The following is a 115,343-nucleotide window of genomic DNA, read 5'->3' as shown; positions in this document are numbered from 1 at the left end:
TCCGCTGGAGGAGCAGCGCCGCATCGCCGACTTCCTCGACGCCGAGACCGCCCGCATCGATGCCCTCGCTGCATATCGATACCAGCAGTCTGAACTCTTGGGCGAGCGATTTGAATCACTCGCTAAGTCACTTACAGGTCGGACGGCAATCCGGTCCCACACGCTTCCTGCTGGTTGGTCCACGCAGCAGTTGCGCCGAACGATCACATCGATCAAGACGGGAACGACACCGTCCAGCGACGATACCGAAATCTGGGTGGAGCATACCCAAACCGACACAGTGCCTTGGTACGGGCCATCCAGCATCGGGGCGCTTCTTGGATTGACTCCTTCCCTAAAGCGCCTGCCACGAAGTGCTATCGCGGAGAGAGTCGTTCCAAAATTTCCGAGTGGGAGCGTCTTGGTCATCGGTATCGGGGCAACAGCTGGCAAGGTGGCGTATCTGGATCACGAGGGTACGGGGAACCAGCAAATCACCGCATTGGTCCCAGACGTAGATATGGTGGGTCGCTTCCTGGCGTGGCAACTCTGGGCGGCCACAGACGAGCTTAGGGAACTGGCCCCATATACGACTCTCCCCATCATCAATAACGACTTCCTCAAGAGCTTCCCCATTGCTGTTCCACCTGCCGCCCATCAACAAATCGCTGTTAAACGGCTCGATATGGCTGCATCACGTCTTCGTGCGCTGGAGCGCACTGCACAGCAAGCCACGAGTCTCCTGGCCGAACGCCGCCAAGCCCTGATCACCGCCGCCGTAACCGGCCAGTTCGACGTCTCCACCGCCAGCGGACGCAACGTAACGGATGGAGTCACCGCGTAGCTATGAGCCCCATCCACACGGAGTCCGCCTTCGGCGACGCCATCGTCGCCGCCATGGTCGAGCGTGGCTGGCGCGAAGCCCGCCCGCAGGACTACCGGGCCGATCTCGGCCTGGACACCAACGAGTTGTTCACCTTCATCGGGGCTACCCAGCCCGACGAGTGGAGCGAGCTGCTCACCGTCTACGGCGGTGACCCGAACGAGGCGCAGCGCGGGTTTGGCGGTCGCCTTGACCAGGCCATCGCCAGCAACGGGCTCCTTGATGTCCTCCGCAACGGCGTCAAGGACCGCGGCGTTCTTCTCCGTGTCGCCTACTTCAAGCCGAACCTCGTCGCCCATGACTCCGTGCTCGACGGCTACCGGGCCAACCGCCTCACCGTCGTCCGCGAACTCGTGTACGCGACGAAGCAGGCCGACTGGGGCAACAAGCTCGACCTCACCCTCTTCCTCAACGGAATCCCGGTCGCCACAGCCGAGTTGAAGAACCCGCTGACCAAGCAAGGGGTGGAGCAGGCCAAGGAGCAGTACCGCACCGACCGCGACCCCACCGAGCTGATCTTCACGCGCCGCGTCGTCGCGAACTTCGCCATAGACCCGGACCTGGTCTTCGTCGCCACCCAACTCAAGGGCAAGAACACCCGCTTCTTGCCCTTCAACACCGGCTCCAACGGCCCCGGTCAGCCGGGTGGCGCCGGCAACCCGGCCCCGACCGCCTTCGGTACCTACGCGACCTCCTACCTCTGGGAGCAGGTCTGGCAGCCGGACAACTGGCTTGACCTGCTCCAGCGGTTCGTGCACCTGCACAAGAGCAAGACGCCTGGCGGAGGCACGACGAAGACGATGGTCTTCCCCCGGTTCCAGCAGTGGGACGCGGTCAAGAAACTCACCACGCACGCCGCAACGCACGGCGCGGGCCACGACTACCTGGTCATGGCCTCCGCCGGCTCGGGCAAGTCGAACACCATCGGCTGGCTCGCGCACCGCCTCAGCGACCTGCACACCCCGACCGACCCGCGCGAACTCGACCCCGAGGCCATCGCCAAGGGCCTCAAGCCCGGCGTGCCGGTCTTCGACAAGGTCATCGTCATCACCGACCGCCGCAACCTGGACGCCCAACTCCGCGAAACAGTCGGCAATTTCGAGCAGACCGCAGGCCTCGTCGTGAAGATCGACGAGAAGTACGGGGCGAAGGGCGAGCAACTCGCCAAGGCGCTCTCCCGTGACACCGGGAAGATCGTCACGGTCACCCTGCACTCGTTCCCGGCACTGATCTCGTACATCGAGCGCAACCCCACCGAGATCCGGGGCAGCCACTTCGCGATCATCGTGGACGAGGCGCACTCCTCGCAGTCCGGCGACGCCGCCAAGGACGTACGGGCCGCTCTGCGTGACCTCGGCCTGGACTCCGACTCGGACGACGCGGGCGCGACCACGGTCAAGGCCGAGGCCGCCACCCTCGACGAGCAGCTCAAGAAGAGGGCCGAGCAGCGTTCCCGCGCCGCGAACCTCTCCTATTTCGCGTTCACCGCCACGCCGAAGGCCAAGACCCTCGAACTCTTCGGCATGCTCCAGGACATCGACGGCAAGGCGACCTACCGGCCCTTCCACACGTACTCCATGCGGCAGGCGATCGAGGAGGGCTTCATCCTCGACCCGCTGCGCAACTACGTCACGTACAGCACGTACTGGAAGCTGGTGAACCAGAACCCCGACGAGCGGGAGGTTGACCAGTCGAAGGCGAACGGCCTGCTCGCCCGGTACGCGGTGACCCATGACACGACGGTCGCCCAGCACGCCCAGGTGATCGTCGAGCACTTCGTGGCGCACAGCCGGGGCCGTCTCGGCGGGCGGGCCAAGTCTATGGTGGTCACCGCCTCCCGGCAGTCCGCCGTACAGATGGCGCGCGCGATCAAGAGCTACATCAAGGACCGGGATTACGACACCAAGTACCCCGACCTGGGTGTCCTCGTCGCCTTCTCCGGCCCGCTCACCGTCGACGGCGAGGAGACCACCGAGCCGAAGGAGAACGGCGGGCTGTCGGAGAGCGCGCTGCCGAAGGCGTTCGCGTACACGCGTGCCGATGACAAGGCCGCTCGAGCCGGCGGTGCGGGCCAGCGTGAGTACAGGATCCTCGTCGTGGCGGAGAAGTACCAGACCGGGTTCGACCAGCCGCTGCTGACGACGATGTACGTCAACAAGACGCTGACCGGCATCTCCGCCGTCCAGACCCTGTCCCGGCTGAACCGGACCGCCGAGCGCAAGACCCAGGCGGACCTGGCGGTCCTGGACTTCGTCAACGACGCCGACGACATACAGGAGTCCTTCCGCCCGTACTTCGAGGAGGCGAACACCCTCCCCTCCGACCCCAACCTGCTCTACACCGCGCAGAGCCGGGTCATGCAGGCGCCGATCCTGTCCGGGCAGGAGATGGACGAGTTCGCCGCCGCGTACTTCGCCGCCAAGGAGAAGGCGGCGGGCTCACAGTCCAAGTGGGAGAAGCTGCACGCCGAGCTGTACCGGCTGCTTTCGCCCGCCGTCGCTCGTTTCACGCCCCTGCTCGAAAGCGAGGACGAGGACGACCAGGAGACGGCGGAGGGTTTCCGCGCCGACCTCAACGACTACGTCAGGAAGTACGGCTTCCTCGCGCAGATCGTCCCCTACAGGGACGCCGAGCTTGAGCGGCTGCACCTCTACGGCCGCTACCTCCTCAACCGGCTGCCGCGCCGCGCGGACGGCGGCGTGGACATAGGCGAGGTCGACCTCAGCCATATGCGGGTGGAGAAGACCGGCGAGTACGACGTCTCCCTCACCGCCGAGGGGCCGACGACGATGCAGGGCTTCGGCGACGGCTCGGGCGGCGCGAAGGAAGCGGAGAAGTCGCTGCTCTCGCAGCTGATCGACAAGTTCAACGAACGCTTCGGCACCGAGTTCACCGAGCAGGACGTCATCCGCCCGTTCGAGGAGGCCAAGGCCGACCCGAAGGTGCGGGCGGCGGCCGTCGTCAACGACGAGGACAACTTCGGCCTCGTCTTCGACAACGTCTTCGCGGACAAGATGGCCGACCACATCGACACCATCGCGGGCATGGGCCGCCAGTACTTCGGCCCCGATAAGGGCTTCAAGTCCAGCCTGGACCGCAGCGCCCGCAAGGCCGCCTGGCGGATGATCCGCCGCGAGGAGGGCTTGGACGACGACGTCTGATGCGTACGCCCCGGCTGGATATGCCGGCCGGGGCACCCTTCGGCCTTCGCTCTCGATTCGTCTCCGGCCTGACGGCCGTGGGTGATCTGGTGGATGCCCCTGGCGATCGTCAGTTCACCGGCTGACAGCGGCCGTAACCGAATACGCGAGCTTCGTACCATTCTTGTCGAACACCAGCCACAGGCTGTTGTTGGAAAACAAAGGGAGCCGATGGCTGACGACCGCAAGACGACCGTACCCGTGTGGACGCTGGCGACCGCTGATGTCCGAGTGCCAGGGTTGACTACGGGCGAGTCGATGACGGCTGAGCGACTGGCTGAACTACGCGGAGTGCTGGCCGTCCTGGCCGACGAGCCGATCGTCACACTTGAGGTGCATCCGCTGCCCGACAAGATCGACCGCGGCCGTGGCATCCCGCTCGACGCCGCGAGTCCCCTGGCGCAGCACCTGTCACAGTTCATCACGCAATCGACGCGAAGTTCCCTTACGGCGGCCAGAGCGACCGCTTCCGGCGAGAGTCTGTATCGCATGGTGGTCCCGGCGAAGGTCGCCGCCCAGCTCGGGCAGGGCATCGTTCGCCCGATGGCCTCGAAGGCGGCAGCCGGTGGCGTCCACAGTGCACTCATGAACTCAACGGGCATCGCCGCCCAAGCGACGTTCGTGCCGGTCGGAGGAGCGGCAGCGGCGGGCGCAGTCGGTGGAGCCGGTGCAACAGCGGGCGTCGCGGTCGCCGGTGGCGCGGCGCTCACCGTGGCCGCTCCGCTCGTGCTCATGGCCGTGGCGGTGGGGGTGAGCGCGCATGCGGACCACCAGCGCCAGCAGGCCATCGCGCACATCACGGAACTGCTGGAGCAACTTCAGGAGGACAAGCTCGACGACGAGCACAGCGGACTCAACGGCTGCCGTGCCGCCATCGACAAGGCCACGGCCATCCTGCTCGATCAGGGCAAGCTCGGTGCCTCGCTGGGACTCGACTCGGCTGTGCACACCATCGACACGGCGCTGAGCAAGGCCGACATCCGCCTGGCCCGATGGCAGAGCGCGCTCGACAGACTCCCCGAGGGCGAGGCCGTCGAACTCGGCACGCTGACCAAGGCGTTCCCCGGCATCGACGACGGCGGCGGCATGTTCCGCACCCACCTCGAACTCGCTTCCCTGGCCATCGCGCTGATGCGGCGGGTCGTCGTCCTCCAAGCCGTCGAGCACGCCCAGAGCGACCCCGGCAATCCGTTCGAGAACTTCACCCGCGCACTCAAGCGCGACCACCAGCGCCTCGATGAACTGGAGTCGAGCATCGCCGGTGTCCTGGTACGCCTGTCGGCGCTGGAGCTCGCACGCCCGAACGGTTTGCGACCCGTCTTCACGACCGGTGAAGTCGATCGCCTCATGAGCGCGGCACACCGGATTCACAAGCTGGGCGACGGCATCACGGTCAACAGCCGCACGACAGACGTGGCGATTGAGATCGCCCGCAGCAAGGACGGCTCGGTCGTCGTGTTCCCTGCGCTGCCCGTGTAGGTGTGGGCGCGCTCGCACTCACTTTGTGGCGTGGGGTGGCCCGAAACCTCAGTGCGGACGTCATCACCTTCGGTGTCCGCACCTGCCCACCGGTTGCTGCCGAACCGGCAGCCGCACCCTCCCGCCCGTCGTCCACCGCTGAGCCCGAGCCCCTGTCGCACCGTGACCGCTGGACGCCAGATCAACACAGCGGTCACACTTGACCCCTGACCGTGACTGTTCATCACGCACACCGGGGGCAACGTGCCACAGGAGGCAATCTCCGACCGTTACGAACTCCTGGAGGAGCTCAGCCACGGCGGCATGGGCGACGTATGGCGCGGCTACGACGCCGTGCTCGACCGGCCCGTCGCTGTGAAGCTCATCCGGCAGGCATCGGTCACCTCCCCGCAGCTGGCCGAGGAGTTCGCCAAGCGATTCCGCCGCGAGGCCCGCATCACCGCGCGCATCCAGCACCCCGGCGTGCCACAGGTGTACGACGCGGTGCTCGACGCGTCGTACGAGCGTCTATTCCTGGTCATGGAGCTCGTCGACGGCGTACCGCTGTCCGCCTACCTCGACCCCGGTCGGCCGCTGCCGGTCAGCTGGGCGGCAGCCGTCGCCGCGCAGATCGCGACCGTGCTGTCGTACGCGCACGACGTGCCGGTCATCCACCGGGACCTCAAGCCGGGCAACATCCTCGTCGCACGCGACGGCACCGTGAAGGTCCTCGACTTCGGCATCGCGGCGATCCTGCGGACCGACGTCACCAAGTTGACCGCCACCGGCAGCCCCATCGGCACACACCAGTACATGTCGCCCGAGCAGGTCCGCGGCGGACGCATCACCCCGCAGACCGATCTGTATGCGCTGGGCTGTGTGCTGCACGAACTCCTCAGCGGGCGCCTCGTGTTCGAGGCGGAGAGCGAGTACCTGCTGATGTATCAGCACGTCAACGCCGCCCCCACCCCGCTGCGACAGCTGCGGTCCGACGTCCCCGAGGCACTGGAGGAGCTGGTCCTGCACCTGCTGCGCAAGGCGCCCGAGGCGCGGCCCGCCGACACGCAGGAGGTGTACGCGCGGCTGCTGCCGTTCCTGCCGCCGCCAGGCCAGGAGCCTGGCACGGCCGATGTCGGGCCGGCCGGCGCACCCGACCCGACGGGCGTGTTCCGTCGCCCGTACGCGCCCCGCGCCCGCGCCCAGGCGCCCGCACCCGGTGGTTCGACGCCGACAGCCGTCCTCCCGGGGGCCCAGCCGGTGCCCGTCCCCGCCCAGTTGCGCGAGGACATCAAGGAGGCGTACGCCCACTCCGACGCCCTGCTGGAGGAAGAGCGGTTCGCGCAGGCCGCCGAGGTGCTCGGCGAGGTCATCGAACCCGCGGCCCTCGCCCTCGGCTCCGAGAGCAAGCCGGTGCTGGCACTGCGCCGCCAGCGAGCGGCGATCCGCCTCCTCGGGGGCGACTACCGGGCCGCCCTGCCCGAGTTCGACGCCCTCGCCGACGCGTACGCCCGCATCGCCGGACCCACCAGCGAGCAGACCCGCGCCTGCCGCGCCCAGGCGGCACGGTGCCGCGCCGAACTCGGCCAGGTCACCGACGCGCTCACCGCACTCCAGGGCGTGCTGAACGTCGTACGGGCCGTCGACAGCGACGTGAGCGAGGAAGCGGTGGAGCTACGGCACAACATCGGGATGTTGCTGCTCGCCCAGGGCCGGACCGTCGAAGCCCGGCAGGTCCTCGAACCGCTCCATCAGGACATGTGCATGGTGTTCGGCCCCGACGACGAGATGACCGTCGAGATCGCCGAGGCACTGGCGCTGATCCGCCTCGACCTCGACGGCGACGCCGCCGGGTAACCCGCTCGTACACCTCGCAGGCACTCGTAGCCACTCCCAGCCACAGGACGCACGCAGCGCGCACGCAGAACGGGACACCATGCCACACCTCGCCTTCGACATCGGGTTCTGCGCCCAGCTCGGCAAACTCCAGGGCACTGACAAGCAGGGGGTCTTCGACGCCTGGGAGAAGTTCGAACTCCTCACCCTCGACCAGCTCTTCAAGGACCCCGGCCTGAAACTGGAGTCACTGAAGCAGGCCAAGGACCCGCACATCCGCACCATCCGCATAGCCCAGGGCACCCGCGGCGTCGTCCTCGCCCCCGACAGCGGCGACACCTTCGTACTGCTGCGCGTGATGCCGCACGACAAGGCCATCGCCTGGGCGATCAAACAGCGCGCCAGCATCAACACGGTCACCCGCGCCGTGGAGATCCGCGACATCGCCATGCTCGACGAACTGACGCCCGCGTATGAGCGGATCGCCGCCGCGCCCGACGAGCGGCTCTTCGCCAAGGTCTCCGACGGTGACCTGGCCGCCCTCGGCATCGACGGGACCACCCTGCGCCAGGCCCGTGTCCTCACCAGCAAAGAGCAACTGGAGGCCTTCGCCCCCTACTTCCCGCAGGACCAGAGGGAAGTCCTGGAGTACCTCGCCGAGGGCTTCACCGTGGAGGAGGTCTGGCGCGACCTGGTATCCGTCAACCTCCCCACCTCCGCGTCCGATCCGGTGGACACGACCGACTACGCGACCGCCATCCGTCACACCCGCACCCGCATCGCCCTCGTCACCGCCTCCGACGAACTGCGCGACATCCTCGACAGCCCGTTTGCCGCCTGGCGGGTCTACCTCCACCCCTCCCAGCACAAGGTCGCCTACCGGGCCAGCTACTCCGGACCGGCGCAGGTGACCGGCGGCCCCGGCACTGGCAAGACCGTCGTCGCCCTGCACCGCGTCAAGCACCTGCTGAAGTTCCTGCGCGACGGCGACCGCGTCCTGCTGACGACGTACACCAACGCTCTCGTCGCCGCACTGCGCACCGGACTCGCCACACTCATCGAGGACGAGGAACTGCGCGCCCGCGTGGACATCACCACCGTCGACGCCCTCGCCAGCCGCGTCGTCTCCACCTCGCGCCGCCCGCTGCGCGGCGGCGAGGAGGAGACCCGCTGGGAGCAGGCCGCCCGGGCCACTGGTTGCACCGGAACAGCCCAGTTCCTGGGCCAGGAGTACAAGCACGTCATCCTGGCCCAGGATCTGCGGAGTGAGGGGGAGTACGAGGCCGCTGACCGGCGTGGGCGGGGCAGCCGCCTCCCGGCCGCCGAACGCCCCCTGGTGTGGCGGACAGTCCAAGAGTTCACCGACCGTCTCGCGGCAGACGGCCGGCGCACCTACCTGGGGACGTGCACGGAGGCGGCCGACCTGCTCCGGGCGAACGGTCCGCTGTACCGGCACATCGTCGTCGACGAGGCGCAGGATCTGCACCCGGCCCAATGGCGGCTGCTGCGCGCGGCCGCCCCGGCGCGACCCGACGACCTGTTCATCGCCGGCGATCCTCATCAGCGCATCTACGACACGAAGGTCTCCCTGCGGGCCCTCGGCATCAAGGTCGCCGGACGATCCACCAAGATGCGGAAGAACTACCGCTCCACACACGAGATCCTCAGCTGGTCCACCGCCCTCCTCGTCGGCCGTCCCTTCGAGCAACTGGAAGACGACGCCCGCAACGAGACCCTCCTCGGCTATCGCTCGGCCCTGCACGGAAACGGCCCCGAGATGCATGCAGCCGCGTCGGAGGAAGCCGAACTCGACGCACTCGTCGACCGCGTAAGCGGGTGGACGGAGAACGGCGTGGCTCCGGGCGAGATCGGCGTCACCTCCCGTTTCAACAAAAGCGTCGAGAAGGCGCTCGCCAGGCTGGCGGCCGCCGGTATCCCGGCGGGGAAGTTGAGGGCCGACGCACCGGAAGGGGCGGACGCCGTCCGTGTCGGCACCATGCACTCGTTCAAGGGCCTGGAATTCCGCTGTGTCGCCGTGACCGGCGTGAACGCGGACGCCCTGCCCGCGCCGAAGGCGGTGACACCTGTCGAGGTGGACCGCCTCCAGCACGAAGCGGACCTCCTGTCCGAGCGCTGCCTGCTGTTCGTAGCTTGCACGCGGGCGCGGGACGGGCTCTATGTGTCGTGGACGGGGGAGCCGAGCCGGTTCTTGGCGGAGGCGAAAGTGACTGGCTGACTCAAGGGGGTGCAGGGTCGCGCTGCGAGGCAACTGCAGTGTGGTGCCAGTCGTGTACATCCTGGCCCGCTTCACCGCATACGCGGAGCGCGCCTGCGGTATGCCCTCGCGGTTTATCGACTACGTCTCGCACGCGACGGGCAAACCCTTCGAGATCGAGCACATCTGGCCCGACGACTACACCCGGTTCACTGACCAGTTCAATTCGCCGCAGGAGTTCGCCAGCTACCGCAACCGCCTCGGCGGACTAATCCTGCTGCCCCGCGGGTTCAACCAGTCCCTCGGCGCAGACGACTACTCGCACAAGGTCGTCGCCTACTTCGGCCAGAACCTGCTCGCCAAGACCCTCGCTGACCCCTGCTACCGCAACAACCCGACCTTCCTGGCGTTCCGGCAGAGCACCGGACTAGCTTTCAAGCCCTACGCCGTGTTCGATAAGCAGGCACTGGAAGAACGCCAGGACCTGTATAGGGAACTCGCCGAACGCGTCTGGAGCCCTGACCGGCTGCACGCCCAGTGACCCACCCGCTGCAAGGCAAGGGCGGGTCACCAGCCGGGGTAGCGGTCCCACCAGTGCGGGTCCCAGCCACCGCCGAACCCGCCGCCGCTGGGGGAGTCGGTGAGCTCGGTGATGAGGTCGCGGGCCAGGGTGTCGAGGACCCAGGCCAGTTCGTGGCGGCTGATCAGATTGACGGGCAGTGCCTCGACGCCGTGCGCCGCTCCGAGCAGCGCACCGGCCACGCAGGTGACCGAGTCGCCGTCCGGCGCCCCGGCTGCGAAGCTCAGCGCGGCGTTTACCTGGGCGCGGTCGGGGAAGGAGGCGGCGACATACAGGCCGCCGAGCAGTGCCGACGGCGCGGTGGCATCCGGTGCGAGTTTCGCGAGCCGTTCCGCGTCCGCGGGCTGGTCCTCGGCATGCTGAAGTGCCCCGTGAAGCCGATCGCGCTCCTCGGTGGTCAGGGCGGGGTCGGCATCAGGAAGGGCATAAAGGCCCTCCAGCAAGGCTTGCTGCACCTGCGACCGCCCGCCGAGCAGGTTTGCCTGCACCTGCGGACTGCTGGTCAGACAATGGCTGACCAGAACGGCAGCATGGGCTGCCGCGGACTGCGCGGCTGGGCCGCCGTGGGTGAGGGCAGCGAACTCCCGGGCCAACTCGACCGACTGCTCCGAGCCGTGTGCGACGACCACGGCGATGGGAAGGGTGCGGGTGAGCGCGTGGCAGCCGCGACTGGTCGTCGGACTCCCGTACGGTGCACTATCGATCTTGGACAGGGCCGCCACGGTCGCCGGTGCTGAGCCGCGTCGTTCGGCCAGCACGGGCACCTGGGCGAGCCAGCCGTCCGGCCACACCATGTCGGCGCTGCCCCAGGCCTGGGCCCAGCGCTTCCGCATCCGCTCGACCTCGATCCCCTGCAGGGCCGCCCACCGGCAGTAGGCGTGCCACACCACCGACGGCGGATGGCAGATGCCCTTGTGGGCGCCGCGCACCCACGCGCGGATGATGCCCTCGGCGGTGAAGCAGGCCAGCTGGGTGCTGACCCTGGCCCGCAGCGGGCCGTCGGCCGGCAACTTGCCGCGAGCAGCGCCCAGCGTGTCTCCCAGAGCCAGGCCGAGCAGCATCCCCCGCACCCGGGACACCGCCCCTTTCTCCTTAAGGAACTCCCTCTGCCGCGCTGGCTCAGCGTCAGGGCCCAGGTCCAGCTCCTCCTGTCGCTGCTCGGCATGGGCCTTGTCCTGTTCCTGCGGTGGGGTGCTGTGGGCCGGGGCCGGCCGGGGCGTGATCGGATCCGTCGCTGCGACGCCTGGACCGGTCGGCTGCCCGCCACCAGCCCCGGTGGTCAGCTCCTGCACCGCGTCGTGCATCTCGGGGTGCGCCGGGAGCTGCCAGCCGCCGGTCAACACCCGGCGCAGGTCATCCAGCGCGGTCTTTGAGTCGGTGCCAGTGGCCAGGTGGCTGTAGATCGCGGCGACGGCCGGGGTGCGGCTCTGCCCGGCAAGGCAGTGGAGCAAAACCCGCTTGCCTTCCTGACGCAGTCGCAGCACGTGACGGGCGGCCTGGTCCAGGACGTAGTGGAGGTTGGCGTTGTCTCCCTGACTGTCTACCAACCAGACGCGGACGTGCTCGACCTCGGCGCCGGGAAGGATCGGGTCCGTGCCGACACGGCACAGCGAAACCACGGCCTCGACGGGGACGGGCTCGGCGTCCTGGGTCAGGGCCAGGTTGCCTAGCACCACCCCGGGGTCGTGCGGGTGGGGAACGGCGAAACTGTGGTGGTTGCCGACAGACATGCGCGGCACCGAGGGCCAGCCCTGGGCGTCGTCGCTACCGCCGCGGGCGGTGAGCACCGCCAGCCGGACCAGGTCGGCCCCGGTGCGGCCGGGCCAGCCGTGGACGACTTGCTGCCACGGCAGGGGGATGCCGGAGCAGCCCCAGCGCGCGCCGAGCAGGGCGCCGGTGATCGCCGCGACGGTGTCCGTGTCCGTCCCGGCCCGCACCGCGGCCTCCAGGGCGAGGTGCAGATGCTGGGCGGGGAAGCTGTTCTTGGCGGGGAGGAACTCGGGGACGGCGGTGCGGGTGATCGCCGACCAAGCGGCTTGGAGTGCGTGGACGACCCAGCCGTTGTTGCCGAAGTGGTGCGGCGGGTTGGCCTCCGCCTCGTCCAGCCGCTGCGCCCACACGTCCCGGCGTTCCGTGGGTATCAGGTCCAGGCCGGCGCGTACGCCGTCGAGCGTGCCGTGGAGCACCGCAGTGCGGATGCCGGAGCACCACAGCACGCAGGCGTCGGCGCAGTCGGGGTCCGGGTGGGTCAGCGCGCTGACGGCGACGGCGGCCTCGGCCATCGCCGTGGGGTCGCCCAGGTAGGTCAGGGCGACGATCCCGGTGCGCATCAACGAGCCGTTGCCGGCGGCGCGGTCGTTGCCGCTGGTGAAGTGGCGGGCGGCGTCGAGCATCGCCGCACCCGGTGCTCCGGGGGTGCTGCGGGCGGTGCCCAGGACGGTACGGGTCTGGGCACCGACGTCGCTGGCGCCGCCGCTCAGCCAGCGCTGGAAGTTGGCGGCGATCGCGTCGAGGGCCTCAGGGCTACGCAGGTCCGCCCCGGTGGCCGCGACGTCGGCGATACACACCTGCATCTGGGTGTCGTCGGAGTACTCGCCGGGCTCGTACGGTCCCAGGCCGCCGCCGATCATCTGCGGCTGCTGGTCCTCGCTCAGCCTTGCCTTGAACTCGTAGGGCACGCCCAAGGCGTCCCCCACGGCCGCGCCGAGCAGCACGCCGGCGGCCCGGTCGGTGCCCCGCGCGTCCAGGTGGGGCTGCGGGGTGCGGGCGTGGGCCATGGAGCCTCCATTAGGTGCGGCGGCGCGCGGAGCGGGCCGAGCGGCTGGCGTGCGGGCAGCGATCGCAGGCGTAAGCAACGGGAACCGTGCAGGCACGGCGGAATGCCGAACAAGGAGTAGCTCTCGGCGGATAACGCTCCGCCACATTGGCACGACATCTCGCTTATCGTCAATAAGACATTATCGGCACGTTCGCCAGGGTGAGCGCCAGCAAGGGAAGCCGTGGTGGCATCCGTACGGCGAAGTCGCCCGCTCGGACGGTGAGGCGGGTCGGGCCGGGAACATCGCCTCCATCCAATCCGGTCTGTGTCACGGCGGTGCGCCCATGGCGCGTGCTGTAGGGGGTGCGAGGCTTGGCTGGGCGGCGTGGGGGGCATCGGAGTTGCATGGTGGATACAAGCTATTGGGAAACGATCTCTGTCTGATTGGGAAGGTCCTGTAGAACGTGCTCGTATCCCCAGCTCAGACCCACCCGTGAACGGCCCACCGCAGCTCAAAGCCCCAGTCGGAGTCATCCGGCTGGGGCTTTTTGGTGCCGTACAGCAGCGAAGTACAGCAATCACTTCCGATCTTGCTGTGCCGGAGGATCTGCATCGCGACCCGGGGGTGTACGTCGAGCGCGGCGAGGGCCATGCCACCGCGCCCGTTTCGAGCCTCTCTTCTGGAGCATCATCAGCCCATGTCCGATGGGGGAGCACGGCGTTGGCGTCGCTGGCGTCTGGGAAACGGCGTACTGGCATGTTGTGCGTTCGTGGCGACGATTCGGGCACTGCAGTCGGGGCTGAGTGGCGATTACCGAGGGATGGACTGGGCCGCTGTCATCGGCGTGCCCCTGACGTTGTACGGGCTGCTGTCGGCCCGGACGCAGAACCGGGCAGAGCTCTACGCGGACAAGGTGATCGAGGATCTGGTGTCCGCCTCCAAGAAGCGGTGGGGGCCGCAGCGCTACCAGTTGCTCGGCCAAGGCCACCATGCGATCAACCTCGGCTTCCAGGTCATGAACGAGCCACCCGGTGCGCCGGCCGATCCAGGCCAGGACTGTGTGGACAAGCGCCGAATCCTGCCAGTGCTGGACGGACTCGACGAGATGGACGCGGGCAGTGATCCTCATGATGCCGCGCCGCGCGCCGTCGCTGTGATGAAGGCTCTCAACGCCTCCCTTGCCGGTCACACCGGCGCCCCCGTCGTTCTCGCCTGTCGTTCCTGGCGCTACCGCGCGTTGGTCGACTCCGGCCACGCTCTGGCCCAAGCCACCCATATCCAGATCGCCCCGCTCACCGCGGGCCAGGCCTGCGGCTACCTCACCCGGCGCAGCACAACGTCCGCCGACCGCTTGGCGGTGCTCCTGGACGGGCTGCACGCAAGCGACCCAGCGGCACCCGTGCCCTGGTTGTCCACACCACGGCGGGTCACCCTGGTCGCCGCAGCACTGGCCGGCGGCACCCACCCCCGAGAACTACTCAGCCATGCCCAACGCGGCTTGGCCGCCGCCGACGAATCCTGTCCTGGTCCTCCGTCAGTGCGTCCATGCGTCCAACGGCTCGAAACGGGCGGTTACCGCAAGCTCTTCGCGAAGCAGCAGCTCAGGTCGTGGTGGCGGTAGTAGCCGAACTTGGCGCAGGGTGCATAGCCGCTGGACGTGTAGAGGGCTATGGCCTCCGGCTGTCTGGTGCCGGTCTCCAGGACCATGCGGGTGCGGCCGACGGTGCGGGCGTCCTCCTCCAGGGCGGCGAGTATGCGGCGGGCCAGGCCGAGTCCGCGTGCCTCCTGGACGACGAACATCCGCTTCAGTTCGGCGTCGCCGTTCAGATAGCCCTCGGCGTTCGCGTCGTCGTCGTGGCCGCGCCAGCCGCCGGTGGCGACGGGGCGGTCCTGGTCGTCGTACGCGATCAGGTAGAGGCCGGACGGCGGGTCGAACATCGCCGGGTCGAGGTGGGTCGCGTCGCCCTCGTCGTCGTAGCGTGCGGCGTACTCGGCCTGGACCTGGTCGTTGAGCTTGACGGCGTCGGGGTGGTCGAAGGAGACCCGGCGGATATTCATGCCGCATACGGTACATCTATGCATGTCGCTGTCGCCAGAGGCTTTCCCTCTACCGGTATCGTGCCCGCGTGCTGACTGTGACCAGTGTGAATGTGAACGGGCTCCGTGCCGCCGCGAAGAAGGGCTTCGTGGAGTGGCTCGCCGGAACCTCAGCCGACGTGCTGTGCCTCCAGGAGGTGCGCGCCGAACCGCAGCAACTGCCGGAGGAGGTCCGCGCGCCCGAGGGCTGGTACGTCACGCACGCGCCCGCCGCCGCCAAGGGCCGCGCCGGCGTCTCCCTCTACAGCCGGCGCGAGCCGGACCGTGTTCAGGTCGGCTTCGGTTCGGAGGAGTTCGACGGCAGCGGGCGGTACGTCGAGGCCGATCTGCCCGGCGTGACCGTCGCCAGCCTGTACCTGCCGTCCGGTGAGGTCGGCACGGAACGGCAGGACGAGAAGATCCGGTTCATGGACGAGTTTCTGGCGTACCTGAAGGGTCTGCGGGCGCGGGCCGCCGCCGACGGGCGTGAAGTCGTCGTCTGCGGTGACTGGAACATCGCCCACCAGCCCGCCGACCTCAAGAACTGGCGCGCCAACCAGAAGAGCTCCGGGTTCCTGCCGGAGGAGCGGGAGTGGCTCGGGCGGGTGCTCGACGCTGGGGACGGTGGCTATGTGGATGTGGTGCGGGCGCTGCATCCGGACGTCGACGGGCCCTACTCGTGGTGGTCGTACCGGGGGCGGGCCTTCGACAATGATTCAGGCTGGAGGATCGACTACGAGATCTCGACGCCGGGGCTCGCCGCCAAGGCGGTCAAGGGGTACGTCGAGCGCGCGGCGACGCATGAGGAGCGCTGGTCGGACCACGCGCCCGTCACGGTCGTCTACGACCTCTGAGCTGCCCCACACCCGGAGCTTCAGGTGTCCTGGCGCATACGTCGGTCCAGCGCCAGCGACAGTTCCGCCTCCACCACCCGTTGCGCCAGCGGGCGCAGGCGGGCCGGGTCCGCGTCGGCGGCGTGGGTGAGGATCACGTTCGTGAAGATCTCGGCCAGGGCGTCCGTGTGTTCGCGTACCAGTTTGCCCGCCGCCAGGACGGCTGACAGCGGGATGCCCTCCTGGACCAGTGCCGAAGAGGCGTCCAGGAGGCTGCGGCTGATGTGGACGATCTGTTCGCCGTCGGTACCCAGGTAGCCGAGGTCCATCGCGGCGGCGAGGTTCTCGGGAGTGGAGTCCGGGCCGAAGCGGTCGGCGAGATCCTCGGGGGTCAGGCGGACCGGGGTCTCCTCGGTGGGGTCGCCGAGGCCGAGCAGGTCGGCGACGTCGCGGCCGTGGTCGAAGGCCTCGGCCAGTTCCGCGATGCCGTTGAGGGTGTGTCCGCGTTCAAGCAGCGCGGAGATCGTGCGCAGTCGGGCCAGATGGTGGTCGTCGTACCAGGCGATGCGGCCCTCGCGGCGGGGTGGCGGGATCAGTCTGCGTTCGCGGTAGAAGCGCAGGGTGCGGACGGTGATGCCGGCCAGCCCGGCCAGCTCTTCCATCCGGTACTCACGCTGTTCGGCGTTCTCTGCGTCTGCCACGTCGGAACCTTAAGGCGTACCCCCGGTAACTTTCCCCCTTCCGGACCCTACCCATCGGTACGGACCTCCTCTACTCTCCCCATTGCGCCAGTGTTCACTGGCGCGGTCGCGCAGGGAAGGGCATCGGCATGGCCGAACAGGAAGCCGAACGCGAAGCCGAACACGAACATGTGCGGGTGGCGGTGATCGGGTCCGGGTTCGGGGGGCTCGGGGCCGCCGTACGGCTGCGTCGTGAGGGGGTCACCGACTTCGTCGTGCTGGAGCGGGCCGGCAGCGTCGGCGGGACCTGGCGCGACAACAGCTATCCGGGCTGCGCCTGTGACGTGCCGTCCCATCTCTACTCGTTCTCCTTCGCGCCCAATCCCGACTGGCCGCGCGCCTTCTCCGGGCAGGAGCACATCCGCGCCTATCTGGAGCACGTCACCGACGTCTTCGGGCTGCGGCCCCATCTCCGCCTCAACTCCGACGTCAAGAAGATGACTTGGGACGCGAGCCGGTTGGCGTGGGTCATCGAGACCAGTAGCGGGACCCTGCTCGCCGACCTCGTCGTCTCCGCCACCGGGCCCCTCTCCGACCCCAGGGTGCCGGACGTCCCGGGGCTCGACACCTTCCCCGGCAAGGTCTTCCACTCCGCGCGCTGGGACCACGACTACGACCTGCGCGGCAAGCGGGTCGCGGTGGTCGGGACCGGGGCCTCCGCCATCCAGATCGTGCCCGCCATCCAGCCGGACGTCTCCCGCCTCACCCTCTTCCAGCGCACCCCGCCCTGGGTCATGCCCCGCATCGACCGGGCGATCGGCGGCGCCGAGCGCGCCGTGCACCGCGCGTTGCCCTTCACCACCCGGCTGCGGCGCGGACTGTCCTGGGGCGTAAGGGAGTTGCAGGTCCAGGCGTTCACGAAACATCCGGGCGAGCTCGGGGCCGTCGAGGCGCTGGCCAAGCGCAACATGCACCGCGCCGTCAAGGATCCGGCCCTGCGCGCCAAGCTCACCCCCGACTACCGGATCGGCTGCAAGCGCATCCTGCTGTCGAGCGCGTACTATCCGGCGCTCACCAGGCCCAACGTGGACGTCGTGGCCAGCGGGTTGAGCGAGGTGCGGGGTTCCACCGTCGTCGCGGCCGACGGGAGTACGGCCGAGGTCGACGCCATCGTCTTCGGTACGGGGTTCCACGTCACCGACATGCCCATCGCGGACCGGGTCGTCGGGGCCGACGGGCGGACACTCGCCGAGGTCTGGGCGGAGAGCGGGATGCGGGCGCTGCGCGGTGCCTCCGCCACCGGATTCCCCAACTGGATGACGATCATCGGGCCCAACACTGGCCTCGGGAACTCCTCCATGATCCTGATGATCGAGTCCCAGCTGAGCTATATGGCCGACTACGTACGGCAGTTGGACGTTCTCGGGGGCCGGGTGGCCCTCGACGCCCGGCCCGCCGCCGTCGACGCCTGGAACGACCGGGTCCAGCGGCGGATGCTGCGCACGGTGTGGAGCACGGGCGGGTGCAGCAGCTGGTACCTCGACGCGAACGGGCGCAACACCACCATCTGGCCCGGTACGACCTCCGAGTTCCGGCGGGCGACCCGGCGGGTGGATCTCGCCGAGTACGAGGTCCTGCGGGCGAGCGGCCGTGCGGGCAACAGCACCGAGGGTGCCGACTCCGCTGTGGAGGTGGGCGCGTGAGCCGGCTGACGCGGTCGGGGCGAGCGGCATCCGTGGCGGACGGTCCGTACGCCCCGCCCGTCCCCTCCCGTGAGCTGACCGCCGTCTCGGCCGACGGTGCCCGGCTGCATGTCGAGGTGCACGGCGTGGCCGACGGGCCCGTGGTCGTTCTCGCCCACGGCTGGACCTGCTCCACCGCCTTCTGGGCCGCCCAGATCCGCGAACTCGCCCTCGATCACCGGGTCGTCGCCTACGACCAGCGCGGTCACGGACGCAGCCCGGCGAGCCCCGTCTGCAGTACCGACCTCCTCGCCGACGACCTGGAAGCCGTCCTCGCGGCGACCCTGGCGCCCGGCGAGAAAGCCGTGGTCGTGGGTCACTCCATGGGCGGGATGACGGTGCTGGCCGCGTCCACGCGCCCGCGGTTCCGGGAGCACACGGCGGCCGTACTGCTGTGCAGCACCGGCAGTTCGCGGCTCGTCGCCGAGGCGCTGGTCCTCCCGATGCGCGCCGGGCGACTGCGCGCCTGGCTCACCCGGCGGAGCCTCAGCTCGCGCGCCCCGATGGGACCGGTCACGCCGGTCTCCAAGCGGATCCTCAAGTACGCGACGATGGGCGCCGGTTCGACGCCCGCCATGGTCGAGGCATGCGCCCGGATCGTGCACGCGTGTCCGCGCAAGGTGCGGTACGCCTGGTCGCGGGTGCTGGACGGGGTTCAACTCGACGTCCAGGTAAGGGAGTTGACTGTGCCGACCGCTGTCGTCGTCGGTACCGCCGACCGGCTCACCCCGCCCGTTCACGCGCGGGCGCTGGCCGCCGCCCTGCCCCGGTGCCACAGCGCGACCGAGCTGCCCGGGCTCGGGCACATGACGCCGGTCGAGGCGCCGGGGGCGGTGACCGGGATGATCCGTGAACTCGGGCTGAAGTACGGGCGGTTGGGGGCACCGGGCAGGCAGGACACACAGGCCGGCAGCAGTGTACGTATGGAGGAGAGCGCATGAGCAAGGTCAGTCTGGACGGGCAGGTCGCTGTCGTCACGGGGGCCGCTCGGGGAGTCGGTGAGCTGCTCGCGCGCAAGCTCTCCGCTCGCGGGGCCAGGGTCGCGCTGGTCGGGCTGGAGGCCGAGGCGCTCAAGGAGGTGGCCGGCCGGCTGCATACCGACAGTGCGTACTGGCACGCCGACGTCACCGATCACGAGGCGATGTCCCGGGTGGCAGCGGAGGTCAAGGAGCGCTTCGGGAAGGTCGACATCGTCGTCGCCAACGCCGGGGTCGCGAGCGGCGGGCCCTTCGTCGACTCCGATCCGGAGTCGTGGCGGCGGGTCATCGAGGTCAATCTGATCGGGTCGGCGGTCACGGGCCGGGCGTTCCTGCCGGTGCTGACCGAGAGCCGCGGGTATCTCCTGCAGATCGCGTCCCTCGCCGCGATGACGCCGGCGCCGATGATGTCCGCGTACTGCGCGTCCAAGTCGGGCGTCGAGGCGTACGCGCACTGTCTGCGCGCCGAGGTCGGGTACAAGGGTGTCGGGGTGGGCGTCGCGTATCTGTCCTGGACCGACACCGACATGGTGCGGGGGGCCGACCAGGACGACGTCATGCGGGAGTTGAGGCAGCGGCTGCCGTGGCCGGCCAGTAAGACGTATCCGCTGGGGCCGGCCGTCGACCGGCTCGTGGCGGGCATCGAGCGACGGTCCAGCCATGTGTACGGGCAGTGGTGGCTGCGTGGGATGCAGGGGGTACGGGGGTATCTGCCGGGGCTGATCGGTGCGGTGGGGCAGCGGGAGGTCGGGCGGTTCTCGGGGCGGTTGCAGGGGATGGGTACCGGGCTGGTCGGCGCGGGTGGGGCGGCGGACGAGGAGGCCCGGGGGGTGGCTGTCGGGCGGGGGTCGGACACGGTCGGTGACTGAACGTTACTGATCGAAATGCGTGCGTTGTCCGGGCGTGCAAATGTGGTCGAGCCCCCATCCCCTCACCCACTTACGGGAGTGAACCCACATGGGCATGAAGGACGAGATGCAGGACAAGGCCCGCCAGGCCAAGGAGAAGATGGAGCAGCAGGCTCGGAAGGGTCAGCGGCAGCCGGGCCAGCCGGGGCAGGGGGAGACTCCGGAGCGGGGGCGTCCTCGTGATGAGGAGACGGAGCGGGCCATTCGGGACGAAGAGGACCGGATGAACCAGGACTACGAGGCGTAGTCCTGCTTGAGTGCGGTTGCGTGGGGTGCCCTCGGTTTTGGTGAGGGCACCCTGCGTTTCTGTCTTTCTGGGTGAGTTGTCGGGTGCGGGCCCGGTGGGGGCTTGTCGCGCAGTTCCCCGCGCCCCTGGGTGGGTGACCTCGGCGCCCGTCAGGAACTTGGCCGTCAGTTCCCCGCGCCCCTGGGTGGGTGGCCCCGGCGCCCGTCAGGAACTTGGCCGTGGGGGGAGTTCTGGTCTTGCTCGGTTGGGGACCCTGTCGTAGGTCGGGGGGGTTGCGGCTGGGTGGGTTTCCAGGAGGGCCAGGGCCAGTTTGATGGCGTCGTCCGTTTCGACGTGGCGGCCTTCCGCCCAGTCCAGCGGGGTGCGCAGGACCTCCAGATCCGGGGCGACGCCCTGGTTCTCGATCGTCCAGCCGTAGGCGTCGAACCAGGCCGCGTTCATCGGGACCGTGATCACCGTGCCGTCGCCCAGGCGGTGGCGGCCGGTCATGCCGACCACTCCGCCCCAGGTCCGCTGGCCCACCACCGGGCCGAGATCCAGCAGCTTGAAGGCCGCCGTGATCATGTCGCCGTCGGAGGACGTCGCCTCGTCGGCCAGGGCGACCACCGGGCCCCGGGGGGCGTTCGAGGCGTACGAGACCGGCTGGGCGTTGCGTGTCAGGTCCCAGCCCAGGATCGTGCGCGTCAGCTTCTCCACCACCAGTTCGCTGATGTGTCCGCCCGCGTTGCCGCGCACGTCGACGATGAGGGCGGGCCTCGACACCTCCATGCGCAGGTCGCGGTTGAACTGGGCCCAGCCCGAGCCGCCCATGTCGGGGATATGGAGGTAACCGCACCGTCCGCCGCTCAACTCCCTTACCACTTCACGGCGTTTGGCCACCCAGTCCTGGTAGCGCAACGGGCGTTCGTCGATCAGGGGGACCACCGCGACCCGTCTGGCCGGTCCCTCGCCCTCCGACGGCGTGAACGTCAGCTCCACCGTCGTACCGCCCGCGCCCGCGAGCAACGGGAACGGGCCGGTCACCGGGTCCACCGGGCGGCCGTCCACCTGGGTGAGCAGCGCGCCCTCCCGGATTCCCGAACCGGCCAGCGGGGAACGGGCCTTGGAGTCGGAGGAGTCGCCGGGGAGGATCCGGTCCAGCAGCCAACCGCCCTCCCTGCGAACGAAGTTGGCGCCCAGCAGGCCCTGCCGGCGCTGGTAGTGGGGTGGGCCCTCGTTGCGGCGGGCGGCTGTGACGTACGCGTGGGACGTGCCCAGCTCGCCCAGCACCTCGCGCAGGAGATCCGCGAACTCGTCGGGGGACGCGACCCGTTCGACGAGCGGGCGGTACTGCGCGAGCACCGCGTCCCAGTCGATGCCGCACATCCGGGGTTCCCAGAAGTAGGCGCGGATCAGGCGGCCCGCCTCCTCGTACGACTGCCGCCACTCCGCCGGGGGGTCGACCTCGTGCAGGACCCGGCGCAGGTCGATCCAGACGGTCGTGTCGGCGTCGCCCGGATCGCTGGACGGCACCGCGCGCAGCTCGTCCTCGTCGACGACGACCAGCCGCGAGGCGTCGCCGCTCACCGCGAACCAGTCGAGGTGGCCGACGAGTTCGGACTTCTTGCCCTTGCCGAGGTTGAAGTGTTCGAGCGTGGGCCGGCCGCTCGTGTCGTCCGGGTTCGCGAACGTCTCGCCCAGCGCTCCCGAGATCGGCCAGCGCAGCCACACCAGCCCGCCGCCCGCGACCGGACACAGCGCCGAGTACTTGGAGGCGGCGACCGGGAAGGGCGTGACCCTGCTCTCCAGGCCCTCGACCTCGACGGTCACCGTGCCGTCGGCGCCCTCGTCCTCAGCGGGGTCCAGGCCCCCGGCGGCCGGTCGTCCGTCGGGGGACAGGGCGAAGGGGGAGGGGGTGGCGGAGGAGAGGGGGACGAGATAGGGACGGCAGCCGAGGGGGAAGGAGAGGTCGCCCGTGTGGACGTCGTACACGGGGTCGAAGCCACGCCAGGAGAGGAAGGCGAGGTAGCGGCCGTCGCGCGTGAAGACCGGGTTCTCGTCCTCGAAGCGGCCGTTGGTCACGTCGACGATCAGCCGGTCCTGGCCCTTTGTGCGGGCCATCTTGATCTGGCGCAGGGAGCGGCCGATGCCCGGGTGCGACCAGGTCAGCCAGGCGCCGTCCGGGGAGAAGGCGAGGTCCGTGACCGGGCCGTTGAGGGAGCAGATCAGCTCGGTCACCTCGCCGTTCGACTCGCCGTTCGCCTCGTCCGTGGCGTCGATGAGGAGAAGGCGGCCGTCGTGGGCGGCGATGGCGAGGCGTTCGCCCGCCGGGTCGGACACCAGTTCCAGTACCCGGCCCAGCCCGCCGGACGCCAGCCGCCTCGGGGCGCGTTCCCCGCTGGCCCTCGGCAGGTAGGCGATCTCGACAGCGTCCTCGCCCTCCGCGTCCGTGACGTACGCGACCTGCCCGCCCGAGCCGAGCATCTCGGGCAGCCGGACCCGTACCCCTGGTGTGTCGGTGATCGTCCTGGCCGGGCCGTCGCGATGCGTCAGCCAGTACAGGCTGCCGCGTACGACGACGGCGCTCGCGCGGCCCGTCTCGTCGACCGAGATGCCGTCGACGTGCTGCGCGGCGGGCACCTGGTACGTACGACGACCGGCGCGCGGTCCGCCGAGCCGCACGTCGAGGCGGCGGGGGACGGAGTCGGCGGAGAGGGCGTCGACGATCCACAGGTCGCCGGCGCACTGGTAGACGACGCGGGTGCCGTCGCTCGACGCGTGCCGGGCGTAGAAGGCGTCGTGGTCGGTGTGGCGGCGCAGCCCGGAGCCGTCGTACGCGCACGAGTACAGGTTCCCGACGCCCTCGTGGTCGGAGAGGAAGGCGATGCGGTCGCCGACGAACATGGGGGAGTGGAGGTGGCCGTCGAGGTCGGGCAGCAGACGCTCGCCGTGCAGCCAGAGGCGGCCGGTCGCGCCGCCCCGGTAGCGTTTCCAGGCGGCCGGTTCGTGGGGCGGGGTGCCCGTGAGGAGGAGGGTTCTGCGCTCCCCGGCGATGTCCGCGACCTGGATGTCGGAGACCGGGCCCCAGGGGAGCCGACCGCCGGGGCCGCCGTCCGTGGGCACGCTGTAGGCCCAGGTGAAGTAGGAGAAGGGCTGGCCGTGGGAGGCGACGGCGAGGATGTCGCCGTCCGGGGACCAGCCGCAGACCTGGGTGTCGGCGCTGCCCCAGTAGGTGAGCCGCCGCGCCGGGCCGCCGTCCACCGGGACCCGGTGGATCTCGGGCACGAGGCTGCGCCAGCTCGTGTACGCGATGTGCCGGCCGTCGGGCGAGAAACGCGGGTGCCCGACCTTCGTACGGTCGACGGTGAGCCGCCGGGCCCGGCCGTCGGTGCCGGGGGACCCGGGGCGCTCGTCTCCGTCGAGGCGGGCGAGCCAGAGGTCGTCCTCGGCGACGAAGCACAACAGGTCTCCGCTGAGGTGGGGCAGGCGCAGATAGCTCACCTCCCCATGCTTTTCCGGGAACGGGGCCCCAGCAACTTCGGACGCGCCTCCAATTCCGTCAATGTGTGAAATGTCCGGTGTCTGTGTCCGGCGTCAATGTCCAGTGCCGATGTGCGGCGCCGTGCCCCGTGCCCCGTGCCCGGCCCGGTGTCCTGATGGTTCCCGATACCGTCCGTGAGTGACGACACGTACGAAACGGTTTCGTTTCTATGATTCTCGGGGTATGTTCATTGACGTACGGCTGAGCTGTACGCCACGGTGTCGTCCGATACCGGAGCCAGAAAGGGTGAGTGACATGACCGAGGTCGCAACGGCGCGCCGTAGTCGGATCACGCCCGAGCGTGAGGCCGAGTTGTACGGCGCCACGCTCGACCTGCTCCGGGAAGTCGGCTACGAGGCGCTCACCATGGACGCCGTCGCCGCCCGTACGAAGTCCAGCAAGGCCACGCTCTACCGCCAGTGGGGTGGCAAGGCCGAACTGGTCGTCAGGGCGATGCGGCACAGCAAGCCGGGCGGCCTCGCCCTCGTCGGCATCGACACCGGGTCCCTGCCCGGTGACATGTACGCGCTGCTGCTCCGTGAGGACGACTGCGCCATGGAACAGAACTCCGCGCTCATGCGGGCTCTGGGCATGGCGGTCCACGCCAATCCGGATCTCCTGAAGGCGTTCCGGGAACTGCTCATCGAGCCGGAGACGGCAGCGTTCCGCAAGGTGCTGCAGCGGGCGATCGACCGGGGTGAGGTCAGCGCGGACAACCCGGCGCTCAACTATGTGCTGCACATGATGATCGGCGGCTTCGTCGCGCGCACGCTCATCGACGACCAGCCCCCGACGCAGGACTTCCTGCGCACCTACATCGACGCCGTGGTCCTCCCCGCCCTCGGCGTCCGTACCAGCGGCTGAGTTCTTCGGTACCCGACCTCCTCAGTACGCCGGCCCTTTTTACCACCCGTCACCACCCGTCACCTGCCCACCTGACGCGACCGCTCACGTCGTCGGGCTGATCCCGCCTGCGCCCCGACAGGCCGGTCAAACACGTCCTGTTGCTGTTCAACGACCTGACCGGGAGTACGCCCTCGTGGCCACGTTCCTCTACAAACTCGGCCGGCTCGCCTTCAGGCGACGGCATTTCGTCGCCCTGATATGGGTGGCGCTGCTGACGCTCGCGGGAGTCGGCGCGGCCAGCGCGCCCGCCGCGGGCACCACCTCCTTCTCCATTCCGGGCACGGAGGCCCAGAAGGCCTTCGACCTGCTGGAACAGCGTTTCCCCGGCGCCAGCGCCGACGGAGCGACCGGCCGTATGGTCTTCAAGGCGCCCGAGGGCCAGAAGATGACGGACGCCGCCAACAAGGCGACCGTCGAGAAGACCGTCAAACAACTGGGCGACGGCTCCGAAGTCATCTCCGTCACCGACCCGTTCACGACGAACGCCGTGAGCAAGGACGGGTCGGTCGCCTACACGTCGGTGAAGTACAAACTTCCCGGCATGGAACTCGCGGACTCGACCAAGGACGCGTTGGAGAAGGCCGGGGACGAGGCACGGGCCACCGGGCTGACCGTCGACGTCGGCGGAGACGCGCTGCAGGCCGCGTCCGAGCCGGGGGCCGTCGGCGAGGCCGTCGGTATCGCCATCGCCGCGATCGTCCTCGTCATCACCCTGGGCTCGCTGGTCGCGGCCGGACTGCCGCTGCTGACCGCGATCATCGGCGTCGGTATCGCCGGTGCCACCATCACCTCCCTCGCCAACGCGCTCGACCTCGGTGACACCACGTCCACGCTCGCACTGATGATCGGTCTCGCGGTCGGTATCGACTACGCGCTGTTCATCGTCTCCCGCTACCGCGGCGAGCTGGCGGACGGCCGTGACCACGAGGAGGCGGCAGGACGCGCCACCGGCACCGCCGGCTCGGCGGTCGTCTTCGCCGGCCTCACCGTCGTGATCGCCCTGGCGGGCCTCGCCGTCGTCAACGTCCCGATGCTGACCAAGATGGGCCTCGCCGCGTCCGGCACGGTCGTGGTCGCCGTCCTCATCGCGCTGACCCTCATCCCGGCGCTCCTCGGCTACGCGGGCCGTAAGGTCCAGCCGGCGGGCCAGAAGAAGAGCAGGCGGAACAAGAAGGCCGAGCAGCTCGCCGACGCGCCGTCCGACACGAAGGGCGCCACGTCCGAGAAGCCGGCCGGCCCCAACATGGGCACCCGCTGGGCGCGCTTCGTCATCCGTCGGCCGGTCGCCGTGCTGATGTTCAGCGTCCTCGGGCTCGGAGCGATCGCGCTCCCGGTCACCCAGCTGGAGCTGGGCCTGCCCGACGACGGCTCACAGTCGACGTCCACGACCCAGCGCAGGGCGTACGACCTGCTCTCGGAAGGCTTCGGCCCCGGCTTCAACGGTCCCCTGATGGTCGTCTACGACGCACAGGGCGTCGCCGACCCCCAGGCAGGCGCCGACAAGCTGGCCGACAGGATCAAGGGCCTCAAGGACGTCGTCACGGTCACCCCGGCCCAGTTCAACAAGGCCGGCGACACCGCGACGATCACCGTGATCCCGAACTCCAAGCCGTCCTCGACCCAGACCGAGGGCCTGGTCCACGCGATCCGCGACGAGAGTGCCGGCGTCCGGGCCGACACCGGCGCGACGGTACTGGTCACGGGCACCACCGCGATGAACATCGACTTCTCGCAGAAGCTCAACGACGCCCTGATCCCGTACCTGGGCCTGGTGGTGGGCCTCGCCTTCCTGCTCCTCATCCTGGTCTTCCGCTCCATCCTGGTTCCGCTGAAGGCGGCCCTCGGCTTCCTGCTCAGCGTCCTCGCCGCGCTCGGCGCGGTGGTCGCGGTCTTCCAGTGGGGCTGGCTGAGCGGCCTGATCGGCGTCGACGAGACCGGCCCGATCATGTCGATGGTGCCGATCTTCATGGTCGGCGTGGTCTTCGGCCTCGCGATGGACTACGAGGTGTTCCTCGTGACCCGGATGCGGGAGGCGTACGTCCACGGCGAGTCGCCGTCCGACGCCGTGGTGACCGGCTTCAAGCACAGCGCCCGGGTCGTGGTCGCCGCCGCGATCATCATGATGGCCGTCTTCGGCGGCTTCATCAGCTCCAGCGAGTCGATGATCAAGCTGTTCGGCTTCGGCCTGGCGATCGCGGTCTTCTTCGACGCGTTCGTCGTCCGCATGGCGATCGTCCCGGCGGTACTGGCCCTGCTGGGCAAGCGGGCATGGTGGCTGCCGAAGTGGCTGGACCGCGTACTGCCCAACGTCGACGTCGAGGGCGAGGGCCTGCGCACCCTGGACGACGACAACCGTCCGAAGGACGAGGACCGGGAGCTCGTGCGGGTCTGAGCCGGTCGTACGACAGCTGAGGAGGGGCATCCCGGAGCGGGGTGCCCCTCCGGCGTTCCTCCGGTCAGGAACTCCCGACAGGGATCCTCGACGGGCGTCCTCGACGGGAATTCGTTCGTGACGCATCCGTCCGCCAGCTAACGTGCCGGGCATGACCACGTCCTCCTCCCGTTTCGCCGCGGCCCTCGACGAGCTGGGCCTCGGTGAACTCACCTCCCGTATCCGGCGGTTCCCCGACGAGACCCGTACCGCGGCCGAGGCCGCCGCCGCGATCGGGTGTGAGCTGAGCCAGATCTGCAAGTCGCTGATCTTCTCCGCCGACGGGGTCCCGGTCCTCGTCCTCATGGACGGCGCCTCCCGCGTCGACGTCGAGCTGGTCCGGCGCGAACTCATGGCCGCCAAGGTCACCCGGGCCAAGGTGGACGTCGTACGGGAGACCACCGGGTACGCCATCGGAGGCGTGCCGCCCTTCGGGCACCTGACCAGGACCCGTGTCCTCGCGGACCGTTCGCTGCTGGAGCACGACCTCGTCTGGGCCGCCGCGGGCACCCCGTACACCGTGTTCCCCATGGAGCCGAAGGCCCTGGTCGCGCACGCCGGCGCGACCCTCGTGGATGTGCGCGAGTCGGCTGCCCCGTGACCCCGGCCGTCACCGCCGCCGTACTGCTCGCCGCCGTCACGCACGCCTGCTGGAACGCGCTCGCGCACCGCATCACCGACAAGCTGGTGGGCTTCACGCTCATCGCCGGCGGCGGGATGGTGATCGGGCTGGTCGCCCTGCCCTTCCTGCCGGTCCCCGCCGCCGGGGCGTGGCCGTATCTCGTCGCGTCGGGCCTGATCCACGTCGCGTACTACGTGCTGCTCATGCGGTCGTTCCGGCTCGGCGACTTCGGGCAGGCCTATCCGATCGCACGCGGCACCGCGCCCCTCGTCGTCACCGTCCTCGCCGCTGTGTTCGCCCATGAGGTGCCGAACGGGTGGGCGGCGGCCGGAATCGCCGTGTCCTGTGCGGGACTTACCGGCGTCGCCCTGTGGGGGCTGCGCGGAAACCGGCCCAACTGGGCGGCGATCGGGGCCGCGTTGGCGACCGGGCTGACCATCGCCGCGTACACCGTCGTCGACGGTCTGGGCGTACGGGCCTCGGGCTCGGCGCTCGGCTACATCGCGTGGCTGATGGCCCTGGAGGGCATCGCCGTCCCCGCCTACGCGCTGTACCGGTGGCGGGGCCGATTCATCGCGACGGTACGGCCGTTCGCCGCCGTCGGACTGCTCGGCGGCGCGCTGTCCGTGGCCGCGTACGGGCTGGTGCTGTGGGCGCAGACCCGGGCGGAACTCGCCCCCGTGGCGGCGCTCAGGGAGTCGTCGATCATCGTCGGGGCGGCCATCGGGGCCGTCTTCTTCAAGGAGCGGTTCGGGGCGCCCAGGATCGCCGCCGCCGGACTGCTCGTCGTCGGGATCGGGCTGATGCTGCACGCGGGGTAGGGCCCCGGCAGCCTTCTAGTGGTCGTCCCGCACAGGGATGCCAGGGGCGAAGTGGGCGACGGCGGTGAGCAGTCGGTCCTTGTCGAGGCGCCAGCCGTTGACCGCCCGGGAGGACATCACCGTGTCGGCGGGTACCGGAGTGAGGAACTCGACGACGGCACGGGCCTTCGGGCCGTCACCAGGCAGGGCCGGGGCTCCTTCTCGGCGGGTGACCCCGACATGGGGCATGGAGGCAACGCCTATGAGCTGGCGCCACAGCACGAAGCCGGTGATGTCCTCCCAGGGCACGTGAGTGGTGGTGGCCCTGTACCGGGCGGGGCTCCCGCCGAGGAGCACACCCGTCCCGTCCACCCGGAACGCGACCTTGCGGCTCATCGTCACGTACGCCATGAACAGCCCGCCCCCGCCGAACAGCGGCAGGCCCAGTGCCCGCGCGGGCCACGGCATGCCGGGGAGCAGGAGGACCACGGTGAAGACGGCGGAGAACGCCACCAGCCGTACGGTCCTGCGGTCCCAGTCGTAGCGCGCCTCGTACACAGGGGAGATGTCGCCGGCCATGGCTGGATCATGGCAACGTTCGGCTCGATGGGGAAGCCCCTGTGGACAGTCCGGTCAGCGTTCGGGGACCGGCGCCGCGTAGCAGCGGACCTTGACCCGTTGTCCCGGGCCCCACTCCTGTTCCACCTCCGCCGCCAGCAGGGTCCAGCCCAGGCGTTCGTACAGGGCCACCGCCGCCGTGTCCGTCGACGCCACGTCGAGTACGGGGTGCAGGGCGCGGAACTCGGCCTCCGCCACCGCCCGTCGCATCAGCGCCGCGCCGACTCCCCGGCCACGGGCCGCCGGATCGACGTACAGGCGGTTGACCACGGCCGTCGGACTCCGGTGCCACAGGGCCGCCGCCGCGTCGCCCTCCTCGCTGCGGGACAGGACGATGTGGCCGACGATCCCCTCGTCGCCCTCCCCCTGTGCCACCCACACCGCGAGGAGTGACCGGGGGGTCAGCCAACCGGCCGGGTCGGTGGGCCAGTTGAGGGGGTATGCGTTCTGCTCGTGGACCGTGGCCAGCACCCGTACGCACGTGTCGAGGTCGGCTTCCGTGCGGGGGCGGATGCGGAACCGGGCTGTCTCCGCCGTGCTGTTGGCTGTCACACGGGTAGGTAAGCACGGACGCCGGACAGGTCGTGAAGGCGCATGCTGTTGCGGTCGGTCACCGAGCGGCCGAGGGCGTGGTGGGGCCACAGGCCGCCTGCCGTGAGGCGGCTGCGTTCGACCCAGGCACGGGCCGGGACGCTGCTGTTCTTGTAGTAGTTGAGGGCGTAGCCGCCGGTGTGGACGCGGAGCAGGCAGAAGCCGCCCGGGTAGTCCTTGACCGCGCTGACCTCCTGCTGGGTGACGTGCGGGGCGCTGGTCAGGACCGTGCGCTTGTTGCGGTGGGTGTGACCCGCGTGGTGGAGGAAGACACCGGGGGAGGCGGAGTAGGAGTCGACGATCGAGCGGGCCTGCCGGCGGTCCAGGCGCTGACCGCGTCCCATGGGGAACACCGAGTCCCGTGTCGTCAGCGGGTGATGGCCGAAGACGATCGTCGGTTGATCCTTCTCTGTGCGCAACTCACCCTGGAACCAAGCCAGTTGTTCAGCGCTCAGCCCGCCCGCGTCGCCGCCGTTGCCTTCCTTCTCGTAGGTGTCGAGGCCGATCAGGCGCAGGCCGCCCAGGTCGCGCGCGAAGTAGCCGGGGCCGTCGGCGCCGCCCAGGAAACCGTCGCGGAAGGCGTCGTCGGGGTGTCTGGGGCGGTCGTGGTTGCCTCGTACGACGAAGTAGTCCCGCCCGTGGGTGCCGAAGCCGTCCAGGATGCGGCGGGCCTCCGCCAGGTCCCGGGGCGCTCCGGCCGCCGAGATGTCCCCGGCGGCGAGGAGGACGTCCGCGCCACGCCGGTGGGCCTCCTCGACCATCGCCACGCTCATGATCTCCGGGTACGGGTCGAGGCCCGGCTGCTGCGAGACCCCGCGCAGCATCGGGACGCCGGCCACCCGGCCCGCCGTGGTCTCGCCGAGGTGCAGGTCGTTGCAGAGCGCGATGGAGAGGAGGTGGCGGCCGGGGGGCGGCTGGGGGGTCGTGAAGGCGTAGGGGCCACCGTGCGAGCCCAGTCCGTGCAGCGAGGTGCCGACGGCGTTGCCGCGCACCAGGTGCAGCGGGGTCGGTGTGGCCGCCCGGCCGCGCGAACGGGCCTGGTAGTAGTACGTCTGACCCGGTTCCAGGTCCGTCAGTTCGACGTGGTGGTGGGCGGTCGCGTGGCCCTCGGACGCCGTGCGGTCGAGGTGGGCGGGGTGGGTGCCGTACACGACCTCGCCCTCGGTGACCGCCGGGATCAGGTGGCCGAAACCGTCGTCCGTGCCGGGCACCGCCGTGTACCAGGTGATGACGGCGCGGTCCTCGGTGAGGGTGACCAGCTCCAGGTTGAGGGCCGTCACGACGTCGGCGCGCGTGACGCGTTCCCGGCGCGCGGCGAGCGCGGACCGCAGGACGGCGGGCGTGAGGAGCGCGCCGGACCGGGCGAGGTCGCGGGGGTCGGGGAACGCCGCGAGGGCGGCGAGGGGAGCGGAGAGACAGCAGCGCATGATCGGAACGTGCCCGGGGCCCGTTAACGGCAGCCGTGGAGGCGGGGGCGGCCGAAGGTATGGGGCACGACAACTCCTTGGCGTCGGTGCGGTCGGTGCGGGGGGTTCGGTGCGCGGGTTCGGTAGGGGGGTTCGGTGCGGGGGTTCTTGCAGCGTACGACCGAGGGGAGAGCACGCATCCCTCGCCCGGGGCGATCGCGACGAACGTCACACAACGGACGCGCTGGAGCTACGCCGGACTCGGTACTCGCGGCACATGTGCGTGCGGGAGCCGACAGGAGCACCCTGGAAGCAGCGGTACCGGAGGTGATCGTCATGACGCACACCGCAGTGGGATGGCATGTCGAGCTGGAGTTCGAGGAGGATGAGCACCGCACACGCGCCGCCGCCCTCGTACGGCTCGCGGACGGCAGCGAGGTACGGGCCAACGGCTACGCCAGCCGTCACCGGTCCGACGAGAACCAGCCACGCGTCGGCGAGGAGATCGCCGGGGCACGCGCTCTCAACGAACTGGCGATGAGGCTGCTGACGAAGGCCCACGACGAGATCGACGAGGTGTCGGGGCGTACATCGCGTTCACTCGGCCTCCGATAGCACGTCGGCGCGCGGCGCCCGGGCACCGACGCCGGCTCACCGGCCCCAGGTCAGAGGCAGGTCCGCACCGCGCGTACCAGTGCCTGGGCCCGTCCGTCCGCCGTCACGCTCTTGCGGAAGCCGTTCGTCACATAGCCGAACGAGATGCCCGACTCGGGGTCGGCGAAGCCGAGGGCGCCGCCCCTTCCCGGGTGCCCGAAGGAGCCGGGGGCGAGTAGGGGCGCGGCCGTGCCGTGGAGCATGTAACCGAGGCCGAAGCGGGTGCCGATGACCAGGACGCGGTCCGGGCCCGCCGACTGCTCGCGCCGGGCCAGTTCGACCGTCGCCGGGGTGAACAGGCGTGTCCCGCCGTCGACCCGGCCGATGAGGGAGGCGTAGAAGCGGGCGAGTCCGTCGGCGGTGGCGATGCCGTTGGAGGCGGGGAGGGCGGCGGCCCGGTACGCGGGGTCGTTCTCGTCGGGCAGCGGGGTGATCGCTGCGAAGGCACGGCTGGTGAGGGAGTCCGGGTCGGCGTAGGCGTCGGCGACGGACCGTTTGGGGCGTGTCCTCAGACCCGGGCCACCCGGCTGAGGGGTCTCGACCCGGCCCACCCGGCCCACCCGTGCGGCCTCCGCGTCCGGCAGCCCGAGCCACAGGTCGAGGCCGGCCGGTTCCGCGATCTCCGCCGCCACCCACTCTCCGACCGGGCGCCCGCCGACCCGTCGTACGAGCTCACCCGCCAGCCAGCTGTACGTCTGCGCGTGGTACCCGTGGTCCGTCCCCGGCTCCCAGGCCGGCGCCTGCGCGGCGACCGCGGCGGCGCCGAGGTCGGGGTCGGCCGCCTGGGCGGGGGTGAGCGGCCGGTCGAGGACGGGGACGCCCGCGCGGTGCGCGAGCAGGTGCCGTACGAGGGTCCGGTCCTTGCCCGCCGCCTTGAACTCCGGCCAGTACTCGCCCACGGGGGCGTCCAGGTCCAGTTCGCCGCGCTCGGCCAGCATCAGGAGTGCGGCGGCGGCGACGCCCTTCGTGGCCGAGCGTACGATCTGCGCGGTGCCGTGCTCCCAGGGAGCGTCGCCGTCGACATCACGGGTACCGGCCCACAGGTCGACGACCCGGCGCCCGTCCCGGTACACGGTGACAGCGGCGCCGTGCTCGCCGCCGGTCGCGAAGTTCGCCGCGAAGGCCGCTCGTACGGGCTCGAAGCCCTCCGCCACTGTGCCGTTCACGGCCACGTCCACGTTCAGGTCCACGTTCAGGTCCACAGGGGTGGAACGCGCGCCCACCCGCCCGCGATTCCTCAGCTCATGGGCCGATCAGCCCAGAATGATCGTCACGTCGATGTTGTCGCGGGTGGCGTTCGAGTACGGGCAGACCATGTGGGCCGCGTCGACCAGCTTGGCCGCGATGTCCTGGTCCAGGATCGGCAGCGAGACGCTCAGGGCGACCGCCAGGCCGTAGCCCTGCTGCTTGTTGGGGCCGATGCCCACCTTCGCGGCGACCGTCGAGCCCGACAGGTCGTAGCCCTCGCGGCGGCCGACCAGGACCAGGGCGTTGTGGAAGCAGGAGCTGTAGCCGGCCGCGAACAGCTGCTCCGGGTTGGTGCCGTTGCCGTCGCCGCCCAGCTGCGGAGGCATCGCCACCTTCAGGGCGATCTGGCCGTCCTGGCTGGTGACATCGCCGTTCCGGCCGCCGTGGGCGGTGGCCTCGGCGACGTACATGATCTTCGTCGGACGGGAGTCCGGACGCGTCTCGGTGGTACGGGCCTCGACGTCGATACCGGCGTCAGTCACGGCAGAACCTCCCCCAAAGCGGGCAACAGGGCCATGTGTAGAAACTGCGAATAGCACAACTACATCGTGCACAAGATACCGGCTAGTAGGGGTTTATTCGTCATCCGGGGTGCGGACCGTGAATAACCTCAGGTCAGACGGGCGCGGTCGGCGGCCACCTGGGCCCGTTCCGCCAGCGCCCACAGCTCGCCCCGCAGCCGTGCCACCTCGCCCCCGCTCAGCTCCGTCGCCGCGAGCAGCGCGCCCGGTACGCGGGCCGCGCGCTCCCGGAGTTCCTCGCCGCGCACGGTGACACGGACGGACACCGACCGCTCGTCCCGGGCCGACCGCTCCCGGCGGACCAGCCCCGCCGCCTCCAGCCGCTTGAGCAGCGGCGAGACCGTGCCGTAGTCGAGGCACAGGGCGGCGCCCAGTTCCTTCACGGTCACCTCGCCGCGCTCCCACAGGACCAGCAGTACGAGGTACTGCGGGTAGGTGAGGCCCAGCTCGTCGAGGAGCGGGCGGTAGGCGGCGGTCATCGCGCGCTGGGCCGCGTACAGCGCGAAGCACAACTGGTCGTCGAGGCGCGGCGACCCGGGGTTGTGCGCGTCCTCTTGTTCGATCACACGACCATTGTCCACGTGCCTGTCGTCAGGTGGCGCGGGTGGCGGAGACGGAACGCGGGTCGAACCCGAAAGGCAGTTCCAGACGGTGGGCGCGCATCAGGTCGTCGTCGGCCAGGAGGTCGCCGGTGGGACCGTCGGCGGCGATGACGCCCTCGCTGAGGACCAGCGCGCGCGGACACAGCTCCAGGGCGTACGGCAGATCGTGCGTGACCATGAGGACCGTGACGTCCAACGACCGCAGGATGTCGGCCAGTTCGCGGCGCGAGGCGGGGTCGAGGTTGGAGGACGGCTCGTCGAGGACGAGGATCTCGGGCTCCATGGCGAGCACCGTCGCCACGGCCACCCGGCGTCGCTGCCCGAAGGAGAGATGGTGCGGCGGCCGGCCGGCGAAGTCGGCCATTCCCACCAGGTCGAGGGCCGTACGGACGCGCTGCTCCAACTCCTCGCCCTTCATCCCGGCGGCGGCCGGTCCGAAGGCGACGTCCTCGCGCACGGTCGGCATGAAGAGCTGGTCGTCGGGGTCCTGGAAGACGATCCCGACCTTGCGTCGGATTTCGGCCATGTGCCGCTTGCCGACGGGCATCCCGGCGACGGTGACCGTCCCCGCCCCGCCGGTGAGGATGCCGTTGAGGTGCAGCACGAGGGTCGTCTTGCCGGCCCCGTTGGGCCCGAGCAGCGCCACCCGCTCACCGCGCCCGACCGTGAGGTCGACGCCGAAGAGGGCCTGGTGGCCGTCGGGGTAGGCGTAGGCGAGCCCGGAGACCTCCAGGGAGGCCGGAGAAACCACAGAAACTGTCACAGCGACCATCCCAGCAGACATACGGCGAGCGCGGCGACGGGCAGGGCGAAGGCGTACGACCACTGCGCCCGGGACGCGGTCACCTCGTCGATGACGGGCATGGAACCGGCGTACCCCCGGCTCACCATGGCCAGATGCACGCGCTCGCCCCGTTCGTAGGACCGGATGAACAGTGCCCCGGCGGACTTCGCCAGCACCCCCCAGTGGCGGACGCCCCGCGCCTCGAAGCCCCGTGACTCCCGGGCGATCCGCATCCGCCGCATCTCGTCGGCGATGACGTCGCCGTACCGGATCATGAACGAGGCGATCTGCACGAGCAGCGGCGGAAGCCTGAGGCGCTGGAGCCCGAGGAGCAGTTCGCGCAGTTCGGTGGTGGAGGCGAGGAGCACGGAGGTGGCGACGCCGAGAGTGCCCTTGGCGAGCACGTTCCAGGCGCCCCAGAGCCCGTTGACACTCAGCGACATGCCCAGCACGTCCACCCGCTCGCCCTGTGCCACGAACGGCATGAGCACGGCGAAGGCGACGAAGGGGACCTCGATCAGCAGACGCCTGAGCAGGAAGAGGGCGGGCACCTGGGCGGCGCGGGCCACGGCCGCCAGCAGTACGGCGTACACCGCGAAGGCCCACACCGCCTCGCGGGGGGTGGAGACGACCACGATCACGAAGGTGAACGCGGCGGCGAGCTTGGTGTGCGGCGGCAGCCCGTGCACGGGGGAGTGCGCGTGCCGGTAGAGCCGGTGGGCGTGTCCGGCGCCCATGTCAGACGCTCGTGGGTGAGGTGGCGGTGGCGGTCTCGCTCGTGCCGCCGCGCCTGCGGACCGCCCAGAAGATCCCCGTGCCGGCGACGACCGTGACGCCGACGCCGATCACTCCGGCGAGGCCGCCGGAGAGCCGGCCGTCGGTGATGCCCTCGACGCCGTAGTCGGCGAGCGGGGAGTCGGCGGCGGCGTGGTCCTCGACCTTGGCGTCGATGCCCTTGTCGGCGGCGACCTTCTCCAGGCCGTCGGGGCTGGCGGAGGCGTAGAAGCTGACGACACCGGCGAGGACGAGGGAGGCGGCGAGGCCGGTGAGCCAGACGTTGCGGGTGCGGTGCGAGGGGGCGAGTTCCGGCCGGGGCTCGGGTGCCGCGTCCACCAGTTCGCCGCCGACCCGCAGCTGGAGCTTCTGGCGCAGGCCTCGGGCGCCGTACACGAGATCAGGCCGTACGGCGATGACGGCGCCGACCGTGAACGCGGTGATCGCGGCCTCGCCGAGCCCGATCAGGACGTGTACGCCGACCATGGCGGTGAGGACCCGGCCGATCGGTACGTCCGTCGTGCCGCCGATCGCGTAGACGAGGGTGAAGACGAGGGCGGCGGCCGGTACGGAGAGCGCGGCGGCGACGAAGGCGGAGACGGTGACGGAACGGCGCTTCTTCGGCAGCACCTTCACCAGTCCGCGGAAGACGGCGTAGGCGACGACGGTCGTCGTCACGGCCATCACCGAGATGTTCACGCCGAGCGCGGTGAGGCCACCGTCCGCGAAGAGGATGCCCTGCATGAGCAGGACCACGGACACGCACAGGACCCCTGTGTAGGGGCCCACGAGTATCGCGGCGAGCGCACCGCCGAGCAGGTGTCCGCTGGTCCCGGCGGCGACCGGGAAGTTCAGCATCTGCACGGCGAAGATGAACGCGGCCACCAGACCGGCGAGCGGCGCGATCCGTTCGTCCAGCTCGCGCCGGGCGCCGCGCAGGCTCACGGCGACGGCACCGGCGGCGACGACACCGGCCGCTACGGAGACAGGGGCGTTGATGAATCCATCGGGCACATGCACCGTCTGATGATAGTGGCTTGTTGCGAACCTTTCGCAAGAGCGAGATGAAAGCGATCTGAAGCATAAATCAGGAAATGTGCGACATTGGAGGGGAAGTGGGAGCGGATCCACAGCTTCCACACAGGTTACGCAGCGTAAGGGGCAGTCTGATGTCCGTAGTCGAGCAGTACGCGCGAGCCCGTATCGTCACGGCCGCCCCAGATGACTCCGACGACGACCGCGACGCGGTCCCGGTGGTCCTGCGCTACGACCCCGACACCGATCCGCGCGCGGTCCGCGTCGGACTGCCCGGCCCCCACGAGTGGACGTTCTCCCGGTCCCTGCTGGAGGAGGGGCTGCGGGCGCCGGTGGGGTCCGGGGAGGTGCGGGTGTGGCCGTGCGGGCGGGTGCAGGCGGTGGTCGAGTTCCACTCGGCGGGGCGGGTGTCGGTGGTGCAGTTCGAGCGGAAGGCGCTGATGCGGTTTCTGCGGCGTACGTATACGGCGGGGGCGGGGGCTCGGGTCAGTAGCTGACGTGGGGTTTTCTCGCCCCCGCCGCCCCTACCCGTCCCATCCCGTCCTGGGGGCTGTGCCCCCAGACCCCCCATCGGCCCTGAAGGGGCCTCGTCCTCAAGCGCCGGACGGGCTAAAAATGGTTGGTCAGGAGCCTGCCCTTAGCAGCGCTGCCACGATCGGGCCCGCCGTGCTGCCGCCGTGGCCGCCCTCCACGACCACGCCCGCGCCCGCCAGGTCTCCCCGGTACGCCGTGAACCAGCCGTTCGGCTTGTCCTGGCCGTCGACCTCCGCGGAGCCCGTCTTCGCGCCGTAGTCCGGGCCGAGGCCGGCCATCGCCTCCGCCGCCGTCCCGTACGCCGCCGTGTACCGCATCAGCTCCCGCAGCTGAGACAGCGTCGACGACGACATCGTCCGCGCGGCCGTCGCCAACCTCCGGCCGTCCACGTCCGGTGAGACCAGGTACGGCTGGTGGAAGACGCCGGATCCGACCGTCGCCGCCACCGACGCCATGTTGAGGGGGTTCATCCGCACCCCGCCCTGCCCGATCAGCGAAGCCGCCATCTGGGCCTGCGACTGCACCGGCACCGAGCCGTCGAAGGTCGAGACGCCGATCGCCCAGTTGTCCATGCCGAGGCCGAACACCTGCTGCGCCTGCTTGGTCAGGCTGTCGTTGTCGAGTTTGGGCGCCTGGCTGATGAAGGCCGTGTTGCAGGACCGCGCGAAACTCGCTTTGAAGGTGCCGCCCTTGATCTCGAACTTGTCGTCGTTCTGGAACTTCCAGCCGCCGTACGTCGAGAACTTCGGGCACGGGTGCGGTTTGTCCGGTGACGCGAGGTCCTTCTCGATCAGCAGCGACGACGTGATGACCTTCATCGTCGAGCCCGGCGCCAACGAGCCCTGGAACGCGGTGTTGAAGCCGTGCGACTGGTTCGCCACCGCCAGGATCTCGCCCGTCGAGGGGCGCAGCAGCACCACCGACGACTTCGGCTTCTTCACGACCTGTGCCTCGGCCGCCGTCTGCAGGGCCGGGCTCAGCGTCGTCTTCACGGTGCCCGGAGTGCCCTTGCTCAGCTCCAGCAGCGTCTTGTCGGCGGACTTGGCCGCCTTGGACGCCGTACCGCGCACGACGCGCAGTTCGATGCCCGCCTTGCCGCCCGCCTTCTTGCCGTACTTCTCCCGGAGGCTGTCCAGAACCGTGCCCAGGGACGGGTACTTGGCGAGGGTCAGCTCACCGCCGTCCCGGTCGACGGCCTTGATCGGCGGGGTGCCGGACTCCCCGGTGAGGAGTTTGTCGCCGTCCGCCAGGTCGGGGTGGATCACCGACGCGTGCCAGTCGACCAGCGGCTTCCCGTCGGACGTACGACGGACCACGGTCAGGGCGCTCTCGTAGGTGAGTGGCTTGCTCGTGCCGCCGTACTTCACCGTGCCCTTGACCGTGAAGGGGACCTTGGCGCCCTTCGCCGTGCCCGGGGTGATCGTCACGCCGGTGATGTGGGCGTCCTTGGTGTAGCCGGTGAGGAGGGTGGCCGCCGACGTGGTGGTGTCGTTCGTCGACGCCGCCGCGGCAGCGACCTTGCCCGTCTGCCAGGACGTCAGGAACCGGGTGGCGACCGCCTTGACCTGGGTCGCGGGCACCGGGCCCGTCGGTACCGACGGCTTCTTGTCGGCCGTGGCGGCCGTGGAGGAGCCGTCCTCGGCCGCCGCACCGCCGCCGTACAGCGCGTACACGCCGAAACCGGCGCCGCCGACGACCACGGCGATCATCCCGCCGATCACGGCGGGCCTGGTCTTGCGTGCACTCCGTCGCTCGGCGACGCGCCTTCTGTTGCCCACAGCTCCCGATCCTCCGCGAAATCCCCAGGGTCCCCGTTGCCCTCATCCACCTCAACGACAACGACCACCCTAGAGTCCCGTTCCGCGAGGGTGAGTTCAGCCTCCGGTCCGTAGCACGGCTGCGACAATCGGGCCCGCCGCGTCGCCGCCGTGGCCGCCCTCCTGGGTCATGGCCGCCGCCGCGATGTCGCCCCGGAATCCGGTGAACCAGCTGTTGGACTTGGCCTGCCCGTCGACCTCGGCGGACCCCGTCTTCGCCCCGATGTCCCCGCTCAGCCCGGCCATGGCCTGCGTCGCGGTGCCCTGGGTCGCCGTCATCCGCATCATCTCCTTGAGCTGCGCGGACGTGCTCGCAGGCAGGCCCTTGGCCGTCGCCAGCTCACGCTTGTCCAGGTCGGGCGAGACGAGGTACGGCTGGCGGAACTCACCGGTGATCGCCGTCGCCGTCACCGACGCCATGTTCAGCGGGCTCATCTGGACCTGGCCCTGGCCGATCGCGTTGGCCGCCCGGTCCGGGCCGGGGGAGGCGGGGACGCTGCCGTCGAAGGAGGTGATCCCGGTCTTCCAGTTGTCCTGCCCGAGTCCGAACCGCTCCTGCGCCTCGGTCGTCAGCGACTCGTCGGTGAGCGGGTGGGCGTCGGTGCCGTCGATCAGCTTGATGAAACCCGTGTTGCAGGAGCGCAGGAAGTCGTTGGCGAGGGTGGCGTTCTCGTTCGGTGCCATGCCCTTGAGGTTGCTGAAGGTCTGGCTCTTCCAGATCGCGGTCGACGTGCAGGGCGCCGGGCCGTTCATCGAGGTCACGCCGTTGTCTATGAGCATCGCCGCCGTGACGATCTTCATCGTGGAGCCCGGCGCCAGCGTCCCCTCGAAGGCCGCGTTGAACTGGTCCTTGCGGTGGTTGGCGACCGCCAGCACCTCACCGGTGCTCGGCTGTACGGCGACCACGGACGACTCGGAGAACCTGAGCACCGCCTTCTCGGCGGCGGCCTGCGCACTCGCGCTCAGCGTCGTCTCCAGCTTGCCCGGCGTGCCTTCGGCGAGGGTCACCAGCGAGGTGTCGGCGATGTTCGTGTCGGCGTGCCTGACCATCAGCTCGACCCCCGGCGTACCGCCCGCCTTGTCGCCGTAGCGCGCCCGCAGGGTGTCCAGGATCGGCCCGAGGGAGGGGTACTTCTCCTTCGTCAGGACCTTGCCGTCGCGGTCCACGGCCTCGATCGGCGGGCTGCCGGCCTCCCCGGTGACCAGCGTGTCCCCGACGGCCTTGAGGCCGGGATGGACGACCGACGGCTTCCAGTCGACCAGCGCCCGCCCGGTCGTCGTACCCCGGACGATCGTCAGGCTGCTGGTGTAGGCGAGCGGCTTGCTCTTGCCCTGGAAGGACACCGTTGCCTTCACGGAGAAGGGCACGGTCGCTCCGGTGGCCGTCCCGGGGGTGATCTTCAGGCCGGTGATGTGCGCGGTCGCCCGGTAGTCGCCGATCAGCGTGGCCGCCGGTGCCGCGTTGTCGGTGAGCTGGGCGGCGGCCTGCGCCTGCCCCTTCTCCCAGGCCGCGAAGAACTTCTCGCTGGTCTCCGCGATCTCGTCCTTCGACGGCGGCCCGGTCTTCACGGACTCCGTACCGCCGCTGTCCTCGTTGAGCGCGGACACGATGTTGAACGCGCCGTACCCGGCCCCTGCGACCATCACCGTGAACACGGACCCGACGATCGCGGCCTTTGCTCCCTTGCGCATGTGAGTTCCCCTCCCCGTTGGCCACAGCACTGTATGTGGGCTGAGGGGCTGCTGTGGGAAGTGTTGCCATGATGTTGTCTACATCTCGTCATCTCGTCTGACGAGATGATGTACCGCCGGTCCGTCACCGGCTGCCCGACCGCGTGGGTTTACCCGTACGTACGTCACAGGTTTACCCACACCTCATACCAGGATGGGACGGCAGTAAGCGCACGGAATGCCACGATCTCCCCCTGAGGCAGCCACAACTCACGGGAGACACCTCATGAAAAAGAAGATCGCCGTCTCGCTCGGTGCTGCCGCACTGCTCCTCGCGGCAACCGCGTCCCCGGCCGGCGCGAGTTCCAACACGTACTCCGCCACGGTCAAGGCCGGCTCCGCGCTGGCCTGCTACGCATCGATAAAGAACGACGTCGAAAGCAATCACCACTCGGACGTACAAGGGTTCTTCGAGGCGTACTCGGGCTTTGGGTGCGAAGGCTGGCTGGAGCGCAAGACCGACGCCTACAACTGGAAGAGGGTCTCGGACCTCTACTTCGTCCCAAGCGACCAATGGCGGAAGACCGCATGGCACTGGAACGGCGGCAGTGCGCAGTCGCGGGTCTGCATAGTCCTCACCGCCAACAGCGTGAAGGAATGCTCGACGGGCCTCTGAGCATGGGCTCGAACCTGCCACGAATCCGCCGCCGGCCCGCACTTTTCGGTGCGGGCCGTCCGGGGATGGCGGCTAGACCCAGGTATCCAGCCACATCCGTGAACGCCAGGAGTCGATGGGAATCGCCGTCCCGGTGTACAGCGGCCAGAAATAGATGAAGTTCCACGCGATCAGCAGTACCAGCACACCCGCGCCCGCCGCGCCCGCGACCCGGCGCCGTTCGCTCGAACCCGGTGGGCCGATGATCGCGCCGATCATCATCGCCAGCGCCAGGCACAGGAACGGCAGGAAGACGATCGCGTAGAAGAAGAAGATCGTGCGCTCCTGGTACATGAACCAGGGGGCGTAGCCCGCCGCGATCCCGCAGGCGATGGCGCCCGCCCGCCAGTCGCGCCGCAGCAGCCAGCGGTACAGGACGTACAGGACGGCGAAGCAGGCCGCCCACCACAGCAGGGGCGTGCCGATGGCCAGGACCTCGCGGGCGCACTGCTCGCCGGAGTTGGCGGGGCAGCCGCCGCTGCCGGGTTCGGGGGACTCGTAGAAGAACGAGACCGGACGGCCCAGGACGAGCCAACTCCACGGGTTCGACTGGTAGTTGTGCGGCGTGTGCAGGCCCACGTGGAACTCGTACACCGCGTGCTCGTAGTGCCAGAGGCTGCGCCACCAGTCGGGCATCAGCCACGACCAGCTGCTGCCCTTGCCCTCGGTCGCGGCCCAGTTGCGGTAGTAGCCGCCGGTGCCGTCCGACGGGGAGAGGATCCAGGCCGTCCAGGAGACGAGGTACGTGACGACGGCCACCGGGACCGTCGACAGGAACGCCCAGCCCAGGTCGTGCTTGAGGACCGCCTCGTACGGGTGGCGGGCGCCGGCGACCCTGCGGGAGCCGACGTCCCACAGCACCGCCATCACACAGAACGCGACCAGGATGTACAGGCCGTTCCACTTGGTGCCGATGGCCAGACCCAGCATCAGGCCCGCGAGCAGGCGCCAGGGGCGGACGCCGAGGCGGGTCGTCTCGGCGATGTGCGCGTCCGGTCGTACGGAACCGTCCGCGTCCGGTGGCAGGGCCGCCGCCAGCCGTTCGCGGGCCTTGTCGCGGTCGATGACCAGGCAGCCGAAGGCGGCGAGGACGAAGAACTGGAGGACGCCGTCGAGCAGCGAGGTGCGGCTCATCACGAACGCCAGGCCGTCCACCGCCATCAACGTGCCCGCCAGGCAGCCGAGGAAGGTGGAGCGGAAGAGGCGGCGCCCGAGGCGGCACAGGATCAGGACGGACAGCGTGCCCAGCAGCGCCGTCATGAAGCGCCAGCCGAACGGGTTGAACCCGAACAGCCATTCGCCGAGCCCGATGACGTACTTCCCGACCGGCGGATGCACGACATAGGCCGGGTCGGTCGGGACGGCCACGTGCCCGTCCGTCTTCAGGATCAGGTCGTTGACGTCCTTGTCCCAGCTGACCTCGAAGCCGCGGTGGATGAGACCCCACGCGTCCTTCGCGTAGTACGTCTCGTCGAACATCACCCGCTTCGGACTGCCCAGGTCCCAGAAGCGCAGCAGACCCGCCAGCAGTGTCACGAGCAGCGGACCGCCCCAGCCGGACCAGCGTGTGATCCGGTCGGTGACGGCCGGCGGCAGCCCGAGGGTCGCCCACAGACGGGGGCTCGGCTCCGTGTACGGCGGCACCAGCCGGTCCCGGACATCGCTTCTCGGCTGCGCCGTGTATCCGTAACGGCGCAGCCGCTGCTGCCACGCCGGCCGCTGCTCTGGCGAGGGTGCGGTCTGCCGGGTGTCCGTGGAGGGCGCGGTACTGGTCACCGCGCCATCGTAGGGAACAGCGCTGTGTGCGTCCCGTGGAAGGGCCCTGCGAGGATGGAAACGTGACAGGAACACTGGTTTTGGCAGGCACTCCCATCGGCGACGTCACGGACGCGCCGCCCCGGCTCGCGGCGGAACTGGAGGGCGCCGACGTCATCGCGGCCGAGGACACCCGGCGGCTGCGCCGGCTCACCCAGGCGCTCGGTGTGCAGCCGAAGGGCCGGGTGGTGTCGTACTTCGAGGGCAACGAGGCGGCGCGCACCCCCGAACTGGTCGAGGCGTTGCTCGGCGGTTCGCGGGTGCTGCTGGTGACGGACGCGGGCATGCCGTCGGTGTCCGACCCCGGGTACCGGCTGGTCGCCGCAGCCGTGGAGAAGGACATCAGGGTGACGGCCGTCCCCGGCCCGTCCGCCGTGCTCACCGCGCTCGCGCTCTCCGGGCTGCCCGTCGACCGGTTCTGCTTCGAGGGCTTCCTGCCGCGAAAGGCGGGCGAACGTCTCTCCCGCCTTCGGGAAGTGGCCCAAGAGCGCCGCACCCTCGTCTACTTCGAGGCCCCGCACCGTCTCGACGACACCCTCGCGGCCATGGCGGAGGCGTTCGGCCCGGACCGACGGGCCGCCGTCTGCCGGGAGTTGACGAAGACGTACGAGGAGGTCAGGCGCGGTCCGCTGGCCGAGCTGGCCGAGTGGGCGGCCGAGGGCGTCCGGGGTGAGATCACCGTCGTCGTCGAGGGCGCCCCCGAGAAGGCCGCCGGGGAGGTCGGCGCCGAGGAACTGGTGCGGCGGGTGCGGGTGCGCGAGGAGGCGGGGGAGCGGCGCAAGGAGGCCATCGCGGCCGTCGCGGCCGAAGCGGGGCTGCCCAAGCGGGAGGTGTTCGACGCGGTCGTGGCGGCGAAGAACGCGCAGGGTGCGGGCGGTGCGGGTGGTACGGGGACCGCGACGCCGGTCACACCATAAGGGGGCAAAGGCGGGCGCCGAACGGCAAAGGCCGGCCCTCGGATCCGGGCCGTTCCCACAAGGAATGGCCAAGACGCCTTCAACAGTCGACAGGTCTGATGCCTTCACGGCGGCAGAGGCGTCCACTGGTTCACAGGGACGCACCCGTCCCGTGTCCAGCGGACTAGAGGAGCTGGCATGAGCGAGATCACCGGCCACCGCAGCACGGCCACCGCCGTCGTACACGAGTCGTATTCCTTCGCCTGCATGCGCTGCGGGCACGGCTGGGAACAGTCGTACGAGATCGAGCACCACACCGACGTCGAGGGCGGCCAGATGGTCATGTACGTGGCTGACGGCCATGTCGTACAGTCCCCGCTGACCCGTCCCACCTGCCAGAACTGCGACGGCCATGTCGTACGCATCATGCGTGCGGGCCAGGTGTCGTCGGTACAGAACTCGATGCACAGGCAGCGCTCGGCCCCGAAGGCCGTCCCGGCGGGCACCTCCGCCGAGACCGCTGAGCCCGGTGAGGCCGGGACGCCGAAGGAAGACCACCACTGGCACCTCTCGGATCTCCTGCACCCCTTCCACCGCAAGGCGAGCTAGCGGCTTCCCGCCGCGAGGCGAGTCCACCGGCCCCGGACAGGCCTCCCCGGCCCGAGGCGGGCGTGCCCCTTTCGTAGGATCGGGGCATGCCCGCCAAGTCCCGTGCCGCCGAAGCCCCGCCGCTGCCCGAACCCCTCCGGGTACCGGTCGCCGACTCCCACACCCACCTCGACATGCAGTCGGGCACCGTCGCGGAAGGCCTCGCGAAGGCCGCGTCGGTCGGGGTGACGACGGTCGTCCAGGTCGGCTGCGACCTCAAGGGTTCCCGCTGGGCCGCCGAGACGGCGGCCACCCACGAGAGCGTGCACGCGACCGTCGCCCTGCACCCCAACGAGGCCCCGCGCATCGTCCACGGCGACCCCGACGGCTGGTCCCGGCAGGGCGCGCGGATGCCCGGCGGAGACGCCGCCCTCGACGAGGCGCTCGCGGAGATCGACCGGCTGGCCGGACTCCCGCAGGTCAAGGGCGTCGGCGAGACGGGACTCGACTACTTCCGCACCGGACCCGAGGGCAAGGCGGCCCAGGAGCGGTCCTTCCGGGCGCACATCGAGATCGCCAAGCGGCACGGGAAAGCGCTGGTCATCCACGACCGGGACGCGCACGCCGACGTCCTCCGGGTCCTGAAGGAGGAGGGCGCCCCCGAGCGGACCGTCTTCCACTGCTACTCCGGCGACGCGGAGATGGCCGAACTCTGCGCGGCAGGCGGCTACTTCATGTCCTTCGCCGGCAACATGACCTTCAAGAACGCCCAGCCGCTGCGCGACGCGCTCGCGGTGGCACCCCTGGAGCTGGTCCTCGTCGAGACGGACGCGCCCTTCCTCACCCCGGCGCCGTACCGGGGCCGGCCCAACGCTCCCTACCTCATCCCGGTCACCCTGCGGGCGATGGCCGAGGTGCGGGGCATCGACGAGGACACGCTGGCGACGGCGATCGCGACCAACACCGCACGTGCCTTCGATTACTGACAGCACTGACGTGCGTTGACGCTCGGTAGCCGCGTCGCTTTGGAGAGTGACGGCCGCTCCGCTAGGTTCTGGTGCCCGTCGCCGGAACCTGGAGCGTGTCGTCGTGAGCAGTTCGCCGCCGTACGAGACGTACAGCCCCGTGGGCGGGCCACAGCCGCCGTCGCCGTACGGGGGGTACGACCCGCACACCGCCGAGACGGTGGCGTACGGGGTGCTGCCGTACGCGGACACGTACCGGCCCGCCTACGAGCCCCCGGCGCCCCCCGAGCCGCCGATGCCGCCCCCCGGGGTGCCCCGGCAGCAGGCGGCGAACGCGCGGGCCCGGGAAGGACGCTCCCGCGAGGGGCGGGCGGCCAGGCGCCGCAAGGGCTCCGAACGGCCCGACGCCATCCGCCGGTTGCTGCCGCAGGCACTCGTCGTGGCGTTCCTGGCGGGCGGTACGACGGCCTTCGTCGCCAAGGACAAGGCGATCGAACTGAACGTCGACGGCAAGCCGCGCACCCTGCACACCTTCGCCGACGACGTGACCGAACTGCTGGCCGACGAGGGGGTGGCGGTGGGCGCCCACGACGTCATCGCCCCCGCGCCGGGCACCGCACTGGCCAGCGGCGACGAGGTCCACGTCCACTACGGGCGACCCGTACGGATCACTCTGGACGGTGAACGGCGTGAGGTGTGGACGACGGCACACACGGTGGAGGAAGCACTCAGACAGCTCGGGGTGCGCGCGGAGGGCGCGTACCTGTCGCTCGCGCGCTCCCAGAAGATCGGCAGGCAGGGGCTCACCATCGACGTCCGCACCGAGCGCACGGTGACGATCATGGCCGACGGCAGGGCCCGCACGATCCGCACGAACGCGGCGACGGTCGCCGAGGCGGTGCGGCAGGCCGGGATCACCCTGCGCGGCGAGGACACCCTGTCGGTGGCCGCCGAGAGCTTCCCGCGCGACGGCCAGGCGGTGACGGTGCTGCGGGTGACGGGCTCCAAGGAGGTGCGCGAGGAGGAGATCCCCTACGACGTCCGGCGCACCCAGGACGCGTCCCTGTTCAAGGGCACCGAGATCGTCGACCAGGCGGGCAGTCCGGGCCTGCGCCGGGTCACCTTCGCCCTGCGCGCGGTCAACGGCGTGAAACAGAAACCACGCCGGGTGCGCACGGAGGTGGTCCGCGAGCCCCGGGCCCAGCTGGTGCGGGTCGGCACGAAACCCCTGCCGACCTCGGTGCAGGGGGCGGACCATCTGGACTGGGGTTCCCTCGCGGCCTGCGAGTCCGGGGGCCGCCCGGACGCGGTGGACCCGTCGGGGACGTACGGCGGCCTGTACCAGTTCGACACGCAGACCTGGCAGAGCCTGGGAGGCTCCGGACGCCCCCAGGACGCGACGGGGGAGGAACAGACGTTGCGCGCGAAGAGGCTGTATGTGAAGCGGGGGGCAGGGCCCTGGCCGCACTGCGGGGGGCGGTTGCACGGGTGAGGGGCTTTTCGAAGTCGGCGGACGCGCTGCCATGCGGGTCCAGCTCACCCACATTCTGGAACTCTCCGACGCCGAGCACATCAGCGTGCGTGCCATCCCCTTCGCGTTGGAGAGCTTCGCCGGTACCCGAAGCGAGCCCTGGTGTCACATCGTCGGTGTCCGGGGCGAGGCAGGAGTGCTTCCGGCCCATGGGTCTCCCACGTTCACCTGAAGAGAGTGGGGAGGTCGCTGCTCGGCCTCGGACGAGTCGTTGGTCAGCACCCAGATCGCGACCATGGCGAGGAAGCCGATGACGAGAAGCGCCGGCAGACCCAGAATGAGGGCGACCACCCACCACCTGGTCCGACCCGAGGCGGCCTGGATGTCCTCGTGCCCCACCGGCGGGCCCTGTGTCGTTGCCATGAGATCCATCCTTCATCTGCCTGTTGCCTGTTGCCTGTGCCTGTTGCCGACCCATCCAACCAGGAGCTTCACCGCGTCCCGTGCTCAGCCTCCAGCAACTCGACCTGTAATCAATCAAGTTGGCAACACGACGGCGGTTCGTCCGCGGACAGACCCCGCTGCTGCACCTTGATCACGGCCCGATCCGCGCTGGGTGGGCTGCGGGGGCGAGTGTTTCGGGAGTGGCCGCGACGGTGCGTGTCTCACGCATGATCAGCAGGCCGTTGACCACCATCAGTGTCGCGGTCAGGCCGTGGACGCGGAGCGCGGTGGCCACGGAGCCGTGGTGCGCCAGCACGTTGGTCATGTCGCCGTACGCGGCGGCCAGGACGGTGCTGATCTTCTTCGGCGGCGGTGTGTTGTCGGGTGCGGCCCGGTGGGGGCTGGTCGCGCAGTTCCCCGCGCCCCTGAAAGACACGGCCCCTTCGGGCCGAAAAGCACGGGGCGCAGCCCCTGCTCTTGTTCTTCTCCATGCGTCAGGCGAGCGCGGCGACCAGCAGGGTGAACGCGGCGAGGATGACGGCGACGCGGACGTAGTGGTAGCGGTTCCAGCGGTCCAGCTGCTCCTTCCAGTCGGCGGGCCGGTTCTCGGGCGTCCAGGTCTTGTTTCGGTTGTTGATCGGGACGAGCAGCGCGATCGACATGACCACGCTGAGGATCAGCAGTCCGGCGGCGGTGACGACGAGTCCGGTGCCGTGGTGGTGCCATCGGGCGACGGCCCAGATCGCGCTGAGGACGAGCGAACCTATGTACCAGTACGGCATCAGGGCGCCGAGCATCCGGCCGCCGTGGGCGTGGCCGAGCTGGCGGCTGTCCTCGGGAAGCGCGTTCAGGATCCGGTTCATGATGAAGATGACGGAGAACTCCACCCCCACCATCAGGCCGACGACGACGGTGGTGACGACCTCGAGTGCGTCGAGCATGACGATCCCTCCATGAACTAGCGTTGCTAGATGATGAGGCAACGCTAGTACTGCTAACGCTCGATTGTCTAGCGGTGCTAGGGTCGAGTCATGTCGGTAAAGGAACGCAAGGAGCGCGAACGGGCTGAGCGCGAGCGGCTCATCGTGGCGACAGCCCGTGAACTCGCCGAGCAGCAGGGCTGGGACGCGGTCACCACCCGTCGGCTCGCCGAGCGCATCGAGTACAGCCAGCCCGTCCTCTACAGCCACTTCCGCGGCAAGCGCGAGATCATCGGCGCCGTCGCCCTGGAGGGCGCCGCCGAGCTGGCCGCAGTGGTGCGTGCGGCGGCCTCCGGAGTGAACGGCCCGCGCGAGCGGGTCACCGCCCTCGCCCGTGCCTACCTCGACTTCGCCGAGCGCAACCCGGCGGTCTACGACGCCTTGTTCCAGCTCGACGGGGGCCTGGCGTACGCGCGGGAGGACACCCCCGAGCAGCTGAAGGACGCCTTCGCCGCCCTGCTCGAGTGTCTTGCCGAGGTCGCCGGCGACGGCGTCCACCCGGGACTGTTCACCGAGGTGTTCTGGGCGGCTCTGCACGGCCTGGTGACCCTGACCCGAGCGCGCCGCCTGCTGCCCGAGGACGCCGAGTCGAGGTTGGAGCTGTTGGTGGACCGGCTCGCCGTGGTCTGACACACCGTCCCGGGCGGACGCGGGCTCGCCATGGTCTGAATCAACGTCCCGGCTGGACGCGGGTGCGAATCCTGCCCCGTCTCCTGCCCTCGTCGCCTTCCGCGCACACCCCCCCGGCCCCGCACCGAGCGTCCCGCGCTCGCCCCCGGCCCAGCCGCGCACCCCCGCCCCCCGTACCCCCCGTACCCTGGTCCCGTGAGTACCAGCCCCGCCCCCGATGCCCTCCCCGCCTCCGATGCGCTGTTCGGCGCTGCCGACATCCGTGAGCTGGCCGGCGCCCTCGGCGTCAGGCCCACCAAGCAGCGCGGGCAGAACTTCGTGATCGACGCCAACACGGTCCGCCGTATCGTGCGCACCGCCGGTGTGCGGCCCGATGACGTGGTCGTCGAGGTCGGGCCGGGGCTCGGGTCCCTCACCCTCGCGCTGCTGGAGGCCGCCGACCGGGTCGTGGCCGTCGAGATCGACGACGTGCTGGCCGGGGCGCTGCCCGCCACCGTCGCCGCGCGGACGCCCACCCGTGCCGACCGGTTCTCCCTCGTGCACTCCGACGCCATGCGCGTCACCGAACTCCCCGGACCCCCGCCCACCGCACTGGTCGCGAACCTCCCGTACAACGTCGCCGTACCCGTGCTGCTGCACATGCTGGAGACGTTCCCGAGCATCGAGCGGACGCTGGTGATGGTGCAGGCCGAGGTCGCCGACCGGCTCGCCGCGCCGCCCGGGTCGAAGGTGTACGGCGTCCCCTCCGTCAAGGCCAACTGGTACGCCGAGGTCAAGCGGGCCGGTTCCATCGGGCGCAACGTGTTCTGGCCCGCGCCCAACGTCGACAGCGGGCTCGTCTCGCTCGTCCGGCGGGCCGAGCCGCTGAAGACGACCGCCGATCGGCGCGAGGTCTTCGCGGTCGTGGACGCCGCCTTCGCGCAACGCCGCAAGACCCTGCGTGCCGCCCTCGCCGGCTGGGCCGGGTCGGCCGCCGCCGCCGAGAGCGCCCTCGTCGCCGCCGGTGTCTCCCCGCAGGCCCGCGGTGAGTCGTTGAGCGTCGAGGAGTTCGTCCGCATCGCGGAGAACAAGGTCCAGGAGCAGAGCGGCGACGAGGGGTCCGGGCAGCTGTGAGCGTGACGGTACGGGTTCCCGCCAAGGTCAACGTCCAGCTCGCGGTGGGTGCCGCGCGCCCCGACGGCTTCCACGACCTCGCCAACGTCTTCCTCGCCGTCGGCCTCTTCGACGAGGTGACCGTCACCCCGGCGGCGGAACTCCGGATCACCTGTGAGGGGCCCGACGCCGCCCAAGTCCCCCTCGACGGTACGAATCTCGCCGCCCGCGCCGCCGTCGCGCTCGCCGAGCGGTACGGCCGTACGCCCGCCGTGCACATCCACATCGTCAAGGACATCCCCGTCGCCGGGGGCATGGCGGGCGGCAGCGCGGACGGCGCCGGTGCGCTGCTCGCCTGCGACGCGCTGTGGGGGACCGGCGCCTCGCACGTCGAACTCCTCGACATCTGCGCCGAGTTGGGCAGCGATGTGCCGTTCGCTCTGGTGGGCGGGGCCGCGCTCGGCATCGGGCGTGGGGAGAAGCTGACGGTCCTGGAGACCGGCGGAACCTTCAACTGGGTGTTCGCGATGGCCGAGCGCGGGCTGTCGACGCCGGCCGTGTTCCGGGAGTTCGACCGGCTGGTCGCTGACAGTGAGGTTCCGGTGCCCGTGGCCTCGCCCCAACTCCTCGACGCGCTCGCCGGGGGCGACCCCGAGGCGCTCGCCGCCACCGTCTCCAACGACCTTGAGCCCGCTGCCCTTTCGCTCTTCCCCGCCCTCGCCGACACCCTCGCGGCGGGCCGCACGGCGGGCGCGTTGGCCGCGCTGGTCTCGGGTTCCGGCCCGACGACGGCGTTTCTCGCCCGCGACGCGGGGGCCGCACAGGAGGTGGCACGGGCGCTCTCCGCGTCCGGCACCTGCCGGTCCGTACGGGTGGCCGCGGGACCGGTCCCGGGCGCGACCGTGCTGTGACGGTGAACACAAAGAGTTACTTCTGAGTTAACCCATTTCTCCGACCTCCACAGGGATTTCACCGTTCCTTGGCCTGACGGAGCACGGGTGGGGCGCGTGTGAGACGTAGGGTCTTTTCAACTTCAAGCACTCGCCGTCCGTCGCAGGGCGCACAGCCCCTCACGAGTCCTATGGGTGCCATGAGTCCCATGGGTGCGCGCGATGGCGTGGGGTCCCCCTTGAGTTGCCAACTGCCCCAGCACTTCCGGAAGGCATCTCCGTGTCACAACCACCCCCCTCCTCTCCCTCTTCGTCTCCGGCCCCCTCCCACCGTCGGAAGGTCCCCGTCACCCGGCGCGGCGTGATCGGCGCCGCGGGCGCCGTCGCCGTCGGCGGCGCGCTGACCCCGGTGGTCTTCGCGGCCACCAACGGCGAGGACTCCGCGTCCGGTACGACGGACAGCTCGTCCGGCGCCGCCGGCACCGAGCCGCAGAAGTTCCCGGCCACCCGTACCGAGGCCGCCACCGGCACCGCCGAGGCCAAGGCGGCCTTCGCCATCTCGTACGTAGGTGTGCGCTGGGGCGGCGCGGCGGACGGCGCCGGCATCAGGTTCGCGGACGGTGCCTCAGCGCCCGGCAAGTGGCAGGAGCTGGGCGGCGGTTGCGCGACCGTCGAGGGCGGCGGCACGGCGCTGGTGGCGGCGGGGGACGCCACCGCGTACGAGCTGAAGCTGCCCGACGGGGCGAGCGCGGGCGGGGCGCGGTCGCTGGCGATCGACACGACGGGCGGGGCCGGGAAGACCTTCCGGGTGCCGACCGAGCCGACCCGGGTTCGCGGGGTGCGGTATCTGTCGCGACCGGCGTGGGGCGCCGACGAGTCGAAGCGGTACAAGGACGGCAAGGTCAACTCGCCCGAGGTGTACTACCCGTTCCAGACCGTCACCGTCCACCACACGGACACCCCGAACGCGGACCCCGACCCGGCGTCGACCGTGCGTGGCATCTACGAGTACCACGCGATCACCCTCGACTGGGGCGACATCGGCTACCACTTCCTCATCGACGAGGCGGGTGCCGTCTACGAGGGCCGCTACTCCGGCGACGACCCGATCCCCGCCTTCGACAAGGACGGCAAGCTCGTCACCGCCTTCCACACCGGCGGCTTCAACTCCGGCAACCTCGGTATCGCCCTCATCGGCACGCTGGTCGACCAGCCGCCGACGGACGCGGCCAAGGCGTCGCTGATCCGCCTGACCAAGGTGATCGCCCGCTTCAAGGGCCTGGACCCGCAGGCCAGGTTGACCTATGTGAACCCGGTCAACGGGGTGACGAAGGACGTCAACGCGATCAGCGGCCACCGCGACTGGCTGTCGACCGACTGCCCCGGCCAGACGATGTACGACCTCCTCGGTGAGGTCCGTACGGAGGTCGCCGCCGGTCGCTGACGCGATCGAACGTCACTCACATCCGCTGGACGGTGCCGAGGGGTCGGCGAAGCACGGCCGGCCCCTCCTCCGCAGCGATCAGCCCTTCCCCGGTCTCCCCGTTACCGGTGGTACTTACCTGGGCGCGGCTTCCCCTGTCCGCGCCCGGGGCGAGAGGAATTCCCCCATGGGCCACATGGACCACTTCAGCGCCGGATGGGTCACTCCCGTTCTCTCCTACGCCATGGCCTGTCTGGGCTCGGCACTCGGACTGCGCTGCACGGTAAGGGCGTTGGAAGCCGACGGCTCCTCCAAGCGGAACTGGCTGGCGCTGGCCTCGTTCGCGATCGGGTCCGGCATCTGGACCATGCACTTCGTCGCGATGATGGGCTTCAGCGTGGAGGGCACCCCCATCCGCTACGACGTCCCGCTGACCGTCCTCAGCCTCGTCACCGCGATCGCCGTCGTCGCCGCCGGTGTCTTCACCGCCGGGTACGGCCGCTCCCGCGTCAGGTCGGTGATCCTCGGCGGCCTCGGCACCGGTCTCGGCGTCGCCGCCATGCACTACGCCGGCATGTACGCGCTCAACCTGCACGGCGACATCTCGTACGACCCCCTGCTCGTCGTCACCTCCGTCGCCATCGCCGTCGTAGCCGCCACCGCCGCGCTGACCCTCACGCTCATCGTGCGCGGGCCCGTGCTGGCGACGATCGCCGCGCTGGTCATGGGCCTCGCGGTGAGCAGCATGCACTACACCGCGATGTTCGCGGTCCAGGTCACGCTCGCGCCGAGCAGCGCGGAGCTGCCGGGGGCCACGTCCACGGAGTTCCTGTTCCCGCTGGCCGTACTGCTCGGGTCGTTCCTGTTCCTGGCGTCGGCGTACGTTGCCCTGTCGCCCACGGGGCAGCGGGCGGAGTCGGCGATCGCGGCGGAGCTGCTCCGCGAGGTCGAGCTGTCCACCGCCTGATTTTTCTCGCCCCAGCCGCCCCTACCCGTCCCATCCCTTCCGGGGGCTGCGCCCCCAATCGCGCTGAACGCGCTCGTCCTCAAACGCCGGACGGGCTGAAAAGGTGACCATGACTCGCACCTCCGAACGGCTGCGCCCCCGATCGGTCCGGGCGAAGATCGTCGCCCTGCTGATGCTGCCCGTCGTCTCCCTCATGGCCCTGTGGAGCTTCGCGGCGGTCACCACCGCGTCCACCATCGGTGACGCCGAACGGGCCAAGGAGGTCAACTCCGAACTGCTCGCCCCGGTCGCCGACTTCGTCACCGCGATACAGACCGAGCGCACCGCCGCCGCCCGCTACGCCGGCGCCCCCGGGTCCGGCGACTCGGACGTCCTGACGCGCACCCAGGTGGCCACCGACAAGGCGGTCGACGCCCTGCTCGACGGAGTCAACTCCACCAGCTCCGACGCCGCGCTCCTCAACTCGGCCCTGCCCGACCGCCTCGACAGGCTCACCGACGACGCCAAGGGACTCACGGCGCTGCGCGCGTCGGTCAGCGGCGACGGGAACGCGAAGCGGACCGCCTCCGCCGAGTCCCACGCCTCCGCCGCGTACACGGCGTACACCGGCTACGTCGAGGACGCCTTCGCCGTCACCGGCGCGCTCACCGGGGAGAAGGGCACGACCACCGCCTCCGAGGCCCGCGTCGTCCTCGAACTCTCCCGTGCCCGCGAGGCCGTGGCCCAGGAGCAGGCGCTCCTCGCGGCGGGCACTGCCGCCGGAAAGCTCACCGGCGAGCAGTACGCACTGTTCGTCGGCGCCGTCGCCGTCCAGCGCGGTCTGCTGAAGCCGGCGGTCGCCGATCTGCGGCCCGAACACCAGAAGGCGTACAACGAGCTTCTGCAGAGCGGTGGTTACCGTCAGCTGACGGAGACCGAGAACCGCGTACGCAGTGCCGGAGCCGGCGAATCGGCGGTCGGCGACGGTCTGTTGAGGGGCTGGGACAACGCCGCGAGCAGTGTGCTGCGCTCGCTCGACCAGGCCGAGACCGAAGCCGGTACGGCCGCCGCGGCCAAGGCGAACCCGTTCGGCTGGGCCACACTCGGCGCCTCCGGAATCGCCGTGGTCCTGGGCCTCGTAGGCGTGTTGCTGTCCCTCCTCGTCTCCGTGTCCGTCGGCCGGGGGCTGATCCTGGAGCTGCTGCACCTGCGCAACTCGGCCCTCGAAGTGGCCGGCCGCAGGCTTCCGCAGGCCATGCGGCGGCTGCACGCGGGTCAGGGCGTCGACATCGACGCCGAGGCCCCGCTGCGCCGCCTCGCCGGGGACGAACTCGCCCAGGTGGGCACCGCGTTGACGGCCGTACAGCGGGCGGCACTGAAGGCCGCCTCCGAACGCGCCGAACTCCTCAGCGGCATCTCCGGCGTGTACGTCAGCCTCGCCCGCCGCAGCCAGGTCCTGCTGCACCGCCAGCTCGACATCCTCGACCAGCTGGAGCAGCGCCCGCGCGACCCCGCCGAGCTGCACGCGCTGTACCGCGTCGACTACCTCGCCACCCGGATGCGCCGCCACTCCGAGAGCCTCCTCATCCTCTCCGGCATCGCGCCCGGCCGCGGCTGGCGGGACCCGATCCCACTGGCGGACACGCTGCGCGCCGCGGTGTCCGAGATCGAGGACGCGAGCCGCGTGCAGATCTGGTCGGTGCCCCGCGTGTCACTGAACGGCGGCTCGGTGGCCGACGTCATCCACCTGCTCGCCGAACTCGTCGAGAACGGGGCGTCGTTCTCCCCGCCCAGCACCAAGGTGCGGCTGCGCGCGGCCCGGTTGAGCGACGGGGTCATCATCGAGGTCGAGGACAGCGGCTTCGGCATGAACGACGACGCCATGGCCGACGCCAACCGCAAGCTCCGGTCGGAGAAGGTCGACCTCCTGGACGCCAAGCAGATCGGCCTGTTCGTGGTGAACCGCATCGCGGCACGCCAGGGCCTGCGCGTCGAACTCCGCGACTCCCCGAACGGCGGCGTCACCGCGGCCGTCCTCATCCCCGAGAACCTCCTCCGCGACGACATGCCGGCGCACGGCCAGGAACACGAGGACGAATACGAGTACGAGTACGGCTACGAGCACGGTCCGTCAGCGCCGGCCGACGGCCCGGACACCGGGGACGACCACCGGACCCTGACACCGGCGACGCCGTCGCCGCTGATGCGGCAGCAGTGGGGGCGGTAGCCCTCGTTTATTCCCCCTGATCCTTGCTTGCACGTTCCTGCACGAATTTCATCCCCGCACGTATTTACCCGCGCGCGCTGCGGCTGCGGCGGTCTCGGCGGCCTGGTCTGCCGCCGCTTCGTCGAGGCGGTCGCCGGTGGTCAACAGGCGGTAGTAGAGGGGAGCGGAGACGGCACGGATCACCTCGTGGTCGTCAGTGCCCTCAGGTACCTCGCCCCGGTCGACTGCTTGCTGGACGCAGGGGGCCCACTCCCTGACGGGGAGCTGATGCCGCTCGGGCTGGACCAGGGCCTCGGCGCCCTTGTCTGGAGTCCCCTCGGCTGGGGACGGCTCACCGGCAGGATCCGCCGTGACAAGCCCCTGCCGGCCGGTAGTCGACTGCACCACACTGCGGACTACGGCCCCCCGGTCGAGGGCGAACTCCTCTACCGCGTGGTCGACGCCCTCGACGAGATCGCGCAGGAGACCGGCAAGGCGGTTCCGCAGATCGCCATCAACTGGCTGCTGCAGCGACCGACCGTCTCCTCCGTCATCATCGGCGCCCGCAACGAGAAACAGCTCCGGCAGAACCTCGGCGCCGTCGGCTGGACGCTCACCCCCGACCAGTTGACGAGACTCGACGCGGCGAGCGGCAAGACCGCGGCATACCCGCACTTCCCCTACCAGCGCCAGGAAGGCTTCGCCCGCCTCAACCCACCGATGGGCGATATCGCGCCGCCGCCGACTGCATGACACCGAAGCTGCAACCGCTGGAACGGCCAACGGTGCGTCTTGGGCGCGGGCGGCGGAAGTCACCTCGTCCGGCGCCCGCACTAACCCGGGTTGTTCCGGTGCCGCCCGGACAGGGGACTCCCAGTAGATCGACGCGGGCGGGATACGGGGCGGGAGATTCTCGGGAGGAATCCCCGCAGCGCGCTGCGGGGTGAGCGGGCACCTCAAGGTGCAGATTGCTCTGGGCTACCGACAGGAAGGTCAAAAGGTCAAGAGCAATCCTGTGAATTGCCGTTCGTTATTCCATTCGCGAAAGTTGCGCTCGCGTCCCCCTCTTTGAGGATTTCTAGCCCTTCGAGCTTGTTCAGGCTGGATCCGTCTGTGAATGTCTTTTTCCAGGCCAGCCCTCTGTCGTCCAGGAATTGAATGGAAATGCTCCGGGCCAACCGGAGGTCATACGTGATGCCGTCGCTGGCTGTGACTTGCAATGGGCGTACCTGCATCCAGCTGCAAGGTGGAATCAGGTCAAAATGCAGGTAGTAATTAATACCTCCGAACGCCATATCGAGTTTGGTGACCGGCTTTTGGCTGCGATTCTCGATCACCAAGCTGTCCGTCGCGCCTGACGAGTCGGGGATGAACCGATAGTTCATGAGCTGAGCCTGCGCGCTCTCTTGTTCCCGCGAGTCTGCCTCTTCCGCCCGCTGTGCCCGCTCATCGGCATCCCGTTCGCGATCGTCCGCCTTCTTCGCTACCAAGGCCATGATTGCCGCCAAGCAGAGAGATGCGACCGCGACTGTCAGGCTGATCCAGGTCGTCCAATTCGAAACCCTGCTCCGCCCTGCCGGGGGCGGGTCGTTACCTTGAGCGCTCATGGCTCGAATTGACCATAGGTGAGAAATTTCTGCCTATTCCGGGAGGGCCATTGGAGTGACGAGCGGCGCGGGTGCACGGACCGTTCGAAGAGCGAGTCGGCTGCGTCGCTGCGAGCGGACCGCAAGCTGTCAGGGAACACCCAGGACTCGCGCCTCGCTGCCCCCTGCCCACGTGTGTGTGTGTTCCCAGGAGGGCATACCTGCCTCGAAGGTGAGACTCGCCTTACGCGGGACGGCTCGGGTGAGGGATGGCCGCACTTCTCGCAGTCCTGCCTCAACGGGTCTGCACGAACACGGTACCGCCGGGCGCCGGGGACGAAGCCACCGCCCACCCCACCCACCCCGCCCACTATCCTGGAAGGTCGATCCACCCCACCTCAGGAGCGAAATGGCCGTCAACCTCGTCAATGTCGAGAACGTCAGCAAGGTGTACGGGACCCGTGCCCTGCTCGACGGGATCTCGCTCGGGGTGTCCGAGGGGGACCGGATCGGTGTCGTGGGTCGTAATGGCGACGGCAAGACCACCCTCATCCGGATGCTCGCCAAGCTGGAGGAGGCCGACACCGGGCGGGTCACCCACTCCGGGGGCCTGCGTCTCGGCGTGCTCACCCAGCACGACTCCCTCGACCCGTCCGCCACCGTCCGCCACGAGGTCATCCGGGACATGGCGGACCACGAGTGGGCCGGGAACTCCAAGATCAGGGACGTACTCACCGGGCTCTTCGGCGGGCTCGACCTGCCGGGGTTCCCGCAGGGGCTCGACACCGTCATCGGGCCGCTCTCCGGTGGTGAGCGGCGTCGGATCGCGCTCGCCAAGCTGCTCATCGACGAGCCCGATCTGATCGTGCTCGACGAGCCCACCAACCACCTCGACGTCGAGGGCATCTCCTGGCTCGCCCGGCATCTGCGCGAGCGCCGCTCCGCTCTCGTCTGCGTCACCCACGACCGCTGGTTCCTGGACCAGGTCTGCACCAGCATGTGGGACGTGCAGAAGGGCGACGTGTACGAGTACGAGGGCGGCTACACCGACTACGTCTTCGCCCGCGCCGAGCGTGAGCGCATCGCCGCCACCGAGGAGGTCAAGCGGCAGAACCTGGTCCGCAAGGAGCTGGCCTGGCTGCGGCGCGGGGCACCCGCCCGTACGTCCAAGCCGCGCTTCCGCGTCGAGGCCGCCAACGAGCTGATCGCCGACGTACCGCCGCCCCGCGACAGCAGCGAGCTGATGAAGTTCGCCTCGACCCGGCTCGGCAAGACCGTGTTCGACCTTGAGGACGTGACCGTGCAGGCCGGGCCGAAGGTGCTGCTGAAGCACCTCACCTGGCAGCTCGGCCCCGGTGACCGCATCGGGCTCGTCGGGGTCAACGGCGCCGGCAAGACCTCCCTCCTGCGTGCCATGGCCGAGGCCGCCCGCAGCGACGGCGAGAAGCAGCCCGCCGCCGGACGCGTCGCCGTCGGCAAGACCGTCAAGCTCGCCTATCTCTCCCAGGAGGTCGGCGAGCTCGACCCGAACCTCCGGGTGCTGGAGGCCGTGCAGCAGATCCGCGACCGCGTCGACCTCGGCAAGGGGCGCGAGCTGACCGCCGGACAGCTCTGCGAGACCTTCGGGTTCGGGAAGGAGAAGCAGTGGACCCCGGTGGGGGACCTGAGCGGTGGTGAGCGGCGGCGGCTGCAGATCCTCCGCCTCCTCATGGACGAGCCCAACGTCCTCTTCCTCGACGAGCCCACCAACGACCTCGACATCGAGACCCTCACCCAGCTCGAAGACCTCCTCGACGGCTGGCCCGGCTCCATGGTCGTCATCTCCCACGACCGGTTCTTCATCGAGCGCACCACCGACCGCGTCTTCGCCCTCCTCGGCGACGCCACGCTCCGTATGCTGCCGCGCGGCATCGACGAGTACCTGGAGCGGCGCAAGCGGATGGAGGAGGTCGCCGCGGCCGCCGTACCGGTTCCCGCCGCCAAGCCCGTTACCGAGAAGAGTGCCGCCGACGTCCGTGCCGCCAAGAAGGAACTCCAGAAGATCGAGCGGCAGTTGGACAAGATGTCCGAGCGCGAGAGCAAGCTGCACACCCAGATCGCCGACAACGCCACCGACTTCGCGAAGGTCGCCAAACTCGACGCCGAGCTGCGCGAACTCTCCGGCGAGCGCGACGACTTGGAACTGCGGTGGCTGGAACTCGCGGACGAGGCATAGCCGACGGCGGCCGAGGCGTGGAGTTCGCAGACGTGGCGTGAAGAGCGCGTGAACACGCATAACGGCGGTATCACGAGCCTGTTCGCCCTTGGGAACAGAGGCGGACAGGGTCGGATGCGGTCAGGTGCGGGGTGGCCACGGAGTGGTAGAAAGAGCCCTCTGAGAACTCCCCTGAGGATCTTGCCGAGTGCGTCCGCGCACCCTTCGCGTACCTCGGGGCGTGGCTAAAAATCAGCTGAAGGGGGAACGCGCTGATGACCCAGCCGCCCAGCCAACCACCCCAGGGTCCGCCCCCGGGTGGCTTCGGACCGCCGCCGGAGGTACCGCAGGGCGGGCCACAGGGCGTGCCACCGGGCGCGTCGCCGGCCACGCCGTACGGGTCACCGCCACCCATGCCGCACAGCGCGCCGCCACCCCTGCCACCGGCCCCGCCCACACCCCAGCCGGGCTACGGCCACCCGCAGCAGCCCGGCCCCTACGCCCAACCGGGCCCGTACGGCGGCCAGCCCGGCCCCTACGCGCCCCAGCACCCGGCGTACGGCGCCGCGCCCGGGTACGGCTACCCCGGCCCGCAACCCCCGCAGTTCCCCGGCGCGCCCGTACCCCCGGCGCAGCTCCCGCCCGGCGGCGGTTCCCGCGGCCCCTTCAAGGGGCGGCCCGCGCTGATGCTCGGAGCGGCCGTCGCCGCGCTGCTCGTCATCGGGGGCACGGTGTACGCGGTGAGCAGTGGCGGTAGCGGCGACGACAAGCCCGGCGCGCGAGGCGGTCAGGCCGGCCCCGACCTCTCCGCGCCCGCCTCCGGCCCCGCCGACGCCGCCGCCGGTGACGACGGCAACGGTGGCGGCGGTACCGCCGGCGCGGACCCCGACAACCTCAACGCGGGGCGCAAGGCCGGCGACGCGAAGGTGCTGTGGTCCAAGGACGCGCCGGACGCGCCCGCCTCCGGCGCCAGTGCCGACGGTATGTGGATCACCGACAAGGTTGCCGTGAAGACGGCGTACAAGCAGGTGTTCGCGTTCCGGGTCGGGGACGGGGGCACCGCGTGGGGGCCGATCACCTTCCCGCAGAAGATCTGCGCCGTCACTCCGCAGAAGTCGGCCGACGACAGGATCGTGGTCGCCTATATGAGCGGTGCCAGCGAGCGGGCCAAGTGCAACAAGCTCCAGATGCTCGACCTGAACACGGGTGCGAAGGGCTGGAGCGGCGAGGTCGCCGACGGGGCGCTGTTCGACAGCTCGCTCAGTCTGGAGCTGTCCGTCACCGGGACGACGCTGATGGTCGGGCGTTCGCAGTCCGGCACGGCGTACGACCTGAACACCGGCGCCAAGCTGTTCGACAAGGTGAAGTACGGGGCCGCCTGCTTCCCCGCGGCCTTCGCGGGCGGCGCCAGGCTGATCGTCGTGTCGTCCTGCGGGGCGTCCACCTCCACGGAACACGACGAGGTGCAGGAACTGGACCCGAAGACCGGTGCGGCCCGCTGGACCCGGCCGATTCCGAAGGGCTGGACGGTCGGGCGCACCTACTCCGTCGACCCTGTCGTCCTCTACCTCACCAACGAGGACAAGAAGTCGTGGAACATCTCCACGCTCAAGGACGACGGCAGCTTCCGTTCCGAGGTCTCCGTCGACGAGTCCTTCGCCCCCGTGTGCGGCTGGGCGATCCTCGAACGCGACCTCCAGGGCTGCCAGGGCGTGGCCACCGACGCCGACACCCTCTATCTGCCGACCGAGGCCAACGAGGTCGTCGCGATCAACCTCGCCACCGGCAAGGAGAAGTGGCGCGTCAAGTCGCCGGCCGAGCAGCCCATGCTGCCGATGAAGGTCGAGGGCGGCGCACTCATCGCGTACGTCGAACCGCCGTACGACGCCGGCGGCCAGGTCGTGTCGATCCCCGTCACCGGCGCGAGCCACACCCCGACGAAGCTGCTCCAGAACCCGGCGGGCGCCGCCGAGGTGGAGAACGGCTTCTACTCCAAGGCGTACGACTGGGTGGACGGCCGCTTCTTCCTCTCCACCACCAGGTTGAGCGGCAAGGACGAACTGAAGGAGAAGCTGATGCTCGCCTACGGCAAGTAGGCCCGGCTCTTCCTCCTTTCCTCCCCCTCACCGCTCTCCCCCTCTTCTCTTCTTCTCTCCGCTCCCGAGGTACCCACGTCATGACCCAGCCGCCGCCCCCGCCTCCGCCCAACCAGCCTCCGCCGCCCCCCGGCTACGGCTATCCCCAGGGGCCGAACCCGTACACCCAGCCGCCGCAGGCCCAGCCCCAGCCGCCGTACGGACACGGTTACCCGCAGCACCCGCATCCCGTCTATCCGCCTCAACCCCCTTCGCCCGGAAGGAAGTTGAACGCGCAGGCGGTCATCATCGTCTCGGCCGTCGTCGCGATCGCACTGATCATCGGTGGCGGTGTCTGGTACTCCTCGTCCCAGGGCGGCCAGAGCGACGACAAGAACAACGCCTCCGGCACGACGGGCGGCACGGGCGGCACGGGCGGGACCGACAGTGGCGACGGCGGCGATGACGGCGGCGGCACGGACAAGGCGCCCGCGAACACCGCCTCCAAGGTCCTCTTCCAGGTCCCCGAGCCCGTCGTCAGCGCCGACGAGAGCAGCACCACCGTCGTCGGGTCCTGGCTCACCGACACGGTGTACGCCAAGACCGGTCGCGCCGAGATCGTCGGATACGACCCGGTGAAGGGCACCAAGCTCTGGACGGTCCCGCTGCCAGGCCCGGTGTGCCAGGCGAGCCGCCACACCAACGCCGACCGGCGGACGGCGATCGTGTACGAGCCCGCCATGCCGACCAAGGACAAGCCCTTCCACGGCTGCAGTCAGATCGCGGCGATCGACCTCGGCGCGGGCAGGAAGCTGTGGACGCGGACGGTCAAGAGCGGCGACCAGGTGATCAACTTCGACAACGTGACGGTCAGCGCGAACACGGTCGCCGTGGGCGGCACCAGCGGCGGCGCCGCCTTCGACATGACCGGCAAGGCCCTCTGGGCCCCGAAGCCGACCGACACCTGCTACGACGCGGGCTACGGTGGCGGCGAGAAGCTGGTCGCGGTACGCAAGTGCGGTTCCTACGGCGCCCGGCAGCTGAACATCCAGACCATCGACCCGGTCTCCGGCAAGGTGCTCTCCGAGTACGCCATGGCCAAGGGCATCGAGGACGCCAGCGTCGTGTCGACGAACCCGCTGGTCGTGGCCGCCGACGTCAACCGCTCCGCGGGCGACGGCAGCGGTATCTCGGACATCTTCTCCATCGACAACACGACCGGCCGGCTCCGTACGAAGATCTCGGCGCCCGGCGACCGGTACGCCGCCAGGTGCTCGGGCGTCACCAGGATCGAGTACTGCACCAAGCTGGCCGTCGGCAACGACAGGCTGTACCTCCCGACCGAGGACCACGACGGCACCGGCGAGTACAGCAGGACCAACGAGATCGTCGCCTTCGACCTCGCCACCGGCAAGCAGGACGGCCAACGGGCGGACGCGGGCGACGGCTACTCGATCTCCCCGCTGGCCATGGACGGCGACAACGTGATCGCGTACAAGCGCCCGCCCTACGACAAGGGCGGCCAGATCGTCAGTATCGACGGCGGTTCCTTCGCGCAGACGAAGCTGATGGAGAACCCGGCGACGAAGGCGATCCGCGAGATCGAGGCCGGAATGCAGCCCGAGTACGCCGAACTCATCTACGCCGACGGCCGCCTGTACATGTCTCAGGTGTACGCCCGTAAGCCCTCCGTCACGGGGGAGAAGAGGTACCTGGCGATCGCGTACGGCACGAACTGATCACGCACCAGGCGAACACGATCGCATCGAACACGATCGGCTGATCGCCGACCACCGCCGTTGACGGCCCCGTCCCTGTTCAGGGGCGGGGTCGTGCACGTACTACTCATCACCCTCGAATGAGAGGATTTTCGACGATCCGGGGCACTTCTCTCCAGTAGGGGAAGCGCAACGTCGAACAAGCGTGTAGCTTCCGGGGGCATGAGAAGCGGGGGGAGCCGGGGGGCTCCCGTCCGTGGGGACCAATGGGCATCCAGAAGGGACAACCGTTGGGGGGACTGGGGGGTGGCTCGATGGGAGTGCGGCTGATGGTGGTCGACGACCACCGACTGCTCGCCGAGGCTCTCGCCTCGGCGTTGAAGCTGCGCGGGCACCGGGTGCTCGCCGCGGCGGCGCCCGCCGCGGGCGCGGCGGAACTGGTGATCACACGCGCGCCGGAGGTGTGCCTGCTGGGCACGGCGACACCGGCCGAGCCGGGCATGTTCGACCCGGTGGTACGGATCAAGCGAGAGCGTCCGCAGGTGGCGGTCCTGGTGCTGGGCCCGGTGCCCAGCCCGCGCGGTATCGCCGCCGCCTTCGCCGCGGGCGCTTCCGGATACGTACGTCACGACGAGCGCATAGAAGGCGTCGAGCGCGCCATCATGAAGGCCAGAGCGGGCGAGGTGGCGGTCTCTCCGCAGCTGCTGCAGGGCGCGTTCAGCGAACTGCTCAACCCCGCCGCCCAGCCGGACGACGAGGGCCAGCGCCTCCTGCAGATGCTCACGCCGAGAGAGGTCGAGGTCCTGGTCCGGGTCGCCGACGGCGAGGACACCCGGCTGATCGCGGCCGGCATGGGGATCGCGCCCAGTACGGCCCGTACGCATGTGCAGCGGGTGCTGATGAAGCTGGGGGTCGGGTCGAGGCTGGAGGCGGCGGCGCTGGCGGCCCGGACGGGGCTGCTGGACCGGGCGGGCCCGCTCCCGTCGCACCAGACGCATCCGTCACACTCACCTCCGGAACCGGAGTTCTGACGAGGTAGCGCGTCCTCACGTCGTCCGTCATCTCGTCTGTCGCCTCAGCTGCCCTGACCGCGGAGCCGGAGTTCCCGTGAACTCCGGCTCCGCCGACGTTTCACGGCTCGCCTGGGTATACCGGTGGTTGTGGATTTATGATTTGATGTGTTCGGTTCTGTTTGAAGCTTGTCTTGGCTTGTACTGGCTGGTTGTGGCCGGCTTTGTACGGATGGAGAGTCCGGCGTGAAGAAGACCTCGACGAGGCTCGCCGACGGTCGTGAGCTCATCTACTACGACCTGCGCGACGACACGGTGCGAGACGCGGTGGACCGGCGCCCCCTGGAGCGCACGGTCACCACGTCGCAGGTGCGCCGGGACCCCCTGCTCGGCGATGACGTGGCGATCGCCTCGCACCGCCAGGGCCGCATCTACCACCCCCCGGCCGACGAGTGCCCCCTCTGCCCGACCGAGGGTGACCGGCTGAGCGAGATCCCGGACTCGTCGTACGACGTGGTCGTCTTCGAGAACCGCTTCCCCTCCCTGGCCGGCGACTCCGGGCGCTGCGAGGTGGTCTGCTTCACCTCCGACCACAACTCGTCCTTCGCCGACCTCACCGAGGAGCAGACCCGGCTGGTCCTGGAGGCGTGGACCGACCGCACGTCGGAGCTGTCGCACCTCCCCGCCGTCGAGCAGGTGTTCTGCTTCGAGAACCGCGGCGCCGAGATCGGCGTCACCCTCGGCCATCCGCACGGCCAGATCTACGCGTACCCCTTCACCACCCCCCGTACGGCCCTGATGCTCCGCTCGGTGGCCGCGCACAAGGAGGCGACGGGCGGCGAGAACCTCTTCGACTCGATCCTGGAGAAGGAACTCGCGGGCGAGCGACTGGTTCTGGCCACCGACCACTGGGTGGCCTTCGTGCCGTACGCCGCCCACTGGCCGTACGAGGTGCACCTGTACCCGCGCCACCGGGTGCCCGACCTGCTGGCGCTCGACGAGGCGGCCCGCACAGAGTTCCCCAAGGTCTATCTGGAACTGTTGAGGCGCTTCGACCGGATCTTCGGTGAAGGAGAACCGCCGACGCCGTACATCGCGGCCTGGCACCAGGCGCCGTTCGGCACGCTGGACGAGTTCGAGGGAGTCAACCGCGACGACTTCGGTCTCCACCTCGAGCTTTTCACCATTCGCCGTACTTCCGGCAAGCTGAAGTTCCTCGCGGGCTCCGAGTCGGGGATGAGCGTGTTCATCAACGACATCCAGCCGGAATCCGCGGCCCAGCGACTGCGAGAGGTAGCGAGTTCATGAGCGGTAAGTACCTGGTCACCGGTGGTGCGGGCTATGTCGGCGGGGTGGTCGCCCAGCACCTGCTGGAGGCCGGCCACGAGGTCGTCGTCCTCGACAACCTCTCGACGGGCTTCCGGGAGGGCGTCCCGGCAGGTGCCACGTTCGTGGAGGGCGACATTCGCGACGCCGCCAAGTGGCTGGACGCCTCCTTCGACGGGGTGCTCCACTTCGCGGCCTCCTCCCAGGTCGGCGAGTCGGTCGTCAAGCCGGAGAAGTACTGGGACAACAACGTCGGCGGCTCGATGGCCCTGCTCGCGGCGATGCGCGAGGCGGGCGTCCGCAAGCTGGTCTTCTCCTCCACGGCGGCGACGTACGGCGAGCCGGAGACGACCCCGATCGTCGAGACGGCCCCCACCTCCCCGACGAACCCCTACGGCGCCACCAAGCTGGCCGTCGACCACATGATCACCAGCGAGGCCACGGCCCACGGCCTCGCCGCGGTGTCCCTGCGCTACTTCAACGTCGCCGGCGCGTACGCCACCCAGGGCGAGCGCCACGACCCCGAGTCCCACCTGATCCCCCTCGTCCTCCAGGTCGCCCAGGGCAAGCGGGACGCGATCTCCGTCTACGGCGAGGACTACCCGACCCCCGACGGCACCTGCGTACGGGACTACATCCACGTCGCCGACCTGGCCGACGCCCATCTGCTGGCCCTCACGGCCGCCACAGCGGGCGAACACCTGATCTGCAACCTCGGCAACGGCGAGGGCTTCTCGGTCCGCGAGGTCGTCGAGACGGTTCGGCAGGTCACCGGGCACCCGATCCCCGAGGTCGTGGCCCCGCGCAGGGGAGGCGACCCGGCGGTCCTGGTCGCCTCCGCCGACCGCGCGCGGACCCGCCTCGGCTGGAACCCGACCCGGTCGGACCTGTCGGGGATCGTCGCGGACGCGTGGGAGTTCGCGCAGCGGCACAGCGGCAACAGCGGCAACAGCGCCAACCAGCGATAACCAGCGGTACTGGAACGTACGAGAGGTCAGAGGTAGCGGGCATGACGACTGCGGATGTCGCCGGTGTTTTCGAGGAGCTGTACGGATCGGCACCGGAGGGAGTGTGGGCGGCGCCGGGCCGTGTCAACCTGATCGGCGAGCACACCGACTACAACGACGGCTTCGTCATGCCCTTCGCCCTTCCGCACACGGCGCTGGCAGCGGTCTCCCGCCGCACGGACGGCGTCGTACGCCTGCACTCGTCGGACATCGAGGGCGGGGTCGTGGAACTGCGGGTCGACGCCCTGCTCCCCGAGTCCGACAAGAACTGGACGGCGTACCCGGCGGGCGTGATCTGGGCGCTGCTGGACGCGGGCCACGAGTCGGTCTCGTCCGGCGCGGACATCCACCTCACGTCGACGGTACCGACGGGCGCGGGCCTGTCGTCGTCGGCGGCACTGGAGGTCGTGATCGCCCTGGCCCTGAACGACCTGCACGAACTCGGCCTGGAACGCTGGCAGCTGGCCCGCCTGTGCCAGCGTGCGGAGAACGTGTACGTGGGTGCTCCGACCGGCATCATGGACCAGACGGCGTCGGCGTGCTGCACCGACGGGCACGCCCTCTTCCTGGACACCCGGGACCTCTCCCAGGACCAGATCCCCTTCGACCTCGCGGCCGAGGGCATGCGCCTCCTGGTCGTGGACACCCAGGTCAAGCACTCCCACAGCGAGGGCGAGTACGGCAAGCGCAGGGCGGGCTGCGAACGGGGCGCGGAACTCCTCGACGTGGACGCGCTGCGGGATGTGCCGTACGGGGACCTCGACGCGGCACTCGCCCGGCTGACCGACGCGGGCGCCGACGACGAGGTGCGCCGTCTGGTGCGCCACGTGGTCACGGAGGACCACCGGGTGGAGCGGGTGGTGGAGTTGCTGAAGTCGGGCGGCGACACCCGCGCCATCGGCCCGATCCTCACGGAGGGCCACGCCTCCCTCCGCGACGACTTCCAGGTCTCGTGCCCGGAACTCGACCTGGTGGTCGAGGCCGCGGTCGAGGCCGGCGCCCTGGGCGCCCGGATGACGGGCGGCGGCTTCGGCGGCTCGGCGATCGTGCTGGTCGAGGCGGAGGACACGGACCGCGTCAGCAAGGCAGTGGAACAGGCGTTCGGCGCAGCCGGCTACACGGCCCCCCGGGTGTTCCCGGCGGTGCCTTCGGCGGGGGCGCGACGGGTTCGCTGAGAGTTCGCTGAAGGCGGGGAGTCCAGATCCTTCAGTCCGTCGGCCGCACCCGCACCCGCGCCCGATCGCGATTCGCGGGCGGTCGGGGGCAGGTGCTCACCGGCTCACCAGGCGGGGCGGACGGGCCCCGGGGGTGCGATGTGGGTCAGGCCGGCGACGAGTTCGCCGAAGCGGGTCTCGCCCAGTGCGTCGCGCATCGGTGCGACGGCGTCCCGGGCCGCCTGGTCGGCGGCGCGGGTGGCGGCCCAGCCGGTCTCGGTCAGTGCCAGGAGCCGGGCGCGGGCGTCGTGGGGGTGCGGACGCCGCACCACGTATCCCTTGCGGACCAGGTCCTCGACCAACTGGGCGGCGGCCTGCTTGGTCACCCCGAGGTGTTCGGCCACGTCGGCCGTGGTGGCGTCGCCCGCGGAGATCCGGGCGAAGGCGAAGCCGTGTGCCGGCCGCAGGCCCTCGAATCCCTGCTGGGACACGCGGTCGTGGATCTCCTGCACCAACTGCCCGGACAGGGCCAGTACGAGTGCGGAGAAGGCCAGGGCGTCATCCATGGGTTGACTATAACTCGTCAACCTGCTTGTCTATATAGACAAGCAGGTTGTCTGTAGGGGGTTGGTATGCCTTTCATTCGCAGCGGCGAGGCCGCCGTACACGAGATCCACGGTGCCCGCTTCGTCTCCTACGTCCGCCCGGACATGGGCAGCCGCGACCTCGCCGCCTGGCGCGCCGAGATCCCGGCCGGAACGGTGGGTGTGGCCCACACGATCAGTCACGAGGAGACGTTCTACGTCCTGTCCGGCAGCCTCCGGCTCACCATCGACGGCGAGAGCGCCGAACTCGCCGCCGGTGACGCGGCGGTGGCCCCGGCGGGCTCCGGACTGACGGTCACCAACACCACCGACCGGCCCGCGCACATGTGGGTCACCACAAGCGTCGGCCTCAGTGCCGAACTGGCCGACGGCAGCATCGTCAGCCCGCCCTGGGCCCACTAGGCCCTGAGGCCGGGGCAAAGGCCCGTCGTGAGCGCGGAGGGGGTGGTTCCCGATCGCCACGTCACCCTTTGTGATGTCGGCTCCGGATTCCGCCCGACACCGTGAGAGCGCAGGCCGAGAATTCCGTCCATGGGAGGAATCATGACCGCCGAGCCCGGCTGCCGCTGGCCGGTGCCGCCCCAGGACGGATACACCGTGGACGACCTGTTCACGCTGCCCGACCTCCCGCCGCACACCGAGCTGATCGACGGGAGCCTGGTTTTTGTGAGTCCGCGGCGGCGTTTCCACGCCAAGATGATCGAGATCGACCCCGTGAACAAGACCTACGCCCTCACCGGCATCCACCACGACCACCTGAAGCTCACCGCGCCCTACGACATCGACGTCGACATCACGCTGGACGCGCTCAAGAAGGTCTGACGGTCAGCCGGATGCGACGGTACCCAGCCGCTTCGTCAGCGTGTACTCCGTGACCCCCGGTGGATAGTCCGGGATCACGCACACCACCTCGTACCCCTGCCCGCGGTAGAAATCCGGTGCCTGGAAGTCCCAGGTCTCCAGGCGCGCGTTCGTGCACGCACGCTCCTCCCGTGCCGTGTGCTCCGCTTTCGCGAGGAGGCGGGAGCCCAGGCCCCTGCCCCGGTGCCGGGTGTCGACCCAGAGGTACGTCACGTGCAGCCAGGTGGTCCAGGTGTGGCCGACCAGGCCGCCGGCCAGGCTTCCTTCCTCGTCCAACGCCCATACCTGGAGCGGGAGTTCACGCTCGCCGGGGGTGCCGCGCAGGGCGCGCAGGACAGGCGAGGCAGCCGTGTTCGCCTCGCGCAACCGCGCGCGGAGAACGGAGAGCCATTCCTTGTCGACTTCTGTCTCAAAACGAAACATGCGGCACACCATAAACGCGCTGGCCAATCAGTTCTGCGAATTACCTTCCGCTCCTGGCTCCCAGCCGTACCCTGATGAACAGCATCGGTGGGGGCCGGTGCTGATCAGGGGGCGAGACAGCCGGGTACGACGCCCGGAGTGGGGGTAGCAGTCATCGCACGGCGGCTGCCGCGCGCCGGTGACTGCGGCAGCCCCGTTCCAGGCCGGCAACAGCAGCCGGGGATTGCTCCGGGCGTCGTGTCCGCACGGGTTGTCCCCCCGACGATTGGGTGTCCCCAGCTCTTGAGGAGCTCGGGGAAGGGGGTTTCAGTGGTTCGCATCCGAGTCCTGGTCGTCGACGACCATCGCATCTTCGCCGAGTCGCTCGCCGCCGCACTGGCCGCGGAGCCCGACGTCGACGTCTCCGCCGCCGGCAGCGGTCCCGCCGCGCTGCGCAGTCTGGAGCGCGCGGTGGCCGAGGGCCGCCGGTTCGACGTCCTGCTCGTCGACTCCGAACTGGGCGGCAACATGCCCGGGGTACGTCCGGCGGTGCCCGTGCAGGAGGGCAACGCGGAAGGCCTGGTCGACGGCATCTCGCTGGTCGCGGGCGTCCGTTCGGGACATCCGCACGTACGGACCGTGGTCCTCGCCGAGAAGGACGACCCCCGCAGGGCCGCGCTCGCTCTGCAGGCGGGTGCCTCCGGGTGGGTCGCCAAGGACTGCTCGCTGTCCCGGCTGCTGACCGTCATACGGGGCGTACTGCGCGACGAGACGCATCTGCCGCCCGCCCTGCTCACCGGGGTGCTGCGAGAGCTGACCGCCGCCCGCAAGCACCGCACCGAGAGTGAACGGCTCGTCGAGTCGCTGACGCCCCGGGAGCGGGAAGTGCTGCGATGTATGGTCGCCGGCCTGGGCCGCAAGGCCGTCGCCGAACGGCTGTTCCTCTCCCCGCACACCGTGCGCACCCATATGCAGAACGTGCTGGGCAAGCTCGGCGTCCACTCCACCCTCGCCGCCGTCGCACTGGCCCGGCGGGCCGGCGTCGGACCCGTCGACCTGGGGCACGGCGGACGCATCACGGTGGAGGAGAGCAGCAGCGCCTGACCGGCCGGCCCAACCCGACGGTCAGCCGGGGATGTTGTCGAACGGCGCCGTCAACTGGCGTAGCAGACCGGCAAGTTCGCCCCGCTGTCCACGCGAGAGCTCCGCCAGGATCGCGCGCTCCTGGTACAGCAGACCCGCGAGCGCCTGATCCGCCCTGTCCTGCCCCTCCGTCGTGAGCCGGACCAGCACCCCTCGACGGTCGGTGGGGTCGGGGAGGCGCTCCACCAGCCCCTTCTTGGTCAGCCGGTCGATGCGGTTCGTCATCGTGCCGGAGGTGACCAGGGTCTGGGTGAGGAGCTGACCGGGGGAGAGCTGATACGGGTCTCCGGCGCGCCTGAGCGCGGTCAGGACGTCGAACTCCCAGGGCTCCAGGGCGTGCTCGGCGAACGCCAGCCTGCGCGCACGGTCCAGATGCCGGGCCAGTCTGCTGACCCGGCTGAGTACTTCGAGTGGTTCCACGTCGAGGTCCGGGCGCTCCCGGCGCCACGCAGCGACCAGCCGATCGACCTCGTCCTCCATGACGATCAGTGTAGTGGTTGTGTCGATGTGGAGTCTCTTGATGTCAAGCCTCTCGATATCGAGATTCTCGGTGTGGAATCTCTTGACGTCGAGACATATTTGGCGGGAGGGTAGCCGTATGACCGCCCCCACCTGGGACCCCGCCCAGTACCTCCGCCACGCCGGCCATCGCGCCCGCCCCTTCACCGACCTCCTCGCCCGCGTCCCCGACCTCCCCTCGGAGCCGGTCGCAGGGCCACCCCGTATCGCCGACCTCGGCTGCGGCGCAGGCAACGTCACCGCCGTCCTCGCCGACCGCTGGCCCACCGCGCACATCACCGGGTACGACAACTCCGCGCCGATGCTGGAGCAGGCGGCGCGATACGCGGGGCCCACGGCCGGCGGCGGCCACCTCGACTTCGCCCACGCGGACGCCGCACGCTGGACGCCCTCCGAGACGTACGACCTGATCGTCTCCAACGCCGCCCTCCACTGGGTCGAGGGGCACCTCGACGCGTTCCCGGCCTGGCTCGACGCCGTCGCGCCCGGCGGGACCTTCGCCTTCCAGGTGCCGAACAACCTCGACGCGCCCCTGCACACCCTGCTGCGCGAACTCGCCACCGGCGCCCGCTGGAAGAGCCGCCTCGGCGACCTGCCGCGCGGCGAGGACTCCGTCCACCCGCCCCTCGTCTACCTCGACCGGCTCGCCCGGCTCGGCTGCGAGACGGACGTGTGGGAGACGACGTATCTCCACGTCCTGCAAGGGGAGGACCCGGTGCTGGACTGGGTCAAGGGGACCGGCCTGCGCCCGGTGCTGACCGCCCTGGCGGACGATCCGGAGGCCCGGGACGCGTTCGTCACCGAGTACCGGGACCTGCTGCGTGCGGTGTATCCGACGGAGGCGTACGGCACGGTGCTGCCTTTCCAGCGGCTGTTCGCCGTGGCGCGAAAGGGCGGAAGGCGGGCTGAGCGGTGATCGCCGCCGTCGATCATGTGCAGCTGGCCGCGCCGCCCGGCACGGAGGACGCCCTGCGGGCGTACTACGTCGGCGTCCTCGGCATGACCGAGATCCCGAAGCCGCCGGCTCTGGCCGCGCGGGGCGGCTGCTGGTTCCAGGCGGGGCGGGTGCAACTGCACCTGGGGATCGAGACTGACTTCCGGCCGACGAGAAAGGCCCACCCGGGGCTGCGGGTCACCGGGATCGAGGCGTACGCGGAGAGGCTGGTCGCAGGTGGGGCATCGGCGGCCTGGGACGACGAACTCCCTGGCCGCCGACGGTTCTTCTCGTACGACCCGGTGGGCAACCGGCTGGAGTTCCTGGAGAGGGTCAGACCGTGCGGCCCAGGTGGGTGATGAGGATGTGGATCGCCTCTTGGTCGATGAAGTAGAGGACCCGGTAGTCGTTGATGCGCAGGCGCCGAATGTCGCGTGACCCGTAGGGGATCGACCCCGCCGGGCGAGGATCGGTGGCCAGCTTGTCGATGGTGTCCAGGACCAGGGACAGGCCGCTCGGATCCTCCTTGAGGAACCGAGCCGCGGCGTCGAGGGCGTGCGGCTCGAAGACGATCTCGTACGTCACCGGGTTTCGAGCCCCAGTCGCTTGCGTACCTCCGCCATGGGGATGCCGGGCTCAAGCGCTCCCTCAGCCTTGCGCCGCTGGAAGTCGGCCACCGCCAGCGCGTCCTCGAAATCCTCTATCACCTGAGGCGAGACAAGGAGCGCCGCCACGTGCCCGTGATCGGTAAGAGCGATGGTCTCGCGGCCGTGCGCCGCCCGGCGGACAAGGTCGCCGAGCTGGGAGCGGGCTGCGCTGATCGCAATCTGAGTCATAGCCGAATGATGTCACAAGGTGAATCAAGAGGAACGTTCATTCAGCTTTTTCGGCGCCCGATCAGGCGCGGCTTCGCCTCCAGCCCGTCCAGACCGTGCCACGCCAGGTTCACCAGATGCGCCGCCACCTCCGCCTTCTTCGGGCGCCGCACGTCCAGCCACCACTGGCCCGTCAGCGCGACCATGCCGACCAGGGCCTGGGCGTAGAGCGGGGCCAGATGGGGATCGAAGCCGCGGCGTTTGAACTCGCGGCCCAGGATGTCCTCCACCTGGGTGGCGATGTCCGAGATCAGCGACGCGAAGGAACCCGTCGACTGCGGGATGGGGGAGTCGCGCACCAGGATGCGGAAACCGTCCGTGTACTCCTCGATGTAGTCGAGGAGCGCGAAGGCGGCCTGCTCGCACAGCTCGCGCGGATGACCGGCCGTCAACGAGCTCGTCACCATGTCCAGCAGGCGCCGCATCTCGCGGTCCACCACCACCGCGTACAGGCCCTCCTTGCCGCCGAAGTGCTCGTACACCACCGGCTTGGAGACACCGGCCTTGGCCGCGATCTCCTCCACCGACGTGGCCTCGAAGCCCTTCGTGGCGAACAGCGTGCGGCCGATCTCCAGCAACTGGGCCCGGCGCTCGGCACCCGTCATCCGGGTGCGGCGGGGGCGCCGCGGTTTCTCATTGCTCGGAGTGCTGCTGGAGTCGGTCGCCACGCCGTCAATCATGCCGCCTTCGCCGGCTCCTTCCGGCGCCGAGAGCCGTCCAGGTCCGTGTTCCGGCGGGAATCGATACGCGAGCGTGACGGCCAGCGCACGTCATAGGCCCAGCCGAGCATCTCGAACCAACGGATCAGCCGCGCCGAGGAGTCGACCTGCCCACGCATAACGCCGTGCCGCGCCGACGTCGGGTCGGCATGGTGCAGGTTGTGCCAGGACTCGCCGCAGGAGAGCACGGCCAGCCACCACACGTTGCCCGAGCGGTCCCGCGACTTGAAGGGGCGCTTGCCCACCGCGTGGCAGATCGAGTTGATCGACCAGGTGACGTGATGGAGCAGGCAGACCCGCACCAGCGAGCCCCAGAAGAAGCCGGTGAACGCACCCCACCACGACATCGTCACCAGACCGCCGATCAGCGCGGGCAGCGCCAGCGACAGCATCGCCCACCAGATGAACTGACGGGAGATCGCCCGGATGTCCGGGTCCTTGATCAGGTCGGGCGCGTACTTGTCCTGCGGAGTCTGCTCCTCGTCGAACATCCACTCGATGTGCGCCCACCACAGGCCCCGCAGCAACGCCGGAACCGTCTCCCCGAACCGCCACGGGGAGTGCGGGTCACCCTCCGCGTCGGAGAACTTGTGGTGCTTGCGGTGGTCCGCCACCCAGCGCACCAGCGGACCCTCCACCGCCATCGAACCGGCGATGGCGAGCGCGATCCGCAACGGCCGCTTGGCCTTGAACGCGCCGTGCGTGAAATACCGGTGGAAGCCGATCGTGATGCCGTGGCAGCCCAGGTAGTAGAAGAAGACGAGCAGGCCGAGGTCCAGCCAGCTGACCCCCCAGCCCCACGCCAGCGGCACCGCCGCCAGCACCGCGAGGAACGGGACGATGATGAAGAGAAGAAGCGTGATCTGTTCGAGTGAACGCTTCTGTTCGCCACCCAGCGTGGCCGAGGGCAGTGAGGAATCGTCGGGTGTCTTCCCAGCGTCTTCGAGCGCGTCGGAAGGTGAGGTGGTCATGCGCATCCCCTGGGGGGTGGTGGGTCTCGGCAGATGTCGGGGTACGTCATCCGAGGTCGCCCACGGAATCAGGCTCCCTACGGTTGCGTAACCTACGGCGTCGTAAGTATGTCAGCGCGTCGCCCGGCGGCAAGAGCCCGAAATTATGCGCGTGCCCCCCGACACCTATCCTTGAGTCGGTCGGACAGCGCGGTCCGCTCTCTTTTCTTCCCGGATGCCCCGCCCCTATGCCGCCCGGCACCCCGGTTCCGGCGCGGCCTGCCCGCCCGGACACCCGCCGGGTACCCACCCGCCGAGCCTCCACACTGCAAGGAGCCGCACCTGTGAGCAGTGCCGACGACCGTGGCCAGACCGACATGGCCGCCACGACGACCAGCAGTGAGCTGCGCGCCGACATCCGCCGCCTGGGCGACCTGCTCGGCGAGACCCTCGTCCGCCAAGAGGGCCCCGAGCTGCTGGAACTCGTGGAGAAGGTCCGCCAACTGACCCGCGAGGACGGCGAGGCCGCCGCCGAACTGCTGCGGGGCACCGAACTGGAGACCGCCGCCAAGCTCGTCCGCGCCTTCTCCACCTACTTCCACCTCGCCAACGTCACCGAGCAGGTCCACCGAGGCCGCGAACTGCGCGCCAAGCGCGCCGCCGAAGGCGGTCTCCTCGCCCGCACGGCCGACCGCCTCAAGGACGCCGACCCCGACCACCTGCGCGCCACGGTCCGGAACCTCAACGTTCGCCCGGTCTTCACGGCCCACCCCACGGAAGCGGCCAGGCGCTCGGTCCTCAACAAGCTGCGCCGTATCGCCGCCCTGCTGGAGACCCCCGTCATCGAGGCGGACCGCCGCCGCTACGACACCCGTCTGGCCGAGAACATCGACCTCGTCTGGCAGACCGACGAACTGCGCGTCGTACGCCCCGAACCCGCCGACGAGGCCCGCAACGCCATCTACTACCTCGACGAACTCCACGCGGGTGCGGTCGGGGACGTGCTGGAGGACCTCACCGCCGAACTCGAACGCGTCGGAGTCAGGCTCCCCGACGACACCCGGCCCCTCACCTTCGGCACCTGGATCGGCGGCGACCGCGACGGCAACCCCAACGTGACCCCCCAGGTCACCTGGGACGTCCTGATCCTCCAGCACGAGCACGGCATCAACGACGCCCTCGAACTCATCGACGAGCTGCGCGGCTTCCTCTCCAACTCCATCCGCTACACCGGCGCCACCGAGGAACTCCTCGAATCCCTCCGGGCCGACATCGAACTCCTGCCCGAGATCAGCCCCCGCTACAAGCGCCTCAACGCCGAGGAGCCCTACCGGCTCAAGGCCACCTGCATCCGACAGAAGCTCGAGAACACCAAGCAGCGCCTGGCCAAGGACACCCCGCACGCCCCCGGCCGCGACTACCTCGGCACCGGCCAGCTCCTCGCGGACCTCACCCTCATCCAGACCTCCCTGCGCGAACACCGCGGCGGCCTCTTCGCCGACGGCCGCATGGACCGCACGATCCGCACCCTCGCCGCCTTCGGCCTCCAGCTCGCCACCATGGACGTACGCGAACACGCCGACGCCCACCACCACACCCTCGGCCAGCTCTTCGACCGCCTCGGCGAGGAATCCTGGCGCTACGAGGACATGCCCCGCGAGTACCGCAACAAGCTCCTCGCGAAGGAACTCCGGTCGCGGAGGCCCCTGGCGCCCACGCCCGCGCCCCTCGACGCGGCCGGCACCAAGACGCTCGGCGTGTTCGAGACCGTCAAGAAGGCCCTCGCCGTCTTCGGACCCGAGGTCATCGAGTCCTACATCATCTCCATGTGCCAGGGCTCCGACGACGTCTTCGCCGCCGCCGTACTCGCCCGCGAGGCCGGCCTCATCGACCTCCACGCAGGCTGGGCCAAGATCGGCATCGTCCCCCTCCTGGAGACCACCGACGAACTCAAGGCCGCCGACACCATCCTTGAGGACATGCTCTCCGACCCGTCCTACCGGCGCCTCGTCGCGCTCCGGGGCGACGTCCAGGAGGTCATGCTCGGCTACTCCGACTCCTCCAAGTTCGGCGGCATCACCACCAGCCAGTGGGAGATTCACCGCGCCCAGCGCCGCCTCCGCGACGTCGCCCACCGCTACGGCGTCCGGCTCCGCCTCTTCCACGGCCGCGGCGGCACCGTCGGCCGAGGCGGCGGCCCCTCCCACGACGCGATCCTCGCCCAGCCCTGGGGCACCCTGGAAGGCGAGATCAAGGTCACCGAACAGGGCGAGGTGATCTCCGACAAGTACCTGGTCCCCTCACTCGCCCGCGAGAACCTCGAACTCACCGTCGCCGCCACCCTCCAGGCCTCCGCCCTGCACACCTCACCCCGCCAGTCCGACGAGTCCCTCGCCCGCTGGGACGCCGCCATGGACCTCGTCTCCGACTCCGCCCACGCCGCCTACCGCAGGCTCGTCGAGGACCCGGACCTGCCGACGTACTTCCTCGCGTCGACACCGGTGGACCAGCTCGCCGACCTGCACCTCGGCTCACGGCCCTCCCGCCGCCCCGGCTCAGGCGTCTCCCTCGACGGACTGCGCGCCATCCCGTGGGTGTTCGGCTGGACCCAGTCCCGGCAGATCGTCCCCGGCTGGTTCGGCGTCGGCTCCGGCCTGAAGGCACTGCGCGAGGCCGGCCTGGACACCGTGCTCGACGAGATGCACGAACAGTGGCACTTCTTCCGCAACTTCATCTCCAACGTCGAGATGACACTCGCGAAGACCGACCTGCGCATCGCCCGCCACTACGTCGAGACCCTCGTCCCCGCCGAACTCCAGCACGTCTTCGCCGACATCGAGGCCGAGCACGAACTCACCGTCCGCGAGGTTCTGAAGATCACCGGCGAGAACGAACTCCTCGACGCCACCCCGGTGCTGAAGCAGACCTTCACCATCCGCGACGCCTACCTGGACCCCATCTCCTACCTCCAGGTGACCCTGCTCAAGCGCCAGCGCGACGCCGCCGCGGCCGGCACCGAGCCCGACCCGCTCCTCGCCCGCGCCCTGCTCCTCACCGTCAACGGAGTCGCGGCGGGCCTGCGCAACACCGGCTGAGCCGAGCCGCACGAAACGACCGAGGGTGCCCTCGTACGCGGACACACCATCACGCGTACGACGGCACCCTCACGTCGTCACAGGGCGGGACGCCGGACACAGACAGCACACGGCCACACCGACCACACCCCCACGCCGCTCACAACGCCACCCAGGCCGCCGTCACCAGGGCCAACCCGCTCCCCGCCATCGCCCACCCCGTCCGCGTCAGCCCCAGCCCGCCCGCCACCACGACCGACGCCAGCAGCAGCGCACCACCCAACGGCACCCACGCGTACAGAACACCCGCCGGACCCGACCGCACGACATCACGGCTCCCCGGCTTCACGACCACCGTGTACGTGTCACCCGCGCTCACCCCGACCGACTGGTCCAGCACGACCCGGCTCCGCGCCGTCGACCCCACCGACACCGGCCGGTACGACCCCGTACAGACGCCGTCCTCGCACCCCGCCACCGTCATCGTGCCCTGCTCACGTCCCTTGCTGAGCATCACGTGCTGAGCCGTCCCCCAGGACGCCCACACACCCGCGATCAGGATCAGCGCGGCGACCGTACCCATCACCGCGAACCGCCCGAACCGCCCCACACGCCCGAGCCGCGGCGAGGCGGAGGCGGGCTTGCGACGATGGGCGGTGGCTGGCATGGCCGGGATCATTGGCCATGGTCGGGCGATCGGTCAACTCCTGCCCGACAAAGTCAGGAGTTGTACCCACGTATCTCCCGCTCCACGCCCGTACACCCCCGGTGACTTTCCGTCCTCACGAGTTGTACGCGCTCTGCGCCCGCTCCAGACCCTCGGTCACCAGCGACTCCACCGCGTCCGTCGCCCGGTCCACGAAGTAGTCCAGCTCCTTGCGCTCCGCCGACGAGAAGTCCTTCAGCACGAAATCCGCCACCTGCATACGACCCGGAGGGCGCCCGATCCCGAACCGCACCCGGTGGTAGTCCGCACCCATCGCCTTCGTCATCGACTTCAGACCGTTGTGACCGTTGTCCCCGCCACCCAGCTTCAGCCGCAGCACCCCGTAGTCGATGTCCAGCTCGTCATGGACCGCCACGACACGGTCCAGCGACACCTTGTAGAACTCCCGCAGCGCGTTCACCGGCCCGCCCGACAGGTTCATGTACGACATCGGCTTCGCCAGGATCACCCGACGGTTAGCAGGACCCGGCGGCCCGATGCGCCCCTCGACGACCTGCGCCTGCGCCTTCCCGGCCCGCTTGAACTTCCCGCCGATCCGCTCCGCCAGCAGGTCGGCCACCATGAACCCCACGTTGTGCCGGTTCATCGCGTACTCCGGCCCGGGATTACCGAGCCCCACGATCAGCCAGGGGCCGCCCGCGTCGGTCGTCACGTCCATCTCTCCTTGGATACGCGCCGACCGCCGCTCCAGGGCCTGCCGTCAAATTCCCGTCGTCCGCCCGGAGGGCGGGCCGGGCGGCGTCAGGTGCGTGCTCTCGGCGTGCCGGACGCAGGCCCTCGTACTGGTTGTACGTGGGTCTGTGTCCGGTGCGGCGAGAGTGCGTGCATGGCGTCGCCCGGCAGGCGGGAATTTGACGACAGGCCCTGGAGAGCGGCGGCCGGCAAACGAAGTCTCCGGGGCGATCAGGCCTCGGTGCTCTCGCCCTCACTGTCGGCGGGGGCCTCCTCCGCCTGCGCGGCGAGGACCTGGAGGACGACCGCGTCCTCGTCGATCGCCAGCGTGGTGCCCGAGGGCAGCGGGATGTCCTTGGCGAGGATGGAGGCACCGGCCTCCAGGCCCGCGATGGACACCGTGACGGACTCGGGGATGTGCGTGGCCTCGGCCTCGACCGTCAGCGTGCTCAGCACGTGCTCAAGCAGGTACGCACCCGGGGCCAGGTCGCCCTCGGTGTGGACGTAGACCTCGACGGTGACCTTCTCGCCGCGCTTCACGGTGAGCAGGTCGACGTGCTTGAGGAAGCCCTTGAGGGCGTCGCGCTGGACAGCCTTCGGGATCGCCAGCTCGGTGCGGCCCTCGACGTCCAGGGTCAGCAGGACGTTCGGGGTACGCAGGGCGAGCTGCAGCTCGTGGCCCGGAAGCGTGATGTGGACGGGGTCGGCACCGTGGCCGTAGACGACCGCGGGAACCTTGCCCTCGCGGCGGGCGCGACGGGCGGCACCCTTGCCGAACTCGGTGCGGGTCTCAGCGGCGAGCTTTACCTCGGACATACTTTTCACTCCTCGTACGGGTGAGAGACGGACAGGTCACCCGGCCACGAACGGCCTGCTACGAAGAGCGCGTCGATAACGGAGAACCAGCCCGTGAATGACACGGGTACGGCCTCCCTCGCCGAGCAACTCGCACAGACTACTCGGCGGAGGAGGCCGCAGAAAAATCGATCATGCAGAAGCGATCCAGCAGCTTCCTCGAGCCGGAGGCCGGAACGACCTACTGCTCGTCGAACAGGCTCGTCACCGAACCGTCCTCGAACACCTCACGCACCGCACTCGCGATCGTCGGCGCGATCGACAGCACCTTGATCTTGTCCAGGTCGGCACTCAGCTCACCCGGCGTCGGCAGCGTGTTCGTGAACACGAACTCACTCACCCGCGAGTTCTTCAGACGATCGGCGGCCGGACCCGACAACACACCGTGCGTCGCCGTCACGATGACATCCTCCGCACCGTGCGCGAACAACGCGTCCGCCGCCGCCACGATCGTCCCACCCGTGTCGATCATGTCGTCGACCAGCACACACACCCGACCCTTGACCTCACCCACGACCTCGTGGACGGTCACCTGGTTCGCCACGTCCTTGTCACGACGCTTGTGCACGATCGCCAGCGGCGCACCCAGCCGGTCGCACCAACGGTCGGCCACCCGCACCCGGCCCGCGTCCGGCGACACGACCGTCAGCTTGCCCTTGTCCACCTTCGCGCCCACATAGTCCGCGAGCAGCGGCAACGCGAAGAGATGATCCACCGGGCCGTCGAAGAAGCCCTGGATCTGGTCCGTGTGCAGGTCCACCGTCAGGATGCGGTCCGCACCCGCCGTCGCCATCAGATCCGCGACCAGACGCGCCGAGATCGGTTCACGCCCACGGTGCTTCTTGTCCTGCCGCGCGTAACCGTAGAACGGCACGATCACGGTGATGGACCTGGCCGACGCACGCTTCAGGGCGTCGATCATGATCAACTGCTCCATGATCCACTGGTTGATCGGAGCCGTGTGGCTCTGGATCACGAAGCAGTCCGCGCCACGCGCCGACTCCTCGTAACGGACGTAGATCTCACCGTTCGCGAAGTCGAAGGCCTTTGTCGGCACCACCCCGACCCCCAACTGCTGAGCGACCTCCTGGGCGAGCTCGGGGTGGGCGCGGCCGGAGAAGAACATCATCTTCTTCTTCCCGTTCTTCCCGCCGGTCGTCTTGGTCGCGGTCACAGCACTGTCTCCTCGGAGGTTTCTCAGCCGTGATCAGCCCTGAGAGGCCTGCTCAGCTGGGGGTGTGCGGGTGTGTGCCTATCACGGTAGCCCGAGACGGACGCGAGTGTTTCCGGTCAGCTTTCGTCGCCCGGCTCCCGAGAAGCCGCCTCGGCCGCCTTCGCCGACGCACTCCCCGGACGCTTACGAGCCACCCAGCCCTCGATATTCCGCTGCTGGCCCCGGGCCACGGCCAGCGAACCGGGCGGCACATCCTTCGTGATCACCGACCCGGCAGCGGTGTACGCACCGTCCCCGACAGTGACAGGCGCCACAAACATGTTGTCCGAACCCGTCTTGCAGTGCGACCCGACAACGGTGTGATGCTTGTCCTGCCCGTCGTAGTTCACGAACACACTCGCGGCACCGATGTTCGTGAACTCACCGATCGTCGCGTCCCCGACATACGACAGATGCGGCACCTTCGTCCCGGCACCGATCGACGTGTTCTTGGTCTCGACGTACGTCCCGATCTTCGACTTCACACCGAGACGGGTTCCAGGACGCAAATACGCGTACGGCCCCACCGTCGCCCCAGCCCCCACCACGGCGCCGTCGGCGACCGTGTTGTCCACCCGCGCCCCGGCGTCCACCCGCGTGTCCTTCAGCCGCGAGTTGGGCCCGACCTCGGCACCCTCCGCGAGATGAGTCGACCCCTGCAGCAGCGTGTTCGGATGGACGATCGAGTCCTGCTCGAAGGTGACCGTCACATCGACCCACGTACTGGCCGGATCGATCACACTCACCCCCGCGAGCATCGCCTCCGTCAGCAGCCGGTCGTTCAGGATCCGCCGCGCCTCGGCCAACTGCACCCGGTTGTTGATCCCCGCGATCTCCCGGTGGTCACCGGCCACACAGGCCCCCACCCGATGCCCGGCCTCACGCAGGATCCCGAGTACGTCGGTGAGGTACTCCTCACCCTGACTGTTGTCCGTCCGCACCTTCCCCAGCGCGTCCGCGAGCAACTGCCCGTCGAACGCGAAGACACCGGAGTTGATCTCACGGATCGCCCGCTGCGAGTCGGTCGCGTCCTTGTGCTCCACGATCGCCGTCACCGCCCCCGACGCCCCGTCCCGCACGATCCGCCCGTACCCCGTCGCGTCCGGCACCTCCGCCGTCAGCACGGTCACGGCGTTGCCGTCGCCGGAATGGGTCGCCGCGAGCGTGCGCAGGGTCGCCCCGGTGAGCAGCGGGGTGTCGCCACAGACGACCACCACGGTCCCGTCCACGGTCCCGCCGAGCTCTTCGAGCCCCATGCGTACGGCGTGACCGGTGCCGTTCTGCTGCGCCTGGAAGGCGGTACGGATGCCGGTGCCGGCCTCCGTCAGGTGCGCGGTGACCTGCTCACGGGCGTGCCCGACGACGACGACCAGGTTCTCGGGGTCCAACTCGCCTGCGGCGGCGAGCACATGGCCCACCAGGGAACGGCCACAGAGCTCGTGCAGGACCTTGGGTGTGGCCGACTTCATACGGGTGCCCTCACCCGCTGCGAGTACGACTACGGCGGCGGGGCGATTGGCGCTCACGGGTGGTGCCCTTCGGCTGCGGAGGGGGGCGGGACGACATCCGCAGGATACCGGGGCGTTTCGTGGGGGACATGAGTATGGGCCCTGACTGTGCTGTCAGGGCCCGAACCGTGCATTGCTCCCCCGCCAGGACTTGAACCCGGACAGATGGCACCAAAAGCCACAGTGCTGCCAATTACACCACGGGGGAATAAATTCGACTAAACCGGACATTTAGTCAGGTCGCCGAATTGGCACCCACCACTATGCCGTACCAGGCACCCTCGATGCGACGGTACAAATCTGCTCCTTGTCGCACTCTGATGCCGAGGCACCCTCGGTAGGAGTCTCCCGTGTTCTTGCGCACGGTCGTCGGATTGTGCTTCTTGAGGATCGTCCTGCCCAGGGTTGACCTTTCGATGCCGACGAGATCCGCCCAGTGCTGCTCGGCGTCGGCAACGTCCGCGGACTCGTGAATCATGACGCGGCAGTGCAGTCGGTCCCGGCTTACCTCAAGCAGGTCCAACCAAGCGAGGAAGACGCTGATCATTCCGGGGTCGCTGTTGACGAACTCCACGCACTCCCGGCGAGCGTGTGGCTTGTCCTTGGTCCCCTCGGCCCAGTAGAGAGCAACGCCTGTAAGAAACAACTCGCGATCCGACAGTTCACCGACGGCTGTCGCCGCTGCTTGCTTCGTAGCCTCACGTTCCCGCTGCCGAGAGGCTTGCAGTCGAACGAGCCCCGCGTTCATCCGCTCCCGCTGTTCCTCCGGTGAGCACTTGGGCTCCGGGTGCGGCAGATCCCGCACCCAGAGCGAAACCGAACTCTTCGAGCACCCCAGTTCCGCCTGGATCCGGTTGTAGGTCCAGCCCCGCTGCCGTAGTTCCCGTGCCCTCTCGCGGAGGTCGTCCTTCGCTCGCGGGCGTTTCGTCCATTCCGGGGGCGGCTCGCCTTCGACGAGGCGTTGCAGGACCTCCTTGTTGTGGACCTGGAGCTCGTCCCGGATCTGCCGAAGGCTCAAGCCCTCCCGCCGCAACGCCACCGCCCGCTCCCGCAACCCCTCGAAGTCCGCGTACTTGCCACATGCATGTTCCATGGGCAAACCCTCCGGCGGAATCATCGCTTCCGGGGTCGAACGGTGCGCGATTCGGCAGTTCGAGGGATTCTGGTGGGTTTCGCTTCTGTTCGATTGCGGTGCCGGGTGGCCCCGTGGTGCGGGACGGTCGTTGAAACTCGCCGGAAAATCGGCCGTGCCCGAACGTAGGCTGGACGCATGACCACTACGGGGGAAGACCACGCCGCGGCCCTGACCGGGCCCTGGTGGTGGACCAGGTGGCGCGGTGCGGTGCTTGATGTGGGTCTCGCGTTGGTGTCCGCCGGGGAGTGTGCGGGGGAGGGTGTCCGGTTCGCGCGGGAGGCGGGGATCCCGGTGTCCGCCGGGATCGTGTTCGGGCTTGTCGCCGGGGCCGTGCTGGTGTTGCGGCGGCGCTGGCCGATCGCTGTCGTCCTGGTGTCGATCGCCGTCGCGCCGGCCCAGATGGGCTATCTGATGGGCGTCGTCGGGCTGTACACGCTCGCCGCCTCCGAGCTGCCCCGGCGGATCATCGGGGCGCTGGCCGGAATGGCGATGGTGGGGACGCTCATCGTGACGTTCGTGCGGTCGCACCAGGACATGGCGGACGGGAGTCTGAAGATCGGGGACTGGTTGGTTCCTGTCGTCGCCATCACCACGTCGTTGGGTGTGACCGCGCCGCCGTTGCTGCTCGGGTTGTACGTGGGGGCGCGGCGGCGGTTGATGGAGAGTCTCCGGGAGCGGGCGGACAGTCTGGAGCGGGAGCTTCAGTTGCTGGCCGAGCGGGCCGAGGAGCGGGCGGAGTGGGCGCGGAACGAGGAGCGGACGCGTATCGCCCGTGAGATGCACGACGTGGTGGCGCATCGGGTGAGTCTGATGGTGGTGCATGCGGCGGCTCTGCAGGCGATCGCCCGGAAGGATCCTGAGAAGGCTGTGCGGAATGCCGCTCTGGTGGGGGACATGGGGCGGCAGGCGTTGACCGAGTTGAGGGAGATGCTCGGGGTGTTGCGGTCGGGGGAGGGTCTGGAGCGGCGGGTGCAGGGTGTGCCGTTGGCGGCGGTGGGGGTGGCCGCGGCGGTGGCGGCGTCTCGTGCCGCGTCGGGTGGTGAGGGTGTGGGGGACGGGCCGTGTCTGTCCGAGTTGGAGGAGTTGGTCGGGCAGTCGGCGGCGGCGGGGATGGTGGTGGCGCTGTCGGTCGAGGGGGATGTGCGGTTGTACTGCGCGGAGGTCGAGCAGACGGCGTACCGGGTGGTGCAGGAGGCGTTGACGAACGTCCACAAGCACGCGGCGGGTGCGAAGACGCACGTACGGCTGGCGCATCGGGGTGGCGAGATCGCGATGCAGGTGGAGAACGAGCCGCCGCCCGAGCCGGTGTCGGGCTCTTCGGTGCGGTTTCCGTCCGGGGGCAATGGTCTGCTCGGGATGAAGGAGCGGGTTGCCGCGTTGGGCGGGGTGTTCGTGTCCGGGCCGACGGAGGCCGGGGGGTTTCGGGTGTCGGCGGTCATTCCGACCCGGGCCTAGTTGCTCATGACCCAGGCCTGGTGGCTGGTGGTTTGGCCTGGGGTGTTGCCCTGCGCCGGGGTGCCTGGGTGGGTTTCAGGGGGCTGTCAGGCGTATGGGTTCCAGGCCGGTGATCAGGGTGGTGAGGGCCTGGTCGAGGTCGGGGCCGAGGTACCAGTCTCCGGTGTGGTCGAGGGCGTAGACGCGGCCTGTCGTGTCGATGGCGAGGAGGGTCTGGGTCTCGGGTTCCTCGCCGAGGGGGCAGACCTCGGTGTCGAGGGCGCGGCCGAGGTCGGCGAGGGTGCGGGCCATGTGGAGGCCGTGCAGGGGGTCGAGGTGCAGGGCGGTGGGGGCGAGCTGGCGGCCGGGGCCGGGGGGTGTGATGTGCAGGCCGCCGAACTCGGCCCAGGCTTCGACGGCGGCGGGGAAGACGGCGTGGCGGTGTCCGGCGGGGGAGGCGTGGCCGCGTAGGGCGTCGGCCCAGATCTCGGCCTGTTTTATGTCCCAGCGGCCTGGTTGCCAGCCTGCGGCGCGCAGTGCGGTGTCGACGGCGACGGGGAAGCGGGTCGGGGATCCCCCCTGGCCGAACGGGGTTGGGGGCTTGGGGGGTGTGGTGCGGTCGGTGTGCATCTGCCCTTCGATCGTCGAGGTCATGGACCGGCGCGGGCGCGTGCTCGGTGCGGCGCCGTCGTGCGGTGGGTCTTGGGGAGGGGTCTTCGGGAGGGGATGGGGCCCGGGGTGAGGTGGGGCGTCAGCCTGTGGGGGTCGACGAGTCGACTATGCGGACGCCGAAGTGGGCGCTGAGTGCTGTGCAGGAGCGGCAGGGTGTGGCGAAGCTGCCGTGGAGGGGGTCGCCGTCCTCGCGGATGCGGCGGGTGGTGAGTTTGGCTTGTTTGAGTGCTCTGCGGGCTTCGCCGTTGGTCATGGGTTTGCGGGCGGCGCGTCGGCTGCGGCCTTCGTCGGCGAGGGTGATCTGCCGGGATATGAGGAGTGCCTCGGCGCAGCGGCCGGTGGAGCGGTCGCGTTGGGTGCTGGCGAGGGTGTCCAGGAAGTCCTGGACGAGGGGGTGCAGGGCGGGTGGCTGGTCGGTGCGTGCGGCGGTGCCGGTGAGGGTGGCGCCGCGTACGGAGAGGGCGGCGGCGACGGTGGGGAGTATGCCGTCGCGGCGGTGGCGGAGGGTGGGGACGCGGGGCGTCTCGTTGGTGCTCCAGCCGACGCGTGGGTCGCCGCCGGGTCTGCCGGTCGTACCGGGTGTTCCGGGTGTGGGTGGCTCCGTCGGGTGGTCTGTCGGCCGCCCTGTCGGCCTTCCCGTCTGAGTCCCTGTCTGTGTCGCGTTCATGATCGTCATCCCCTCCGGTGTCTCCCCCGTACAACGCTCCGGCGGACACAGAGTGCCAAACGGCGTGCCTGGTGCGGTAGCTGGGGCGGTGTGACACGCCCGGGCTTCGTCGGACCGTCACGGCGGGGTGACGGCAGGTCACGGAAGCGGGGGGCCGTTGACCGGCGCCGGTGACCGGTGTCGGCGTACCGCATAGGCTGTCGGGCAGCCGCGATCCGCAGCGTCGTCCGGGTTGCTGTCCGCACTGATGTGCTGACGGGTGGGACGGCGGTGATGTGACGTGACGTGTTGTGACAGACGTACGGGTCGTACTGATGTACAGGCCTTTTTAAACGCCGCAGGGGGCAACCGCCATGACGACAGGTCGGCTCGGGCAGCGAGTCGTGCCGCCGAACGCGGCCTATGCCGGGCAGGTCGTGCACTTCCCGGATCCGGTACGGGCCACTCGGCACCCGAGTGGGGTACGGGTGGACGAAGGCGGCTATCCCGACTTCTCGCTCTACGCGCGTGCGGCGGCGGAGATCGCCGAGCCGCCCGAGGGCTTCGGGGTCGACGAACTGCGGTTGACGGACTACGTGTCGGCGAACGCGGCGCTGGCCGCGTCCGGGCACGAGCTGTGGGACACGGTTCCGGCGGTGGCGACGCCGCACGGCTGGACCTGGCACCACGTGGCCGGTGGGCGGCGGCTGGAGCTCGTGCCGGTGGAGGTGAAGGCGCTGCTGCGGCATCACGGCGGGATCGCGACGTCTGGCGTCGACCAGCACAAGCGCGGTACGCGGCCCCTGCAGGAGACGCGGCCGGCGCATTTCGCGCTGCCGAAGTCGGCGGTGGCGGTGACCGAGCTGCAGGTGCAGGGCGTCGAGGAGGATCTCGGCTACCGGCTGCCGGGGGCGTACCGGTCGTTCCTGAAGGCGGCGGGCGGGTGTGCGCCGGTGGGCGCGGCGCTCGATGCCGAGCTGGGGCTGCTGGTGGACCAGCCGTTCTTCACGGTGCGGGACGAGGCGGCGGTCAACGACCTCGTGTATGTCAACAAGTGTCTGCGTGATCATCTGACGAAGGACTATCTGTGCGTCGGGTTCGTGCAGGGTGGTCTGCTGGCTGTGCGGGTGAGGGGTGAGAGGCTCGGTTCGGTGTGGTTCTGCGCGTACGACGACGCGCGGGACGTCGATCCGACGTGGCCGCCGGCCGACCGGGTGGAGCGGTTGCTGCTGCCGTGCGGTGACGACTTCGACCAGTTCCTGTCCCGGCTCGCGGGTAATCCGCCGGAGCTGGAGACGGTGGCGAACCTGATGGTGGACGGCGGTTTCGCGCGTGCGGTTCCGGTGCGGTCCCAGGCGGCTTCGGCGGCTTCCGCGTCCTCGGTGTCTTCGGTGGGGGAGTGACTGACCGATGGTGACTTTCGCGCAGGCGCAGGAGCACGCCGAGGAATGGGTCAACGGGGATGTGCCGTCGTACCAGCACCGGGAGGTGCGGGTGCGGGAGTTCGAGCTCGGGTTCGTGGTCTGGGCGGAGGACCGTGCCGAGGGTCCGCGTTCGGACGGGGGCGCGCAGCGGCTGGTCCTGGCCCGGGACAGCGGCGAGGCCACGCTGTGGCCCGCGCTGCCGGTCGGCGAGGTGATCCGCCGGTACGAGGAGGAGTACGGCCGTGCGGCCTCGGTCGAGGACGCGGTACCGGCGCCTCCGGCCCGGGTCGACCTGAACCAGACGTCGTTCCTGCTGACGCCGCCGGAGTGGTTGCAGGAGGCGGCGGACAAGCTGGGGATCCAGCCTGACCGGACCTCCGGTGGTGGGGCGGCGTCGGTTTCCGTGGCCTCCTCGGCCGGGGGGCCGGTGGACTCGGTGCCGCCGGGGGCCACGCCCTGGACCGGGACCGACACGACCGGTGTGGACGCGGGCGAGGACCGGTCCGTGCCCCTGCCCGCGACCGTGTTCTCGCCGCCGCTCGGCGACGAGGACCGCGACGCCTTCGACGGGGCGGCGACTCCAGGGCTTGCCGCGACCGCGGGGTACGGGTATCCGCAGGGGGCCGGTGCGCCCTCGTACGGTTACCCGCAGGGGGCGCCGGGTGCGCCCACCCCTCCGGCGCGGGCGCTCGCTCCCAACGCCGGTGAGATCGCCGACGCGGCGACGAGCAAGGCCCCGCCGCCACGCGGTGCCCGGGCCGCGAGCACCCCGCCTCCGCCGGGTGCGCCCGGAACTCCGGGCGCCCGTCCGGGAGTTGCGCCTCCTGGGCCGCCGGGACCCGGCTCCGCCGGTGGTTACGTGCCCACGCAGTTCGTGTCGGCCCTCAACGCTGAAGGCGCCGAAGGCGTCGGCCGGGCGGAAGAGGTCGGTGGCCCCCTTCCGGCCGGCGGACCGATTCGGCCGGGTGCGCCCGCTGGGGGCGTTCACCAGGCCGCGACGATGTTCTCCGGCCCCGGTGGGCCGGGCGCGGCCGGTGCGCCGCAGCCTCCGGCGGCTCCCGGGGTTCCGGGTGCGGGTCAGGCGCAGGGTGCCTCTGGTGGGTCCGGCCGGCTCGGGGTGTCCGGTGCTCCTCGGCCTCCGGGTCCGCCGAACCCGCCCGGCGCGCCCTTGCCTCCGGGTCCGCCCGGTGTTCCGGGTGCCCCTGGTGCCTCGAACCGGTCCGGCGTTCCGCACTCGCCCGGGGGGACTCCTCCCGACGGTGTCCACCAGGCCGCGACCATGTTCGCCGACCCCCAGGGCGGCGCCAACGTGCCCCGGCCGCCGGGCGCTCCTGGGAATCCCGGGGCTGCCCAGCCGCCGGGTGCTTCGGGTGCGCGGGGCGTGCCGTCCGCTCCTGGTGCTCCCCAGCCTCCCGGCGTTCCTGGGACCCCGGGTGCCGTGCACCATGCGGAGACCGTGCTGGCCGGTCCCCCGGTCGCCGGCCCCGGTATGCCCCCGCCGCCCCCGGCCGTCGGTGCGCCCGCTCCTCCCGGCCCGCCCAACGCCCCGGGGTTCCCCGGCGCTCCGGGCGCTGCCGGAGCATCCGGCGCTCCCGGTTTCCCCGGCAGCCCGGGTGCGCAGGGCGTCCATGGCGCGCCTGGTGGGCAGGGTGCTCCCGGTGCTCCGGGCGGCTATCCCCCCACCCCTGGTGCGCAAGGTGCGCAAGGTGCTCCAGGGGCGCCGGGTGCTCCCGGTTTCCCCGGTGGGTCCGGTGCCCCGGGTGTCCCTGGCGCGCCTCCCGGCGTCCCGCGGCCCCCTGGGTCGCCCGGTGCGACGCCCCCGCCTCCCGGTGGTCGTCCGGTGCCCGGCATGCCCGCGCCGGGTGGCCAGCCTGTGCCCGGTATGGCGGCGCCCGGTTTCGCGGGGCACCCCCAGTCGGCGTCCGCCGCCGGGTTTCCGCCGCCGCCCGCGCCGAACCTCGCCGCCCCGGCCGGCCCTCAGTCCCCCTCGTACGGCTACCCCCCGCCCGGGCAGCCCACGGTCGGTCCCGGCTACCAGGCAGTGCTCCGCTACCGGGCGCCCGACGGGTCCGAGCAGCAGGTGATCCGGCGGTCCGCGCCGGGGACGCCGCATCCGGAGTGGCAGATCTTCCACGAGCTGCGGGCGATGAGCATTCCGCCGGATCAGGTTCTCGAACTGCACACCGAGTTGGAGAGCTGTGAGCTGCCGGGTGCCTACTGCGCGCGCATGATCCGCGAGCAGTGGCCCAACGCCCGGATCACAAGCATCGCGCCCTACGGCACCGATCACGCGAGCCGCCAGCAGGGCATGGGTCAACTCCTCGCGCATCAGGGCGAGTTGCATCAGGTGGCGGATGGTCCGGCACGGCCGGGGCCGGTGCGTACGCCGCTTCCGCCCGTGCAGCCCGCGCCGCCGATCCCCCCGGAGGGGGCCGCGCAGGAGCTGGCCGGCGCCTTCGGGCCCGGGGTGTTCCGGTTCGACCAGGCGGCGGTGTCGAGGCAGGGGGTGCCGCCGATCGTGGCGCACACCCTGGTCGTCGCCGGGTTGCCCACCGACATGGGGCCGTTCTTCTGGGCCCAGGCCCAGCCGGGGCGGCCGGTGCCGACACTCGCCGAGCTGGCGCAGGAGCGTGGGGTGCGGCCGGCGTCGGACGCCGGGTCGTATCTCGTGATGGGCAGTGACTTCGGCAAGGCGATCTGTGTGCAGTACGGGACGGCGAACATCGTCGCGGTGCCCGTGGAGGCGGGGCCGGGCGGAGCGCCCGTACCGCCGCAGTTCGTGAACACGGGGCTGCTCGAGTTCACGCGCTGTCTCGCGCTGCTCGGCCGTATGTGGCGGCTGCGCTACGGCCTCAACCAGGAGCAGGCGGGCCGCTGGACCGTCGACTTCCAGGCTCAGCTCGCCTCCCTCGACGCGGCGGCGCTCGGCTCCCCGGAGAGCTGGTGGGCGGTGCTGCTGGAGCAGATGTGGGACGGGTTGTTGTGACCCGCTGAGGACTGCGGGGAGGGGGCGGGTGGCCGTACGGCCACCCGCCCCCTCCTCTTGGTGCAGGCCGTGACCCGGCCCGGAGTGTCGCGTTAGGCACATTTCATCCCGATCCATCAAGATGTGCGCGAAATCATTACGTCGTACGCGGAGAGGGGTCGCAGGATGAGCGGCGCAGCGATGTCGCACGGTTTCGTGGCCGGATTCGGGGCCGGACGGGGGCGCGGATACCGGCCCGATCAGGTCGACGCGTACGCCGCCGCGCTCTCCGCGGAGCGGGACGCCGCCTGGGAGCGGGCCGCGCGGCTGACCGTGCTCGCCCGGGAGATGGACGTGGAGTCGGAGCGGTTGCGGGAGGTCGTTTCGGCGCTGGAGCCGCAGACCTACGACACCCTCGGTGAACGTGCCCGGCGTCTCTTCGAGTTGGGCGTCGAGGAGGCCACCGCCGTGCGGGAGTGGGGGCGGAGCGAGGCGCGGCAGCTGGTCGCGGCGGCCGAGGCCCACGCCGACGCCCTGCTGGAGGCCGCGGGCGCCGACGCCGAGACCGTACGGACCGAGGCCGAGGAACGTGCCCGGCACCGGCTGCTCGCCGCCCGCGCGGAGGCCGACGAGATCCGGATCGGGGCCCGGCGCGAGGTCAAGGAGGGCCGGGGGGAGGCGCTGGCCGCGTTGCGCGAGATGCGGCTGCGGACCTCGGGGCTGCTCGCCGAGCAGGAGAAGGAGTACGCCGAGCGGTGGGCCGAGGCGGAACGGCTCGCCGCCGGGCGTGAAGTCGCCCTGGAGGCGCGGAACATGGAACGGGTGGCGGTTGCCGAGGCCGCGCTGTCCGAGGCGGAGCGGGCCTTCGCGGAGGCCGAGGGATCGGTCGGGCGCACCGAGGAGGACGCCCGGATCCGCGCCGCCGAGATCCTCGCCGAGGCCCGCGTCCAGGAGGAGCGCCTCGCCCGCGAGACGGAACGCGTGCTGCGGGAGCACGGGCAGGAGTGGGACGACGTACAGGCCCACATGGACCACGTACGCAGCAGCCTGACCACGCTCACGGGGCGGGCAACGGCGGAGTAGGGGGCGGCCGAAGTTGTGAAGTATGGCCAATGAGCCACCTGGTGGACGGGCTTGCGCCATGATGTACGCACTCGTGGTGGTGTGGGGGACGCAAGGGGGATGCCACATGAGTGTCGAACCGGTGCCACCCGTGCGGGTGTTCGTTTCGTACGCGCATGACAGTCAGCAACACGTGGCGCGGGTCAGGGAGTTGTGGCAGCTGCTGCGCTCGTGCGGGGTCGACGCCGAGCTGGATCTGCCCGCGGACGAGAGCCGCCAGGACTGGGCCCTGTGGATGCTGCGCGGCATCCGCGACAGCCGGTACGTGATCGTCGTCGCCTCGCCGGAGTACCGGCGCAGGGCCGACGGGGATGCCCCGGCCGGTGTGGGGTTGGGTGTGCGGTGGGAGGCGCGGCTGCTGCGGAACATGCTGTACGAGGATCACGATGCCGCCCTCGACCGGATCATCCCCGTTGTCCTGCCCGGGGGTTCACCCGACGATCTGCCCATGTGGCTGTGCCGGTGGACGGACACCTTCTACCGGCTCGACGAACTCACCGTCACGGGAGTCGACCGGCTGCTGCGGAAGCTGACGGGGCAACCGTGCGAGACGGTGCCGGAGTTGGAGCCGATGGTGCGGCCGGCGCCTCGGGGGCAGGGGGACGAGGTGGCCGTGGTGAGTGCGGGGGGTGGATCGCCGGCCGTGGGTGCCGTGGGCGTCGTGGAGGGAGGGCGGGGCGTGGTGCCTCCTGCGTCGGCTTCGGCGGAGTTCGTGTTCCCGGAGCCAAAGGTCCTGCTGGACAGCCTCGTTGCCTGTGAAGGCCTCCACCGGCTCGGCGACCGGCACGAGTTGCTGGGTCTGATGGGCGAGAACCTGGGTCTCGGGCACCCGTTCTCCGTTGCGGAGAGCGCCGATGCCCGGACACACCTGCGCTCACTCGTCCGCCGTGTCGAGCGCACCGCCCTGCTGCGGGATGCCGTGCTCAAGGCCCTGTACCTCGCCCTGGTGGAGATCGCGCCGGACGACAGCGGCACGCGCGGCGTGCGAGAACTGCTCGTCGTCCATGGTCTGGCCCTCGGGGAGGAGTGAGTGTTCGACGCTCTGCGTCGGCGTGGCCTCGGCCGGCCGGCCCGGGACGAGGCCGACCCGCCGGCAGCGCCCACCCGGCAGTACCAGCACGGGGTCCCGCGACAGGACCAGGGGAACCTGCGGGGGAACCCGCATGAGAATCAGCATGAGAATCAGCATGAGGAGCAGCATGAGTACCGGCAGGAGAACCAGCTGCTGACGGTGATCCTGCTCGGTGTCGAGAGGCTGTCGACGCCTGCGGCCCGCGATGAACTGCTTCGCTACGCCGGACACGGGCTCAGCGAGGACACTCCACACTCCATGGTCGCCCGCGACCATCTGCGGTCCGTCATCGAGACTGCCCGGCGCGCGGAAGGCGCGTTGGAGTCGCTGCGGGACGTGCTCAAGGACATCGAGCCCGGTGACGTCGGTACCGTCTGGTTCGACCTCGCGGTCACCGTGCTCACCGTGGACGGCCCGCTGCCTCGTCGTCAGATGATCGACCTCGTCACTGAACTGCGCTGCTGCACGCCGGAGTTCGGCGGAAGGGTGGTGGCCCAGTACCTGTCCGAGCGGCGCGGCGGCGATCGGCCGCTGGGTGACGGCGTGTTCGCCTTCACCCTGCCGAGGGTGCTTCAGGAGCTCTTCGACGCACGGCGTGCCGTGGGCGAACCGGGCGGCCCGCGAGCCGACCTGCTGGACTTCCTTCAGCTGATGCTCGTGGAGGCCGGCGGCACGGCGACGAGGAGCAGCCTGGTCGACGCCTTGGTCGGCGTCCTGGGGCCGGACCGGGCCCGCGTCCGTGCGGCGGGCGACGAGTCGCAGCTCCAGACCATCATCCAGATACGGGTGGAGGAGGAGGGGGACCCGCCCGGCGACCTCCCCTTCCATCGGCGTCACTACTCGTTGCGCGGCTTCCACTACGTGCGCACCGGCGACGACCGGCCCGTCTTCCAGAGCTCACGGGCCGGGCCCGGACTGTTCACCGGCGACGAACTCGACCGCCGGGGACAGGAGTTCGTGGCCGGCTGGAGCGAGCCCTGGTTCGCGGCCCGGGGCGGGAGCAAGCGGGTGGAGTTCCTGCTGCCGCACTCGCTGCTCGGGTATCCCGCCGACGCGTGGTCGACCTCGCCCAGGGCGCAGATCGGTTTCAACGCCCAGGTCGTCGTCCGGTCCCTGGCCCGCTACCAGGACCCCGCGCTCCACGACGACTGGATCATCCGCTGGAAGGCGCTCGACCGGGACTGCCCCCGTGGCGACGCGCTGAAGCGCATCGGATGGATGGGCGTCGGCGCCGGGACGGGCCAGTCGGGCGGCGAGAACTCACCCGATCCGCAGTTCAGTTGGCCGGTCGGCAAGTACCCGCCCCTCCAGCTGTCGGCCCTCGCGGACATCGAGGACTGGCTGATGGAGAACGCCGACATGGCCTGTCTGGGCCTGGCCGCCCCCTACGGCGACCAGGATCCCCTCCTCCAGGAGGCGGTGTGCGAAGCCCTGGTGGCGTACGGCATCCCCGCCATGGTGTGGCGCCGGGACCCGGGCGATCCCGGTCTGCTGCTCGACGCGCTGCGCAGGACCGCACCGCCCGCCCTGCTGGCCGACCTGCCGCACAGCGTGCACCAGGGCCGCAAACGCAGCCGGTACGACGACATGGACGTACGACGTCAGGTCACCCTGCTGTGGGACGACCCGAACTGTGTCCACAGCGATCAGGACCACCAGATGTCCGGCACCCGCGGGGCCGGCGAAGGAGCGCCATGACACAGCGGCCGGACAGCCAGGACTGGTGGGTCTACCAGGGCGTCGGCACCCCGCACGACGGTATCCGTCGGCTGCCCCCGGCGCCTCCCTGGCGGGCTTTCCGCTACGGAGGTGCCGACCCCGGCAGTCTGCCCGAGCCGCCGTCCCAACCGGACCGGGACACCGTACGGCGCCACCTCGGCCGGACCGGGCAGGGAGCGGCGTACCAGGCGGCCGACAAGGAGATCCACCTCGTCAACCTCGCCCTGCATCTGCGCCGTCCGCTCCTGCTCACCGGTAAGCCGGGCACCGGGAAGTCCACCCTCGCCTACGCCGTCGCTCACGAGCTGAAACTCGGCCCGGTCCTGCGCTGGGCCGTCACCAGCCGCTCCACCCTCAAGGACGGCCTGTACGAGTACGACGCCGTCGGCCGGCTGTACGACGCCGGTCTGCGCAACGCGGGTGCCCTCGCGGGCCGTGACGCCCCGGTCCCGGAACCGCCGGACATCGGCAAGTACCTGTGGCTCGGCCCGCTGGGCACGGCGCTGCTGCCCTGGGCGCGTCCCCGGGTCCTGCTGATCGACGAGATCGACAAGGGTGACATGGACTTCCCCAACGATCTGCTGAACGTCTTCGAGGAGGGCGAGTTCGTCATCCCCGAACTGGCCCGACTGGGGCCGGGCGGACAGACGGTGAAGACGGCCGACCGCCGGCTCGCCGAGGTCGACGGGGGTGAAGTGGCCTGCGCGGAGTTCCCGTTGGTGGTGCTGACCAGTAACGAGGAACGCGAGTTCCCGATGGCTTTCCTACGGCGCTGCATCCGCCTGGAGATCGGCGCGGCGGACGTGGATCGGCTGGCCGGCATCGTCGCCGCCCACCTCGGTCGGCTGGAAGACCCGGGTGAGGCAGGGGAAGCGGAAGGGCCGGGAGGTCAGGGAGATCCGGGAGGTTCGGGCCGTTCAGGTCGTTCGGGATCCGATGCTTCCGGGCGGGCGGCGACCCGGGCTCGGCTCATCTCCGAGTTCCTCACCAGGCAACGGGAGTTGGGGCCGCTCGCCAACGACCAGCTACTGAACGCGCTGCTGATGGCGGAACGGGGCCTGGGGGACGGGGAGGTCGGCCAGAGCCTGGTGCGCGACCATCTGATGCGTCCGCTGGACCAGGGCTGAGGGGCTGCCGTGCCGAGGGACATGGCGCGAGGCTTCGCGGGCGGGGCGGCGCGGGGTGCGCCGAGGGCGGGCCGGGGACCGGGCGCCTTACCCCAGGCGGGGACGGCCGTGCCGGGCGGCGGCTCGCGGGCGGAGGGCGCCGACGGTGTCCTGCGCGAGGAACTCGGCCGACTGCTCGCCGCCGGTGCCCTGGGGCCGGCCGGCGGCTCGGACCCGGGTGCGGGAGCCGGAGCGGGCGCCGCGCCGGACGTACTGGACGCCTGCGACGTGCTCGACGTGCTGTGGATCGCCCAGCTCAGCGGCCTCACCCCGGAGGGCCGGCCGGGAGAGTCGCCCGAGTCGCCGGTGTCGACTGAGTCACCCATGTCGTCCGTGTCGTCCGTGGGACCGGGCCGGGGTTCCACGACGGCCGCCGCCGCTCCAACCCCATCGGCCTCCGACGCATCCCCCGCATCCGCCGCCTCTTCCTCGGCCTCGGCCATGTCGAACCCTGAGTGGCCTCCCGGCTCCGGCCGGGGGGCCGCCTCCCCGCAAATCCCCGCCGCCCGGCTTCACCTGCCCGGCGGGCCGCGCGGTGTCCCGTCCGCACCCGGCGGCGCCTACGCCATCCGCGTCGCCCAACCGGCCGCGCTCCCCGACGTACTGTCCCTGACCCGCGCACTGCGCCCGCTGCGCCAGACGGTCCCCTCGGCCCATGCCCGCACCCTCGACGTCCCGGCCACCGCAGCCGCCTCCGGCGACACGGGACTGCTGCTGCCGGTGCTGCGCCCGGCCACCGAACGCCGGTTCTCCGTGGACCTGTTGGTCGACGTCGGCACGACGATGACCGTCTGGCACCGGCTCGCCGGGGAACTGCGCACCCTGCTCGAACGGCACGGCACCTTCGCCGACGTACGCGCCTGGGCGCTGCACACGGACGGTCCGGAGCCGAGGCTGGCCCCCTTCCGGCGCGGCCCGCAGGCGCCGTCCACCACCCGGCGCTGGGGTGAGGTTCTGTACGACCCCACCGGACGCCGGGTCGTGCTGGTCCTGACGGACGGCGTCGGCCCGTCCTGGTACGGCGCCGAACTGCCCAGCACGCTGGCCCGCTGGTCCGGGCAACGCCCCGTGGCCGCGCTCCAGGTCCTGCCGAGCCGTCTGTGGCACCGTACGGCGCTGCGTACGGCGGCCGTCCGGGCCCGGGGATCGGCGGCGCCCCGGGCGACGATCGAGGCGGTCTCGTCCGCTCCGCTGCCCGGGATCGCACGAGGCCGAGCGGGCATGGCCGACCGGGCCCGGGTCGACTGGATGCCGGTACTGGAGGTTTCGGAGCCGTGGCTCAGCCCGTGGGCCCGGCTGGTCTCCGGCCGCACGAGCGACTGGACGCCCCTGCGCGCGACCGCGCTGACGGTCGTGGACCGGCCGGTACGCGCCACCCCGGCCGACGAGCCCGACACCCCGGCCAAGTGGATCGAACGGTTCGAGGCGGGCTACTCCCCGGACGCCTTCCGCCTCCTGCGGCTGCTTTCCGCCGCCCCGCTCAGCCTGCCCGTGATGCGCCTGGTCCAGCGCGCCCTGCTTCCGGCGTCCACCCCGATGCACCTCGCGGAGCTGTTCCTCTCCGGGCTCCTGGTCCGTCGTACCCCGGTGGAACCGGGTGAGAACCCCGACTCGGTGGTGTACGACTTCCGGGACGGCGTACGGGACGCGCTGCTGGCCCGGATGACCCGCACGGAGTCCCTGCGGGTGCTGCGGCAGGTGACCGAGGGCGTGAGCGAGCGGGTGGCGGCGACCCTGGGCGGTGTGACCGACTTCGCCGCGCTGATGGCGGCGGGGGAGGGCGGGGCCGGGGGCGCGGTACTGGACGGCCTCGAACTCCCCGAGGACAGCCGGGCGTTCGCCGAGGTCGCGCTGGCGGTCATCGGTGGGGCGGGGGGTGACTACCGGTGGCTGACGGATCAGTTGGCGGGGAGTGCGGCGGCGGGGGGTACGCCGACGGGCGGGAGTACGGGCGCCGCAGAAGCGCGGGCAGGGGTAGGAACAGGAACAGGGGCAGGGGCAGGGACAGAGCCACAGACCGAGACCGAGACCGAGACTGAGACTGAGACTGAGGCGGATGAGTATGAGGAGCGGGGGTCGGTCGGGGCCCGCCTCGCGGTCAGGCTGGGGCGGGGGCTGGGACGGCTCTCCGGTCGGCGGTGGGGTTCGCGACCTGCGGATTCCGGTGCCGGCGACGGCTCGGAGCACGCCCGGGCGGAAGTCCCGGTGCCGCCCTGGGCCGGTTCGGTGCCGGCGCCGTACATTCCCCGCGCCGAGGCCGCCGATGTCCTGGCGGTGCTGCGCAGGGGCGCACCCTCGACCGTCGTGAGCTATCCGGTCGACCGGGTGGCGGAGTGTGTGATCGAGGGGGCCCCCGGTGCGGGCAAGACGGCGCTGGCCCTCCACTGTGTGCGGGAGCTACTGGGCGCGGCGGGGTTCACCACCGTCTACTGGATCCGGGTCGGCAGCGGAGCGGACTTCGAGGTCGATCTCACCTCGCTCGCAACCGAGTTGGGGATCCCCGACGAGGGCGATGCGCCTCGCCGGATGAACGGCCTCACCCGGTATCTGCGCGAGCACCCCGGCTGGCTGCTGATCTATGACGGAGTCACCCCCGAGTTCTCTCCGCACTGGTTGCCACCGGAGGGCTACGGCAGCCTGCTGGTGACCGCTGACACGGACGCGTCCTGGCCCTGGCCGGACAGCATGTTCTGGCGTACGCACGAGCGGGTGAGGGTGGGCGAGCTGAGCCCCCTCCAGGTTCTGAACCACCTGCGCACGACACTCGCCGACGAACGCGGAGAACTGTGGGAGCGGGACGACGAGTTGGCCGATCTGGCGGCGGTGACAGGGAGGTACCCGCGCGACCTCGGGCAGGCCGTGGCGGCTGTCAGGGGCGCTCGTCGGCCCGTCCACGTCCATGTCGAGCAGGTGCTGACGAAGCGACTGGAGGCCGCGGGGGGCGACGAGTTCAGGGATTCCCTCGTCTGGCTCGCGCGTGACGGTGTGTTCGTCGGCACCGGGGTGGTCGCGTGGCCCGGGGTGGTGCTGACCACGGTGATCGAGGACCTGCCGGGTGCCATCGAGGTCCACTGGCAGGGCCGTTCGCACATGGCGGTGTTCCGATGGGACCGAGCCTGCGGAATTCCCCAGCTGACCCTGCTGAGGGTGCCGGGGCTGGTTCCCTCACACTCCGATCTCCCCCGCGAGGACGAGTACGCCGGCCTCGTCGCGGCGTGGTACGCCCCGTCGGCGAGTACCCGGGACGCACCGCTGATCCGGCTGCGGCCCGGCTCCGCGCCGGTGAACGGCCTGCCCACCGGGACCGCGCTGATCGACATGGCCGGAGGGCCCCGCGCCCTGACCACGGCCTCGAACTCGGCCTCGGACCCGGCCGGGGGTTCGGCGGGGACGATCGAGGTCACCCCGGGACTGCTGGCGGACCTCGCGGCCGGCGTCCGCGCCCGTGACCGTATGCCGGTGGCGCCGCAGCCCACGCGCGAGGCCCCGCAGCCGCCGTATTTCTATCTCAGCTGTGTTCATGGAGCGGGCGGTGGCAGCGAAAGGCGCTTCTTCCGCGATCTGACCGCCGAGATCTCCCGACTGACCCCTGCCCTGGTCTCCGGTACGGGCTTCTTCGCCGAGGAGGAGCTGCGCGGCGACGAGAACCGGCAGGAGCGGACCAAACTCGCCCTCGCCAGCGCCCGGGTCTTCGTACCGCTCTACTCGCGCCAGTATTTCGCCAGCGAGTGGTGTGGCAAGGAGTGGGACGCCTTCAGCCGCCGTCGGCTGTTCGCGTCGGAGAGCGACGGTGTCTCCGCGATCGTGCCCGTCCTCTGGGCCGGCATCGACGAGTGGCGACAACCCATCGCCACCCGCTCGGTCCCCTACATCGACCACCGGTTCGGCGGCAGCTACCCGACGGAGGGCCTGGCCAGGCTGATGGACCAGGAGAACCGCTTCGAGTACTGGCATGTGGTGCGCAGGACCGCGCGCGCCGTCGTCAGCGCGGCCGAGTCGACCAGCCTGAGCCCCTGCGACCTCAGCCTGTTCGAGGACCTGAAGAACGCCTTCGACGACTCCGGCTGGTGGGGCTGAGGCCCAGCTCAACCGTTTCCGGCCCCTACTGGTCCTTACCGACCTCTACTGGTCGCTCTCCAGCACCGGAAACCTTCGGGGCGCCAGCACCAGCAGCACCACGAACGCCAGTGCCGCCGCGCCCGCCGCGCCGAAGTACACCGAGTGCACCGCGTCCGCGATGGCCCGCCGGGTCGCCTCCGGGGTGACGCTCGCGCCCAGTGCCCTGGTCACCGAGTCCAGGTCGCCCGCGCCGCCCAGCCGGGACGCCAGTACGCCGTTGGCCACCGCGCCGAACAGGGCCGCTCCGATCGTCTGGCCGCTCTGCCGGCAGAAGAGCACCGACGCCGTCGTCGTGCCGCGCTCCGACCAGCCGACCGTCGACTGGACGCCCACTATCAGCGGGAGTTGGAAGAGGCCGAGAGCGCCGCCGAGCAGCAGCATCAGAAGCGTGGGCTGCCAGGGCGAGCCCGGATAGGGCAGGAAGGGGAACGCCAGCAGGATCAGGGTCGCCGTGCCGATGCCGAGCAGCGCCGTGTCGCGGAAGCCGATCCTGCGGTACACGTGCTGGCTCAGCGCCGCCGACACCGGCCAGCTCAACGTCCATACGGACAGCACGAATCCGGCGGCGATCGGGGTCAGGCCAAGCACCGACTGGGCGTACGTCGGCAGGAACACCGTCGGGGCCACCATCAGCAGGCCCAGCGCGCCCAGCGACAGGTTGACCGCCGCGATCGTGGGGCGCCGCCACACCCACCCGGGGATGATCGGCTCCGCCGCCCGGCGTTCGATCACGACGACGAGCAGCACGAGGGCAAGTCCCGTACCGAAGAAGGCGGTTGACGGCCACGACAGCCAGGGCCAGGCCACGCCCCCCTGGACGAGGGCGGTCAGGAGTACGCCGCCGCACGCGAACACCGTGAGCGCGCCGGCCCAGTCGACGCGTGGACGGGTGCCGGAGGTGTCGCGCCGCGGTTCGTGGAGGTGGCGGGCCAGGAGCCACATCGCCACCGCGCCGACGGGGAGGTTGACGAGGAAGATCCAGCGCCAGCCCGCGTAGCCGGCCAGCACTCCGCCCACCGCGGGTCCCGCGACTGCGGCGGTCGCCCAGACGGTCGACAACCTGGCCTGGATCTTGGGGCGTTGTTCGAGTGGGTAGAGGTCGGCGGCCAGCGTCTGGACCGTGCCCTGGAGGGCGCCGCCGCCGAGGCCCTGGATGATCCGGAACGCGATCAGCGCACCCATGTTCCAGGCCAGGGCGCAGAGGAGCGAGCCGGCGAGGAACAGGGCGCAGCCCGCTATCAGGACCGGTTTGCGGCCGAAGGTGTCGGAGAGTTTGCCGTACACCGGGAGGGTGACCGTGACGGCCAGCAGGTAGCCCGAGAACAGCCAGGAGAAGACGGAGAAGCCGCCGAGGTCGCCGACGATCTGCGGTACGGCGGTGGACACGATGGTGGAGTCGAGCGCGGCCAGCGCCATCGACAGCATCAGGGCCGCGACGACGGCCCCTCGTTTCTCGGTTCCGGCGCGCCGCGCGGTGTCGCGTCGTATCGCGGGTCCTGTACGGCGGCTGCTGCCCACCAGGTTCCTTTCCCCCTGCATCTATCTGCCGTCGACCACTCTGCCACTTGAGCCTCGCGTGGCGGGAGGGTGGAGGCGACCCCGAGATCCGCTCCACCGACGGGTGGACTGCCCCTAGGGGTACCTCCTTACTACGGCTCGGGGAGGGCTCGTACCGACGGAGGACGAGACGGGACCCCGACCGTCCTTAACCTGGTTTTACGCCGGTGGGGACGGCGTTCCTGAACCTCGGGGGTGGGGTTTACCCCCGCAGAAGACTGGGCCGGGCACCAGAGACCCGGACCCCGTCCGACCAGCAGACTCATAGCCGTACCGCAGGGCAACGCATCCACATGAGAATCCGCATCGGCGGGATTCAGTGCGCTTCGGCACTGACCGACTTAGGAGACATACCGTGACATCGGCTGTGACAATCACCAGGCACGGGGGCACTGGAGGGCGTACGGCCGTTGCCGCACGGGCGCGGCAGGTCGTGAAGGCGTACGGGTCCGGTGAGACCCGCGTCGTCGCCCTGGACCAGGTCGACGTGGACATCGCGCGGGGACAGTTCACCGCGATCATGGGCCCCTCGGGCTCCGGCAAGTCGACCCTCATGCACTGCCTCGCCGGTCTCGACACCGTGACGTCCGGGCAGATCCACCTCGACGACACCGAGATCACCGGGCTCAAGGACAAGAAGCTGACGCAACTGCGCCGGGACCGGATCGGGTTCATCTTCCAGGCGTTCAACCTGCTGCCGACGCTCAGCGCGCTGGAGAACATCACGCTCCCCATGGACATCGCGGGCCGCAAGCCGGACAAGGGCTGGCTGGCCCAGGTCGTCGAGACGGTGGGGCTGAAGGACAGGCTCAAGCACCGGCCCAACCAGCTCTCCGGCGGCCAGCAGCAACGTGTCGCCGTGGCAAGGGCGTTGGCGGCACGCCCCGAGATCATCTTCGGTGACGAGCCGACCGGAAACCTCGACTCCCGTGCGGGCGCTGAGGTGTTGGGCTTCCTGCGCCGCTCGGTGGACGAGCTCGGCCAGACCATCGTGATGGTCACGCACGACCCGGTGGCCGCCTCGTACGCCGACCGGGTGCTGTATCTGGCGGACGGGCGGATCGTCGACGAGATGTTCCGGCCGACCGCCGACAGCGTCCTCGACCGCATGAAGGACTTCGACGCGCGGGGGCGTACGTCATGACTGTGCTGAAGACCTCGATGCGCAACTTCTTCGCGCACAAGGGCCGGATGGCCCTCTCGGCGGTGGCCGTGCTGCTGTCGGTGGGGTTCGTGTGCGGGACGCTCGTCTTCACCGACACCATGAACACGACGTTCGACAAGCTCTTCTCGACCACGTCGTCCGACGTCACGGTGTCCCCGAAGGCGGCCAAGAGCGACGACACCCCGCAGAACGGGGTGCCCGAGTCGCTGCCGGCCTCCGTGCTCGCCAAGGCGCAGCAGGCCCAGGGCGTCAAGTCGGCCGAGGGCGCGGTCAGTTCGATGAACGTGACCGTCGTCAACAGCGACAACGAGAACATGGGGTCCACCACCGGCGCTCCGACCATCGCGGGCAACTGGACGCGCAACGACCTGCGTTCGATGGAGATCACCAGCGGTCACGCACCACGCGGGCCCACCGAGGTGATGGTCGACGCCGACACCGCCGACAAACACCACCTGAAGATGGGCGACGAGCTGCGCACCATCGCGCAGACAGGTGACATCAGGGCGCGGATCGTCGGCATCGCCACCTTCAAGGTGACCAACCCCGGGGCGGCCGTCGTCTACTTCGACACCGCCACCGCACAGCGCGAACTCCTCGGCGCCACCGGGCGGTTCACCCAGCTCAACGTCACGGCGGCCGACGGTGTCACCGACACCCGGCTCAAGCGGAACGTCACCCAGGCCCTCACGGCCGACGGTGTGTTCAAGGTGCAGACGCAGAAGGAGTTCTCCGACGAGAGCCGTCAGGGCATCGGCCAGTTCATGAACGTCATCAAGTACGCCATGCTCGGCTTCGCCGGAATCGCGTTCCTGGTCGGCATCTTCCTCATCATCAACACCTTCTCGATGCTGGTCGCCCAGCGGACCCGCGAGATCGGCCTGATGCGGGCGATCGGCTCCTCCCGCAAGCAGGTCAACCGGTCCGTGCTGGTGGAGGCACTGCTGCTCGGCTTCGTCGGATCGATCCTCGGTGTCGCCGCGGGGGTCGGCATCGCGATCGGCCTGATGAAGCTGATGGCGATGGCCGGCATGAACCTCTCCACCGACGACCTCACCGTCAAGGTGACCACCCCGGTGATCGGTCTGGTCCTCGGCGTCGTCGTCACCGTGCTCGCCGCCTACCTCCCCGCTCGCCGGGCGGGCAAGGTCTCCCCGATGGCCGCCCTGCGCGACGCCGGAACCCCGGCCGACGGCAAGGCGGGCCTCGTACGGGGTCTCATCGGCCTCGCCCTGACGGGTGCCGGCGGCTTCGCCCTCTACCTGGCCGCCAGCGCGGACAAGGCGAGCGACGGCTCACTCGTACTCGGCGCGGGCGTCGTGCTCTCGCTCCTCGGGTTCGTGATCATCGGCCCGCTGCTCGCCGGCGGTGTCGTACGGGTGCTCAGCGCCGTCCTCCTGCGGGGCTTCGGCCCGGTCGGCCGGCTGGCCGAGCGCAACGCCCTGCGCAACCCGCGCCGCACCGGCGCCACCGGCGCGGCCCTCATGATCGGCCTCGCCCTGGTCGCCTGTCTGTCGGTGGTCGGCTCCTCGATGGTCGCCTCGGCGACGAGCGAGCTCGACGCGTCGGTCGGCGCGGACTTCATCGTCGAGGGCAACCAGCGGATCGTGCCGCAGGCGGAACAGGCGATGCAGCGCACGCCCGGCCTGACCCACGTCACCCGCTACAAGGAGGTCGAGGTCACCCTGACCCCGCCCACCGGCAAGGGCGAGAAGACCCAACTGACGGCCGCCGACCCGACGTACGCCTCCGACCTGCGCCGCACCACCGTCTCGGGCACGCTGAGTGCCGCGTACGGAAACGACGCCATGTCGCTGGGCTCCGGGTACGCCAAGGACCACGGTGTGAAGGTCGGCGAGACGATGACCGTCGCCTTCAAGGGCGGCTCGACGGCGAAACTCAGGGTCGCCGCGATCACCGACGACGACGTGGCGATCGACAAGGGCTCGCAGTACCTGTCCATCGCGACGATGGAGAAGTACCTGCCGGCCGCCAAGGTCCCGCCGAGCAGCCTGATGTTCGCCTCGGCGAAGAAGGGCCAGGAGGAAACGGCGTACGCGGCCCTCAAGAAGGCGCTGGACCCGTACCCGCAGTACGACGTCCGCAACCAGGCCGACTACAAGCAGGAGCTGAAGGACCAGATCGGCCAGCTCCTCAACATGGTCTACGGCCTGCTGGCGCTGGCGATCATCGTGGCGGTACTGGGCGTGGTGAACACCCTGGCCCTGTCGGTGGTGGAGCGGACGCGGGAGATCGGCCTGATGCGGGCGATCGGCCTGTCGCGACTGCAGATGCGCCGGATGATCCGGCTGGAGTCGGTCGTGATCGCCCTCTTCGGCGCACTGCTCGGCCTGGGCCTGGGAATGGGCTGGGGCGCGACGGCCCAGCGACTGCTGGCGCTGGAGGGTCTGAAGGTGCTGGAGATTCCGTGGGTCACGATCGGCGGGGTGTTCGTCGGGTCGGCGTTCGTGGGCTTGATCGCGGCACTGGTACCGGCGTTCAGGGCGGGCCGGATGAACGTGCTGAACGCCATCGCCACGGACTGATCGGCTGACCGACCCGGGCGGGGGCCACGGGGAAACGGGGGGACTACGGGGGAAGACGGGGGAGCGGCGGCCTCGGTGAGCGTTCTTGACGCTCACCGAGGCCGCCGACGCGTGGTGCATGCGCGGGCGGCCTCCGGTCGGTACGCGCAGCTCGGCCCAGACGGTCTTGCCGGGGGCGGCAGGGCGAGGGGTGACGCCCCAGTCGTCCGCGAGAGCGGCCACGAGGAGCAGGCCTCGGCCGGACTCGGATGCCGGGTCGGGGGTCAGGGGTGCGGACGGGGGCAGCTTCTCGGCGCGGGTGTCGGTCACCTCGATGCGGAAGGTGCCCTTGGCCAGGGTGAGTTGGAGGTGGAAGTCCCGGCCGGGGACGTGACCGTGGCGTACGGCGTTGGCGGTCAGTTCTGCCGTGATGAGGGTGAGGGTCTCGTTGGGCGGGGTCGTGTAGGGGTGGCCCCAGTCGTTCAGGCGGTGCGAGACGAGCCGGCGGGCGAGGCGGGCGCCGCGTGGGGTCGATGTGAAGCGCATGGTGAACTCGCGTTCGGGCGCGGGGTGCTGTGGCATATGCCCGTTGGGGGGAGTTGCTGACTTCATGAGGTCAACGGTCGTCGACTCTGAGTAGCGTTGACCAGGAGTGACGCGCTGACGGGCACGGGCTGTACACGTGGGCGGTGCGGTTGTACGTGATGGTGGGCGTGACCGGTTTCCGGGCCGTGCGTTGGGCGGGCGGTGTCCGGTGACTTGATGGTCGTACGGGAGGAGTCGCGGCGTGGACGACGAGGTTCAGCAGCCGGAGTACGAGTTCGGGGCGGGCATTCTCCATGTGTTCGGGCGGCAGTTGAAGCTCTTCCGGGAGCGGGCGGGGATGGACCGCGCGAAGCTCGGGTCGCTGACCGGGTACTCGGCCTCGACGATCGCGTCGTTCGAGCAGGCGAGACGCATTCCGCCGCCGAAGCTCATCGACCTGGCCGATGAAGTGCTGGGGGCGGGTGGGGTGTTGAGCGCGAGCAAGGAGGAGATGGCTCGGGCCCAGTATCCGGCGTTCTTCCGGGACGCGGCCAAGTTGGAGGCCGAGGCGGTTGTACTGCATGTGTACGCCACCCAGGCGGTGCCAGGACTCTTGCAGACCGAGGAGTATGCGCGGGCGGTCTTCGCCATGTGGCGCCCGCAGCTGGACGAAGAGGTCATTGAGCAGCGGTTGGCCGCCCGACTGGCACGACAGGCGATCTTCGACCGGCGGCCCGTTCCGCATCTGAGTTTCGTGGTGGAGGAAGCTGTACTTCTGCGGCCGCTCGGTGGTGCAGCGGTATGGCGGGGGCAGTTGGAGCAGCTCCTGCTCATCGAGGAGAAGCGGAACGTGGAGATCCAGGTGATGCCGCTCTCCCGCCAGGAACATGCGGGATTGGCTGGACCGTTCACCTTGATGGAAATGAAGGATGGGCACAGGATCACCTACGCGGAGGTACAAGGCGACAGCCGTGTGCACACGGAGCGCCAGAGGGTCCGAGAGCTTGAACGTACGTACGGAACTCTGCGCGCGCAGGCCCACACTCCGGCAGAATCACGGGCGTTGATCGAGGAACTGTTGGGAGAGAGATGAGCGGGGAAAAGGCCAGGCTCGGCCTGGACGGACTGGCCTGGTTCAAGAGCAGTTACAGCGCTGGCAACGGCGGCGAATGCGTCGAGGTAGCCGCCCGCCCCGCCAGGGTCCACGTCCGCGACTCGAAGGACACAACCCGCGCCGCACTCGCCGTAGAACCCACGGCGTGGACCGCGTTCGTCGAGTTCGCGGCACTCTGAGCCGGGACACCCCGAGCCCAACAGGTCAACTACTGGCGGGGTGGGGAACGGGTGACAACCGCTGAACGCCGGATCAGGTGAAGAGGAGCGTGGGCTCCGAGAGGATGTCACGACCGACTTCGCTCTTGTAGATCAGATCGATGCTGCCGAAGCGGGCCTGGCCGTAGTCCAGGCCGAGCTCCGCCACCGCCTCCTTCACGGCTGCCTCGGAAGGGCCTTCGATCTCCAGGAAGGTGGGCAGGTCGGGCCAGGTGTCGAAGTCGTAGGTCACACCACCCAGTTGCCATTCTTCGCGGTAGTTCTGCTGGTAGCGGACCTGTCGCAGGCCGAGCGCCGCGAGGAGTTCCGCGGTCTTGGCCAGATCGTCGACCTCGATCTCGATCTCGGTGGTCCCGTGGATGTGCGTCGCGTCGGTGACCTGCTTCAGGGTGAGCGTGGTCCTGCCGCCCTCGTCACGCAACCGCAGCCACTGCTCGCCTTGCACGGTGTCGTTCTCGAAGATCAGGCGGGTGAACATGGTCTTGGGGAAGACCTGTTCCGCCCCGGCGGTGCGCAGAGCGCCGAGGGTGCCCTCCACGTCGATCTCCAGGAACTTCGCTTCGTATTCGTTCTGCGCCACGGTTCTCCTTGTCATGTGACGGTCTGAGCGGTCAGGTCGTGGAAGACTTCCCCGCCTCAGCCTGGGCATTGTCCCCAAGTCCACCCCCACCTTCATCTGGCCGGGCAACGCGTTTTCGATGTTCGACAGCCGACTCGTCCTCGCCGAGACCTACTCGGCCGAGCTCTCCGTCACCCACCCCGAGAAAACGAGCCGTACTTCCTCGACGCGCCTCACCTCGGCCACATCGGCACGCTCCTTGTTCGCGCGGTCGCTGGCCCACGCTGAAGAGGACGGTCATGTGGGGCTGGCGTTGTCCACAGGCGCGGCGCGGGTGGACGCGGCGACGTACGCTGGAGGCTCCCCGGCCCGTCACACGTGTCGGGCGGTTCGCGTTGCCCAACCCTCACAGTCCACGCCTCACGAAAGCTCGCTCATGAGTCTGCACGGTCTGCTCGACGTCGTAGTCAAGGACGCCGCCCTCGCGGAAGCGATCAAGGCCGCCGGCGACGGCAACCGTATGCACGTCGACCTGGTCGGACCACCCGCCGCGCGCCCCTTCGCGGTCGCCGCGCTGGCGCGGGAGGCCGGGCGGCCCGTGCTGGCAGTCACCGCCACCGGCCGCGAGGCCGAGGATCTCGCCGCCGCCCTGAGAACGCTGCTGCCGCCGGACACGGTCGCCGAGTACCCGGCCTGGGAGACCCTCCCGCACGAACGCCTCTCGCCCCGCAGCGACACCGTCGGCCGCCGCCTCGCCGTACTGCGCCGCCTCGCGCACCCCAGCCCCGACGACCCGGAGACCGGCCCGGTGTCGGTCGTCGTGGCCCCCGTTCGTTCCGTACTCCAGCCGCAGGTCAAGGGGCTCGGCGAGCTGGAGCCGGTCGCGCTGCGCACCGGATCGACCGCCGACCTGGGCACCGTCGTCGAGGCGCTGGCCGCCGCCGCGTACTCCCGCGTCGAGCTGATCGAGAAGCGCGGCGAGTTCGCCGTACGCGGCGGCATGCTCGACGTGTTCCCGCCCACCGAGGAACACCCCCTCCGGGTGGAGTTCTGGGGCGACGACATCGAGGAGATCCGCTACTTCAAGGTCGCCGACCAGCGCTCCCTGGAAGTCGCCGAGCACGGACTGTGGGCGCCGCCCTGCCGCGAGCTGCTGCTCACCGACGAGGTGCGGGAGCGGGCCGCGGCCCTCGCCGAGGCACACCCTGAGCTGGGAGAACTGCTCGGCAAGATCGCCGAGGGGATCGCGGTCGAGGGCATGGAGTCCCTCGCCCCCGTACTCGTCGACGACATGGAACTGCTGATCGACGTGCTGCCCAAGGGCTCCATGGCCGTCGTGTGCGACCCGGAGCGGGTCCGGACGCGGGCCGCCGACCTGGTGGCGACCAGCCACGAGTTCCTCCAGGCATCCTGGGCGGCCACCGCGGGCGGCGGCGAGGCGCCCATCGACGTCGGCGCGGCCTCCCTGTGGTCCATCGCGGACGTACGGGACCGGGCGCGCGAGCTGGACATGATGTGGTGGTCCGTCTCGCCCTTCGCCGCCGACGAGGAGCTGGACGCCGACACCCTCAAGCTCGGCATGCACGCGCCCGAGACCTACCGCGGGGACACCGCGAAGGCGCTCGCCGACACCAAGGGCTGGCTCGCGGACGGCTGGCGCACGGTGTTCGTCACCGAGGCGCACGGCCCGGCCGCCCGTACGGTCGAGGTGCTCGGCGGGGAAGGCATCGCGGCCCGCCTGGAGGCCGATCTGACCTCCCTGACGCCCTCCGTCGTGCAGGTGGCGTGCGGCTCGATCGACTTCGGGTTCGTCGACACGAAGCTCAAGCTCGCCGTGCTCACCGAGACCGACCTCTCCGGGCAGAAGGCCGCCGGCAAGGACGGCGCCCGTATGCCCGCCCGGCGCCGCAAGACCATCGACCCGCTGACCCTCGAGACCGGCGACTACATCGTGCACGAGCAGCACGGTGTGGGCCGGTACATCGAGATGGTCCAGCGGACCGTGCAGGGCGCGACCCGCGAGTACCTCGTGGTCGAGTACGCGCCGGCCAAGCGCGGCCAGCCCGGTGACCGCCTCTACATCCCCACCGACCAGCTCGAACAGATCACCAAGTACGTCGGCGGCGAGGCGCCCACCCTGCACCGCCTCGGCGGCGCCGACTGGACGAAGACCAAGGCGCGAGCCAAGAAGGCCGTCAAGGAGATCGCCGCCGATCTCATCAAGCTGTACAGCGCGCGCATGGCGGCCCCCGGGCACGCCTTCGGGCCCGACACCCCCTGGCAGCGCGAGCTGGAGGACGCCTTCCCGTACGCCGAGACGCCCGACCAGCTGACCACGATCGCCGAGGTCAAGGAGGACATGGAGAAGACGGTCCCGATGGACCGCCTGATCTGCGGAGACGTCGGCTACGGCAAGACGGAGATCGCCGTCCGCGCCGCCTTCAAGGCCGTCCAGGACGGCAAGCAGGTCGCCGTCCTCGTGCCCACAACTCTCCTTGTCCAGCAGCACTTCGGCACCTTCGGCGAGCGCTACTCACAATTCCCGGTCAACGTAAGGGCGTTGAGCCGCTTCCAGTCGGACACCGAGTCGAAGGCCACCCTGGAGGGCCTGCGCGAGGGCTCGGTCGACGTCGTCATCGGCACCCACCGGCTCTTCTCCTCCGAGACCAGGTTCAAGGACCTCGGGCTCGTCATCGTCGACGAGGAGCAGCGGTTCGGCGTCGAGCACAAGGAACAGCTGAAGAAGCTGCGCGCCAACGTCGACGTGCTGACCATGTCCGCCACCCCCATCCCCCGTACGCTCGAAATGGCGGTCACCGGCATCCGTGAGATGTCGACGATCACCACCCCGCCGGAGGAACGCCACCCGGTGCTGACCTTCGTCGGCCCCTACGAGGAGAAGCAGATCGGCGCCGCGATCCGCCGCGAACTCCTGCGCGAGGGCCAGGTGTTCTACATCCACAACCGGGTCGAGTCCATCGACCGGGCGGCGGCACGGCTCCGCGAGATCGTCCCCGAGGCACGCATCGCGACCGCCCACGGCCAGATGTCCGAGCAGGCGCTGGAGCAGGTCGTCGTCGACTTCTGGGAGAAGCGCTACGACGTCCTCGTGTCGACGACGATCGTCGAGTCCGGCATCGACATCTCCAACGCCAACACCCTCATCGTGGAGCGCGGCGACAACTTCGGCCTCTCCCAACTCCACCAGCTGCGCGGGCGAGTCGGGCGCGGGAGGGAGCGCGGATACGCGTACTTCCTGTACCCCCCGGAGAAGCCCCTGACCGAGACCGCCCACGAACGGCTCGCGACCATCGCCCAGCACACCGAGATGGGCGCCGGCATGTACGTCGCCATGAAGGACCTGGAGATCCGGGGCGCCGGAAACCTCCTCGGCGGCGAACAGTCCGGCCATATCGCGGGAGTCGGCTTCGACCTCTACGTACGGATGGTCGGCGAGGCCGTCGCGGACTACCGGGCCTCGCTGGAGGGCGGGGTGGAGGAGGAGCCGCCGCTGGAGGTCAAGATCGAGCTCCCCGTCGACGCCCACGTCCCGCACGACTACGCCCCCGGCGAGCGCCTGCGCCTCGCGGCCTACCGTGCCATCGCCTCCGCGAACACGGAGGCCGACATCAAGGCCGTACGGGAGGAACTCGTCGACCGCTACGGCAAGTTGCCCGAGCCGGTCGAGAACCTGCTGCTCGTGGCGGGGCTGCGGATGCTCGCGCGGGCCTGCGGAGTCGGCGACATCGTGCTCCAGGGCGCCAACATCCGCTTCTCGCCGGTGGAGTTGAGGGAGTCGCAGGAGCTCCGGCTCAAGCGCCTCTATCCGGGGACGGTCATCAAGCCGACCGCGCACCAGATCCTCGTACCGCGCCCCAAGACGGCGAAGGTCGGCGGAAAGCCGGTGGTCGGACGGGAGTTGCTGGGCTGGACCGGCGAGTTCCTGGCTTCGATCCTGGGTTCGTGAGCGAGCAGGCGGTGCACTGCGGCACAGCGCACCGCGGTGAGGAACAGGCAGCAGGGCAGAGGCCGTAGGGAACAGTGAGCGGCAACAGGGAGCCGCCCACGACCTGTTGGTGGGGGTCGTGGGCGGCTTCTCCTGCTGGTGAGCCGAGGATTCTGCCGGCCTCCGGCGCTCTACGGCTGGTCGGGCCTGTCGCGATCACGGTCCATGCCCATCGCGCCCTCGGCTCTCCGCTGCGCGTCGTCGACCTGGCTCGTGTACTTGTCGCCCGTCTTCTCGTTGATCTTCTTTTCCGCGGCGTCGGAGGCGTTCTGCCCCGTCTTGCCGCGCATCTGGTCCTTGATCTTGTCGAAGATGCCCATCCAGGAGCTCCTTCCGGAGGTGAGTCAGCATCGACGATACGCCCGGTATGCGGAATACGCCCCTTGAGTACCGGTGGGCGCCCTGTGGCGGGGAGAGCGCGCCCGCTAGCCTGTCGACCAGCGGAAATCCGCGGGCGGGGACGTGAACGGGGCAGCAGGGGAGGGACGTAGCGTGGTGTGTCTGAGGGGTGGGGGCGTCGCCGCCGCAGTACTCGTGGTGGTGTTCGGCGTCAGCGGGTGCAACGGCGAGACCCTGGGGTCGGCCGGGCCCGAGAAGAGCGCGAGCGGTGCGGCAGGCGGGGGAGGCGGCGGTGGAGCGGCACTCACGGCCGTCGACTCGCTGACCGTGAAGGGAAGGGCTCCCAAGACGGGCTACTCCCGGGACCGGTTCGGCACCGCGTGGGCGGACACCGACTCCAACAAGTGCGATACGCGCGACGACATCCTCAAGCGGGACCTGGCCGACGTGCGGTTCCGCAGCGGCGGCTGCAAGGTGTCCGCCGGGGAACTGAAGCCCGACCCCTACAGCGGCAAGGACGTGACGTTCACGCGGGGCCGCAGCGAGGTGGACATAGACCACATCGTCGCCCTCTCCGACGCCTGGCAGAAGGGCGCCAAGTACTGGGACGCCAGCAAGCGCATAGCCCTGGCCAACGATCCGCTCAACCTCCGTGCCGTCGACGCGAGCACCAACCGCAGCAAGGGTGACGGCGACACGGCGACCTGGCTGCCGCCCAACAAGGCGTACCGCTGCACGTATGTCGCCAACCAGGTCGCCGTGAAGAAGAAGTACCAACTGTGGGTCACGGAGGCGGAGAAGGCCGCGATGAAGAAGGTGCTGTCGGGATGCGCCGGGCAGAAGCTGCCGACCGGCGGCAACCCCACCGAGGCGCCCGCGCGGTTCCACGCGAACTGAGGTTGGGGCGGGGGAGTTGTGGACCGGGGTTGGTTGGTGAGGCCGGGTTGGTGTGGGCGTCTCTGGGGGCTGCCGCCCCCAGGCCCCCGCTTCGGCCCTAAGGGGGCTCGTCCTCAAGCTCCCCCAGAGGGGGGACCCCCGGACGGGCTGAGGAGCGCCACTCGGCGCTGAAGGGTGCCGTCCGGGACTGAAGGGTGTGCCGTCCGGGACTGGGGCGTGGGCCGCGATCCGGTTACCGTGACGGCCATGGAGCTGAAGGTCTCGTCCCTCGCCGAGCGCCCCGAGATGTATTGTCGGGTCGTCGAAATGCCCGACACCTGGCCCGAGTTGATGCAGCACGACTTCACGGGCAACGCCCACTACGACCGCATCGCCACGGAACTCCCCGAGCACGTCCTGTTCGCCGAGGACGAGCGGGGCGAGGTCGTCGCCCACGCCTACAGCGTGCCCTTCGCGCTCGCGGCCGAGGGGCGGGGCGGCGGCGAACTGCCCGCCCGGGGCTGGGACCAGGTCCTGGTGTGGGCGTTCCAGGACCTGCGCGCCGGTACCCGCCCGGACACGGTGAGCGCGATCTCGATCGTCGTCTCCCCGCAGGCCCAGGGCACGGGACTGTCCGGACGTATGCTCGCGGCGATGCGGGACAACGCCGCCGCCCACGGCTTCCGCGAGGTCGTCGCCCCGGTCCGGCCGAGCGCCAAGCACCTCGAACCGCGGACGCCGATCGCCGAGTACGCGTACCGGGTGCGCGAGGACGGCCTGCCCTACGACCCGTGGCTGCGCGTGCACGCCCGAGCCGGCGCCGCCATCGTCGCCGTGGCACCGGCGTCGATGTGCGTCGCGGCCTCGCTGGAGGAGTGGCGCGCCTGGACCGGCCTGCCGTTCGACAGCGAGGGCGAGGTGGAGGTACCCGGCGCGCTGGTACCGGTGCGGTGCGACCTGGCGCACGGGTACGGGGTCTATGTGGAGCCCAACGTGTGGATGCGGCACACTCTGTGACCGCCGTCCACGGTCCCTGACGTCCGACAGGTCCGCCGGGTTCAACGGTCCGGCTCAGCCGCCCAGTGCGTCCAGGTCGAGGATCTCGCCGGTGGGCTTCCGGACGGAGACCGGCTTGTCGTATTCGCTGAAGACGACGGTTCCGGGGTCCTTCGCCGACTTGCTGTCGACGCGCAGGAGATAGGGCTTGCCCTCGCTGGCGACGTACATCGTGTACGTGTCCTTGCCGTCCTTCTCCGTCACGAGGACAGCGGGCTTACCGTCGACGGTCGTGGTGGCGCCGCGCGTCACCCCGGAGCCGGTCCCGGAAGTGCCGTCCTTGAAGTCGGCGAGCACGCTGTCCAGGTCGCAGAAGCCCGCGAGGTCCTTGGCGTCGGAGCCGGTCGTGGCCATCTTGGTCCACTTGCCGGCCAGCATCGCCACGACCCCGTCGGTCTCCTCCTTCGACGAACCCTCGCTCTGCGCTCGCAGGAACTTCTCGTCGTACTTCATGTAGAGGGTGCTGCCGGACTTCACGAGGTCGGCCTTGCCCTGACCGTTCATGCTCATCGTCCCGGCACACTCGCCCCGCTTGTCGAGGGCCATGTCGATCCGGATCGTGCCGCCGCTCTCGTCGTCCGGAACATCGCCCGTCATACGGAGCGACGAGGCGCCCGAGGTGGCCGTCAGCGCTCGTTCGGCTATCTCGTCCCCGGACAGCCCGGCGAACGGGTCCTTCGTCTTTTCGGCGGCGGCGGTATCGGTCGCGGTCTTGTCGGACGCTTTGTCGGTCGTCCTGTCGCTCGTCCTGTTCCCGCCGGTCTGGCAGCCGGCGACCCCGGCGACAGTGACGGCGGTGAGGCAGAGGGCGGCAAGTGTGGTTCGGCGCATGGGATT

Annotated in this window: 98 protein-coding genes, 1 tRNA gene and 2 pseudogenes (1 of these 101 running past the window's edge); 59 read left to right on the top strand and 42 right to left on the bottom strand. The window is 70.1% G+C overall.

Annotated elements, in window-relative coordinates; genetic code table 11:
* The 6 genes from PV734_RS29025 to PV734_RS29000 all read left to right on the top strand — a co-directional run.
* Positions 1-823, top strand: the 3' portion of a protein-coding gene (locus PV734_RS29025; protein WP_319292627.1) for a restriction endonuclease subunit S. The gene continues 479 nt to the left of window position 1, outside the view; the window shows 823 of its 1,302 coding nt (coding positions 480-1,302); its start codon lies beyond the left edge, outside the window; the stop codon is at positions 821-823.
* Between the two features lie 2 nt (positions 824-825).
* A complete protein-coding gene (locus PV734_RS29020) occupies positions 826-4,023 on the top strand; it encodes a type I restriction endonuclease subunit R (RefSeq protein ID WP_319292625.1) in 3,198 nt (1,065 codons plus the stop codon).
* 210 nt (positions 4,024-4,233) lie between these two features.
* Positions 4,234-5,541 carry a hypothetical protein gene (locus PV734_RS29015; RefSeq protein WP_319292705.1) on the top strand — a complete coding sequence of 436 codons (1,308 nt, stop codon included), beginning with the start codon at positions 4,234-4,236 and terminating at the stop codon, positions 5,539-5,541.
* A gap of 243 nt (positions 5,542-5,784) precedes the next feature.
* Positions 5,785-7,374 (top strand): serine/threonine-protein kinase, encoded by a 1,590-nt coding sequence (locus PV734_RS29010; protein WP_319292624.1) that lies wholly within the window; start codon positions 5,785-5,787, stop codon positions 7,372-7,374.
* 79 nt (positions 7,375-7,453) lie between these two features.
* Entirely contained in the window at positions 7,454-9,589 is a 2,136-nt protein-coding gene (locus tag PV734_RS29005) for a UvrD-helicase domain-containing protein (RefSeq protein ID WP_319292623.1), read from the top strand.
* 52 nt (positions 9,590-9,641) lie between these two features.
* Entirely contained in the window at positions 9,642-10,109 is a 468-nt protein-coding gene (locus PV734_RS29000) for a GmrSD restriction endonuclease domain-containing protein (protein WP_319292622.1), read from the top strand.
* A 26-nt stretch (positions 10,110-10,135) separates the two neighbouring features.
* On the opposite strand, the gene PV734_RS28995 is transcribed toward PV734_RS29000, so the two are convergent.
* The gene (locus tag PV734_RS28995; RefSeq protein WP_319292621.1) at positions 10,136-12,925 is read right to left on the bottom strand and encodes an ADP-ribosylglycohydrolase family protein; all 2,790 of its coding nucleotides are present in this window, start codon (positions 12,923-12,925) and stop codon (positions 10,136-10,138) included.
* Between the two features lie 802 nt (positions 12,926-13,727).
* Here PV734_RS28995 and PV734_RS28990 point away from each other — a divergent pair.
* Positions 13,728-14,528 (top strand): hypothetical protein, encoded by an 801-nt coding sequence (locus PV734_RS28990; RefSeq protein WP_319292620.1) that lies wholly within the window; start codon positions 13,728-13,730, stop codon positions 14,526-14,528.
* Here PV734_RS28990 and PV734_RS28985 read toward each other — a convergent pair.
* Complete coding sequence (locus PV734_RS28985; RefSeq protein ID WP_319292619.1) at positions 14,480-14,965, bottom strand: GNAT family N-acetyltransferase; 486 nt, start codon at positions 14,963-14,965, stop codon at positions 14,480-14,482. The genes PV734_RS28990 and PV734_RS28985 overlap by 49 nt on opposite strands.
* A gap of 68 nt (positions 14,966-15,033) precedes the next feature.
* Here PV734_RS28985 and PV734_RS28980 point away from each other — a divergent pair, with 68 nt between their 5' ends.
* Positions 15,034-15,837 (top strand): exodeoxyribonuclease III, encoded by an 804-nt coding sequence (locus tag PV734_RS28980; protein WP_319292618.1) that lies wholly within the window; start codon positions 15,034-15,036, stop codon positions 15,835-15,837.
* 20 nt (positions 15,838-15,857) lie between these two features.
* On the opposite strand, the gene PV734_RS28975 is transcribed toward PV734_RS28980, so the two are convergent.
* Entirely contained in the window at positions 15,858-16,478 is a 621-nt protein-coding gene (locus tag PV734_RS28975; protein ID WP_319097908.1) for a MerR family transcriptional regulator, read from the bottom strand.
* 167 nt (positions 16,479-16,645) lie between these two features.
* Between PV734_RS28975 and PV734_RS28970 the strand changes: the two genes are divergently transcribed.
* The 4 genes from PV734_RS28970 (at position 16,646) to PV734_RS28955 (ending at position 20,370) form a co-directional block, all read left to right on the top strand.
* On the top strand, positions 16,646-18,199 hold the full coding sequence (locus tag PV734_RS28970) for an NAD(P)/FAD-dependent oxidoreductase (protein WP_319292617.1): 1,554 nt from the start codon (positions 16,646-16,648) through the stop codon (positions 18,197-18,199).
* On the top strand, positions 18,196-19,179 hold the full coding sequence (locus PV734_RS28965; RefSeq protein ID WP_319292616.1) for an alpha/beta hydrolase: 984 nt from the start codon (positions 18,196-18,198) through the stop codon (positions 19,177-19,179). The genes PV734_RS28970 and PV734_RS28965 overlap by 4 nt, the downstream gene beginning before the upstream one ends.
* Positions 19,176-20,084 carry an SDR family oxidoreductase gene (locus PV734_RS28960; protein WP_319292615.1) on the top strand — a complete coding sequence of 303 codons (909 nt, stop codon included), beginning with the start codon at positions 19,176-19,178 and terminating at the stop codon, positions 20,082-20,084. Before PV734_RS28965 ends, PV734_RS28960 begins: the two co-directional genes overlap by 4 nt.
* A gap of 88 nt (positions 20,085-20,172) precedes the next feature.
* Complete coding sequence (locus PV734_RS28955; RefSeq protein WP_319097900.1) at positions 20,173-20,370, top strand: hypothetical protein; 198 nt, start codon at positions 20,173-20,175, stop codon at positions 20,368-20,370.
* 204 nt (positions 20,371-20,574) lie between these two features.
* Here the strand turns inward: PV734_RS28955 and PV734_RS28950 are convergent, their stop codons facing one another.
* Entirely contained in the window at positions 20,575-23,850 is a 3,276-nt protein-coding gene (locus PV734_RS28950; RefSeq protein ID WP_319097901.1) for a S41 family peptidase, read from the bottom strand.
* A gap of 295 nt (positions 23,851-24,145) precedes the next feature.
* Between PV734_RS28950 and PV734_RS28945 the strand changes: the two genes are divergently transcribed.
* From PV734_RS28945 to PV734_RS28930, 4 genes are all read left to right on the top strand, one after another.
* A complete protein-coding gene (locus PV734_RS28945) occupies positions 24,146-24,754 on the top strand; it encodes a TetR/AcrR family transcriptional regulator (RefSeq protein ID WP_319097902.1) in 609 nt (202 codons plus the stop codon).
* A 175-nt stretch (positions 24,755-24,929) separates the two neighbouring features.
* Positions 24,930-27,188: an MMPL family transporter gene (locus PV734_RS28940; protein WP_319097903.1), complete on the top strand. Its 2,259-nt coding sequence runs from the start codon at positions 24,930-24,932 to the stop codon at positions 27,186-27,188.
* A gap of 151 nt (positions 27,189-27,339) precedes the next feature.
* Complete coding sequence (locus PV734_RS28935) at positions 27,340-27,828, top strand: YbaK/EbsC family protein (RefSeq protein ID WP_319292614.1); 489 nt, start codon at positions 27,340-27,342, stop codon at positions 27,826-27,828.
* The gene (locus PV734_RS28930) at positions 27,825-28,670 is read left to right on the top strand and encodes a DMT family transporter (RefSeq protein WP_319292613.1); all 846 of its coding nucleotides are present in this window, start codon (positions 27,825-27,827) and stop codon (positions 28,668-28,670) included. The genes PV734_RS28935 and PV734_RS28930 overlap by 4 nt, the downstream gene beginning before the upstream one ends.
* 15 nt (positions 28,671-28,685) lie before the next feature.
* On the opposite strand, the gene PV734_RS28925 is transcribed toward PV734_RS28930, so the two are convergent.
* The 3 genes from PV734_RS28925 to PV734_RS28915 form a co-directional block, all read right to left on the bottom strand.
* On the bottom strand, positions 28,686-29,228 hold the full coding sequence (locus tag PV734_RS28925; RefSeq protein ID WP_319096680.1) for a hypothetical protein: 543 nt from the start codon (positions 29,226-29,228) through the stop codon (positions 28,686-28,688).
* 54 nt (positions 29,229-29,282) lie between these two features.
* A complete protein-coding gene (locus PV734_RS28920) occupies positions 29,283-29,738 on the bottom strand; it encodes a GNAT family N-acetyltransferase (RefSeq protein ID WP_319096868.1) in 456 nt (151 codons plus the stop codon).
* A gap of 77 nt (positions 29,739-29,815) precedes the next feature.
* Entirely contained in the window at positions 29,816-31,285 is a 1,470-nt protein-coding gene (locus PV734_RS28915; protein ID WP_319096682.1) for a metallophosphoesterase family protein, read from the bottom strand.
* A gap of 315 nt (positions 31,286-31,600) precedes the next feature.
* Here PV734_RS28915 and PV734_RS28910 point away from each other — a divergent pair, with 315 nt between their 5' ends.
* The gene (locus PV734_RS28910; RefSeq protein WP_319096683.1) at positions 31,601-31,879 is read left to right on the top strand and encodes a DUF1876 domain-containing protein; all 279 of its coding nucleotides are present in this window, start codon (positions 31,601-31,603) and stop codon (positions 31,877-31,879) included.
* Between the two features lie 50 nt (positions 31,880-31,929).
* On the opposite strand, the gene PV734_RS28905 is transcribed toward PV734_RS28910, so the two are convergent.
* The 6 genes from PV734_RS28905 to PV734_RS28880 all read right to left on the bottom strand — a co-directional run bounded on the left by PV734_RS28905 (position 31,930) and on the right by PV734_RS28880 (position 36,867).
* Complete coding sequence (locus PV734_RS28905; protein WP_319096869.1) at positions 31,930-33,090, bottom strand: serine hydrolase domain-containing protein; 1,161 nt, start codon at positions 33,088-33,090, stop codon at positions 31,930-31,932.
* 81 nt (positions 33,091-33,171) lie between these two features.
* On the bottom strand, positions 33,172-33,576 hold the full coding sequence (locus PV734_RS28900; protein ID WP_179200625.1) for an organic hydroperoxide resistance protein: 405 nt from the start codon (positions 33,574-33,576) through the stop codon (positions 33,172-33,174).
* 200 nt (positions 33,577-33,776) lie between these two features.
* Positions 33,777-34,253, bottom strand: coding sequence for a MarR family transcriptional regulator (locus PV734_RS28895; RefSeq protein ID WP_319096684.1), 477 nt, complete (start codon positions 34,251-34,253; stop codon positions 33,777-33,779).
* A 25-nt stretch (positions 34,254-34,278) separates the two neighbouring features.
* Positions 34,279-35,061, bottom strand: a complete 783-nt coding sequence (locus tag PV734_RS28890) for an ABC transporter ATP-binding protein (protein ID WP_319198817.1) — start codon at positions 35,059-35,061, stop codon at positions 34,279-34,281.
* Positions 35,049-35,810 (bottom strand): cobalt ECF transporter T component CbiQ, encoded by a 762-nt coding sequence (gene cbiQ, locus PV734_RS28885; RefSeq protein WP_319096686.1) that lies wholly within the window; start codon positions 35,808-35,810, stop codon positions 35,049-35,051. Before cbiQ ends, PV734_RS28890 begins: the two co-directional genes overlap by 13 nt.
* A 1-nt stretch (position 35,811) precedes the next feature.
* Positions 35,812-36,867, bottom strand: a complete 1,056-nt coding sequence (locus PV734_RS28880; protein ID WP_319292612.1) for an energy-coupling factor ABC transporter permease — start codon at positions 36,865-36,867, stop codon at positions 35,812-35,814.
* Between the two features lie 149 nt (positions 36,868-37,016).
* Between PV734_RS28880 and PV734_RS28875 the strand changes: the two genes are divergently transcribed.
* Positions 37,017-37,379 (top strand): SsgA family sporulation/cell division regulator, encoded by a 363-nt coding sequence (locus PV734_RS28875; RefSeq protein ID WP_319096688.1) that lies wholly within the window; start codon positions 37,017-37,019, stop codon positions 37,377-37,379.
* Between the two features lie 126 nt (positions 37,380-37,505).
* On the opposite strand, the gene PV734_RS28870 is transcribed toward PV734_RS28875, so the two are convergent.
* Together PV734_RS28870 and PV734_RS28865 are read right to left on the bottom strand one after the other, a co-directional pair.
* The gene (locus PV734_RS28870) at positions 37,506-39,194 is read right to left on the bottom strand and encodes a penicillin-binding transpeptidase domain-containing protein (RefSeq protein ID WP_319096689.1); all 1,689 of its coding nucleotides are present in this window, start codon (positions 39,192-39,194) and stop codon (positions 37,506-37,508) included.
* Positions 39,195-39,290: 96 nt separating this feature from the next.
* Positions 39,291-40,925, bottom strand: a complete 1,635-nt coding sequence (locus PV734_RS28865) for a penicillin-binding transpeptidase domain-containing protein (protein ID WP_319096690.1) — start codon at positions 40,923-40,925, stop codon at positions 39,291-39,293.
* A gap of 265 nt (positions 40,926-41,190) precedes the next feature.
* Here PV734_RS28865 and PV734_RS28860 point away from each other — a divergent pair, with 265 nt between their 5' ends.
* Positions 41,191-41,580 carry a hypothetical protein gene (locus PV734_RS28860; protein WP_319096691.1) on the top strand — a complete coding sequence of 130 codons (390 nt, stop codon included), beginning with the start codon at positions 41,191-41,193 and terminating at the stop codon, positions 41,578-41,580.
* Between the two features lie 72 nt (positions 41,581-41,652).
* Here the strand turns inward: PV734_RS28860 and PV734_RS28855 are convergent, their stop codons facing one another.
* A complete protein-coding gene (locus PV734_RS28855) occupies positions 41,653-43,395 on the bottom strand; it encodes a dolichyl-phosphate-mannose--protein mannosyltransferase (RefSeq protein WP_319292611.1) in 1,743 nt (580 codons plus the stop codon).
* Between the two features lie 62 nt (positions 43,396-43,457).
* Between PV734_RS28855 and rsmI the strand changes: the two genes are divergently transcribed.
* From rsmI to PV734_RS45900, 5 genes and pseudogenes are all read left to right on the top strand, one after another.
* Positions 43,458-44,351 (top strand): 16S rRNA (cytidine(1402)-2'-O)-methyltransferase, encoded by an 894-nt coding sequence (gene rsmI, locus PV734_RS28850; RefSeq protein WP_319096693.1) that lies wholly within the window; start codon positions 43,458-43,460, stop codon positions 44,349-44,351.
* A gap of 177 nt (positions 44,352-44,528) precedes the next feature.
* On the top strand, positions 44,529-44,939 hold the full coding sequence (locus PV734_RS28845) for a hypothetical protein (protein ID WP_319096694.1): 411 nt from the start codon (positions 44,529-44,531) through the stop codon (positions 44,937-44,939).
* A gap of 86 nt (positions 44,940-45,025) precedes the next feature.
* A complete protein-coding gene (locus PV734_RS28840; RefSeq protein WP_319096695.1) occupies positions 45,026-45,904 on the top strand; it encodes a TatD family hydrolase in 879 nt (292 codons plus the stop codon).
* A 103-nt stretch (positions 45,905-46,007) separates the two neighbouring features.
* The gene (locus tag PV734_RS28835; protein ID WP_319096696.1) at positions 46,008-47,375 is read left to right on the top strand and encodes a ubiquitin-like domain-containing protein; all 1,368 of its coding nucleotides are present in this window, start codon (positions 46,008-46,010) and stop codon (positions 47,373-47,375) included.
* A gap of 25 nt (positions 47,376-47,400) precedes the next feature.
* A pseudogene (locus tag PV734_RS45900) lies at positions 47,401-47,586 on the top strand (hypothetical protein); the annotation flags it as partial.
* On the opposite strand, the gene PV734_RS28825 reads toward PV734_RS45900, so the two are convergent.
* The 3 genes from PV734_RS28825 to PV734_RS28815 form a co-directional block, all read right to left on the bottom strand.
* A complete protein-coding gene (locus tag PV734_RS28825) occupies positions 47,520-47,777 on the bottom strand; it encodes a hypothetical protein (protein ID WP_319096890.1) in 258 nt (85 codons plus the stop codon). The pseudogene PV734_RS45900 and the gene PV734_RS28825 sit on opposite strands and share 67 nt — an antisense overlap.
* Positions 47,778-47,949: 172 nt before the next feature.
* A complete protein-coding gene (locus PV734_RS28820; RefSeq protein WP_319096698.1) occupies positions 47,950-48,234 on the bottom strand; it encodes a hypothetical protein in 285 nt (94 codons plus the stop codon).
* 58 nt (positions 48,235-48,292) lie between these two features.
* Complete coding sequence (locus PV734_RS28815; protein WP_319096700.1) at positions 48,293-48,739, bottom strand: DUF1772 domain-containing protein; 447 nt, start codon at positions 48,737-48,739, stop codon at positions 48,293-48,295.
* A 90-nt stretch (positions 48,740-48,829) separates the two neighbouring features.
* Between PV734_RS28815 and PV734_RS28810 the strand changes: the two genes are divergently transcribed.
* The 6 genes from PV734_RS28810 to PV734_RS28785 all read left to right on the top strand — a co-directional run bounded on the left by PV734_RS28810 (position 48,830) and on the right by PV734_RS28785 (position 55,986).
* The gene (locus PV734_RS28810; protein WP_319292610.1) at positions 48,830-49,408 is read left to right on the top strand and encodes a TetR/AcrR family transcriptional regulator; all 579 of its coding nucleotides are present in this window, start codon (positions 48,830-48,832) and stop codon (positions 49,406-49,408) included.
* 195 nt (positions 49,409-49,603) lie between these two features.
* Complete coding sequence (gene rsmA / locus PV734_RS28805) at positions 49,604-50,521, top strand: 16S rRNA (adenine(1518)-N(6)/adenine(1519)-N(6))-dimethyltransferase RsmA (protein WP_319096702.1); 918 nt, start codon at positions 49,604-49,606, stop codon at positions 50,519-50,521.
* Positions 50,518-51,411 carry a 4-(cytidine 5'-diphospho)-2-C-methyl-D-erythritol kinase gene (locus tag PV734_RS28800; RefSeq protein WP_319292609.1) on the top strand — a complete coding sequence of 298 codons (894 nt, stop codon included), beginning with the start codon at positions 50,518-50,520 and terminating at the stop codon, positions 51,409-51,411. Before rsmA ends, PV734_RS28800 begins: the two co-directional genes overlap by 4 nt.
* A 340-nt stretch (positions 51,412-51,751) precedes the next feature.
* A complete protein-coding gene (locus PV734_RS28795) occupies positions 51,752-52,834 on the top strand; it encodes an N-acetylmuramoyl-L-alanine amidase (RefSeq protein WP_319292608.1) in 1,083 nt (360 codons plus the stop codon).
* A gap of 166 nt (positions 52,835-53,000) precedes the next feature.
* A complete protein-coding gene (locus PV734_RS28790) occupies positions 53,001-53,780 on the top strand; it encodes an MHYT domain-containing protein (protein WP_319096705.1) in 780 nt (259 codons plus the stop codon).
* A 109-nt stretch (positions 53,781-53,889) separates the two neighbouring features.
* A complete protein-coding gene (locus PV734_RS28785; RefSeq protein ID WP_319292607.1) occupies positions 53,890-55,986 on the top strand; it encodes a nitrate- and nitrite sensing domain-containing protein in 2,097 nt (698 codons plus the stop codon).
* A 48-nt stretch (positions 55,987-56,034) separates the two neighbouring features.
* Here PV734_RS28785 and PV734_RS28780 read toward each other — a convergent pair whose 3' ends face one another.
* Positions 56,035-56,370: a TetR-like C-terminal domain-containing protein gene (locus PV734_RS28780; protein WP_415924281.1), complete on the bottom strand. Its 336-nt coding sequence runs from the start codon at positions 56,368-56,370 to the stop codon at positions 56,035-56,037.
* Between PV734_RS28780 and PV734_RS28775 the strand changes: the two genes are divergently transcribed.
* Complete coding sequence (locus PV734_RS28775) at positions 56,254-56,718, top strand: aldo/keto reductase (RefSeq protein ID WP_415924280.1); 465 nt, start codon at positions 56,254-56,256, stop codon at positions 56,716-56,718. The two genes, PV734_RS28780 and PV734_RS28775, sit on opposite strands and share 117 nt — an antisense overlap.
* Before the next feature lie 248 nt (positions 56,719-56,966).
* Here the strand turns inward: PV734_RS28775 and PV734_RS28770 are convergent, their stop codons facing one another.
* Positions 56,967-57,473, bottom strand: a complete 507-nt coding sequence (locus tag PV734_RS28770) for a hypothetical protein (protein ID WP_319096708.1) — start codon at positions 57,471-57,473, stop codon at positions 56,967-56,969.
* A 487-nt stretch (positions 57,474-57,960) separates the two neighbouring features.
* Here PV734_RS28770 and PV734_RS28765 point away from each other — a divergent pair, with 487 nt between their 5' ends.
* From PV734_RS28765 to galK, 7 genes are all read left to right on the top strand, one after another.
* A complete protein-coding gene (locus tag PV734_RS28765; RefSeq protein ID WP_319096709.1) occupies positions 57,961-59,766 on the top strand; it encodes an ABC-F family ATP-binding cassette domain-containing protein in 1,806 nt (601 codons plus the stop codon).
* A gap of 254 nt (positions 59,767-60,020) precedes the next feature.
* A complete protein-coding gene (locus tag PV734_RS28760) occupies positions 60,021-61,841 on the top strand; it encodes a PQQ-binding-like beta-propeller repeat protein (RefSeq protein ID WP_319292606.1) in 1,821 nt (606 codons plus the stop codon).
* Positions 61,842-61,921: 80 nt separating this feature from the next.
* Positions 61,922-63,559, top strand: coding sequence for a PQQ-binding-like beta-propeller repeat protein (locus tag PV734_RS28755; protein WP_319292605.1), 1,638 nt, complete (start codon positions 61,922-61,924; stop codon positions 63,557-63,559).
* Positions 63,560-63,852: 293 nt separating this feature from the next.
* A complete protein-coding gene (locus tag PV734_RS28750) occupies positions 63,853-64,569 on the top strand; it encodes a response regulator transcription factor (protein ID WP_319096712.1) in 717 nt (238 codons plus the stop codon).
* 225 nt (positions 64,570-64,794) lie between these two features.
* A complete protein-coding gene (gene galT / locus PV734_RS28745; protein WP_319096713.1) occupies positions 64,795-65,856 on the top strand; it encodes a galactose-1-phosphate uridylyltransferase in 1,062 nt (353 codons plus the stop codon).
* Positions 65,853-66,842, top strand: a complete 990-nt coding sequence (gene galE / locus PV734_RS28740; protein WP_319292604.1) for a UDP-glucose 4-epimerase GalE — start codon at positions 65,853-65,855, stop codon at positions 66,840-66,842. The genes galT and galE overlap by 4 nt, the downstream gene beginning before the upstream one ends.
* A 41-nt stretch (positions 66,843-66,883) precedes the next feature.
* Positions 66,884-68,056, top strand: a complete 1,173-nt coding sequence (gene galK, locus PV734_RS28735; protein ID WP_319096715.1) for a galactokinase — start codon at positions 66,884-66,886, stop codon at positions 68,054-68,056.
* A gap of 104 nt (positions 68,057-68,160) precedes the next feature.
* Here galK and PV734_RS28730 read toward each other — a convergent pair whose 3' ends face one another.
* Positions 68,161-68,601, bottom strand: coding sequence for a MarR family winged helix-turn-helix transcriptional regulator (locus tag PV734_RS28730; protein WP_319292603.1), 441 nt, complete (start codon positions 68,599-68,601; stop codon positions 68,161-68,163).
* A 66-nt stretch (positions 68,602-68,667) separates the two neighbouring features.
* Between PV734_RS28730 and PV734_RS28725 the strand changes: the two genes are divergently transcribed.
* The gene (locus tag PV734_RS28725; protein ID WP_319096717.1) at positions 68,668-69,042 is read left to right on the top strand and encodes a cupin domain-containing protein; all 375 of its coding nucleotides are present in this window, start codon (positions 68,668-68,670) and stop codon (positions 69,040-69,042) included.
* 141 nt (positions 69,043-69,183) lie between these two features.
* A complete protein-coding gene (locus PV734_RS28720; protein ID WP_319292703.1) occupies positions 69,184-69,462 on the top strand; it encodes a hypothetical protein in 279 nt (92 codons plus the stop codon).
* A gap of 3 nt (positions 69,463-69,465) precedes the next feature.
* Here the strand turns inward: PV734_RS28720 and PV734_RS28715 are convergent, their stop codons facing one another.
* Positions 69,466-69,936, bottom strand: coding sequence for an N-acetyltransferase (locus tag PV734_RS28715; protein WP_319096871.1), 471 nt, complete (start codon positions 69,934-69,936; stop codon positions 69,466-69,468).
* 297 nt (positions 69,937-70,233) lie between these two features.
* On the opposite strand from PV734_RS28715, the gene PV734_RS28710 reads away from it, so the two are divergent.
* A complete protein-coding gene (locus tag PV734_RS28710) occupies positions 70,234-71,007 on the top strand; it encodes a response regulator transcription factor (RefSeq protein ID WP_319096718.1) in 774 nt (257 codons plus the stop codon).
* 21 nt (positions 71,008-71,028) lie between these two features.
* Here PV734_RS28710 and PV734_RS28705 read toward each other — a convergent pair whose 3' ends face one another.
* Positions 71,029-71,526 (bottom strand): MarR family winged helix-turn-helix transcriptional regulator, encoded by a 498-nt coding sequence (locus PV734_RS28705; RefSeq protein WP_319096719.1) that lies wholly within the window; start codon positions 71,524-71,526, stop codon positions 71,029-71,031.
* A gap of 118 nt (positions 71,527-71,644) precedes the next feature.
* Here PV734_RS28705 and PV734_RS28700 point away from each other — a divergent pair, with 118 nt between their 5' ends.
* Entirely contained in the window at positions 71,645-72,481 is an 837-nt protein-coding gene (locus tag PV734_RS28700; RefSeq protein WP_319292602.1) for a trans-aconitate 2-methyltransferase, read from the top strand.
* Positions 72,478-72,858: a VOC family protein gene (locus PV734_RS28695; RefSeq protein ID WP_319096721.1), complete on the top strand. Its 381-nt coding sequence runs from the start codon at positions 72,478-72,480 to the stop codon at positions 72,856-72,858. The genes PV734_RS28700 and PV734_RS28695 overlap by 4 nt, the downstream gene beginning before the upstream one ends.
* On the opposite strand, the gene PV734_RS28690 is transcribed toward PV734_RS28695, so the two are convergent.
* The 4 genes from PV734_RS28690 to PV734_RS28675 are packed head-to-tail and all read right to left on the bottom strand — an operon-like array spanning position 72,833 to position 75,064.
* Positions 72,833-73,084: a type II toxin-antitoxin system RelE/ParE family toxin gene (locus PV734_RS28690; RefSeq protein ID WP_319096722.1), complete on the bottom strand. Its 252-nt coding sequence runs from the start codon at positions 73,082-73,084 to the stop codon at positions 72,833-72,835. The two genes, PV734_RS28695 and PV734_RS28690, sit on opposite strands and share 26 nt — an antisense overlap.
* Positions 73,081-73,335, bottom strand: coding sequence for a type II toxin-antitoxin system Phd/YefM family antitoxin (locus tag PV734_RS28685; protein WP_319096723.1), 255 nt, complete (start codon positions 73,333-73,335; stop codon positions 73,081-73,083). The genes PV734_RS28690 and PV734_RS28685 overlap by 4 nt, the downstream gene beginning before the upstream one ends.
* A 41-nt stretch (positions 73,336-73,376) precedes the next feature.
* Positions 73,377-74,054 (bottom strand): TetR/AcrR family transcriptional regulator, encoded by a 678-nt coding sequence (locus PV734_RS28680; protein ID WP_319096724.1) that lies wholly within the window; start codon positions 74,052-74,054, stop codon positions 73,377-73,379.
* Positions 74,051-75,064, bottom strand: coding sequence for an acyl-CoA desaturase (locus tag PV734_RS28675; RefSeq protein WP_319292601.1), 1,014 nt, complete (start codon positions 75,062-75,064; stop codon positions 74,051-74,053). The genes PV734_RS28680 and PV734_RS28675 overlap by 4 nt, the downstream gene beginning before the upstream one ends.
* Before the next feature lie 323 nt (positions 75,065-75,387).
* Between PV734_RS28675 and ppc the strand changes: the two genes are divergently transcribed.
* Positions 75,388-78,138 (top strand): phosphoenolpyruvate carboxylase, encoded by a 2,751-nt coding sequence (gene ppc, locus PV734_RS28670; protein WP_319096726.1) that lies wholly within the window; start codon positions 75,388-75,390, stop codon positions 78,136-78,138.
* 139 nt (positions 78,139-78,277) lie between these two features.
* On the opposite strand, the gene PV734_RS28665 is transcribed toward ppc, so the two are convergent.
* The 7 genes from PV734_RS28665 to PV734_RS28635 all read right to left on the bottom strand — a co-directional run bounded on the left by PV734_RS28665 (position 78,278) and on the right by PV734_RS28635 (position 84,185).
* On the bottom strand, positions 78,278-78,796 hold the full coding sequence (locus tag PV734_RS28665; protein ID WP_415924279.1) for a hypothetical protein: 519 nt from the start codon (positions 78,794-78,796) through the stop codon (positions 78,278-78,280).
* Positions 78,797-78,899: 103 nt separating this feature from the next.
* Positions 78,900-79,502 (bottom strand): aminoacyl-tRNA hydrolase, encoded by a 603-nt coding sequence (gene pth, locus PV734_RS28660; protein WP_319096728.1) that lies wholly within the window; start codon positions 79,500-79,502, stop codon positions 78,900-78,902.
* A gap of 245 nt (positions 79,503-79,747) precedes the next feature.
* On the bottom strand, positions 79,748-80,332 hold the full coding sequence (locus PV734_RS28655; protein WP_319096730.1) for a 50S ribosomal protein L25/general stress protein Ctc: 585 nt from the start codon (positions 80,330-80,332) through the stop codon (positions 79,748-79,750).
* Positions 80,333-80,552: 220 nt separating this feature from the next.
* Positions 80,553-81,545 carry a ribose-phosphate diphosphokinase gene (locus PV734_RS28650; RefSeq protein ID WP_319096732.1) on the bottom strand — a complete coding sequence of 331 codons (993 nt, stop codon included), beginning with the start codon at positions 81,543-81,545 and terminating at the stop codon, positions 80,553-80,555.
* Between the two features lie 116 nt (positions 81,546-81,661).
* Positions 81,662-83,110, bottom strand: a complete 1,449-nt coding sequence (glmU, locus tag PV734_RS28645; protein WP_319096733.1) for a bifunctional UDP-N-acetylglucosamine diphosphorylase/glucosamine-1-phosphate N-acetyltransferase GlmU — start codon at positions 83,108-83,110, stop codon at positions 81,662-81,664.
* A 118-nt stretch (positions 83,111-83,228) separates the two neighbouring features.
* Positions 83,229-83,300: transfer RNA gene (locus PV734_RS28640), tRNA-Gln, on the bottom strand.
* 27 nt (positions 83,301-83,327) lie between these two features.
* Entirely contained in the window at positions 83,328-84,185 is an 858-nt protein-coding gene (locus PV734_RS28635; protein WP_319292600.1) for a hypothetical protein, read from the bottom strand.
* 177 nt (positions 84,186-84,362) lie between these two features.
* Here PV734_RS28635 and PV734_RS28630 point away from each other — a divergent pair, with 177 nt between their 5' ends.
* Entirely contained in the window at positions 84,363-85,682 is a 1,320-nt protein-coding gene (locus tag PV734_RS28630; protein ID WP_319096734.1) for a sensor histidine kinase, read from the top strand.
* Between the two features lie 75 nt (positions 85,683-85,757).
* Here PV734_RS28630 and PV734_RS28625 read toward each other — a convergent pair whose 3' ends face one another.
* Together PV734_RS28625 and PV734_RS28620 are read right to left on the bottom strand one after the other, a co-directional pair.
* Positions 85,758-86,291 (bottom strand): SUKH-3 domain-containing protein, encoded by a 534-nt coding sequence (locus tag PV734_RS28625; protein ID WP_319096873.1) that lies wholly within the window; start codon positions 86,289-86,291, stop codon positions 85,758-85,760.
* Positions 86,292-86,412: 121 nt separating this feature from the next.
* Entirely contained in the window at positions 86,413-87,009 is a 597-nt protein-coding gene (locus PV734_RS28620) for a YwqJ-related putative deaminase (RefSeq protein ID WP_319096735.1), read from the bottom strand.
* A 344-nt stretch (positions 87,010-87,353) separates the two neighbouring features.
* Between PV734_RS28620 and PV734_RS28615 the strand changes: the two genes are divergently transcribed.
* The 7 genes from PV734_RS28615 (at position 87,354) to PV734_RS28585 (ending at position 100,524) form a co-directional block, all read left to right on the top strand.
* Complete coding sequence (locus PV734_RS28615) at positions 87,354-88,382, top strand: SMI1/KNR4 family protein (protein WP_319096737.1); 1,029 nt, start codon at positions 87,354-87,356, stop codon at positions 88,380-88,382.
* Positions 88,383-88,389: 7 nt separating this feature from the next.
* The gene (locus PV734_RS28610; RefSeq protein ID WP_319096738.1) at positions 88,390-91,389 is read left to right on the top strand and encodes an SUKH-4 family immunity protein; all 3,000 of its coding nucleotides are present in this window, start codon (positions 88,390-88,392) and stop codon (positions 91,387-91,389) included.
* Positions 91,390-91,554: 165 nt separating this feature from the next.
* Positions 91,555-92,451: a cellulose-binding protein gene (locus tag PV734_RS28605; protein ID WP_319292599.1), complete on the top strand. Its 897-nt coding sequence runs from the start codon at positions 91,555-91,557 to the stop codon at positions 92,449-92,451.
* A gap of 106 nt (positions 92,452-92,557) precedes the next feature.
* Entirely contained in the window at positions 92,558-93,520 is a 963-nt protein-coding gene (locus PV734_RS28600; RefSeq protein WP_319292598.1) for a TIR domain-containing protein, read from the top strand.
* Positions 93,521-95,260, top strand: coding sequence for an effector-associated domain 2-containing protein (locus PV734_RS28595; protein WP_319096741.1), 1,740 nt, complete (start codon positions 93,521-93,523; stop codon positions 95,258-95,260).
* A complete protein-coding gene (locus PV734_RS28590; RefSeq protein WP_319096742.1) occupies positions 95,257-96,408 on the top strand; it encodes a MoxR family ATPase in 1,152 nt (383 codons plus the stop codon). The genes PV734_RS28595 and PV734_RS28590 overlap by 4 nt, the downstream gene beginning before the upstream one ends.
* A 9-nt stretch (positions 96,409-96,417) precedes the next feature.
* Positions 96,418-100,524 (top strand): SAV_2336 N-terminal domain-related protein, encoded by a 4,107-nt coding sequence (locus PV734_RS28585; RefSeq protein WP_319292597.1) that lies wholly within the window; start codon positions 96,418-96,420, stop codon positions 100,522-100,524.
* Positions 100,525-100,569: 45 nt separating this feature from the next.
* On the opposite strand, the gene PV734_RS28580 is transcribed toward PV734_RS28585, so the two are convergent.
* Positions 100,570-102,105, bottom strand: coding sequence for an MFS transporter (locus tag PV734_RS28580; RefSeq protein WP_415924278.1), 1,536 nt, complete (start codon positions 102,103-102,105; stop codon positions 100,570-100,572).
* Between the two features lie 373 nt (positions 102,106-102,478).
* Between PV734_RS28580 and PV734_RS28575 the strand changes: the two genes are divergently transcribed.
* Positions 102,479-103,267 (top strand): ABC transporter ATP-binding protein, encoded by a 789-nt coding sequence (locus PV734_RS28575; protein ID WP_307628437.1) that lies wholly within the window; start codon positions 102,479-102,481, stop codon positions 103,265-103,267.
* Complete coding sequence (locus PV734_RS28570) at positions 103,264-105,834, top strand: ABC transporter permease (RefSeq protein ID WP_319292596.1); 2,571 nt, start codon at positions 103,264-103,266, stop codon at positions 105,832-105,834. The genes PV734_RS28575 and PV734_RS28570 overlap by 4 nt, the downstream gene beginning before the upstream one ends.
* Positions 105,835-106,050: 216 nt before the next feature.
* Here PV734_RS28570 and PV734_RS28565 read toward each other — a convergent pair.
* Positions 106,051-106,359: pseudogene (locus PV734_RS28565) on the bottom strand (ATP-binding protein); the annotation flags it as partial.
* A 241-nt stretch (positions 106,360-106,600) separates the two neighbouring features.
* Between PV734_RS28565 and PV734_RS28560 the strand changes: the two are divergent.
* Entirely contained in the window at positions 106,601-107,431 is an 831-nt protein-coding gene (locus tag PV734_RS28560) for a helix-turn-helix transcriptional regulator (RefSeq protein ID WP_319292595.1), read from the top strand.
* Positions 107,428-107,631, top strand: a complete 204-nt coding sequence (locus tag PV734_RS28555; RefSeq protein ID WP_319292594.1) for a DUF397 domain-containing protein — start codon at positions 107,428-107,430, stop codon at positions 107,629-107,631. The genes PV734_RS28560 and PV734_RS28555 overlap by 4 nt, the downstream gene beginning before the upstream one ends.
* Positions 107,632-107,704: 73 nt before the next feature.
* Here PV734_RS28555 and PV734_RS28550 read toward each other — a convergent pair whose 3' ends face one another.
* Positions 107,705-108,250 (bottom strand): class IV adenylate cyclase, encoded by a 546-nt coding sequence (locus tag PV734_RS28550; protein ID WP_319292593.1) that lies wholly within the window; start codon positions 108,248-108,250, stop codon positions 107,705-107,707.
* Between the two features lie 415 nt (positions 108,251-108,665).
* On the opposite strand from PV734_RS28550, the gene mfd reads away from it, so the two are divergent.
* Positions 108,666-112,196, top strand: coding sequence for a transcription-repair coupling factor (gene mfd, locus PV734_RS28545; RefSeq protein ID WP_319292592.1), 3,531 nt, complete (start codon positions 108,666-108,668; stop codon positions 112,194-112,196).
* Positions 112,197-112,366: 170 nt separating this feature from the next.
* On the opposite strand, the gene PV734_RS28540 is transcribed toward mfd, so the two are convergent.
* On the bottom strand, positions 112,367-112,555 hold the full coding sequence (locus PV734_RS28540) for an antitoxin (protein WP_319096750.1): 189 nt from the start codon (positions 112,553-112,555) through the stop codon (positions 112,367-112,369).
* 175 nt (positions 112,556-112,730) lie between these two features.
* Here PV734_RS28540 and PV734_RS28535 point away from each other — a divergent pair, with 175 nt between their 5' ends.
* Together PV734_RS28535 and PV734_RS28530 are read left to right on the top strand one after the other, a co-directional pair.
* The gene (locus PV734_RS28535) at positions 112,731-113,471 is read left to right on the top strand and encodes an HNH endonuclease family protein (RefSeq protein ID WP_319096876.1); all 741 of its coding nucleotides are present in this window, start codon (positions 112,731-112,733) and stop codon (positions 113,469-113,471) included.
* Positions 113,472-113,717: 246 nt separating this feature from the next.
* Positions 113,718-114,467, top strand: coding sequence for a GNAT family N-acetyltransferase (locus PV734_RS28530; RefSeq protein WP_319292591.1), 750 nt, complete (start codon positions 113,718-113,720; stop codon positions 114,465-114,467).
* Positions 114,468-114,521: 54 nt separating this feature from the next.
* Here the strand turns inward: PV734_RS28530 and PV734_RS28525 are convergent, their stop codons facing one another.
* On the bottom strand, positions 114,522-115,337 hold the full coding sequence (locus PV734_RS28525; RefSeq protein WP_319292590.1) for a hypothetical protein: 816 nt from the start codon (positions 115,335-115,337) through the stop codon (positions 114,522-114,524).
* Positions 115,338-115,343: the final 6 nt, after the last annotated feature.

The organism is Streptomyces sp. AK08-02 (assembly GCF_033795085.1).
Classification (GTDB): Bacteria; Actinomycetota; Actinomycetes; order Streptomycetales; family Streptomycetaceae; genus Streptomyces; species Streptomyces echiniscabiei.
Note: the sequence above shows the minus strand (reverse complement) of the source record. Positions and strands in the feature narration are given on the sequence as shown.

Bases quoted from the DNA above. Each gene is read 5' to 3' on its own strand.
- PV734_RS29020 (WP_319292625.1), top strand. From the start codon at position 826: ATGAGCCCCATCCACACGGAGTCCGCCTTCGGCGACGCCATCGTCGCC.
- PV734_RS29015 (WP_319292705.1), top strand. From the start codon at position 4,234: ATGGCTGACGACCGCAAGACGACCGTACCCGTGTGGACGCTGGCGACC.
- PV734_RS29005 (WP_319292623.1), top strand. From the start codon at position 7,454: ATGCCACACCTCGCCTTCGACATCGGGTTCTGCGCCCAGCTCGGCAAA.
- PV734_RS28995 (WP_319292621.1), bottom strand. From the start codon at position 12,925: ATGGCCCACGCCCGCACCCCGCAGCCCCACCTGGACGCGCGGGGCACC.
- PV734_RS28990 (WP_319292620.1), top strand. From the start codon at position 13,728: ATGGACTGGGCCGCTGTCATCGGCGTGCCCCTGACGTTGTACGGGCTG.
- PV734_RS28985 (WP_319292619.1), bottom strand. From the start codon at position 14,965: ATGAATATCCGCCGGGTCTCCTTCGACCACCCCGACGCCGTCAAGCTC.
- PV734_RS28975 (WP_319097908.1), bottom strand. From the start codon at position 16,478: ATGGAAGAGCTGGCCGGGCTGGCCGGCATCACCGTCCGCACCCTGCGC.
- PV734_RS28970 (WP_319292617.1), top strand. From the start codon at position 16,646: ATGGCCGAACAGGAAGCCGAACGCGAAGCCGAACACGAACATGTGCGG.
- PV734_RS28960 (WP_319292615.1), top strand. From the start codon at position 19,176: ATGAGCAAGGTCAGTCTGGACGGGCAGGTCGCTGTCGTCACGGGGGCC.
- PV734_RS28955 (WP_319097900.1), top strand. From the start codon at position 20,173: ATGGGCATGAAGGACGAGATGCAGGACAAGGCCCGCCAGGCCAAGGAG.
- PV734_RS28945 (WP_319097902.1), top strand. From the start codon at position 24,146: ATGACCGAGGTCGCAACGGCGCGCCGTAGTCGGATCACGCCCGAGCGT.
- PV734_RS28935 (WP_319292614.1), top strand. From the start codon at position 27,340: ATGACCACGTCCTCCTCCCGTTTCGCCGCGGCCCTCGACGAGCTGGGC.
- PV734_RS28925 (WP_319096680.1), bottom strand. From the start codon at position 29,228: ATGGCCGGCGACATCTCCCCTGTGTACGAGGCGCGCTACGACTGGGAC.
- PV734_RS28915 (WP_319096682.1), bottom strand. From the start codon at position 31,285: ATGCGCTGCTGTCTCTCCGCTCCCCTCGCCGCCCTCGCGGCGTTCCCC.
- PV734_RS28910 (WP_319096683.1), top strand. From the start codon at position 31,601: ATGACGCACACCGCAGTGGGATGGCATGTCGAGCTGGAGTTCGAGGAG.
- PV734_RS28900 (WP_179200625.1), bottom strand. From the start codon at position 33,576: ATGTACGTCGCCGAGGCCACCGCCCACGGCGGCCGGAACGGCGATGTC.
- PV734_RS28890 (WP_319198817.1), bottom strand. From the start codon at position 35,061: ATGGTCGCTGTGACAGTTTCTGTGGTTTCTCCGGCCTCCCTGGAGGTC.
- cbiQ (WP_319096686.1), bottom strand. From the start codon at position 35,810: ATGGGCGCCGGACACGCCCACCGGCTCTACCGGCACGCGCACTCCCCC.
- PV734_RS28875 (WP_319096688.1), top strand. From the start codon at position 37,017: ATGTCCGTAGTCGAGCAGTACGCGCGAGCCCGTATCGTCACGGCCGCC.
- PV734_RS28865 (WP_319096690.1), bottom strand. From the start codon at position 40,925: ATGCGCAAGGGAGCAAAGGCCGCGATCGTCGGGTCCGTGTTCACGGTG.
- PV734_RS28860 (WP_319096691.1), top strand. From the start codon at position 41,191: ATGAAAAAGAAGATCGCCGTCTCGCTCGGTGCTGCCGCACTGCTCCTC.
- PV734_RS28845 (WP_319096694.1), top strand. From the start codon at position 44,529: ATGAGCGAGATCACCGGCCACCGCAGCACGGCCACCGCCGTCGTACAC.
- PV734_RS28840 (WP_319096695.1), top strand. From the start codon at position 45,026: ATGCCCGCCAAGTCCCGTGCCGCCGAAGCCCCGCCGCTGCCCGAACCC.
- PV734_RS28825 (WP_319096890.1), bottom strand. From the start codon at position 47,777: ATGGCAACGACACAGGGCCCGCCGGTGGGGCACGAGGACATCCAGGCC.
- PV734_RS28815 (WP_319096700.1), bottom strand. From the start codon at position 48,739: ATGCTCGACGCACTCGAGGTCGTCACCACCGTCGTCGTCGGCCTGATG.
- PV734_RS28810 (WP_319292610.1), top strand. From the start codon at position 48,830: ATGTCGGTAAAGGAACGCAAGGAGCGCGAACGGGCTGAGCGCGAGCGG.
- PV734_RS28790 (WP_319096705.1), top strand. From the start codon at position 53,001: ATGGGCCACATGGACCACTTCAGCGCCGGATGGGTCACTCCCGTTCTC.
- PV734_RS28785 (WP_319292607.1), top strand. From the start codon at position 53,890: ATGACTCGCACCTCCGAACGGCTGCGCCCCCGATCGGTCCGGGCGAAG.
- PV734_RS28775 (WP_415924280.1), top strand. From the start codon at position 56,254: ATGCCGCTCGGGCTGGACCAGGGCCTCGGCGCCCTTGTCTGGAGTCCC.
- PV734_RS28765 (WP_319096709.1), top strand. From the start codon at position 57,961: ATGGCCGTCAACCTCGTCAATGTCGAGAACGTCAGCAAGGTGTACGGG.
- PV734_RS28760 (WP_319292606.1), top strand. From the start codon at position 60,021: ATGACCCAGCCGCCCAGCCAACCACCCCAGGGTCCGCCCCCGGGTGGC.
- PV734_RS28755 (WP_319292605.1), top strand. From the start codon at position 61,922: ATGACCCAGCCGCCGCCCCCGCCTCCGCCCAACCAGCCTCCGCCGCCC.
- PV734_RS28750 (WP_319096712.1), top strand. From the start codon at position 63,853: ATGGGAGTGCGGCTGATGGTGGTCGACGACCACCGACTGCTCGCCGAG.
- galE (WP_319292604.1), top strand. From the start codon at position 65,853: ATGAGCGGTAAGTACCTGGTCACCGGTGGTGCGGGCTATGTCGGCGGG.
- galK (WP_319096715.1), top strand. From the start codon at position 66,884: ATGACGACTGCGGATGTCGCCGGTGTTTTCGAGGAGCTGTACGGATCG.
- PV734_RS28730 (WP_319292603.1), bottom strand. From the start codon at position 68,601: ATGGATGACGCCCTGGCCTTCTCCGCACTCGTACTGGCCCTGTCCGGG.
- PV734_RS28725 (WP_319096717.1), top strand. From the start codon at position 68,668: ATGCCTTTCATTCGCAGCGGCGAGGCCGCCGTACACGAGATCCACGGT.
- PV734_RS28720 (WP_319292703.1), top strand. From the start codon at position 69,184: ATGACCGCCGAGCCCGGCTGCCGCTGGCCGGTGCCGCCCCAGGACGGA.
- PV734_RS28715 (WP_319096871.1), bottom strand. From the start codon at position 69,936: ATGGTGTGCCGCATGTTTCGTTTTGAGACAGAAGTCGACAAGGAATGG.
- PV734_RS28705 (WP_319096719.1), bottom strand. From the start codon at position 71,526: ATGGAGGACGAGGTCGATCGGCTGGTCGCTGCGTGGCGCCGGGAGCGC.
- PV734_RS28700 (WP_319292602.1), top strand. From the start codon at position 71,645: ATGACCGCCCCCACCTGGGACCCCGCCCAGTACCTCCGCCACGCCGGC.
- PV734_RS28685 (WP_319096723.1), bottom strand. From the start codon at position 73,335: ATGACTCAGATTGCGATCAGCGCAGCCCGCTCCCAGCTCGGCGACCTT.
- PV734_RS28680 (WP_319096724.1), bottom strand. From the start codon at position 74,054: ATGATTGACGGCGTGGCGACCGACTCCAGCAGCACTCCGAGCAATGAG.
- PV734_RS28675 (WP_319292601.1), bottom strand. From the start codon at position 75,064: ATGACCACCTCACCTTCCGACGCGCTCGAAGACGCTGGGAAGACACCC.
- PV734_RS28665 (WP_415924279.1), bottom strand. From the start codon at position 78,796: ATGATCCCGGCCATGCCAGCCACCGCCCATCGTCGCAAGCCCGCCTCC.
- pth (WP_319096728.1), bottom strand. From the start codon at position 79,502: ATGGACGTGACGACCGACGCGGGCGGCCCCTGGCTGATCGTGGGGCTC.
- PV734_RS28655 (WP_319096730.1), bottom strand. From the start codon at position 80,332: ATGTCCGAGGTAAAGCTCGCCGCTGAGACCCGCACCGAGTTCGGCAAG.
- PV734_RS28635 (WP_319292600.1), bottom strand. From the start codon at position 84,185: ATGGAACATGCATGTGGCAAGTACGCGGACTTCGAGGGGTTGCGGGAG.
- PV734_RS28630 (WP_319096734.1), top strand. From the start codon at position 84,363: ATGACCACTACGGGGGAAGACCACGCCGCGGCCCTGACCGGGCCCTGG.
- PV734_RS28625 (WP_319096873.1), bottom strand. From the start codon at position 86,291: ATGCACACCGACCGCACCACACCCCCCAAGCCCCCAACCCCGTTCGGC.
- PV734_RS28620 (WP_319096735.1), bottom strand. From the start codon at position 87,009: ATGACGATCATGAACGCGACACAGACAGGGACTCAGACGGGAAGGCCG.
- PV734_RS28615 (WP_319096737.1), top strand. From the start codon at position 87,354: ATGACGACAGGTCGGCTCGGGCAGCGAGTCGTGCCGCCGAACGCGGCC.
- PV734_RS28610 (WP_319096738.1), top strand. From the start codon at position 88,390: ATGGTGACTTTCGCGCAGGCGCAGGAGCACGCCGAGGAATGGGTCAAC.
- PV734_RS28605 (WP_319292599.1), top strand. From the start codon at position 91,555: ATGAGCGGCGCAGCGATGTCGCACGGTTTCGTGGCCGGATTCGGGGCC.
- PV734_RS28600 (WP_319292598.1), top strand. From the start codon at position 92,558: ATGAGTGTCGAACCGGTGCCACCCGTGCGGGTGTTCGTTTCGTACGCG.
- PV734_RS28590 (WP_319096742.1), top strand. From the start codon at position 95,257: ATGACACAGCGGCCGGACAGCCAGGACTGGTGGGTCTACCAGGGCGTC.
- PV734_RS28580 (WP_415924278.1), bottom strand. From the start codon at position 102,105: ATGCAGGGGGAAAGGAACCTGGTGGGCAGCAGCCGCCGTACAGGACCC.
- PV734_RS28570 (WP_319292596.1), top strand. From the start codon at position 103,264: ATGACTGTGCTGAAGACCTCGATGCGCAACTTCTTCGCGCACAAGGGC.
- PV734_RS28555 (WP_319292594.1), top strand. From the start codon at position 107,428: ATGAGCGGGGAAAAGGCCAGGCTCGGCCTGGACGGACTGGCCTGGTTC.
- mfd (WP_319292592.1), top strand. From the start codon at position 108,666: ATGAGTCTGCACGGTCTGCTCGACGTCGTAGTCAAGGACGCCGCCCTC.
- PV734_RS28540 (WP_319096750.1), bottom strand. From the start codon at position 112,555: ATGGGCATCTTCGACAAGATCAAGGACCAGATGCGCGGCAAGACGGGG.
- PV734_RS28530 (WP_319292591.1), top strand. From the start codon at position 113,718: ATGGAGCTGAAGGTCTCGTCCCTCGCCGAGCGCCCCGAGATGTATTGT.
- PV734_RS28525 (WP_319292590.1), bottom strand. From the start codon at position 115,337: ATGCGCCGAACCACACTTGCCGCCCTCTGCCTCACCGCCGTCACTGTC.